General features: G+C 51.1%; 108 protein-coding genes and 1 tRNA gene (2 of these 109 cut by a window edge). 66 read left to right on the forward strand and 43 right to left on the reverse strand.

Annotated features, from left to right (window positions below):
• The 3 genes from lplT to QNN88_RS08875 all read right to left on the reverse strand — a co-directional run.
• On the reverse strand, nucleotides 1-160 hold the beginning of the coding sequence (lplT, locus tag QNN88_RS08865; protein WP_414239896.1) for a lysophospholipid transporter LplT. The gene continues 1,037 nt to the left of window position 1, outside the view; only the first 160 of its 1,197 coding nucleotides appear in the window; it begins with the start codon at nucleotides 158-160; the stop codon falls past the left edge of the window.
• A complete protein-coding gene (gene aas, locus QNN88_RS08870; RefSeq protein ID WP_414239897.1) occupies nucleotides 153-2,312 on the reverse strand; it encodes a bifunctional acyl-ACP--phospholipid O-acyltransferase/long-chain-fatty-acid--ACP ligase in 2,160 nt (719 codons plus the stop codon). The genes lplT and aas overlap by 8 nt, the downstream gene beginning before the upstream one ends.
• 256 nt (nucleotides 2,313-2,568) lie before the next feature.
• Nucleotides 2,569-2,913, reverse strand: coding sequence for a hypothetical protein (locus QNN88_RS08875; protein WP_414239898.1), 345 nt, complete (start codon nucleotides 2,911-2,913; stop codon nucleotides 2,569-2,571).
• On the opposite strand from QNN88_RS08875, the gene galR reads away from it, so the two are divergent.
• Nucleotides 2,903-3,931 carry an HTH-type transcriptional regulator GalR gene (gene galR / locus QNN88_RS08880; RefSeq protein ID WP_414239899.1) on the forward strand — a complete coding sequence of 343 codons (1,029 nt, stop codon included), beginning with the start codon at nucleotides 2,903-2,905 and terminating at the stop codon, nucleotides 3,929-3,931. The genes QNN88_RS08875 and galR overlap by 11 nt on opposite strands.
• Nucleotides 3,932-3,944: 13 nt before the next feature.
• Nucleotides 3,945-4,958: a LacI family DNA-binding transcriptional regulator gene (locus QNN88_RS08885; RefSeq protein WP_414239900.1), complete on the forward strand. Its 1,014-nt coding sequence runs from the start codon at nucleotides 3,945-3,947 to the stop codon at nucleotides 4,956-4,958.
• Nucleotides 4,959-5,047: 89 nt separating this feature from the next.
• Here the strand turns inward: QNN88_RS08885 and lysA are convergent, their stop codons facing one another.
• The gene (gene lysA, locus QNN88_RS08890) at nucleotides 5,048-6,310 is read right to left on the reverse strand and encodes a diaminopimelate decarboxylase (protein ID WP_414239901.1); all 1,263 of its coding nucleotides are present in this window, start codon (nucleotides 6,308-6,310) and stop codon (nucleotides 5,048-5,050) included.
• Nucleotides 6,311-6,427: 117 nt separating this feature from the next.
• Here lysA and QNN88_RS08895 point away from each other — a divergent pair, with 117 nt between their 5' ends.
• Nucleotides 6,428-7,363 (forward strand): LysR family transcriptional regulator, encoded by a 936-nt coding sequence (locus QNN88_RS08895; protein WP_414240225.1) that lies wholly within the window; start codon nucleotides 6,428-6,430, stop codon nucleotides 7,361-7,363.
• Here QNN88_RS08895 and QNN88_RS08900 read toward each other — a convergent pair.
• On the reverse strand, nucleotides 7,350-8,042 hold the full coding sequence (locus QNN88_RS08900; protein WP_414239902.1) for an aspartate/glutamate racemase: 693 nt from the start codon (nucleotides 8,040-8,042) through the stop codon (nucleotides 7,350-7,352). The genes QNN88_RS08895 and QNN88_RS08900 overlap by 14 nt on opposite strands.
• Before the next feature lie 141 nt (nucleotides 8,043-8,183).
• On the opposite strand from QNN88_RS08900, the gene QNN88_RS08905 reads away from it, so the two are divergent.
• Complete coding sequence (locus QNN88_RS08905; protein ID WP_414239903.1) at nucleotides 8,184-8,510, forward strand: cupin domain-containing protein; 327 nt, start codon at nucleotides 8,184-8,186, stop codon at nucleotides 8,508-8,510.
• A 55-nt stretch (nucleotides 8,511-8,565) separates the two neighbouring features.
• Here the strand turns inward: QNN88_RS08905 and kduD are convergent, their stop codons facing one another.
• From kduD to QNN88_RS08925, 4 genes are all read right to left on the reverse strand, one after another.
• Complete coding sequence (gene kduD / locus QNN88_RS08910) at nucleotides 8,566-9,327, reverse strand: 2-dehydro-3-deoxy-D-gluconate 5-dehydrogenase KduD (RefSeq protein ID WP_414239904.1); 762 nt, start codon at nucleotides 9,325-9,327, stop codon at nucleotides 8,566-8,568.
• Between the two features lie 55 nt (nucleotides 9,328-9,382).
• Nucleotides 9,383-10,219, reverse strand: coding sequence for a 5-dehydro-4-deoxy-D-glucuronate isomerase (gene kduI / locus QNN88_RS08915; RefSeq protein WP_042288966.1), 837 nt, complete (start codon nucleotides 10,217-10,219; stop codon nucleotides 9,383-9,385).
• A gap of 404 nt (nucleotides 10,220-10,623) precedes the next feature.
• Entirely contained in the window at nucleotides 10,624-11,802 is a 1,179-nt protein-coding gene (locus tag QNN88_RS08920; RefSeq protein WP_414239905.1) for an acetyl-CoA C-acetyltransferase, read from the reverse strand.
• Nucleotides 11,803-11,904: 102 nt separating this feature from the next.
• Entirely contained in the window at nucleotides 11,905-12,789 is an 885-nt protein-coding gene (locus QNN88_RS08925; protein WP_414239906.1) for a LysR family transcriptional regulator, read from the reverse strand.
• Nucleotides 12,790-12,890: 101 nt separating this feature from the next.
• Here QNN88_RS08925 and QNN88_RS08930 point away from each other — a divergent pair, with 101 nt between their 5' ends.
• Together QNN88_RS08930 and QNN88_RS08935 are read left to right on the forward strand one after the other, a co-directional pair.
• On the forward strand, nucleotides 12,891-13,346 hold the full coding sequence (locus QNN88_RS08930; RefSeq protein ID WP_414239907.1) for a multidrug/biocide efflux PACE transporter: 456 nt from the start codon (nucleotides 12,891-12,893) through the stop codon (nucleotides 13,344-13,346).
• A gap of 141 nt (nucleotides 13,347-13,487) precedes the next feature.
• Nucleotides 13,488-14,717 (forward strand): amino acid permease, encoded by a 1,230-nt coding sequence (locus QNN88_RS08935; protein ID WP_414239908.1) that lies wholly within the window; start codon nucleotides 13,488-13,490, stop codon nucleotides 14,715-14,717.
• Between the two features lie 29 nt (nucleotides 14,718-14,746).
• On the opposite strand, the gene QNN88_RS08940 is transcribed toward QNN88_RS08935, so the two are convergent.
• Both QNN88_RS08940 and QNN88_RS08945 read right to left on the reverse strand, forming a co-directional pair.
• On the reverse strand, nucleotides 14,747-15,217 hold the full coding sequence (locus QNN88_RS08940; RefSeq protein WP_414239909.1) for a hypothetical protein: 471 nt from the start codon (nucleotides 15,215-15,217) through the stop codon (nucleotides 14,747-14,749).
• The gene (locus QNN88_RS08945) at nucleotides 15,204-15,923 is read right to left on the reverse strand and encodes a winged helix-turn-helix domain-containing protein (RefSeq protein WP_414239910.1); all 720 of its coding nucleotides are present in this window, start codon (nucleotides 15,921-15,923) and stop codon (nucleotides 15,204-15,206) included. Before QNN88_RS08945 ends, QNN88_RS08940 begins: the two co-directional genes overlap by 14 nt.
• Before the next feature lie 677 nt (nucleotides 15,924-16,600).
• On the opposite strand from QNN88_RS08945, the gene QNN88_RS08950 reads away from it, so the two are divergent.
• Together QNN88_RS08950 and QNN88_RS08955 are read left to right on the forward strand one after the other, a co-directional pair.
• Nucleotides 16,601-17,302: a helix-turn-helix transcriptional regulator gene (locus tag QNN88_RS08950; protein WP_414240226.1), complete on the forward strand. Its 702-nt coding sequence runs from the start codon at nucleotides 16,601-16,603 to the stop codon at nucleotides 17,300-17,302.
• Nucleotides 17,303-17,322: 20 nt separating this feature from the next.
• The gene (locus QNN88_RS08955; RefSeq protein WP_414239911.1) at nucleotides 17,323-17,634 is read left to right on the forward strand and encodes a hypothetical protein; all 312 of its coding nucleotides are present in this window, start codon (nucleotides 17,323-17,325) and stop codon (nucleotides 17,632-17,634) included.
• A gap of 27 nt (nucleotides 17,635-17,661) precedes the next feature.
• Here the strand turns inward: QNN88_RS08955 and rcnR are convergent, their stop codons facing one another.
• On the reverse strand, nucleotides 17,662-17,934 hold the full coding sequence (gene rcnR, locus QNN88_RS08960) for a Ni(II)/Co(II)-binding transcriptional repressor RcnR (protein WP_414239912.1): 273 nt from the start codon (nucleotides 17,932-17,934) through the stop codon (nucleotides 17,662-17,664).
• 120 nt (nucleotides 17,935-18,054) lie between these two features.
• Between rcnR and QNN88_RS08965 the strand changes: the two genes are divergently transcribed.
• The 6 genes from QNN88_RS08965 (at nucleotide 18,055) to QNN88_RS08990 (ending at nucleotide 25,682) form a co-directional block, all read left to right on the forward strand.
• Entirely contained in the window at nucleotides 18,055-18,936 is an 882-nt protein-coding gene (locus tag QNN88_RS08965) for a nickel/cobalt efflux protein RcnA (RefSeq protein WP_414239913.1), read from the forward strand.
• Between the two features lie 834 nt (nucleotides 18,937-19,770).
• Nucleotides 19,771-20,304 carry a fimbrial protein gene (locus tag QNN88_RS08970; RefSeq protein WP_414239914.1) on the forward strand — a complete coding sequence of 178 codons (534 nt, stop codon included), beginning with the start codon at nucleotides 19,771-19,773 and terminating at the stop codon, nucleotides 20,302-20,304.
• Between the two features lie 51 nt (nucleotides 20,305-20,355).
• Nucleotides 20,356-21,108 (forward strand): fimbria/pilus periplasmic chaperone, encoded by a 753-nt coding sequence (locus tag QNN88_RS08975; RefSeq protein ID WP_414239915.1) that lies wholly within the window; start codon nucleotides 20,356-20,358, stop codon nucleotides 21,106-21,108.
• Nucleotides 21,089-23,644, forward strand: a complete 2,556-nt coding sequence (locus QNN88_RS08980) for a fimbrial outer membrane usher protein (protein ID WP_414239916.1) — start codon at nucleotides 21,089-21,091, stop codon at nucleotides 23,642-23,644. Before QNN88_RS08975 ends, QNN88_RS08980 begins: the two co-directional genes overlap by 20 nt.
• Nucleotides 23,645-23,650: 6 nt before the next feature.
• Entirely contained in the window at nucleotides 23,651-24,991 is a 1,341-nt protein-coding gene (gene stbD / locus QNN88_RS08985; protein ID WP_414239917.1) for a fimbrial usher protein StbD, read from the forward strand.
• Nucleotides 24,957-25,682 carry a fimbria/pilus periplasmic chaperone gene (locus tag QNN88_RS08990; protein ID WP_414239918.1) on the forward strand — a complete coding sequence of 242 codons (726 nt, stop codon included), beginning with the start codon at nucleotides 24,957-24,959 and terminating at the stop codon, nucleotides 25,680-25,682. Before stbD ends, QNN88_RS08990 begins: the two co-directional genes overlap by 35 nt.
• 30 nt (nucleotides 25,683-25,712) lie before the next feature.
• On the opposite strand, the gene QNN88_RS08995 is transcribed toward QNN88_RS08990, so the two are convergent.
• Both QNN88_RS08995 and yjdI read right to left on the reverse strand, forming a co-directional pair.
• Entirely contained in the window at nucleotides 25,713-25,985 is a 273-nt protein-coding gene (locus tag QNN88_RS08995) for a GNAT family N-acetyltransferase (protein WP_414239919.1), read from the reverse strand.
• Nucleotides 25,986-25,996: 11 nt separating this feature from the next.
• Entirely contained in the window at nucleotides 25,997-26,227 is a 231-nt protein-coding gene (gene yjdI / locus QNN88_RS09000; RefSeq protein ID WP_414239920.1) for a 4Fe-4S mono-cluster protein YjdI, read from the reverse strand.
• Nucleotides 26,228-26,850: 623 nt separating this feature from the next.
• Here yjdI and QNN88_RS09005 point away from each other — a divergent pair.
• Both QNN88_RS09005 and QNN88_RS09010 read left to right on the forward strand, forming a co-directional pair.
• Entirely contained in the window at nucleotides 26,851-27,699 is an 849-nt protein-coding gene (locus QNN88_RS09005) for a winged helix-turn-helix domain-containing protein (protein WP_414239921.1), read from the forward strand.
• The gene (locus tag QNN88_RS09010; RefSeq protein ID WP_414239922.1) at nucleotides 27,692-28,174 is read left to right on the forward strand and encodes a hypothetical protein; all 483 of its coding nucleotides are present in this window, start codon (nucleotides 27,692-27,694) and stop codon (nucleotides 28,172-28,174) included. Before QNN88_RS09005 ends, QNN88_RS09010 begins: the two co-directional genes overlap by 8 nt.
• A gap of 45 nt (nucleotides 28,175-28,219) precedes the next feature.
• Here QNN88_RS09010 and QNN88_RS09015 read toward each other — a convergent pair whose 3' ends face one another.
• Entirely contained in the window at nucleotides 28,220-28,771 is a 552-nt protein-coding gene (locus tag QNN88_RS09015) for a hypothetical protein (protein ID WP_414239923.1), read from the reverse strand.
• A 277-nt stretch (nucleotides 28,772-29,048) separates the two neighbouring features.
• Between QNN88_RS09015 and QNN88_RS09020 the strand changes: the two genes are divergently transcribed.
• The gene (locus tag QNN88_RS09020; protein WP_414239924.1) at nucleotides 29,049-29,672 is read left to right on the forward strand and encodes a DNA-binding protein; all 624 of its coding nucleotides are present in this window, start codon (nucleotides 29,049-29,051) and stop codon (nucleotides 29,670-29,672) included.
• On the opposite strand, the gene QNN88_RS09025 is transcribed toward QNN88_RS09020, so the two are convergent.
• Both QNN88_RS09025 and QNN88_RS09030 read right to left on the reverse strand, forming a co-directional pair.
• Nucleotides 29,669-30,193: an HD family hydrolase gene (locus tag QNN88_RS09025; protein WP_414239925.1), complete on the reverse strand. Its 525-nt coding sequence runs from the start codon at nucleotides 30,191-30,193 to the stop codon at nucleotides 29,669-29,671. The two genes, QNN88_RS09020 and QNN88_RS09025, sit on opposite strands and share 4 nt — an antisense overlap.
• A 138-nt stretch (nucleotides 30,194-30,331) precedes the next feature.
• Nucleotides 30,332-30,544, reverse strand: a complete 213-nt coding sequence (locus tag QNN88_RS09030; RefSeq protein WP_414239926.1) for a hypothetical protein — start codon at nucleotides 30,542-30,544, stop codon at nucleotides 30,332-30,334.
• A 654-nt stretch (nucleotides 30,545-31,198) separates the two neighbouring features.
• On the opposite strand from QNN88_RS09030, the gene QNN88_RS09035 reads away from it, so the two are divergent.
• From QNN88_RS09035 to QNN88_RS09085, 11 genes are all read left to right on the forward strand, one after another.
• The gene (locus QNN88_RS09035; protein ID WP_414240227.1) at nucleotides 31,199-31,804 is read left to right on the forward strand and encodes a tyrosine-type DNA invertase; all 606 of its coding nucleotides are present in this window, start codon (nucleotides 31,199-31,201) and stop codon (nucleotides 31,802-31,804) included.
• Nucleotides 31,805-32,258: 454 nt separating this feature from the next.
• On the forward strand, nucleotides 32,259-32,855 hold the full coding sequence (locus QNN88_RS09040) for a tyrosine-type DNA invertase (protein ID WP_414239927.1): 597 nt from the start codon (nucleotides 32,259-32,261) through the stop codon (nucleotides 32,853-32,855).
• Between the two features lie 495 nt (nucleotides 32,856-33,350).
• Nucleotides 33,351-33,899, forward strand: a complete 549-nt coding sequence (gene fimA, locus QNN88_RS09045) for a type 1 fimbrial major subunit FimA (protein ID WP_414239928.1) — start codon at nucleotides 33,351-33,353, stop codon at nucleotides 33,897-33,899.
• Nucleotides 33,900-33,967: 68 nt separating this feature from the next.
• Nucleotides 33,968-34,507, forward strand: coding sequence for a fimbrial protein (locus QNN88_RS09050; RefSeq protein ID WP_414239929.1), 540 nt, complete (start codon nucleotides 33,968-33,970; stop codon nucleotides 34,505-34,507).
• Between the two features lie 53 nt (nucleotides 34,508-34,560).
• A complete protein-coding gene (locus QNN88_RS09055; RefSeq protein ID WP_414239930.1) occupies nucleotides 34,561-35,265 on the forward strand; it encodes a fimbria/pilus periplasmic chaperone in 705 nt (234 codons plus the stop codon).
• Nucleotides 35,266-35,336: 71 nt separating this feature from the next.
• Nucleotides 35,337-37,958, forward strand: coding sequence for a fimbrial biogenesis usher protein (locus tag QNN88_RS09060; RefSeq protein ID WP_414239931.1), 2,622 nt, complete (start codon nucleotides 35,337-35,339; stop codon nucleotides 37,956-37,958).
• A gap of 10 nt (nucleotides 37,959-37,968) precedes the next feature.
• Complete coding sequence (locus QNN88_RS09065; RefSeq protein ID WP_414239932.1) at nucleotides 37,969-38,496, forward strand: fimbrial protein; 528 nt, start codon at nucleotides 37,969-37,971, stop codon at nucleotides 38,494-38,496.
• A gap of 12 nt (nucleotides 38,497-38,508) precedes the next feature.
• Nucleotides 38,509-39,009, forward strand: a complete 501-nt coding sequence (locus QNN88_RS09070) for a fimbrial protein (protein ID WP_414239933.1) — start codon at nucleotides 38,509-38,511, stop codon at nucleotides 39,007-39,009.
• Nucleotides 39,010-39,025: 16 nt separating this feature from the next.
• Complete coding sequence (locus QNN88_RS09075) at nucleotides 39,026-39,931, forward strand: fimbrial protein (protein ID WP_414239934.1); 906 nt, start codon at nucleotides 39,026-39,028, stop codon at nucleotides 39,929-39,931.
• A gap of 16 nt (nucleotides 39,932-39,947) precedes the next feature.
• Entirely contained in the window at nucleotides 39,948-41,369 is a 1,422-nt protein-coding gene (locus QNN88_RS09080) for an EAL domain-containing protein (protein ID WP_414239935.1), read from the forward strand.
• 196 nt (nucleotides 41,370-41,565) lie between these two features.
• A complete protein-coding gene (locus QNN88_RS09085; RefSeq protein WP_414239936.1) occupies nucleotides 41,566-42,249 on the forward strand; it encodes a LuxR family transcriptional regulator in 684 nt (227 codons plus the stop codon).
• A 13-nt stretch (nucleotides 42,250-42,262) separates the two neighbouring features.
• On the opposite strand, the gene QNN88_RS09090 is transcribed toward QNN88_RS09085, so the two are convergent.
• From QNN88_RS09090 to QNN88_RS09100, 3 genes are all read right to left on the reverse strand, one after another.
• Nucleotides 42,263-42,898: an acyl-homoserine-lactone synthase gene (locus QNN88_RS09090; protein ID WP_414239937.1), complete on the reverse strand. Its 636-nt coding sequence runs from the start codon at nucleotides 42,896-42,898 to the stop codon at nucleotides 42,263-42,265.
• Nucleotides 42,899-43,397: 499 nt separating this feature from the next.
• Nucleotides 43,398-43,703, reverse strand: coding sequence for an antibiotic biosynthesis monooxygenase family protein (locus QNN88_RS09095; protein ID WP_414239938.1), 306 nt, complete (start codon nucleotides 43,701-43,703; stop codon nucleotides 43,398-43,400).
• A gap of 88 nt (nucleotides 43,704-43,791) precedes the next feature.
• Nucleotides 43,792-44,727 carry a LysR family transcriptional regulator gene (locus QNN88_RS09100; protein WP_414239939.1) on the reverse strand — a complete coding sequence of 312 codons (936 nt, stop codon included), beginning with the start codon at nucleotides 44,725-44,727 and terminating at the stop codon, nucleotides 43,792-43,794.
• A gap of 138 nt (nucleotides 44,728-44,865) precedes the next feature.
• Between QNN88_RS09100 and QNN88_RS09105 the strand changes: the two genes are divergently transcribed.
• Both QNN88_RS09105 and QNN88_RS09110 read left to right on the forward strand, forming a co-directional pair.
• Nucleotides 44,866-46,296 (forward strand): aspartate ammonia-lyase, encoded by a 1,431-nt coding sequence (locus QNN88_RS09105; RefSeq protein WP_414239940.1) that lies wholly within the window; start codon nucleotides 44,866-44,868, stop codon nucleotides 46,294-46,296.
• A 111-nt stretch (nucleotides 46,297-46,407) separates the two neighbouring features.
• Nucleotides 46,408-47,706 carry an anaerobic C4-dicarboxylate transporter gene (locus QNN88_RS09110; RefSeq protein WP_414239941.1) on the forward strand — a complete coding sequence of 433 codons (1,299 nt, stop codon included), beginning with the start codon at nucleotides 46,408-46,410 and terminating at the stop codon, nucleotides 47,704-47,706.
• A 151-nt stretch (nucleotides 47,707-47,857) separates the two neighbouring features.
• Here QNN88_RS09110 and QNN88_RS09115 read toward each other — a convergent pair whose 3' ends face one another.
• From QNN88_RS09115 to evgA, 7 genes are all read right to left on the reverse strand, one after another.
• Nucleotides 47,858-48,871, reverse strand: a complete 1,014-nt coding sequence (locus QNN88_RS09115; RefSeq protein ID WP_102603618.1) for a fimbrial protein — start codon at nucleotides 48,869-48,871, stop codon at nucleotides 47,858-47,860.
• 12 nt (nucleotides 48,872-48,883) lie between these two features.
• Nucleotides 48,884-51,385, reverse strand: coding sequence for a fimbria/pilus outer membrane usher protein (locus QNN88_RS09120; RefSeq protein ID WP_414240228.1), 2,502 nt, complete (start codon nucleotides 51,383-51,385; stop codon nucleotides 48,884-48,886).
• An 11-nt stretch (nucleotides 51,386-51,396) separates the two neighbouring features.
• On the reverse strand, nucleotides 51,397-52,074 hold the full coding sequence (locus QNN88_RS09125) for a molecular chaperone (protein WP_414239942.1): 678 nt from the start codon (nucleotides 52,072-52,074) through the stop codon (nucleotides 51,397-51,399).
• Nucleotides 52,075-52,118: 44 nt separating this feature from the next.
• Nucleotides 52,119-52,637 carry a fimbrial protein gene (locus tag QNN88_RS09130; RefSeq protein ID WP_285923387.1) on the reverse strand — a complete coding sequence of 173 codons (519 nt, stop codon included), beginning with the start codon at nucleotides 52,635-52,637 and terminating at the stop codon, nucleotides 52,119-52,121.
• A 116-nt stretch (nucleotides 52,638-52,753) separates the two neighbouring features.
• The gene (locus QNN88_RS09135; RefSeq protein WP_061075233.1) at nucleotides 52,754-53,278 is read right to left on the reverse strand and encodes a helix-turn-helix transcriptional regulator; all 525 of its coding nucleotides are present in this window, start codon (nucleotides 53,276-53,278) and stop codon (nucleotides 52,754-52,756) included.
• 460 nt (nucleotides 53,279-53,738) lie between these two features.
• A complete protein-coding gene (locus QNN88_RS09140; RefSeq protein ID WP_414239943.1) occupies nucleotides 53,739-56,927 on the reverse strand; it encodes an ATP-binding protein in 3,189 nt (1,062 codons plus the stop codon).
• The gene (evgA, locus tag QNN88_RS09145) at nucleotides 56,924-57,553 is read right to left on the reverse strand and encodes an acid-sensing system DNA-binding response regulator EvgA (protein WP_192478401.1); all 630 of its coding nucleotides are present in this window, start codon (nucleotides 57,551-57,553) and stop codon (nucleotides 56,924-56,926) included. The genes QNN88_RS09140 and evgA overlap by 4 nt, the downstream gene beginning before the upstream one ends.
• Before the next feature lie 468 nt (nucleotides 57,554-58,021).
• Between evgA and QNN88_RS09150 the strand changes: the two genes are divergently transcribed.
• The 4 genes from QNN88_RS09150 to hypT all read left to right on the forward strand — a co-directional run bounded on the left by QNN88_RS09150 (nucleotide 58,022) and on the right by hypT (nucleotide 61,324).
• Nucleotides 58,022-58,708 (forward strand): nucleoside recognition domain-containing protein, encoded by a 687-nt coding sequence (locus tag QNN88_RS09150; RefSeq protein ID WP_414239944.1) that lies wholly within the window; start codon nucleotides 58,022-58,024, stop codon nucleotides 58,706-58,708.
• The gene (locus QNN88_RS09155; protein ID WP_042999410.1) at nucleotides 58,705-59,166 is read left to right on the forward strand and encodes a YjiG family protein; all 462 of its coding nucleotides are present in this window, start codon (nucleotides 58,705-58,707) and stop codon (nucleotides 59,164-59,166) included. Before QNN88_RS09150 ends, QNN88_RS09155 begins: the two co-directional genes overlap by 4 nt.
• 12 nt (nucleotides 59,167-59,178) lie before the next feature.
• The gene (gene iadA, locus QNN88_RS09160) at nucleotides 59,179-60,345 is read left to right on the forward strand and encodes a beta-aspartyl-peptidase (RefSeq protein ID WP_414239945.1); all 1,167 of its coding nucleotides are present in this window, start codon (nucleotides 59,179-59,181) and stop codon (nucleotides 60,343-60,345) included.
• Between the two features lie 70 nt (nucleotides 60,346-60,415).
• On the forward strand, nucleotides 60,416-61,324 hold the full coding sequence (gene hypT / locus QNN88_RS09165) for a hypochlorite stress DNA-binding transcriptional regulator HypT (protein WP_414239946.1): 909 nt from the start codon (nucleotides 60,416-60,418) through the stop codon (nucleotides 61,322-61,324).
• Between the two features lie 7 nt (nucleotides 61,325-61,331).
• Here hypT and QNN88_RS09170 read toward each other — a convergent pair whose 3' ends face one another.
• The gene (locus QNN88_RS09170; protein ID WP_414239947.1) at nucleotides 61,332-62,066 is read right to left on the reverse strand and encodes an aspartate/glutamate racemase family protein; all 735 of its coding nucleotides are present in this window, start codon (nucleotides 62,064-62,066) and stop codon (nucleotides 61,332-61,334) included.
• 433 nt (nucleotides 62,067-62,499) lie between these two features.
• On the opposite strand from QNN88_RS09170, the gene QNN88_RS09175 reads away from it, so the two are divergent.
• The 4 genes from QNN88_RS09175 to QNN88_RS09190 all read left to right on the forward strand — a co-directional run bounded on the left by QNN88_RS09175 (nucleotide 62,500) and on the right by QNN88_RS09190 (nucleotide 66,839).
• Nucleotides 62,500-63,543 carry a TRAP transporter substrate-binding protein gene (locus QNN88_RS09175; protein ID WP_414239948.1) on the forward strand — a complete coding sequence of 348 codons (1,044 nt, stop codon included), beginning with the start codon at nucleotides 62,500-62,502 and terminating at the stop codon, nucleotides 63,541-63,543.
• 73 nt (nucleotides 63,544-63,616) lie between these two features.
• Complete coding sequence (locus tag QNN88_RS09180; protein WP_414239949.1) at nucleotides 63,617-65,491, forward strand: TRAP transporter large permease subunit; 1,875 nt, start codon at nucleotides 63,617-63,619, stop codon at nucleotides 65,489-65,491.
• A gap of 117 nt (nucleotides 65,492-65,608) precedes the next feature.
• The gene (locus QNN88_RS09185) at nucleotides 65,609-66,373 is read left to right on the forward strand and encodes an SDR family NAD(P)-dependent oxidoreductase (protein ID WP_414239950.1); all 765 of its coding nucleotides are present in this window, start codon (nucleotides 65,609-65,611) and stop codon (nucleotides 66,371-66,373) included.
• A gap of 46 nt (nucleotides 66,374-66,419) precedes the next feature.
• Entirely contained in the window at nucleotides 66,420-66,839 is a 420-nt protein-coding gene (locus QNN88_RS09190; protein WP_414239951.1) for an RbsD/FucU family protein, read from the forward strand.
• Between the two features lie 40 nt (nucleotides 66,840-66,879).
• On the opposite strand, the gene QNN88_RS09195 is transcribed toward QNN88_RS09190, so the two are convergent.
• Entirely contained in the window at nucleotides 66,880-67,914 is a 1,035-nt protein-coding gene (locus QNN88_RS09195; RefSeq protein WP_414239952.1) for a LacI family DNA-binding transcriptional regulator, read from the reverse strand.
• A 972-nt stretch (nucleotides 67,915-68,886) separates the two neighbouring features.
• Here QNN88_RS09195 and QNN88_RS09200 point away from each other — a divergent pair.
• The 3 genes from QNN88_RS09200 (at nucleotide 68,887) to QNN88_RS09210 (ending at nucleotide 70,454) form a co-directional block, all read left to right on the forward strand.
• The gene (locus tag QNN88_RS09200; RefSeq protein ID WP_414239953.1) at nucleotides 68,887-69,336 is read left to right on the forward strand and encodes a hypothetical protein; all 450 of its coding nucleotides are present in this window, start codon (nucleotides 68,887-68,889) and stop codon (nucleotides 69,334-69,336) included.
• Between the two features lie 114 nt (nucleotides 69,337-69,450).
• Entirely contained in the window at nucleotides 69,451-69,993 is a 543-nt protein-coding gene (locus tag QNN88_RS09205) for a hypothetical protein (protein ID WP_414239954.1), read from the forward strand.
• Nucleotides 69,994-70,148: 155 nt separating this feature from the next.
• On the forward strand, nucleotides 70,149-70,454 hold the full coding sequence (locus QNN88_RS09210; protein ID WP_414239955.1) for a CPCC family cysteine-rich protein: 306 nt from the start codon (nucleotides 70,149-70,151) through the stop codon (nucleotides 70,452-70,454).
• Between the two features lie 305 nt (nucleotides 70,455-70,759).
• On the opposite strand, the gene QNN88_RS09215 is transcribed toward QNN88_RS09210, so the two are convergent.
• The 4 genes from QNN88_RS09215 to QNN88_RS09230 all read right to left on the reverse strand — a co-directional run bounded on the left by QNN88_RS09215 (nucleotide 70,760) and on the right by QNN88_RS09230 (nucleotide 75,150).
• Nucleotides 70,760-71,569, reverse strand: a complete 810-nt coding sequence (locus QNN88_RS09215; RefSeq protein WP_414239956.1) for a class I SAM-dependent methyltransferase — start codon at nucleotides 71,567-71,569, stop codon at nucleotides 70,760-70,762.
• A gap of 565 nt (nucleotides 71,570-72,134) precedes the next feature.
• Nucleotides 72,135-73,133 (reverse strand): adenosine deaminase, encoded by a 999-nt coding sequence (gene add / locus QNN88_RS09220; protein ID WP_414239957.1) that lies wholly within the window; start codon nucleotides 73,131-73,133, stop codon nucleotides 72,135-72,137.
• Nucleotides 73,134-73,153: 20 nt separating this feature from the next.
• Nucleotides 73,154-74,080, reverse strand: coding sequence for a nucleoside hydrolase (locus QNN88_RS09225; protein ID WP_414239958.1), 927 nt, complete (start codon nucleotides 74,078-74,080; stop codon nucleotides 73,154-73,156).
• Between the two features lie 419 nt (nucleotides 74,081-74,499).
• The gene (locus tag QNN88_RS09230) at nucleotides 74,500-75,150 is read right to left on the reverse strand and encodes a GntR family transcriptional regulator (RefSeq protein WP_049848370.1); all 651 of its coding nucleotides are present in this window, start codon (nucleotides 75,148-75,150) and stop codon (nucleotides 74,500-74,502) included.
• A gap of 273 nt (nucleotides 75,151-75,423) precedes the next feature.
• On the opposite strand from QNN88_RS09230, the gene QNN88_RS09235 reads away from it, so the two are divergent.
• From QNN88_RS09235 to QNN88_RS09265, 7 genes are all read left to right on the forward strand, one after another.
• A complete protein-coding gene (locus tag QNN88_RS09235) occupies nucleotides 75,424-76,197 on the forward strand; it encodes an SDR family NAD(P)-dependent oxidoreductase (RefSeq protein WP_414239959.1) in 774 nt (257 codons plus the stop codon).
• A gap of 14 nt (nucleotides 76,198-76,211) precedes the next feature.
• The gene (locus QNN88_RS09240; RefSeq protein WP_414239960.1) at nucleotides 76,212-76,922 is read left to right on the forward strand and encodes an SDR family oxidoreductase; all 711 of its coding nucleotides are present in this window, start codon (nucleotides 76,212-76,214) and stop codon (nucleotides 76,920-76,922) included.
• A gap of 87 nt (nucleotides 76,923-77,009) precedes the next feature.
• Nucleotides 77,010-78,293, forward strand: coding sequence for an MFS transporter (locus QNN88_RS09245; RefSeq protein WP_414239961.1), 1,284 nt, complete (start codon nucleotides 77,010-77,012; stop codon nucleotides 78,291-78,293).
• Between the two features lie 17 nt (nucleotides 78,294-78,310).
• The gene (locus QNN88_RS09250) at nucleotides 78,311-79,450 is read left to right on the forward strand and encodes a mandelate racemase/muconate lactonizing enzyme family protein (RefSeq protein WP_414239962.1); all 1,140 of its coding nucleotides are present in this window, start codon (nucleotides 78,311-78,313) and stop codon (nucleotides 79,448-79,450) included.
• Nucleotides 79,451-79,452: 2 nt separating this feature from the next.
• Nucleotides 79,453-80,334, forward strand: coding sequence for a D-hexose-6-phosphate mutarotase (locus tag QNN88_RS09255; protein ID WP_414239963.1), 882 nt, complete (start codon nucleotides 79,453-79,455; stop codon nucleotides 80,332-80,334).
• Nucleotides 80,335-80,343: 9 nt separating this feature from the next.
• Nucleotides 80,344-81,462, forward strand: a complete 1,119-nt coding sequence (locus tag QNN88_RS09260; RefSeq protein WP_414239964.1) for a mandelate racemase/muconate lactonizing enzyme family protein — start codon at nucleotides 80,344-80,346, stop codon at nucleotides 81,460-81,462.
• A 2-nt stretch (nucleotides 81,463-81,464) separates the two neighbouring features.
• Nucleotides 81,465-82,184, forward strand: a complete 720-nt coding sequence (locus tag QNN88_RS09265) for a serine aminopeptidase domain-containing protein (RefSeq protein WP_414239965.1) — start codon at nucleotides 81,465-81,467, stop codon at nucleotides 82,182-82,184.
• Between the two features lie 36 nt (nucleotides 82,185-82,220).
• Here the strand turns inward: QNN88_RS09265 and QNN88_RS09270 are convergent, their stop codons facing one another.
• On the reverse strand, nucleotides 82,221-82,958 hold the full coding sequence (locus QNN88_RS09270; protein ID WP_414239966.1) for a FadR/GntR family transcriptional regulator: 738 nt from the start codon (nucleotides 82,956-82,958) through the stop codon (nucleotides 82,221-82,223).
• Nucleotides 82,959-83,204: 246 nt separating this feature from the next.
• On the opposite strand from QNN88_RS09270, the gene QNN88_RS09275 reads away from it, so the two are divergent.
• Genes QNN88_RS09275 through QNN88_RS09300 form a run of 6 tightly spaced genes read left to right on the forward strand, consistent with a single transcriptional unit; the run spans nucleotide 83,205 to nucleotide 90,941 of the window.
• The gene (locus tag QNN88_RS09275) at nucleotides 83,205-84,920 is read left to right on the forward strand and encodes a dihydroxy-acid dehydratase (protein WP_414239967.1); all 1,716 of its coding nucleotides are present in this window, start codon (nucleotides 83,205-83,207) and stop codon (nucleotides 84,918-84,920) included.
• A 50-nt stretch (nucleotides 84,921-84,970) separates the two neighbouring features.
• Nucleotides 84,971-86,275, forward strand: a complete 1,305-nt coding sequence (locus QNN88_RS09280; protein WP_414239968.1) for an FAD-dependent oxidoreductase — start codon at nucleotides 84,971-84,973, stop codon at nucleotides 86,273-86,275.
• 11 nt (nucleotides 86,276-86,286) lie between these two features.
• On the forward strand, nucleotides 86,287-87,183 hold the full coding sequence (locus QNN88_RS09285) for an NAD(P)-dependent oxidoreductase (RefSeq protein WP_414239969.1): 897 nt from the start codon (nucleotides 86,287-86,289) through the stop codon (nucleotides 87,181-87,183).
• Nucleotides 87,183-87,947 carry an HpcH/HpaI aldolase family protein gene (locus QNN88_RS09290; RefSeq protein ID WP_414239970.1) on the forward strand — a complete coding sequence of 255 codons (765 nt, stop codon included), beginning with the start codon at nucleotides 87,183-87,185 and terminating at the stop codon, nucleotides 87,945-87,947. The genes QNN88_RS09285 and QNN88_RS09290 overlap by 1 nt, the downstream gene beginning before the upstream one ends.
• 60 nt (nucleotides 87,948-88,007) lie before the next feature.
• The gene (locus QNN88_RS09295; protein WP_414239971.1) at nucleotides 88,008-89,357 is read left to right on the forward strand and encodes an MFS transporter; all 1,350 of its coding nucleotides are present in this window, start codon (nucleotides 88,008-88,010) and stop codon (nucleotides 89,355-89,357) included.
• 60 nt (nucleotides 89,358-89,417) lie between these two features.
• Nucleotides 89,418-90,941, forward strand: coding sequence for a UxaA family hydrolase (locus QNN88_RS09300; protein ID WP_072693218.1), 1,524 nt, complete (start codon nucleotides 89,418-89,420; stop codon nucleotides 90,939-90,941).
• 213 nt (nucleotides 90,942-91,154) lie between these two features.
• On the opposite strand, the gene QNN88_RS09305 is transcribed toward QNN88_RS09300, so the two are convergent.
• The 3 genes from QNN88_RS09305 to QNN88_RS09315 form a co-directional block, all read right to left on the reverse strand.
• The gene (locus QNN88_RS09305; RefSeq protein ID WP_072693216.1) at nucleotides 91,155-91,808 is read right to left on the reverse strand and encodes a LysE family translocator; all 654 of its coding nucleotides are present in this window, start codon (nucleotides 91,806-91,808) and stop codon (nucleotides 91,155-91,157) included.
• A 233-nt stretch (nucleotides 91,809-92,041) separates the two neighbouring features.
• Complete coding sequence (locus tag QNN88_RS09310; RefSeq protein WP_001470098.1) at nucleotides 92,042-92,806, reverse strand: DUF4886 domain-containing protein; 765 nt, start codon at nucleotides 92,804-92,806, stop codon at nucleotides 92,042-92,044.
• A gap of 10 nt (nucleotides 92,807-92,816) precedes the next feature.
• Nucleotides 92,817-93,866, reverse strand: coding sequence for a porin (locus QNN88_RS09315; protein WP_001470099.1), 1,050 nt, complete (start codon nucleotides 93,864-93,866; stop codon nucleotides 92,817-92,819).
• A gap of 418 nt (nucleotides 93,867-94,284) precedes the next feature.
• On the opposite strand from QNN88_RS09315, the gene QNN88_RS09320 reads away from it, so the two are divergent.
• Nucleotides 94,285-95,655, forward strand: coding sequence for an adenylosuccinate lyase family protein (locus QNN88_RS09320; RefSeq protein WP_001470100.1), 1,371 nt, complete (start codon nucleotides 94,285-94,287; stop codon nucleotides 95,653-95,655).
• Nucleotides 95,656-95,708: 53 nt separating this feature from the next.
• Here the strand turns inward: QNN88_RS09320 and QNN88_RS09325 are convergent, their stop codons facing one another.
• Complete coding sequence (locus tag QNN88_RS09325) at nucleotides 95,709-96,596, reverse strand: MurR/RpiR family transcriptional regulator (RefSeq protein ID WP_001470102.1); 888 nt, start codon at nucleotides 96,594-96,596, stop codon at nucleotides 95,709-95,711.
• A gap of 283 nt (nucleotides 96,597-96,879) precedes the next feature.
• Between QNN88_RS09325 and dcuC the strand changes: the two genes are divergently transcribed.
• Entirely contained in the window at nucleotides 96,880-98,256 is a 1,377-nt protein-coding gene (gene dcuC / locus QNN88_RS09330) for a C4-dicarboxylate transporter DcuC (RefSeq protein WP_001547043.1), read from the forward strand.
• 87 nt (nucleotides 98,257-98,343) lie between these two features.
• Nucleotides 98,344-100,038 carry an NAD-dependent malic enzyme gene (locus QNN88_RS09335; RefSeq protein ID WP_414239972.1) on the forward strand — a complete coding sequence of 565 codons (1,695 nt, stop codon included), beginning with the start codon at nucleotides 98,344-98,346 and terminating at the stop codon, nucleotides 100,036-100,038.
• A 116-nt stretch (nucleotides 100,039-100,154) separates the two neighbouring features.
• On the opposite strand, the gene QNN88_RS09340 is transcribed toward QNN88_RS09335, so the two are convergent.
• Nucleotides 100,155-101,027, reverse strand: a complete 873-nt coding sequence (locus QNN88_RS09340) for a helix-turn-helix domain-containing protein (RefSeq protein ID WP_414239973.1) — start codon at nucleotides 101,025-101,027, stop codon at nucleotides 100,155-100,157.
• Between the two features lie 171 nt (nucleotides 101,028-101,198).
• On the opposite strand from QNN88_RS09340, the gene QNN88_RS09345 reads away from it, so the two are divergent.
• A complete protein-coding gene (locus QNN88_RS09345; protein WP_414239974.1) occupies nucleotides 101,199-101,645 on the forward strand; it encodes a glyoxalase in 447 nt (148 codons plus the stop codon).
• A 113-nt stretch (nucleotides 101,646-101,758) separates the two neighbouring features.
• On the opposite strand, the gene QNN88_RS09350 is transcribed toward QNN88_RS09345, so the two are convergent.
• A tRNA-Gly gene (locus tag QNN88_RS09350) sits at nucleotides 101,759-101,832 on the reverse strand.
• A gap of 79 nt (nucleotides 101,833-101,911) precedes the next feature.
• Nucleotides 101,912-102,649 (reverse strand): amidase activator ActS, encoded by a 738-nt coding sequence (gene actS / locus QNN88_RS09355; RefSeq protein WP_414239975.1) that lies wholly within the window; start codon nucleotides 102,647-102,649, stop codon nucleotides 101,912-101,914.
• Nucleotides 102,650-102,965: 316 nt separating this feature from the next.
• Here actS and xdhA point away from each other — a divergent pair, with 316 nt between their 5' ends.
• From xdhA to xdhC, 3 genes are read left to right on the forward strand one after another with little or no spacing between them, the layout of a single operon-like run.
• Complete coding sequence (gene xdhA, locus QNN88_RS09360) at nucleotides 102,966-105,263, forward strand: xanthine dehydrogenase molybdenum-binding subunit XdhA (RefSeq protein WP_414239976.1); 2,298 nt, start codon at nucleotides 102,966-102,968, stop codon at nucleotides 105,261-105,263.
• A 10-nt stretch (nucleotides 105,264-105,273) separates the two neighbouring features.
• Nucleotides 105,274-106,152: a xanthine dehydrogenase FAD-binding subunit XdhB gene (gene xdhB, locus QNN88_RS09365; protein WP_414239977.1), complete on the forward strand. Its 879-nt coding sequence runs from the start codon at nucleotides 105,274-105,276 to the stop codon at nucleotides 106,150-106,152.
• On the forward strand, nucleotides 106,149-106,628 hold the full coding sequence (xdhC, locus tag QNN88_RS09370) for a xanthine dehydrogenase iron sulfur-binding subunit XdhC (RefSeq protein ID WP_414239978.1): 480 nt from the start codon (nucleotides 106,149-106,151) through the stop codon (nucleotides 106,626-106,628). The genes xdhB and xdhC overlap by 4 nt, the downstream gene beginning before the upstream one ends.
• An 83-nt stretch (nucleotides 106,629-106,711) precedes the next feature.
• Here xdhC and QNN88_RS09375 read toward each other — a convergent pair whose 3' ends face one another.
• The gene (locus QNN88_RS09375) at nucleotides 106,712-108,490 is read right to left on the reverse strand and encodes a sigma 54-interacting transcriptional regulator (protein WP_414239979.1); all 1,779 of its coding nucleotides are present in this window, start codon (nucleotides 108,488-108,490) and stop codon (nucleotides 106,712-106,714) included.
• A gap of 468 nt (nucleotides 108,491-108,958) precedes the next feature.
• On the opposite strand from QNN88_RS09375, the gene ygeW reads away from it, so the two are divergent.
• From ygeW to arcC, 5 genes are read left to right on the forward strand one after another with little or no spacing between them, the layout of a single operon-like run.
• A complete protein-coding gene (gene ygeW, locus QNN88_RS09380) occupies nucleotides 108,959-110,146 on the forward strand; it encodes a knotted carbamoyltransferase YgeW (protein ID WP_414239980.1) in 1,188 nt (395 codons plus the stop codon).
• A gap of 55 nt (nucleotides 110,147-110,201) precedes the next feature.
• A complete protein-coding gene (gene dpaL, locus QNN88_RS09385; protein WP_414239981.1) occupies nucleotides 110,202-111,398 on the forward strand; it encodes a diaminopropionate ammonia-lyase in 1,197 nt (398 codons plus the stop codon).
• Between the two features lie 58 nt (nucleotides 111,399-111,456).
• Nucleotides 111,457-112,668 carry a YgeY family selenium metabolism-linked hydrolase gene (locus QNN88_RS09390; protein WP_414239982.1) on the forward strand — a complete coding sequence of 404 codons (1,212 nt, stop codon included), beginning with the start codon at nucleotides 111,457-111,459 and terminating at the stop codon, nucleotides 112,666-112,668.
• Nucleotides 112,669-112,716: 48 nt separating this feature from the next.
• Complete coding sequence (gene hydA / locus QNN88_RS09395; protein ID WP_414239983.1) at nucleotides 112,717-114,123, forward strand: dihydropyrimidinase; 1,407 nt, start codon at nucleotides 112,717-112,719, stop codon at nucleotides 114,121-114,123.
• A 13-nt stretch (nucleotides 114,124-114,136) separates the two neighbouring features.
• The gene (gene arcC, locus QNN88_RS09400; protein WP_414239984.1) at nucleotides 114,137-115,069 is read left to right on the forward strand and encodes a carbamate kinase; all 933 of its coding nucleotides are present in this window, start codon (nucleotides 114,137-114,139) and stop codon (nucleotides 115,067-115,069) included.
• A 101-nt stretch (nucleotides 115,070-115,170) separates the two neighbouring features.
• Here arcC and yqeB read toward each other — a convergent pair whose 3' ends face one another.
• Nucleotides 115,171-115,343, reverse strand: the 3' portion of a protein-coding gene (gene yqeB, locus QNN88_RS09405) for a selenium-dependent molybdenum cofactor biosynthesis protein YqeB (RefSeq protein ID WP_414239985.1). 1,453 nt of this gene lie beyond the right edge of the window; 173 of the gene's 1,626 nt are visible here — the last part of the coding sequence; its start codon lies beyond the right edge, outside the window — the gene reads right to left on this strand; its stop codon occupies nucleotides 115,171-115,173.

Raw genomic sequence — 115,343 nt, forward strand, 5'->3', positions numbered from 1 at the left:
GTATCGGCTGGCTCCAGTCGGGATAGAACTGCTCCTTCAGCAGCGCCAGCGTGGCAAACAACAGGGCGTTATCGCCAAACGCAGAGAGAAACTGCGCCGCGATAACCGACATCATTCCTTTCGACCAGACAGAGGTATTGGTATGTACTGACTCAGGCATGTTGTTTTTCCGGATCATCAACCCAGCTTTTCAGCGTCACGAAATCCGGCTTACCGCTGCCGAGTAACGGGAGTTGCTTCAGGTAACGGATATCGCGCGGCACCGCCAGTTCTGGCACGCCGTGCGCACGGGCATACTGCTGTAGAACATCACGCGTCAGTTCGCTGTCGGTGGTAAAGAGCACCAGCGCTTCGCCTTTACTGGCATCGCTCTTGATCGCCGTCGCGTGCATTTTTTCCGGCGATACGCCGAGCGCCAGTTGTTCTACCATCTCCAGTGAGACCATCTCACCGGCAATTTTCGCAAAGCGTTTGGCGCGCCCCTGAATCTGCACGAATCCCTGTTCGTCAAAACGCACGATATCGCCGGTGTCATACCAGCCGCGCTCCAGTTCGCCTTTAGCGTTTTCCGCCGCTGGCACTTCCAGCACGCCCGGTTTTTCTACGCGCAGATAACCATTCATGATATTCGGCCCCTTTAACTGCAAACGCCCACCCTCTTCAATACCGGGGATCGCCAGCAGGCGCGCATCCATGCCGGGCAGGATCCGCCCAACCGTACCGGGTTTTGCCGCCATCGGGACGTTAATCGAGACCACCGGCGCACATTCCGTCACGCCATAACCTTCGAGAATGCGCAGGCCAAACTTATCCTGCCAAAGCTGTTTTGTACTCTCCTGCAGTTTCTCTGCGCCCGCTACCACATAGCGCAGGCGATAGAAATCATAGGGATTGGCAAAGCGTGCATAGTTTCCGAGGAATGTTGAGGTGCCAAACAGCACCGTGCAGTTACGGTCATAAACCAGCTCCGGCACGATGCGGTAATGCAACGGGCTCGGATAGAGGAAAACTTCCGCGCCGGTGAGCAACGGCGTAAATAACCCCACCGTCAGGCCAAACGAGTGGAACAGCGGCAGCGCCGACATAAAGCGGTCACTGGCGGTGAAGTCGGCAATGGTTTTGATCTGCTCGACGTTCGCCAGCAGGCTTTTGTGGCTATGCACGACGCCCTTCGGATGGCCTTCTGAGCCGGACGTGAAGAGGATCACCGCCGCCTCTTCAGGCTGCTGTTTGACCTGCGCCCGATGCGGCATCAGCAGGTGCGCAAAGATCCACAGCTTGTCTGCCGTGGTGACATCCGCTTTGAGATCTTCAAGATAGACCCAACGAACCTGTGTCAGTTGTTCCGGCAAATGCCAGAGTTTGCCTTTCTCCAGGAACTGGCGGGAGGTAAAAATGGTTTTGATTTCCGCAGCGGTGATGGCGCTGGTCAGCCCTTTGACACCCGCCGTATAGTTCATCATTGCCGGGATTCGGCGGCGAGACACCGCGCCAAAAATCACCGCCGCGCTGATGGCGGCATTCGGCAGCATCAGGCCAATTTTTTCGCCTTCCGCGCTGTATTTTTCCAGAATACGACCAACAAACAGCGTCTTAGTGAGCAACTGACGGTAGCTGTCCGGCTTGAAGTTGATGTCTTCGATACAGGGCTTACTGGCGCCATAACGATACTTTGCCGCCAACAGCGATTCATACAGCGTTTCGCGCGGACGCACCGCCATTCGCGCTTCCATCATTTTTTGATGCAGCATTTCACCGGCGATTTTACGGCGATCGCGCGCGCGTGACGCATCGGGCATGGGCAGATGGGTGGGTGGCAATACATGCAGATGAATCCGCGGGAAGAGGCGACGTTTCACCAGCCCTTTCAGACGGCTGAAATGGGTGAGCTCTGCCCCTTCAATTCGCACCGGCACCAGCGTCGCCCCGGATTTCGCGGCGACAAATCCGGCGCCGTCATAGATTTTCATCAGCGAGCCGCTTACCGAAATGCGTCCTTCCGGGAAAATCACCACCGGGCGGCCCTGCTCGATCAGTCGAACCAGATGTTTAATCGCCATCGGCTTCGTCGGGTCAAGCGGCACAAAATCAATCAGCGAGGCTAACCAGCGCATGTACCACCGCTGGCTAATCGAGGTGTAAACCGCAAACACCGGGCGTACGGGTAGAAATAACGCCAGCAGAATGCCGTCGATAAACGAGACATGGTTGGGGGTAATTAAGACGCGCTCTCCCTGTAACGCTGTCATATCGCCCGTTACGCGTACCCGATAGAGCACACGACACAGGTTACGGAAAAACCCAAATAACATTTCAACTCCCTTTGCGCACGGTTCGGTAAAATAATGGTGGCAGATTACACGATCAACGCAAGAGGAGCGACAGCAAAGTCGGGACGAAAAAAAACCTGCGCATCCGCGCAGGTTGGTGCAAGAGACAGGGTACGAAGAGCGTACCGAATAATCTCACCAATCAATACCTCTGGGATCTTGATTGTGGTCTGTGCGTGACCGCTTCGCCAGCGAGAAAACGCAAAGGAATGAAGGGAAATGCAACCAGTTGTGTAAATTATCGCTTACTGTTACAGATTGCCGGAATAGCAAAAAAAAACCTGCGCAACTGGCGCAGGTTGGTGTAATTCGTGTGCTCAACCCGAAAGTTGACTTCACCTATCAATACCTCTGGGATCTCAACTTTATCAAGCCGCCAGGAAGCGTCGCCAGCGAACAATCGCAACAGCCTTTCGCAAAGTGTAACTAATGGTTTGCATCGTTCGATTTTTGTCTTAATTCCGTGGATTTTGCTCACATTTGCCGCGTCGTAACCGGCAATCTGCTTGAACCCACTGACGTTTTCCGTAACACTGACGGAATGTAAGCGTTTACCCACAATAGGTACTGTCATGGCGACCATAAAGGATGTAGCCCGACTGGCTGGTGTTTCAGTCGCCACCGTTTCCCGCGTCATTAACGATTCCCCCAAAGCCAGCGAGGCGTCGCGTCTGGCTGTGACCAGCGCAATGGAGTCGCTCAGCTATCATCCCAACGCCAACGCACGCGCGCTGGCACAGCAATCTACCGAGACGATAGGTCTGGTGGTTGGCGACGTTTCCGACCCTTTTTTCGGCGCTATGGTGAAAGCCGTTGAGCAGGTCTCCTATAACACCGGTAATTTTTTACTGATTGGCAACGGCTACCATAATGAACAAAAAGAGCGTCAGGCGATTGAGCAACTCATTCGTCACCGCTGTGCGGCACTCGTCGTTCACGCCAAGATGATCCCGGATGCCGATCTGGCATCATTAATGAAGCAAATGCCCGGCATGGTGCTGATTAACCGGATCCTGCCCGGTTTCGAACAGCGCTGTGTCGCGCTGGATGACCGCTACGGCGCCTGGCTGGCGACCCGTCATCTGATCCAACAAGGCCACACCCGCATTGGCTACCTCTGTTCGAATCACTCCATTTCAGATGCAGAAGATCGTCTCAAAGGCTATTACGACGCCCTTGAAGAGAGCCATCTCCCGGTCAACGATCGCCTTGTGACGTTTGGCGAGCCGGATGAAAGCGGCGGCGAGCAGGCGATGACCGAACTGTTAGGCCGTGGCAGAAACTTCACCGCGGTGGCCTGTTATAACGATTCCATGGCCGCCGGTGCGATGGGCGTGCTAAATGATAATGGTGTGGACGTTCCGGCGGAAATCTCGCTGATCGGTTTTGATGATGTGCTGGTTTCGCGTTACGTTCGCCCGCGCCTGACTACCGTGCGTTATCCCATCGTCACGATGGCGACGCAGGCCGCAGAGCTGGCGCTGGCACTGGCGGAAAAGCGTCCGCTGCCCGATATTACCCATGTTTTCAGTCCAACGCTGGTACGCCGCCATTCGGTAACGCCGCCGGCGGAAGCAGGCAATACATCATCAAATGAGTAATCAGGAACGCGTCATGATAACAATGCTGGATGTTTCCCGTCGTGCCGGTGTCTCGAAAGCCACCGTTTCTCGTGTGCTGAACGGCACCGGTCAGGTTAAAGAGAGTACCCGTCAGAAAGTGTTTAAGGCGATGCAGGCGCTGGATTATCGTCCGAACTTTCTGGCCCGCTCGCTGGCGAACCGAACCAGCAACAGCATTGGACTGGTCGTATCGACTTTTGATGGCTTCTACTTTGGCCGACTGCTACAGCAGGCCTCGCGGCAGACGGAATCTCACGGCAAGCAGCTGATCGTCACCGATGGTCACGATACGCCGGAGCGTGAACAGGAAGCGGTACAGATGCTGGCAGACCGGCAGTGCGACGCCATCATTCTCTACACCCGTTATATGAGCGAAAAGGCGATCCTGACGCTGGCGGATTCGATCACGATGCCGTTGATTATCATCAACCGCGACGTCAGCCTGGCCCGCGAACGCGCCATATTTTTTGAACAGGAAGATGCGGCATTTCAGGCGGTCGATTACCTGATCTCCCAGGGGCACCGCGAAATCGCCTGTATTACCGTTCCGGGTCATACGCCGACCGGAAAGTCGCGTCTGATGGGCTATCGTAAAGCGCTGGAGAAAAACGGCATCGCCTGGGATCCGGTGAAGGTGAAGTATGGTGATTCCAGCATGACACGCGGTTATGACGCCTGTAATGAACTGCTGCAGGAAGGCGTGACGTTCAGCGCGCTGTTTGCCTGTAACGACGATATGGCGCTGGGGGCGTCCAAAGCGCTGCATCAGGCCGGGCTGAACATTCCTCGGGATGTGTCGCTGTTCGGGTTTGACGATGCGCCGAGCGCAAAATGGCTGGAACCGGGACTGTCGACGGTTTATCTGCCCATCGACACAATGATCACCACGGCCATCGACCAGGCGATCCGCATGGTCAATGGCGAAGAGGTTGAACCGATCCCGCCCTTTACTGGCACGCTGGTGTTACGCGATTCGGTAACCACCGGGCCCTATTTTAAATCATAAGCTGTCATGCTATCTGCGTGACGCAATGCCTGATGGCGCTGCGCTTATCATGCCTATATGCAACGGTAACGGCGCGATGCGACAAGAAATCAAAACAGTTCCAGCGCCAACAGTTCGTCAATGGTCTGGCGACGACGAATCAGTCGCGCCTGGCCGTTGTCAAATAACACTTCCGGCAGCAGCGGACGGCTGTTGTAGTTCGATGACATTGACGCACCGTACGCGCCGGTATCATGCAGCACCAGATAATCTCCCGGCGCCACCGCTGGCAAAGCACGGGTTTCAACTTTGCCGCCCTCCTGCTGGGTAAAAACGTCACCGGATTCGCACAACGGTCCGGCAACCACCGTATCGACCCGCGGCGCGTTCTCCAGTGAACGGCCATCCGCCGCCAGCGCGGTAATATGATGATAACTGCCGTACATCGCCGGGCGCATCAGGTCGTTAAACCCGGCATCCACCAGCACAAAATGACGACTGCCCATCTGCTTCACGCTGCGTACCTGGGTGACCAGTACGCCGGACTGGGCGACGAGAAAACGTCCTGGCTCAATTTCCAGCTTCACATGATGCCCCAGATGACGGGCGATCTGTTCACGCGCAGCGTTCCACAAACCAAAATAATGCTGAGTATCTACCGCCTCTTCGTCGTCGTGATAAGGGATCGACAGACCGCCGCCGGCGGAGATCGCCTCCAGATCCTGGCCGAATTCCACCACCTGACGTACCATCGCGCCACACACCTGCTCCAGATGTCCATAATCAACGCCTGAACCAATATGCATGTGGATACCCACCAGCTTCAGTTGATGACGCTGGATCACCGCCAGCGCCTGCGGTAAATCGGTATGCCAGATGCCGTGTTTGCTGTTTTCGCCGCCGGTATTGGTTTTCTGGCTATGGCCATGGCCAAAGCCTGGATTCACCCGCAGCCAGACGCGGTGGCCCGGCGAGACCTGCCCAAGCTGATCGAGCATATCAACAGAACCGGCGTTGACCGGAATGCGCAATTCGCTGACGCGGGCCAGGGTGGCATTATCAATCACATCAGCGGTAAACACGATGTCATCCGGATGCGTTTGCGGATCGTATCCCGCCGCCAGCGCACGCTCGATTTCGCCTAACGACACGGAATCTACCTTCACGCCCTGTTCGCGCATTAAGCGCAGAATATGAATATTGGAACAGGCCTTCTGCGCGAAGCGCACCACATCAAACTGCTGCAACGCAGCAATCTGACGACGAACGATCTGTGCGTCGTAAACCCAGACCGGGCAACCAAATTCTGCCGGCAGCCTGAGCAGGTTTTCCGCGGTGAGATCGGTATCAGTGCAATACAGTGAGTGAGGCATAACGGGCTCCGGACATGACGTTTTTTATGATTACGCCATAGTGCGAAGAGAATAAAAAATATCGTTTTTTATCGACTCTATGCAAAAATGATATGGTTTAAATCCAGCGAGGTGATGATGGCTACCGTTAACTTACGTCATATTGAAATCTTTCACGCGGTCATGACCGCAGGAAACCTGACCGAAGCCGCGCGGTTGCTGCATACGTCACAGCCCACCGTCAGCCGTGAACTGGCGCGCTTCGAAAAAGTACTGGGGCTGAAACTGTTCGAACGCGCGCGCGGTCGTCTGCATCCCACGGTTCAGGGGTTGCGTCTGTTCGAAGAGGTTCAGCGATCCTGGTACGGGCTGGACAGGATCGTCAGCGCGGCAGAAAGCCTGCGCGAGTTTCGTCAGGGGGAATTATCCATTGTCTGCCTGCCGGTCTTTTCGCAGTCGTTGCTGCCGGCGTTGATTCAGCCGTTTCTCGCCCGCTATCCGGACGTCAGCCTGAATATTGTGCCGCAGGAGTCACCGCTGCTTGAAGAGTGGCTTTCCGCCCAGCGCCACGATCTGGGGCTGACGGAAACCTTGCATACGCCGGCCGGAACCGAAAGAACAGAACTCTTCTCGCTTGATGAAGTCTGCGTGTTGCCGCCAGGCCATCCTCTCGCGGAAAAACCGGTTTTAACGCCGCAGGATTTTCAGGGGGAGAATTATATCAGCCTGTCACGCACGGACAGTTACCGGCAACTGCTGGACGCCCTGTTTACTGAGCACGACGTTAAACGGCGAATGGTGGTGGAAACCCACAGCGCGGCGTCCGTTTGCGCGATGGTGCGCGCCGGTGCGGGGCTGTCTGTCGTCAACCCACTCACCGCGCTGGATTATGCGGCGAGCGGCGTGGTGGTGCGCCGTTTCAGTCTTTCCGTGCCGTTTACCGTTAGCCTGGTGCGGCCCATCCACCGACCCGCCTCCGCACTGGTCGAGGCTTTCAGCCAGCATCTGCAAACCCGCCATCACCTGCTGATGACGGCGCTGGAGCAGATCCTCGGGCCGGTTACGACAGCATAAACGTCACGGCATCTGCGGCATGGATCGCAGCGGTGTCAAACACCGGAATCGGGCTACGCTCTACCGGCACCAGTAGACCAATCTCCGTGCAGCCAAAAATGACGCCCTCTGCCCCCTGTGCCGCCAGGGCTTCAATCACTTCTACATAGTACTGACGTGACGCTTCGGTAAATTGTCCCAGGCAAAGTTCATCAAAGATTATCTGGTTGATCGTCGCCCGCGCATCCGCATCGGGTACGAGGCATTCAATGGCGAACTGCTGTTCCAGACGACCCCGATAAAAATCCTGTTCCATAGTGTAACGCGTTCCCAGCAGCGCAACGCGATGCATTCCCTGCGCGCTGATAACACGACCGGTCGCATCGGCAATATGCAAGAAAGGCAGCGAGCAGCGCGATTCAATGGCATCGGCCACTTTATGCATGGTATTCGTACATAAGACGATCCCCTCCGCTCCGGCCTGCTGCAACCCGATCGCGGCCTGCGCGAGAATATCCCCGGCTTTGTCCCACTCGCCGCGACTCTGGCACGCTTCGATCTCGTGGAAGTCAACGCTGTGCAGCAACAGGCTTGCAGAATGAAGCCCCCCCAGATGCTGTTTAATCCCTTCGTTAATTAACCGGTAGTACGGGATCGTCGATTCCCAACTCATGCCGCCTAACAAGCCGATCGTCTTCATTACCTGCTCCTTCATCAGTGTCTTACTGCAGTGAAGCAAACTTGTGATCAAGTTTCCAGTTCATTCGATCTGCCATTTTCTTTACCGCAGGCCTGAGTTAGCTTTACTGAAACATTGTTTCAAACACTAACAGGATCCCACATGTTTGTTTTCCATAACGAGACGACGCTTGACGATCTGGGCAACGGCGTTACCCGCCGCATCCTCGCCCATAGCGGCAAAATGATGGCTGTTGAGGTTAACTTTGAGCAAGGGGCAATTGGCCCGCTGCATCGCCATCCGCATGAGCAACTGACCTATGTGTTGTCGGGTGAATTTGAATTTACTATCGGTGACGAGAAACAGGTGGTTCGTGCGGGAGACACATTATATAAGCAGCCAAATATTATGCATGGCTGTGTCTGTCTGAAGCCGGGAACCCTGCTGGATACGTTTACGCCGGTTCGCGAAGATTTCCTCAGCGCCTGATGTTATCAATAAAAAACCCTGCGCGAAGGCAGGGTTTTTCAGCAAACGGCGCGAATTAACGTGCCAGCCAACCACCGTCAACCGCCACGGTATAGCCGTTGATGTAATCCGACGCGCTGGAGGCCAGGAAGACCACCGGTCCCATCAAATCGCTCGGTAGACCCCAACGTCCCGCCGGAATACGGTCAAGGATTTCAGCGCTACGCTGCTCATCGGCACGCAGTTGCTGGGTGTTGTTGGTCGCCATATAACCCGGTGCGATCGCGTTGACGTTGATATTGTGCTTCGCCCACTCGTTCGCCATCAGACGGGTCACACCCATTACGCCGCTTTTGGAAGCCGTGTAAGACGGGACGCGGATACCGCCCTGGAAGGAGAGCATGGACGCGATGTTGATGATTTTGCCGCCGTTACCCTGGGCGATAAAGTGTTTTGCCGCCGCCTGAGACATAAAGAACACGCTCTTGATGTTCAGGTTCATCACGTCATCCCAGTCTTTTTCGCTGAAATCGATGGCGTCTTCACGACGGATCAGACCCGCGTTGTTGACCAGAATATCGATATGACCGAACTCAGCGACCGCACGCTCCAGCAGTGCCGGGATGCCATCGATCTTGCGCAGATCGGCGGTCAGACTCAAAAAGCGACGGCCCAGCGCGGTCACACGCTCGATGGTTTCGGTCGGTTCAACGATGTTAATCCCGACGATATCGCAGCCTGCTTCCGCCAGACCGAGCGCCATGCCCTGGCCCAGACCGGTATCACAACCGGTCACGACAGCGACTTTACCTTCGAGAGAGAATGCATTCAAAATCATTGTAAATCCTTAGTTTTTCATACCTGTCACGGACAGGCGTTATGAGCGCCCGCGACTAGCGCAGATCTTTCACCGCAACGTGGTCCATATCATCAAAGACCTGGTTTTCACCGACCATGCCCCAGATGAAGGTATAGGCTTTGGTGCCCACCCCGGAATGGATCGACCAGCTTGGCGAAATAACTGCCTGCTCGTTATGCATAACGATATGACGCGTTTCCTGAGGCTGCCCCATCATATGGAAGACGCAGGTGTCTTCTTCCATATTGAAATAGAAGTACACTTCCATGCGGCGTTCATGCGTGTGGCATGGCATGGTGTTCCACAGGTTGCCCGGCGCCAGTTCGGTAAGGCCCATGCTCAGTTGGCAGGTTTCCAGCACATCCGGCACGAAATATTTATTAATGGTGCGGCGGTTACTGGTGAGGTTGTCACCTAATGTCACAGGTGCAACATCGGCAGGCGTCACTTTTTTGGTCGGGTACGTGGTATGCGCCGGTGCGCAGTTGTAGTAAAACTTGGCAGGCGTTGCGCTATCGACGCTGGCGAAAACCACCTCTTTTGCCCCTTTACCGACATACAGCGCATCACGGTGGCCAATCTCATAGCACTGACCGTCGACGGTGATGGTGCCCGCGCCGCCGATGTTGATCACACCCAGTTCGCGACGTTCCAGGAAATAGGTTACGCCAAGCTGTTTACCGACTTCGCCACCGACGGAGACCGTTTTTGCCACCGGCATAATGCCGCCGACGATGATGCGGTCAATGTGGCTGTAAACCATCGTGTATTCGTCAGCCACGAACACTTTCTCAACCAAAAACTCCTTGCGTAGCCCCTGGGTATCCAGTGTTTTGGCGTGCGCGCTGTGAATACTTTGTCTTACGTCCACATTAACCTCCAGTGATGTACTGAGCGGGAATCCCTCAACGGAGAGCGAAACGCTGTTCCGTTTTACGTTATGCGCCCATGATAGTCTTCCGGGGATCCGTTTTCAATTACAAATAAAACATCGTTTCACTTTTTCTGCATCTTATTATCAAAAGTGTAATTCCGATCACGATCGATTCATTTCGTGATTATACGCAGGAGAAAAATCGTTTAGTAAAACAACGAAATAGGATTCGCCCCTGCGTGTGCGATGTGCTGACTGTTGAAAAACCGGGGTCAGTTCCTTCGCTGGATTCATCTGACGGGTGCTAAACCCGGAGCCACGGCAACGCAAGAATGCCGTCACGATTTCTCGAACGGCATAAGTGGTATGAATGGAATAAAGAGGGAGAGAATAAAGGAGAGTTAATCGCGCTCAATGGCTAACGCCACGCCTTGTCCACCGCCAATACACAGCGTCGCCAGACCTTTTCGGGCATTACGCTTAACCATTTCGTGAACCAGAGAAACCAGAATTCGACAGCCAGAAGCGCCTATCGGGTGTCCAAGAGCAATCGCGCCGCCATTGACGTTCACCCGACGCTCGTCCCATTCCAGCATTTTGCCAACAGAAAGCGCCTGAGCGGCAAACGCCTCATTGGCTTCAATGAGATCCACATCGGCCAGTTGCCAGCCGACCCGTTCCAGACAGCGGCGAGTGGCATATACGGGGGCGATCCCCATCAGCGCAGGATCCACACCCACGCTGGCAAACGCGCGAATGCGTGCCAGCACAGGCAAGTTCAACTCCTGTGCTTTGGATTCGCTCATCATCATCACTGCCGCCGCGCCATCATTTATTGAAGAGGCATTACCGGCGGTTACTGAGCCTGACAGCTCGAAAGCCGGATCCAGCCCCGCCAGGCCTTCTGCGCTGGCATCAGTTCGCGGTTGCTCATCGGTATCAATCATCACGGTTTGCCCATTTCGCTGGGTGGCGATCGGAACAATTTCCGCTTTAAAACGACCGGCATCGATAGCCGCGCGCGCCTTTTGCTGTGAACTGAGGGCATACGCATCCTGCAGTTCTCTACTGATGCCATATTCACGCGCCAGATTCTCGGCGGTCACCCCCATGTGGTAATCATTGAAAGCATCCCACAGGCCGTCGTGCACCAGACTGTCGACGAGTTGGCTGTTTCCCAGTTGCGCGCCGGTTCGGCTGTCGGTAAGAACGTGCGGCGCACGGCTCATGTTCTCTTGTCCGCCCGCTATCACAATATCCGCTTCGCCACACTGGATCGCCTGCGTGGCAAGATGCAGCGCTTTCAACCCCGAACCGCAGACATCATTGATGGTGATAGCAGAAACCGTGTTCGGTAATCCCCCTTTGATCGCTGACTGGCGCGCCGGGTTTTGCCCCGCCCCCGCCGTCAGTACCTGACCGAGGATCACTTCATCAACGGCATGCGCATTCACGCCGCTGCTTTCAATTAACGCTTTGACCACCATACTGCCCAGTTCAACGGCAGAATGACGCGCCAGCGTCCCCTGAAAACAACCAATAGGCGTTCGCAACGCCCCGACTATCACCACCTCTTTCATTACGACCTCTGCGCAAAATCACATCGCAATAGTAGAGGATTGTTAAAAATAGTTATCCTGAATGTTTTAGAAAAGTGAGTTTTATCACAAAGGAAATCGTTATCACGCCTCTCGGCCCGGCGTGCGACCTTGCTGTAAATGGTATCTCAGCCAACTTCCCGCTACGCCGGGCGGAGATTTTTTGTTCCACAGCAGATCGATAGCGATCGCTTTCGGCCATCCCGGCATGCCCAGTTGCACCAGCGGTTTTTCCGCCGCGAACTCCTCCACTAACGCACACGGTAGCGCGCACCAGCCAAACCCTTGTACCGCCATACTCAGCAACAGCAAATAGTTTGGCGCGGACCAGACCGGGCCGCGGGCGAGCGAGGCACCATGATCAATATAGGTATTAAGGCGCAACTCGCGCCAGGTATATAGCTGATCCCACTGCAGTTTTTCCGCTTTCGCCAGCGGATGAGAAGCGGCAACGTAGAGCCCCATCCACGTTTGCATCGGCAAGCGTGTCGCACCGATATCGGTGGGATAGTGGTCTCTGGCTTCAATCAAACCGACCTGCGCCCGCTCTTTTTGCAGCAGATCGATAACGTCTACATCTTCCCCAATCAGGCATTCAAATTCGGTATGCGGAAACTGCTGATCAAACTGCGCCATCAGTTCCTCCAGTACGTCGGGGTGCAGGGTGTCGGAGAGCACAAACGTCAGACGCGCTTCGGTCTCACTGGTCAGCGAAAGCGCCACCTCATCAAGACGCTCGCTGGCAGAAAGAATCGCCTGAACATAGCCGAGCACTTTCTTGCCTTCTTCCGTCAGTACCGGCTGACGCGAAGAACGGTCAAAAAGCTGAACACCAAGATCGGCTTCAAGGTGGGCGATTGCCGTACTGATGGTGGACTGGCTTTTACGCAGTCTGCGTGCCGCCGCCGAGAAGGAACCACAGGAAACGGTCTCGACAAATGCGGTTAAGGCTTCAGGTGAGTAACGCATGAACTATCTACTTTATCGATGGATACTATCTTTTAGATATCACATAAAGCGATAAAATTCCCCCTATTCCGTTTTCCGGGCTTTTTCAAGAAAGGTAAGTTATGCAACACAATGCGGTTCAACGTCGTTCATTACTGGAGCGTGTCTTTCATGCCGTCTGTTTTGAAGGGATAGCCACGGCCTTCCTGGCACCCACCACAGCCTGGTTGATGCAGCGATCGGTGCTGGAAATGGGCGGACTGACGATCCTGCTGGCGACCACGGCGATGATCTGGAACATCATCTACAACGCGCTGTTTGATCGTTTCTGGCCCTCACATCGGGTGAAACGAACGGCGAAAGTGCGTGCGTATCACGCGCTGGGATTTGAAAGCGGCTTTATCGTCATCGGCGTGAGTATCGTGGCGTACGTGCTGAACGTCAGCCTGATACAGGCCTTTACGCTGGAGATTGGCTTCTTCTTATTCTTCCTGCCCTACACCATGTTCTACAACTGGGCATATGACACATTACGTATACGTTTCGTGAAGCGTCGCGAACAGCGTGTGACCGCCTGATAACTCACACATTTGCCGGAATCGACACGGTTCCGGCAAGCACCGTCGCCCCTCTTCTCCCGTTCAGTCCTCACGCCCACCCCTGCATTTATGGTAAATTGCGCTTCTTTTTGTTTATTTTATAGTTGATACGTTCAAGAAATGTCGAAAATTTGGTCAAAAGAAGAGACGCTCTGGAGCTTTGCGTTATATGGCACCGCCGTGGGCGCAGGAACCTTGTTTCTCCCCATCCAGCTTGGCTCCGCGGGCGCAATTGTCTTGTTTGTCACCGCTCTGGTTGCCTGGCCTCTCACATACTGGCCGCATAAAGCGTTATGTCAGTTCATTCTCTCGTCGAAAACCTCTGCGGGAGAAGGGATCACCGGTGCGGTGACGCACTATTACGGTAAGAAGATTGGCAGCCTGATTACCACGCTGTACTTTATTGCCTTTTTCGTGGTGGTGCTAATTTATGCCGTCGCCATAACCAACTCCCTGACAGAGCAGCTGGCCCGCTATCTTGAGATTAACCTGGGCATCCGCATGGGTGTCAGCCTCGGCGTGGTGTTAATCCTGAACCTGATATTTCTGATGGGCCGCCATGCGACTATTCGGGTGATGGGCTTCCTGGTGTTCCCACTGATCGCGTACTTCTTATTTCTCTCGCTGTATCTGACCGGCAGCTGGCAACCCTCTTTGCTGACCGGACAAATGGCGTTCGACAGGCACACTCTGCATCAGGTGTGGATTTCGATTCCGGTGATGGTTTTTGCTTTTAGCCATACGCCTATTATCTCCACGTTCGCCATCGACAGACGTGAGAAATACGGCGAACAGGCCATGGGTAAATGCAAAAAAATCATGAAGGTAGCCTATTTAATTATCTGCCTGAGCGTGCTGTTCTTCGTCTTTAGCTGTCTGCTGTCAATTCCGCCAGCGTACATCGAAACCGCCAAAAATGAAGGCGTCACCATTCTTTCCGCGTTATCTATGATGCCTGCCGCCCCGGCGTGGCTCTCGGTTTCCGGTATCATCGTCGCCGTGGTGGCGATGTCGAAATCCTTTCTCGGTACCTACTTTGGGGTTATCGAAGGGGCAACCGAGGTGGTCAAAACCACTCTGCAACAGGTAGGGGTGAAAAAAAGCCGGGCCTTTAACCGCGCCCTGTCCATCATGCTGGTATCCACCATCACCTTTGTGGTCTGCTGCATCAATCCGAATGCAATTTCGATGATTTACGCCATTAGCGGACCGCTCATTGCTATGATTTTGTTCATTATGCCGACGCTGTCGACATACCTGATCCCGGCATTAAAACCGCACCGCTCTTTCGGCAATCTGATTACCCTGATTGTCGGACTACTCTGCGTGTCTGTGATGTTTCTCGGCTAGCACTGGCGTAAACGGCTCGTCCGGGCCGTTTACTCATGACGTCGACATAACAGCGAGGGAGCGCCTACCGTCGTAAAGGCCCACCCCTCCTGATAACGTTTAATCAATAGAGAGAAAGAGGCACGCTCAGAGAGATAAATCGAGGGCAGCGATCGAAGTCCTTTCTTCGCCTCTAAATTGTCGCTCGGAAAGCGCACGAGGTTATTGTTGCTGATAATATAGTTGTTCCGCACCTTGTGATAGGTGAAATAAGCAATCCGGCTAATTTTATAATTATTATTTTCCGGCGTACGCAAATCGCCGGTAATGGTGACGATACCCTGGTTATTCTGCATCTGATAGGCGACATCTCCCCGGAACTGCTCATTATTAATTTCCCACACCACACGGCCCTGGCAATCAATACTGTTTTTTCCTTTATGTAAATACCAGTAGCCCGCACCTGTTGATATCATCACGACAAGCAGCAAAACGTATACTGAAATTTTAATTTTGATCATTAATCGAGTACCAGGTTGTACATTTGGTCCGGGGGTGTTCTCTTATATCCAACTGACAGGCAACAGCGGCAATATTTTTCGCACTATTCATTCCAGAAAGATACACATAATTATGATTCTGACAGATATCCGGGTGCCTCGTCAGGAATACAGCATAGCGTGTATTTAACGTATTATTGCCTTTGAGTAACAGGGTACAGGATGAAAAGGAGGTGGTATCAATAATGGCATAGGAGGAGAACAACGATTCGGCGGTCGGATATAACAAGCCAAAAGAGATGCCGACACCGATCAGCAATACGGACAGTAGGATGCCCCCCGCTATCAGCGTAGTTCGTGACGACCGTAATTCAGGCGCAGTCGCCCTCAACGCAGGTGGTGTTGGCTCCCTCCCTGACTCCCCACCTCCAGGATTCTCAATCGATTCCGTCTCTGTTCGTTGAATATCCGCAGTCATCATCATTCCACGCCGGGCAACCGTTCTAATTAGATCGCGCGGCAACCCGACTTCGGTTAGCGCATTTCTTAACATGAGTACCGTCTGATATAACGTATTGACGGAAGTGATATTGTTTTTATCTCCCCAACCTATCTTTACAAGCTGGGCTTGTGGAATAACAACCCCGCAATTTGTAATGATATATAAGAGAATAAAACTCGCAGGGTTTTGAAGAACGACTGTTTTTTGCGTGTTTTTATTCGTCAACGTCCTGTCACCCGGGTGAAAATCAACCAGGTTATTAATTGTGTATAGTGTTGTGTGTGTGTACTTCTCAGACACTGGGTGCATTCTCGCATTTACATGATGAATGGCATGCTACAAAAATCTTATACAGAGATCACCAAATATATAATAGATATGTCAGCGCGATCATAACCTAAAAATAAAAATTCTTATAAATCAATGCGCTTTGACCTGATAAGGATCATGTATTCTTAATTAAGACCATTTTAGATGCTTTATGCCTCAGCTCTCATTATTATTGTTTCACGTTTAAAAAACGGACAAACAGATAAATAGCATTACTTAATAAAAGACATAAGCATTGTTACAACTGCTTCAGACAATTTAACATAAGATCAACTTTTTGCCATTAATGCCATTTAGCGATAAAACTTAAACATTTTTGCAATATAGATTTTCCTGGTGGTTGTTACAAAATTCCTGGAGGCTTTTTTTTAAGCGTCTCCCGTTGAGTAATGAGCCCGCCAGAAACCTGAATTGATACAGAGATAATATCCCTAAAAAAACCGGGATTAAGAATAATAGCAATAATAATATTTTCGGATTTCCTCTCTATCAACGTTGCAATTTGTTGAGTATTGACATGTTTTAAAACGGATGAAATTATGAAATCATCTACGGATAGGGAGGCTCTCAATATGGGGCTGGACGTTAAATTAAAGAATTTGACATGCAGCAGTTGTACCTTGCATTGCAAAATAATGCCCGAAAAATCACCCCGCTTACAGTATTGCGCCAATGCCTGTTTTTGCATGTGGCCAGAAGAAAGCATTTATTTTAATAAAGGGGTCATTGAAGGCATTTTAAATAATAATCACAACGCCAGACTTAGTGGTTATATTTTTGTAGATTTCTCTATTAGCTTTTTACGCCTGTTTTTGGATAAAGAGTGGATAGAATATCTCGCAAGTACACGCATGGGCATTATTTTGATCAGCGATCGCAACATGCAGTCGCTCGCCAACTACTGGCGTAAAAAGCATCCTGCGGTTTCTGCCATCATTTACCATGATGACGGACTGGATGTCGCCAATGAGAAGATCAGGCAGGTGTTTATCGGACGACATTTGTCGTTCACCAAGGGAAATACGTTGACGCAGATGGAATTCACCATTCTGGGCCATATGGTTGCAGGCAGTAATCCGCACCAGATCGCTCAGTTGCTGGAGATGGATATCCGCAGCATCTACGCCTACAAGCAGAGAATTGAAAAAAGAATGGGTGGACGAATCAATTCGTTGTTTATTCACTCTCATCCGATCTCAGGGGATAAGTTATCTTACCCGTTGTTGCTAAAAGAGACGGATAGTACAGCAGTGCATTTGCATAGACGCAGATGAGTCCGACAACAGGGAACAAAATGGACAAGGATACTAACGTGGGATACTACGAAGAAGAAACGCGCGCGCTAAGTGCAGTACTGTTATCACTTTTTACGGCCCGTGCTGAGATAGCTTTCGGTGAGCTGGAATGCTCTTTGCAAAAACTCGCTTTCCCGCCTGCTGTGCGCAAGTTGTGTGAAGAGGCGTTGCAAAGTCAAAGTGAAGACGAAGCCGATCGAACGAATGCCAGAGCGGTTTGCTGCCTGCTGCATGCGCTGGAATCCATTAGCGGATATAAGCACGTTGAGCGTTATATTGCCCAGCGGAATCAGACGGTTGTGTATTGCTAAGACACCGGGTCGGGACAGCGCTCCCGACTATTTTATATAGGAATCCAGGACCTTAAGCACCACGCCCAGATCGTCTTCCCGCTTATCTTCATCGCTCTGATGGACGATATGCTCGGTCAAATGTCCTTTAATCACTTCACGCATTAAACCATTCACCGCCCCGCGGATTGCAGCGATTTGCTGCAATACGGCGGCACACTCATGGGGTTCGTCGAGCATTTTCTTCAGTGCAACCACCTGCCCCTGAATTTTGCTGGTTCGGGCTTTAAGCTTCTGTTTATCCCGGATTGTATGTGACATCGCAACACCTCTTTAACATAATTCTTTGTGGATTATAGCATTATGAATTAACTGGGGGGTAGTATTCGGTACTGGGGGGGAGTAGAATCTGGCGAAAACAGGCTACTAAGAATCATTAACATGGGTGATTTTTCAACACTACTTCAACAAGGCAACGCGTGGTTTTTCATTCCCAGCGCGATTCTTCTCGGCGTGCTGCATGGGCTGGAACCCGGCCACTCAAAAACGATGATGGCGGCGTTTATCATCGCGATTAAAGGGACGGTCAAACAGGCAGTGATGTTGGGACTGGCAGCAACGCTCTCCCATACCGCTGTGGTCTGGCTGATCGCCCTCGGCGGTATGTATATCAGCCGGGCATTCACCGCAGAGTCCGTAGAGCCCTGGCTGCAACTGATTTCCGCATTTATTATTCTGGGCACCGCAACCTGGATGTTCTGGCGGACATGGCAGGGCGAGCGAAACTGGCTCACCGCCGGGCAGCATGACCATCATCATGATCACCACCATGACCATCATGATCACCACCACGATCATCATGATCATGCGCATCACGATCACGACCATCATCATGACCACTGCGATCTGGCGGGACTGACAGAGGGATCGAAAGCGTATCAGGATGCCCACGAACGTGCGCACGCCAGCGACATTCAGCGCCGTTTTCACGGCAAAGAGGTGACCAATGGGCAAATCTTACTGTTCGGCCTGACTGGCGGACTGATCCCCTGCCCGGCGGCAATTACCGTGCTGCTGATTTGTATCCAGTTGAAAGCCTTTACTCTTGGCGCAACGATGGTGCTCTGCTTTAGCCTGGGGCTGGCGATTACGCTGGTGACCGTTGGCGTGGGCGCGGCAGTCAGCGTCCATCAGGTCGCTAAGCGCTGGAGTGGATTCAACGCGCTGGCAAGAAAAGCGCCCTATTTTTCCAGCGTGCTGATCGGTCTGGTCGGTCTGTATATGGGCATTCATGGTTACATGGGGATTGTCCACACCTCCTGAATACAGGTCATTTTGACGCACAGCGCCTGCCGCTGTGCCCACTCATCTTTCCAGAAAAACCGCTTCCTTCGTTGCAAATGCAACTATTTGCTCACTAAGCACATCCTGACATCACCATAAGGCATACCACGCTGGGCTGAAAATCCACCACCAGTTGTCATTCTCCGGGCAGGTTCTGCCTGCTTATAGCGATAAAAATGAGGAAAGCATCTCAATATCAATTACAGAGTAAATATTTTTTTCCCGTTTTTTGATGTCAAACAGCCTGCAATTACTGGAACCCACATCACCTGGTTTCCAAAAGAAGATAAGTAATCACATAAAATTCTTATCCCGGCATAGCATCATAAAAATGGTTAGCAGGGTTAACTATTCACTTCTGTTTATGCATTAAATGTGAATTATCTTAATCTGACAATGAATTAAGTAGAAATGCACTTTACGTCCGGCTCAACCCTTCAATATTAATCATCTAATAATCTAAAATTCCTAAAGAAGTTATCGCCGATCTATTTCCAGATTTCAATAGATCCAACCTATCACCGATAATGTATCTGTTCGTTTTAAACGATTTTCCTCTCCAGGAATATTCCGTATAAAATTCGCCAGACAAAATAATAACGCATTCGGGTGAAATGATTCTCGCTGCGAAAATAAAATCATGGCTATAACGATATTCAGGGTGCAATAAAAAGTCATCTTTTAAGAAAATTACCAATAATTTTATTTTACCCTCATTCCCGCACAGTGCCATCGCGATAAATGTCCCTGCGCATGGAAGAACCCTGACTCAAAGGGTAAATCAACACGACTGATAAAAATGGAGTTTATATTATGACCTTAAATCGTGCCTTCCTTTCGGCGCTGATGGCTTCTGCGCTCTTTTCTACGAATGCACTGGCTTCTGACAATACCATTACCTTTATGGGCGAAGTGAGTGATGAGACCTGCTCAATATCGGTAAATGGTTCTGATGCCTCTCCGGTAGTATTGCTGCCGACCGTAACCGCCACGGATCTGAATGCCAATCAGGTGGCTGGCGCGACGACATTTGAGGTGGGTGTGAGCAACTGCACCGGCTCTCCTTCTGGCGTGCAGATCTCGACGGTTTTCGTTGGCAATAATATCAGTTCCGCGACCGGAAACCTTGGCAGCACAGGTTCCGCGACGGATGTTGAGATCCAGATTCTCGACACCAGCAACGATGAAATTGATTTCCGCAGCGCCTTTACCGGCGCTGGCGACCTCTCTCTCGCCGCGAATAAGACCTCAGCGAGCGCGACCTATAAAGCTCAGTATTACAGCGGCGGCGCTGCCACTACGGGTACAGTGCTGGCTTCACTGCAATACGCTGTGTCTTATCAGTAAACGCAAACCTGGCGGGAATGTATTCCCGCCATCCACATTAGGGAAAATGCTATGCGAACCGTTCATCGTCACCGCCCATTTATTGCAGGCTGTGTGTTTCTTTTTTTCGCGGCATGCGCCAGCCACGTAAATGCCAGTATTACGATGACAGGAACTCGTATCATTTATAATGGCGCGGCGAAATCTACCGACGTACATCTGAAAAATAAAGATGCTATTCCCTATGTGGTCCAGAGTTGGTTTGATAACGGCAATATGGCCGATGGTCCGGAAAAGTCTGCGCAGGTTCCGTTTATTGCCACACCTCCGGCATTTCGTATTCAGTCAGGTGAAGGACAAATCATCCGTATTGTTTACACGCAGGGAAAAGAATTACCGCAGGACAGAGAATCACTGGTCTATTTTAATTTTATGCAGATTCCTCCCGCCAATACCGGACAATCGTCGACTCACGCGGAAAAACAAAATAGTCTGCTGATTATGCTGCGCAATCGGGTCAAACTTTTTTATCGCCCGGCAGGTCTCGTTGGCGATCCACAAAAGATGCTGGAAAATCTCCAGGTTAAACGGATTAGCGGAAATAAAGAACTGGCGATCAGTATTAACAACAATCAGCCCTATTTCGTCACGATCGCGGCCCTGCAACCCGGCGGTTCGTCGCAAATCCATCACCCCAAAAATGACCTGATTTCACCTTTTGCCAGTGAGACGTTTCACTTTCCGCGAACGGCTGACGCACAGCGCGTACGCATTACCTTGATCAACGATCAGGGAGCACGCATCAGTGCTGACTATCCGCTCTGACGCCGCCGTCGCGCCCCTGATTGGTCTGGTATTCATCCCGGCAGCGGCGTGCGCGGAGTATTACTTTGACCCGGCGCTTTTACAGGGTTCCGATTTTAGCAAGTCGCTCGATCTGGATCGTTTTAATCAGCGGGATGAGGCGCTTTCAGCAGGAAACTATGTGCTTGACGTCTATCTCAACAACCAGTTGATTCGTCGCCAGGCGTCGATCTCGCTGGTCAAACCGGAAGGTGATACTGCGCGGATTCAACCCTGTCTGTCACCAGAACTAATTACCGCCAGTGCCATTCGAACAACGAAACAGCCTGCACCCGACGCCTGTCTGCCGATCGACAGTCTGGGTGCGAAAATCAACTGGAACGTGGATGTAAGCACGCTGCGCCTGAACATGGTTGCCCCCCAGGCGGCGCTGTTACATTCACCACGAGGATTTATTCCAGTATCCGAATGGGATGCCGGTGAAACCGCGCTATTTCTGCGCCACAACACCAACTTTTACCACACTGAAAACACCGACAGCCATCTGCGCTATGACTATTTGTGGAGCAATATTAACACTGGGATCAACCTCGGCCTCTGGCAGGTTCGTCATCAGGGCAACCTGCGCTATGCCGATGATAATCAGACAGGGGGGCACTATCAGTACAATGCGGTCGCCACCTCGCTGCAGCGGCCTTTGCCGCAGCTGGACAGCATCATTGCCTTCGGTGATAGCTACACCAACAGCAGTCTGTTTGGCAGTCTGTCATTTAATGGCGTCAAACTCAGTACCGATCAGCGCATGTGGCCGCAGGGCAAGCGGGGCTATGCTCCGCAAGTGCGCGGCGTCGCCACCACAACTTCCCATGTCGTTGTGCGCCAGCAGGGAAAAGTCATCTACGAAACCACCGTCGCGCCCGGTGCCTTCGTGATTAACGATCTGTACAACACACGCGGTCAGGGCGACCTGACGGTTGATGTTATTGACGCTGGCGGACAGATATCGCGCTTTACCGTTCCCTACTCCGCCGTACCAGATTCTATTCGTCCCGGTAACTGGAACTACGAACTGGCGATGGGCTACGTACGTCAGTACTACAGCGTGGAAAATAAGTTTGTTGAAGGCGTGCTGCAGCGCGGGATGAGCAACGTGCTGACGGCTAACATGGGGACGCGACTGGCGGATAATTATCAGGCCATTCTGGCAGGCGGTGTACTGGCAACCTCCGTCGGCGCATTTGGTCTGAACACGGTTTATTCCAGCGCCCGCGTGGAAAATGATGAGAAGCAACAAGGCTGGCGCGTGGAGGCAAGCTACAGTAAAACCTTCACCACCGGCACCAACCTGGTGCTGGCGGCATATCGCTATTCCACCAGCGGCTATCGTGATTTGCAGGATGTGCTCGGCGTGCGTCGCCAGGAAAGAAACGGCACCTCCTACTACTCCGACACGCTCAATCAGCGGAACAACTTCTCGGCGACCCTCAGCCAGCCGATGGGCAACTGGGGGATGCTGAGTTTTACCGGCAGCACGTCGGACTATTACAACAATGCCTCACGAATCACCCAACTACAGCTCGGCTACAGCAATAGCTGGCGCGATATCAGCGTCAATGTCAGTGCCGCACGCCAGCGGAGTACTTACTCCAGTCGCTATTTTAACAGCGTTAACGATCGCGACTTCGATAGTGAGAGCCAGCGCAAATACACCGAAAACACCGTATCGCTGGGTATTTCGATTCCGTTCGACTTTGGCTCCAGTCGTTCGCAAATCAATCTGGACATGAACCGCAGTCGCGACAGCCGAACGGCAACGGTCGGGATGAGCGGAACAACGGGCGAGAAAAGTACCACCTCGTGGGCGCTCTACAGTGGTATTGCGCACAACAATGACAGCGGCGACAGCGCAACCTGGGGAGGAAACCTTGAACGCCGCACCTCTGTCGGCGCCTTCCGCGCCTGGGCCTCACGGGGCGACAGTTATCAACAGTACGGACTGGGCATGTCCGGTACACTGGTTGCCCATCGCGGCGGAATAACCGCTGGCCCCTATACCAGCGACACCTTTGCACTGGTGGAGGCCCCCGGCGCGCGCGGTGCGACGATACGTAATGGCCAGGGGGCAACGGTAGACCGTTTCGGTTACGCGATCCTCCCGTCATTAACGCCCTACCGCTATAACACCATCAGTCTCGACAGTCAGAACATGGCCGATGACGTCGAACTTCAGGGGGGGAGTAAGCGCCTTGTTCCTTATGCAGGTGCGATTTCCCGCGTGACGTTCAAGACCACTCGCGGCAAAGCGACGTTGATCAATACTACCCTGCCCGACGGTAGCCAGCCGCCGATGGGGGCGGACGTCACGGACAGTACCGGTGACACCGTGGGCATCATGGGCCAGGGTGGGCAAATCTACTCCCGAATCGCCGCGCAATCCGGCGTGCTGTTCGTTAAGTGGGGTAAGAATGCCGCTCAGCAGTGCCAGGTCTGGTATCAATTACCGACGACGCCCGACACGCCGTTGTATCAACTCACCCTACCTTGTCGCCAGGAGTGACGACGTATGAAAATATCCTCTGTACTTGCGCTGCTGCTGGTCGGTGTCGGACTGACACAACCCGCATGGTCTGCCTGTAAAAGGGTGACCTCCGCCAGTGACCTGTCACAGGCGGCGAAAGATGCCGGCTACGTCGGTGCCAGTTGGGGAGGCGTTGGCGATAGCGAAGTCAAAGGCAAACTGGGGTTGCCCGGCGTTATCACCTTAAGCAGCGGCACCGGTTTCCAGTCGGAAGGTACTCTACTTGCCAGTTCAACGGCCAGTTTTGTGCCTAACGGTCGCACCCAGGGCGTCAATGCCAACCAGATCTATTTCCGCTGCGATGTCGCCGAAATCGGCAAGGTGTATGAGTATTACGCCACCAATGGCGACGATGCCTGGGGCGGAAGAGAAGCGGTTCCGGGTATTGAAGGCGCTTACTACACCTACGTCAAAAACGTGGCGCTCAGACTGACAAACCTGAAAACCGGGCAATACTACTCGCGCTACTGGCAAACACGCCTCATCCCCGAAAGCGAGATGTTCAATGACGGGACCTACATTTACATCCCGGGCAGCGCCTTCAGTGATGTTTTTGTTGAGCTTTTTCGGGTTGATGACGCGTCAAAAGGGCTGAACGGTTCAAATCGCTATGGCTATACCTACGCGGGACCGGCTGGCTATATCGCCTTTCACGGCGGCGGCATGAGCTCCGGACTGTTTGACGGCGCTGACAGCAGAACCAACTACGACGGCTGGGGCGCTATGCAATGGCCCGGCGGCTGGACGCTCACCAGCCAAAGTTACTTTGTGCGCGGCGCCGCCTGTCGGATCGACGACTATCCCGCCATCGTACGCCTGCCGCCGATAAGCGTGGGTGAACTGAGCAGCGGCGGCACGGCGCAGACGCCATTTAACATTACCGTCGAATGCGAAACCGGTGCGATTTCCAGTACCGCAGTCTCGACAACCAGCAAAGCGAACGTGGCGATGGGGTTTCTGGTGAATAATCAGACGGCGGCGAATGCGGCGAACCAGTTAGGGCTCAAAACCGGATCGGGGGCCTGGACCTGGCTGCTTGATAACCACTATGGCGTCAGCGGCGTGGCATCCGGCGTGGGCATTCGTATTTACAGCGAAAAACTGGGCAGTAGCGCAATCAATCTTCTGCCAAACCTGACGGCAACCGCAACGGGCAATGCCGGGGGATGGTATGGCTATGCTGATTTAACCAGTAAAATCTCATCAAGCGGTTCGACTGAATTATACAACGGCGAATTCACCGCCTCGCTGGAAGCGATTCCTGGCGAAGCCATTACAGCAGGATCGGTTTATGCACAACTCCAGGTGGTGGTTAGCTTTCAGTAGCGCGTTGCTGCTGAATGGCCTGTCGCTCTCCGCTCATGCGGTGGTGAACAGCGAAGTGACCCGGGTAATTTTTAATGCTGGTGACAAAAGCGCTTCGCTGGCGCTGATTAATTCCCCGCAGCAGCCGGCCCTGGTGCAGATATGGACCGATACGGGGAATCCGTCCAGCCAGCCCAACGAAGAGGTAACACCCGTCATCGCACTGCCGCCGGTATTTAAAATGCAGCCCGGCGAGCTACGTAGCATTACGCTGCAACTGACCGACACCTCCGCCCTGCCGCGCGATCGTGAAGCGCTGTACTGGCTGAATGTCTATCAGATCCCACCCATGACGCAGGCCGATGCGCAGGTGGCACAAAAAGTGGTTCTGCCGTTACGTATCCGCATGAAGCTGTTTATCCGCCCGCAGGGCACTGGCGCGCTCCAGGAAAGCGACCCAGAGAAACTGCGCGTGGCCTATGCCGGGCCGCAAAATCAGGTGCAGATAACTAACCCCACGCCGTGGCATATCACACTGGCCGGGATACGTTGCGAAGCTGGCAGCGCAAACGGCGTAATGATTGCGCCACTTACCACAGCATCAGTCCCGCTGCAGGGACAGGGGACGCTGTGTTCGTCGGTCCGCTATGACGTAATTAACGACCACGGCACCCTGTGGCACTACAATAAAGCCGTCTCGCGACTCCCGTAGCGACGGCTTACGCGCCTTTCCCGTAAGTTCTCAGGCACGAATATCGTCATACTCACGGGTTTTATCAAACTCGTGTTTAGCAAACGGGCAAAGCGGGATAATTTTTCGATTCTCGCGGCGCATTTTCTCCACCACTTTCGCCACCAGCGCTTTTCCAACCCCTTGTCCCTTCAGACTGGCATCCACATCCGTATGTTCGATAATGCTTAAATGCTCGCCGGTCGGAACGAAAACAATTTCAGCGACCTGATTTCCCTGATCATCATTTACATAGAATTTATTATGGCCTTCATGTATTTCCATCTTTGCCTCGCTTATTTACGACGATATTGCAGCGCCCCGCTTGGGCAGGTATCGATAACCGTGATTACCGTTGATACATCCACTTCATCAGGCATAATCCAGGGTTTGCGTTTTAGATTGAACAGTCTGGCGCTACCGCGGACACAATTTCCGGAATGCTGGCAAATCGCCGTATTGAAGTAGACATCGATTTTCTCGCCGGTATAGACGCGGTAACCCGCATCCTCAAGTTGCTTATCCATGACATTGCCTCATTTTGTGTTTTATCCCTTAAGCATAGCGCGTGGATGTCCTCCAGCACCACGCTAAAGTCAAATGAGTAGATACTCATCTACTCCTTATGTTTAAGAACAAAAACCCAGTGAAGAGAGCATATAAGATTTTATATTACACATTTAATACTATTTAAGGTTATTTACCCTAATTGACTATTTAACATCACGTCGGCATAATAAATCTTTCAAAGAAACAATGAATAAAAACGTGTTTTCTTTCAAAAATATTAATTAAAAAGAGTGGATTACAGGAAAGAGAACTGTTGATGTGGAATCTTAAATCACAGTAGCGAAGCAGATTTTACTCCCCTTTTTCCACGGTGCTGATAACCGGACGGTCATCTCTTCAGGATGAGAGTCGGGACTTTTAAATGATTACGGTAGCTGATTATTCATAGCGACAGAAATGCCCATTCTTGTTAACAAATTGCTTTATTTTATAGATAGTTATGTAAAACCGAAGAACAAAAACATTAGTTTCATAAATCAAATGACTTACTGTATTCATATATACTATACCTAATAGTGTGTTCAGAATTTTCTACACTTAAGTCATTACTCTTTATCACTTTCGTACACCGTGAACTCATATGTACTGGATTATTAACGATAATATTGAATTCAGACCAGACAGTAAAAAGTTAATTTCTGTCACTAATCCAGAAATTAACGTCGTTTTGACAACGCCTGCCAGCCGTTGTCTGCTTTTGTTGCTTGACGCTTCACCGGACGTCGTCACACAGCAGGAGTTCTTTAAAAAGGTGTGGGAAGATGAAGGCATGCTGGTGCCGGCAAACACCCTTTACCAGAATATTTCTATTGTTCGTCGTGGGTTACGCGCCGTCGGGGAGACCGACCGAACCCTCGTCGCCACGGTCCCCCGCAAAGGGTTTCAAATCGATAAAAGTGTGAAAATCGCCCGCGTTGCCGCCGTTCAGGCCGATGAGGCCGTCAGTGACACCTTGCAGGGTGAAGATGAACTGGATGTGGAATACCACACGGATGCCGGGTCAGAGTTCACACCAGAAGAAACGGCACCTACTGCCCCCGCGGTAACGGCAAGTCAGAGAGGCAAGTTACCTCTTTTCGCGGGTATCGTCGCCATGCTAGTGGCATTTTGCGTAGGTGCCATCGGCATGCACTATTTCTGGCACTTTAACGATACGCAGCCTTTCTTTGCCAACTATACCTTCGTTGAGCAGGATAAAGGATGTCGTTTCTATACCACGGATGACAGCCACGATAACAAAAACAGTTTTGCACGCTTTAAGGCGCTGATTCTGGGCTCGGGACTCGATTGCGAAAAGTACCCCTGGGTTTACTTCCCGCTCTCACAAACGTCGCCTGGCTTAGCGGTTCTTGTCTGCCGCCAGAACTACCTGAAATCAGCCGTTCCCGGTTGTATTACACTCTCTTTTCGTGGAGTAGGAAGTGAGTAAAAAAACAATCATGATGATGAGTGCTCTGTTTTTACTCGCAGGTGTGCTCATCGGCGCGTTATACAATGCTTTAATGTCTAAACGTTACGATAAACAGGAATGTTCGATGTCGCTGGTGGTTTTTCATCAAGGCGCCCGCGCGAATATCACGTTGAACTACATGTACTCGCTGAAAAACCAGAACGGCATCGTGGCCGTCAGCGGTACTTATATCGAAGATAACAAACTGAAAGGGCGCATCAGACGAGATGTCGCCTACAACTGGACAGAAAATCAGGATTCATATCACCTGCATTCAACCCGAATTAACAAGTTCGAGATTATCGAAACGCTGCCGGATGATCTGTTAGCGAACATTCTGCCTGATTTTTACGTCTATCCTGATAAAGATGTGAGTTACTCCATTCTCAATCAGGGGGTTCACGGGTTCCTGTTTACCATCGGAAAACGTCCCCTGCTCTACTGCGCCCGCTAAACGGGATACTGTCGTCAGCTCTGTGCTAAACAGGGCTGACGCATATTAAAGAAACACACTCTCTTCCAGTAAATTTTCTTTGATCAACAGCAGATCGTGAACCCGGTGCCCACCCAATTTCTTGCATGCAAGATTTCGGTAGGTGTAGACCCGTTTCGGCGGTAGCGATAACGACTGAGCGATAAAATTAATATCTCTCCCCTGCAGCGACTCGCAGATAATTCTTTTTTCGACACGGTTGAGAACATGATTCCTGATAGCCTGATGCTTTTCCATGCTGGCCAGACGCGTAATAATCATCGTCAGTGCCAACAGAGACTGGCGGGCAGTCACAATCATGTCAGCATCAAAGACCAATGCACTCCGCTCTGAGTTTAGAATAATCAGCAGCTTACATTTTTTGTTGAGTCTGGAAACTTCCCTGGAGCAACATTTGTTGAACAAATTAAGATGCAAAATCACGGTATCGTCGAAAGTCAGTTTTTCAACAGGCAATTGATGCATGGTTTCTTTAACGATTTCCAGGTTGGCCTCTTTGGCCAACAAGACGATTCCGTCCTGTAAATAGCTATTATTGCTTATAATATATATTGCCATCGCTTTATTTCCGTATTAATAATTCAACTTACGGGTGATTTCCGTCCTTTTATATCCAGCTTTAGCGAGACATGTAGAAATTATATTGATAAGCTTACGAATTATACAATTAAATAGTCTTAACTGATCTGACATTTATAACTTATTGATAACGCGAGTTTTAATTAAATTTCTTAAACGTCCTTAAGTCGACGATTATTCGCGTCTCTCTGTATTCTGTCTCTTCCTCTGTGCTATGTTGTGCTTTTAACGAACGGACGGAGGGGATGGAAAAGCAATGACCAGGCGTATCGATTACCTGATTGAGAAATATCATTTCACTGAAATCAACGAGTCGCCGCGCATTGCCTGTCAATGGAAAGAGGTATTGGCAGAGTGCCAACAAGAGAATGCCGGCGTTGAAGAGCGACTGCGCATTGCGTTGCTCAATGTCGATTACGTAACCAGCTTCGAGCTGCCTTTCCGCTTACTGCTCACCCGCACCCCGCAACTGATCGATAAACTGCGCAAAGAATTTGCCCTCACTCAGAAAAATGTCCTGATTAATGATAAACGCCGTGGGCAGGTTTACAGCATCAGCGCCGATCTCAGCCGCGTCCCTGATGCCTTTCGCTATCGTCTGTCGTCGAGGATCCGTCGTATGGATGAAGACACCCTCACCACGGCTCCCTATCAACACGTTGCCAGTCAGACAAAGCATCCCGAAGAACGGCTTCGCCTGGCGCTGGAGAGCGGTTTACAGGTTAACGCCCTGGATGGGCTGTTCTGGTTAGGGATCCAGCGAATTGCCGCCGATATTCAGCGGCTCCGCGCGGCGGGCATGCCGGTTCTGGCGTCAGATGTCGAGGTATTCGATACACTGACCGGAACGCACCGAACCGTGACGGCATACCATCTTTAACCGGTTGTCAGCGCCTGAAAGCGGGATAAAAAGAGCGCGCGCGCCTGCCGCGGCATCAGCGGATTGACGGCCAACTGTGTCGTAGGTGAAATACCGTCCAGCATCGGCCAGTCATTCCCGGGATCGAGGTTAAGATCGCGCCGCTCCGTCGCCAGCATGATCAGATCCACCTGCTTAATCACCTTACTGGGTGTAAGAGGAAGATGGAAACGCTGGCGAATGGCGTTATCCAGCCGTGCTTCAATCTCTTTATACTCGGGGAGCAAATGCTTTAGCGGAGAAGGAAGATCCAGACAATAGGCTTCAGCGGCATCGTGCAGCAACGCTTCAAGCGCGAATTCTGACGGCGTTAACTGGCTGCAAAGCACCGCGTGTTGGGCGACGCTGTAAAACTCAGGCACATGTCCGGCAAAGCGACAAAGATGTGAAAGGGCGACAGCGATATCTTCAATCACAATATGTTCCGGTCGGACATCGCTGTAATCAATGTGTTGCCCGGTAAAGGTGGCGATAAATTTCATCCGTTCTCCTGCTTCCTTGCCATACTTACCCGTCTCAGAGAGCGGACTCTCCATTCAGAAATTACGTTTTTATATTCACCCTGTAAATATTTATCAACGCACACCGCCACTTTTCAGAAGGACCGCAGCTGCCTGGTTTCAGTTATATTCCAGCACAAAGGTGGCGGTGCCATTTGCCTGCCCCGCCGTCTGTCTTTGGCTGGCGGTAGTCACATTACAGGAGCGGTCAACAATCTCACCGGAAAACTCCACCACACCACCGGTTTCCTGTCCCCCTGTAACCGCAGACAGCGCAGCGCCAGACGCCATTGCGCTGACCAGAATCGCGGCGATTCGAAATTGATTCTTCATTATTTTGCTTATTTTAACGCATTATTAATGTTTACTTTCGCCAAAACCAAACAGTTTCAGGCGTTATTATTACTCGCTCGATTTTATTGTCGCAAAACTTTCAACCCTTGAGATATTCTAAATTCCAACACACGTTCTCATCCACCAAATATACGCCTCCTATGGCAACTTTCACCGGTTAAACAAGAATCATTGTTCGTCCTCGCCAAATAGCAGATGAGTCCTCTGAAGCGGTGAAACGGCTTATTCTGACTATTATCCCGGTGAATTTTGCAGTATTGTTTAACCGTTGTTGTAGTTCTACAGTGAATGCTAGCGAGGTTGCTCTCTTGTTGTTCGCCTTCAGCGAAATTCCTTGCGCCTCATTCAGGATGTTCGGGAGCGGGTACGTTCTTAGATCAGCAATAAATTTTTGTGGTTTAGCAAGAGCACAAGACAAGAGGAGGTGTCCAGTCGATAATGCCACGACGTTATGACGAAGCAACATACAGCCATTTTCATTATCCGCTCAAATTCTTCTGTGGCGAAGCCGCGTTGCAGACGATTAACGCCTCCCATACCGTGCAAATAAATAATGAGTCAAACCCGGATAAGATCATTGGATTAACAGGAATCAGCAGAACGCTTGCACACCTGCAATCAAAAGGGAACCTAATGAAAAATAATACAGATAATAAGAAGAGGAATTTCCTGACTCAAAATGAAATAGAGTCACTTCTCAAAGCAGCAAACACCGGAGCACACGCTGCCCGCAATTACTGTCTGACATTATTGTGTTTTATTCATGGATTTCGCGCCAGTGAAATCTGTCGCCTGCAAATTTCAGATATCGATATTAAATCACGATGCATTTACATTCACCGCCTGAAAAAGGGGTTTTCAACAACACATCCATTGTTGAGGGAAGAAATTCAGGCATTAAAAAACTGGCTGGCTATTCGTGCCGCCTATCCTCATGCCGACAGTGAGTGGTTGTTTTTATCCAGAAAAGGGAATCCCCTTTCGCGCCAACAGTTTTATCAAATCATTTCCGTCTCGGGCGATCACGCCGGACTTCCGCTTGAAATACATCCGCATATGCTTCGTCATTCATGCGGTTTTGCGTTGGCCAATATGGGGATCGACACCCGTCTCATCCAGGATTACCTGGGACACCGCAACATTCGCCATACTGTCTGGTATACCGCCAGTAATGCCGGTCGATTTTACGGTATCTGGGATGACGCTAAACTCAAACAGCATAATGCTATTTCACGGTGACCGTGACAACGCCATGGATGGTGTTAAAAATCAGACTTAAAAACATTAATAATTTTTAACCATATATTTATTATGCTTACTGTTCACACCTGTCCTTATTCGCATCATAATTAAACAGCTTTATTTTATCCCTGTAATCAATCAGGATATTGCTTATCAGCATTCACTTTTCGTCAAATCAACCTTCACGCCCTCGTTATCACTAACTATTTTCCTTTAAATTTTATAGACCTGACTTTGTCTACCACAGGCGCTATTGTCGCATTTGATAAAATGAATAAAAATAAGATTTATCAGGTAGCAATAATAGCTACGTGTGTAAAAGTGATGTTATCACAGACTGTGATTAATCCCTCAAATATAATATGCCTTTAACATCGCGAATTATTTTTTAATCGCGTGATGTCTTCTACAGGTGTTCATTAACAGAAACCTATTTCAGGAGTAATGTATTGTGAATCGACGTCGTTATCTTACTGGCAAAGAAGTACAAGCCATGATGCTGGCCGCCCGACATGGCGCGACCGGAGAGCGGGATTACTGTCTTATTCTGCTGGCTTTTCGTCACGGCATGCGCATCAGTGAACTCCTCGATTTGCATTATCGCGACCTCGATCTCAGCGAGGGTCGAATCAATGTCCGTCGATTAAAAAACGGTTTTTCCACCATTCATCCACTGCGTTTTGATGAACGCGAGGCTGTTGAACGGTGGAGTCAGGAGCGCGCAGGCTGGAGAGGCGCAGGTCGCACTGACGCCGTGTTCATCTCCCGCCGGGGGACACCGCTTTCTCGCCAACAGGCGTATCGCATTATCCGGGCTGCGGGCGTTGATGCCGGAACCGTTACCCATACTCATCCCCATATGTTACGTCACGCCTGCGGTTATGAGCTCGCCGAAAGGGGGGCCGACACGCGGCTCATTCAGGATTATCTTGGTCATCGAAATATTCGCCATACCGTCCGTTATACCGCCAGCAACGCCGCACGTTTCGCCGGATTATGGGAGAGAAGCAGTCTGTTAGAAGTCATTTCTCCGGAGAAAAAGAAATGATTTAACTTATTGATATGTAATAGAAAGCATTGACCTGAACAGGTCAATTGGGGCCAAACTGTTTATATCATAAAAAGAATTAATAAAGCTTTGCAACTAATAAACCAGGAATTATCGAAAAACGTTATTTATCCTCTTGATTACTATGGTTTTATTTTCAGTTCTTTTTTCACAACCTCCTCCGCTGTTTAAGAACTTTCTGCGTTTTTCCTCCTCGCCGCCGCACGACAACAGTCAATGAGACAACCTGATGATCTGGTTTTTTATATCATAAAAGCTAATCAATTAAAGATAAAAATCCACACAATTGAATATATATTGCAAATTTTAGCTTTTTATCCCAACGAGTCAAAATGGCCCCAATTGTCTCATTAATTGGGTGAAAACCGTACAGAACCGGCAGTCGCCCCATTCGGCTGAAACATGGAATGCCTGGAAGGCACAACGACTGGCCATTACGGTTCGTGATATCGACATTGTTTAAAGGAAAAAAGCATGAAAATTAAAACACTGGCTATCGTTGTTATGTCAGCCCTGTCCCTGAGCTCCGCGGCAGCCCTGGCCGATACCACCACGGTAAACGGCGGCACAGTGCATTTTAAAGGAGAAGTCGTTAACGCAGCCTGCGCCGTCGACGCCGGTTCAGTCGAACAAACCGTTCAGCTTGGCCAGGTTCGCTCGGCAAAACTGGCGACGGCAGGCAGCACCAGTTCTGCGGTCGGTTTCAACATCCAGCTGGATGACTGTGATACCAGCGTATCCACCAAAGCCTCTGTCGCGTTCTCCGGGACTGCCGTTGATACCACCAATAACACCGTACTGGCGTTGCAAGGCTCCGCTGCCGGTAGCGCCACCAATGTGGGTGTTCAGATTCTTGATAACAAAGGCACCCCTCTGGCGCTGGACGGCGCAACCTTTAGCGCAGCAACAACCCTGAATGATGGTACCAACATCATCCCGTTCCAGGCACGTTACTACGCTACGGGTGCAGCAACTGCCGGTATCGCTAACGCAGACGCCACCTTCAAAGTTCAATACGAGTAATTCATCACGCAAGGACGATCCTGGGGCCAGGAGGGCCCGTTATCCGCAATGGGACTGAGGTGATAACGATGCAAAGGATGAAATCAGGACTGCTGATACTGTTACTTCCCGCCTGCGCGCTGGCTGGCAACAAGTGGAACGTCACGTTGCCCGGCGGAAGCATGCGTTTTCAGGGCGTCATTATTGCCGAATCTTGCCGCGTAGAAGCGGGCGATCGCCAGATGACCGTGCAAATGGGGCAGATCAGCAGTAATCGATTTCATGCGCCCGGTGAGGATATCAACCCGGTCTCTTTCGATATTCACCTTCAGGAGTGCAGTACCGCCGTAAGTCAACGCGTCGGCGTGGCATTTCATGGCGTCGCAGAGGGTAAAAACCCTGACGTGCTCTCCGTAGGAGAAGGTCCGGGGATCGCCAGCGGTATCGGGATCGCGTTATTTGATAAAGAGGGCAGCCAGCTTCCGCTTAACGGCCCGCCGGTGAGCTGGACACGGCTTTACTCCGGACCAACCACACTACATTTCGTTGCGAAATACCGTTCAACCGGACGTCAGGTCACCGGCGGGATCGCGAATGCACAAGCCTGGTTCTCTTTGACCTACCAGTAATAAACCCGCAGAGATTGCAAATACAGGAAACGACGGTGAGTAAAAGGATAAACATGAAAAAAACACGCACCATGATGCGCAACCTGCTGGGCGGGATGCTGATGATAGCCGCCCTGGGATCATTCACGCATGCAGAAGCCGGCGTGGCGTTGGGAGCAACGCGGGTGATTTATCCGGCGGGACAAAAACAGGTGCAACTGGCGGTCACCAATAATGATGACAACAGCACGTATCTGATCCAGTCATGGGTGGAAAACGCCGGGGGCGTCAAAGACGGGCGTTTTGTGGTCACACCGCCGCTGTTTGCCATGCAGGGAAAAAAGGAGAACACCTTACGCATTCTTGATGCAACCAATAACCAGTTACCGCAGGACCGCGAAAGTCTGTTCTGGATGAATGTTAAAGCCATTCCGTCGATGGACAAATCGAAGCTCAGTGAAAACACCCTGCAACTGGCCATTATCAGCCGAATCAAGCTGTACTACCGTCCAGCCGGACTCGCGCTGCCGCCAGATCAGGCCGCAGAGAAACTCACTTTCCGCCGCAGCGCTGGCTCGCTCACATTGATCAACCCAACACCGTACTACCTGACAGTGACCGAACTCAATGCTGGCACCAGGGTACTGGAAAATGCCCTCGTGCCTCCGCTGGGCGAAGCCCGCGTGAAGTTGCCAGCCGATGCGGGCAGCGAGATTACCTATAAAACCATTAATGACTATGGCGCGCTAACGCCGCGTATGAAAGGCGAAATGCGATAACGAACAGGGACCCCCGCGTGCTCCCTGAATAAAAAGAACTGACAGCCGGGCGATTTCGAACCGGAGGGACTATGTCATATCTGAAACCTGGACTCGTCCACAGGCGGCATCATGCCCCCTTTTTGGCTGGCGCAATGGCGCAACTCCCCTTTGCTTTTTTGCTGGCCACATACACCTTTTCCGCGCAGGCAGAGCTCTATTTTAATCCGCGCTTTCTGGCGGACGATCCGGCTGCCGTCGCGGATCTTTCCGGTTTTGAAAAGGGGCACGAGCTACCGCCCGGCACCTATCGTGTCGATATTTACCTGAACGAGGGGTACATGACCACTCGCGACGTTGCTTTTCATGCCAGTCAAGGCAGCCGCGAACTGACGCCGTGCCTGACGCGTGGACAGCTCGCCACGATGGGGCTGAATACTGCTGCCGTCAGTGGAATGAACGAGTTGGCAGCAGATGCATGTGTCCCGTTAACGGAAATGATCCCTGACGCCACCACCCGTTTAGATGTGGGTCAGCAGCGGTTGCATCTGACGATTCCTCAGGCCTTTATGGGGAATCAGGCTCGCGGCTATATCCCGCCGGAACGCTGGGATCACGGGATTACCGCCGGGCTACTGAATTACAACTTCACCGGCAATAACGTCCAGAATGATGTTGGCGGTAGCAGCAGCTACGCCTACTTAAACCTGCAAAGTGGCCTTAACCTGGGCGCGTGGCGTCTACGCGACAATACCACCTGGAGCTACAGTAGCGGCGGGAGTTCATCGGGCAATGAAAACAAATGGCAGCACGTTAATACCTGGCTGGAAAGGGACATCACGCCGTTACGCTCACGTCTGACGCTCGGCGACAGCTATACCAACGGCGATGTCTTTGACGGCATTAACTTCCGCGGCGCGCAGCTCGCTTCTGATGACAATATGCTGCCGGACAGCCAGAAAGGCTTTGCCCCGGTGATCCATGGGATTGCGCGCGGGACGGCGCAGGTCTCCATCAAACAGAATGGTTATGAGATCTACCACAGTACGGTACCGCCAGGCCCCTTCAGCATTAGCGACCTTTATGCCGCCGGTAACGGCGGCGATCTGCAGGTTACCGTCAAGGAAGCTGACGGGAGCAGCCAGAACTTCACCGTTCCTTACTCCTCGGTCCCGGTGCTGCAACGTGAAGGCCATACCCGCTATGCCATCACCGCCGGAGAGTACCGAAGCGGTAACGATCAGCAGGAAGAACCGACCTTTTTTCAGAGCACCTTACTCCACGGCCTCCCGGCTGGCTGGACCCTGTACGGCGGTACGCAACTGGCAGACCGCTATCGCGCTTTTAATGTGGGCGTAGGGAAAAATATGGGGCTTTTGGGGGCGCTGTCGGTGGACATCACTCAGGCCAATGCCACTTTACCCGATGACAGCAAACATCAGGGACAGTCGGTGCGTTTCCTCTATAACAAATCGCTCAGCGACGTTGGCACGAATATCCAGTTGGTGGGCTATCGCTACTCCACACGTGGATATTTTAGCTTTTCCGATACCACTTACCGCCGGATGAGCGGTTATGACGTCGAAACGCAGGATGGGGTGATTCAGGTTCAGCCGAAATTCACGGATTACTACAACCTCGCCTGGAACAAGCGCGGCAAAGTGCAGGTGAGCCTGACCCAGCAGTTAGGCCGTACCGCTACGCTCTATCTGAGCGGAAGCCACCAGACTTACTGGGGCAGCGACAGCGCCGATGAACAATTGCAGGCCGGTCTGAATATGGCTATCGACGATATCAACTGGACGCTGAGCTACAGCCTGACCAAAAACGCCTGGCAGGATGGTCGCGACCAGATGCTGGCTATTAACGTCAATATTCCCTTCAGCCACTGGCTGCGATCGGACAGCCAGTCCGTCTGGCGACACGCCAGCGCCAGCTACAGCATGTCAAACGACCTTAACGGTCGAATGACAAACCTGGCGGGGCTGTATGGCACCGTGCTGGAAGACAATAACCTCAGCTACAGCGTACAAACCGGCTATGCGGGCGGCGGTGAAGGTAACAGCAGCAGCACTGGCTATGCCACGCTGAACTATCGCGGCGGTTCTGGCAATGCCAACGTCGGTTACAGCCGTAGCGACGGACTCAAACAATTCTATTACGGAATGAGCGGCGGCGTGCTGGCGCATGCCAACGGCATCACGCTGAGCCAACCGCTTAATGACACAGTTGTGCTGATTAAGGCGCCCGGCGCTGAGGGCGCGAAAGTCGAAAACCAGACCGGAGTACGCACTGACTGGCGTGGTTATGCGGTGCTGCCTTACGCCACCGAGTACCGGGAAAACCGGGTGGCGCTGGATACCAATACGCTCGCTGACAACGTTGATCTTGATGACGCCGTAATCAACGTCGTCCCCACGCACGGCGCGATCGTCCTGGCGGAATTTAACACTCATGTCGGGATGAAACTGTTGATGACGTTAACTCACCGCGGCAAACCGGTTCCCTTTGGTGCGATGGTCACCGCTGACAGCAGCCCAAGCAGCAGTATCGTCGCCGATAACGGTCTGGTCTATCTGAGCGGCATGCCGCTGGCGGGAAAGGTACAGGTGAAATGGGGTGATACCGCAAACGCCAGTTGCGTGGCGGATTACCGTCTGACCGCCGAGAGCCAGCAACAACGGCTCATTCAGCTCACGGCGGAATGCCGCTAAGGACATGATAATGAAAAAACGTCTTTATCTGCCGGGAGCCGTTTTCGCGCTGGTCACCGCCAGTGCATTCGCCGCCGACAGTACCATTACCATCAGCGGCTATGTCAGGGATAACGCCTGCGCCGTGGCGGGCGAATCGAAAGATTTTACCGTCGATTTGCTGGATAACGCCGCGAAACAGTTCAGCCGTATCGGCGCCACCACGCCTGTCGTCCCGTTTCGTATTGTGCTGTCGCCCTGCGGCACGTCGGTCACGGCAGTAAAAGTCGGTTTTATCGGCATCGCTGACCACGAAAACACCCAGTTATTGCAACTCGATAGCGGAAGCTCGGCAGCGGCAGGAATGGGGATCCAGATCCTCAACGGACAGCAGGCTCCGCTGCCGCTGAATGCCGGTTCATCCACCCTATCCTGGACCACCCTGACGCCCGGTCAGACTAATACGCTGAACTTTTATGCCCGCCTGATGGCAACGCAGGTTCCTGTCACGCCGGGGCACGTTAATGCAACAGCGACATTCACTCTTGAGTTTCAGTAAGCGGAGGTTCTGATGAGATGGTTTCAACCCCGGTGGCTACTGGCGGCCATCCTGGCCGCGTCTGCTGTTGTGCAGGCGGCCGACGTGACCATTACCGTGAACGGGAAAGTCGTGGCGAAACCGTGCACGGTATCAACGACCAATGCCACCGTCGAACTGGGCGATCTCTACACCTTTAGTCTGGTCTCCGCCGGTTCCTTCTCTGCGTGGCATACCGTGGCGCTCGAGCTAAGCAATTGTCCGGTGGGCACCTCGCGCGTCACCGCCAGCTTTAGCGGTACAGCCGACAGCACGGGCTACTACAAAAATCAGGGGACTGCCGGGAATATCCAGCTTGAGCTCCAGGATGACAGCGGCAACCGACTGAACACCGGCGCGACAAAATCCGTGGTGGTGGATGACGCCTCGCAATCCGCCCGTTTTCCTTTACAGGTCAGAGCGTTGTCGGTAAACGGCGGCGCAACCCAGGGAACGATCCAGGCGGTAATTAACGTGACCTATACCTATGCATGACCAGGAGAGTATGTTGATGAAAAGAGTCGTAACCCTGTTGACGACACTGTTGCTGATGGGCTGGTCGATCAATGCCTGGTCCTTTGCCTGCCAAACCGCAGGCGGAGCGACCATTCCTATTGGCGGCGGTAGCGCGAACGTTTATGTCGACCTCGCTCCCGCAGTGAACGTCGGAGAAAACCTGGTGGTCGATCTCTCAACGCAGATTTTTTGTCATAACGACTATCCCGAAAGCATGACCGACTATGTCACCCTCCAGCAGGGGTCCGCTTACGGCGGCGTGTTATCGAGTTTTTCCGGCTCCGTAAAATATAACGGCTCCAGCTATCCGTTTCCGACCACCAGCGAAACCGCACGGATGATCTATGATTCGAAAGTCGATAAACCGTGGCCGACCCTACTGTATTTGACGCCAATCAGCTCTGCTGGCGGCGTGGCGATAAGCGCGGGAACGCTTATCGCCAGACTCATTCTTCGTCAGACCAATAACAAAAACAGCGATGACTTTCAGTTCGTCTGGAGCATTTATGCGAATAATAATGTGGTCATTCCAACTGGCGGCTGCGACGTCTCCGCTCGCGACGTGACGGTGACCTTGCCTGACTACCCAGGCTCTATGTCCATCCCGCTGACGGTCTACTGCGCGCAAAGCCAGCAACTGGCGTATTACCTTTCGGGGACCACCACAGATTCCGCCAATTCGATCTTCACCAATACCGCGTCGTCCTCACCCGCTCAGGGCATCGGTGTTCAGCTCACGCGCAACGGCAGCATCGTCCCCGCCAACAGCAACGTGTCATTAGGCACGGTCGGTACCTCTGCCGTAAACCTTGGCTTAACAGCCAATTATGCACGAACCAGCGGACAGGTCACGGCAGGCAATGTTCAGTCAATCATCGGGGTGACGTTTGTTTATCAGTAATACAGGAAGCCCTTCGATGGACTACATTTTGTCCCCCTGCCGCTTTGCCGCCGAAGGTCTCGCGAGGATGATGACGCCAGGTAGCCCGCATCTGGTGCAACTTAACTCGCGGTCGCTGACTCTCTCATCACTTCCCGTGCTGACGTCAGTACGTCGAATCGTGGTGTTTCTTCCTGACGATCCCACTGAATTACTCACTACGTTGCAGACGGCGGCGTTTCTGCAGGAACAGGCCGCCACTCCGTTGCCGATGCTAATCCTCAGCCGCTGCCCTGACCGTTGGTTGTGGCACACGCTGGGACACCTTGTGAGACGTCGCAGTTTGCTGACAGAAATTCGCGCCGTCGCCTCGGATTTACCAACGCGCTGCATTGCCGCGCTATTGCGTGGGCATGGGTTACAGAATGTCCTTTCTCTGGGCCATCGGGCAGACAAAGAAGCATGGATTTACGGCACGCCGTCAATCGGCCTGAGCAAACCGGAGCTAAACGCCATTCTGGATTTGCTGCACGGATATAACCCCCAGGAACGGGCGCAACAGCGCGGCATCAGCCCGAAAACCCTATATAACCAGAAGATCTCAGGACTCAAAAAGATGTCGGAACATTACCCGCAACTGGCGACACACTTTCCCGGCAATTCGGAGGCACGACGGAACAGAAGCGGCAGCGATGCACTGTCCGCCTTCGAGCGTGAATTCGTCCACGCCATCCATTGCCAACAGATTTTTCCGGTATTTCAACCGATTGTGGATAGTCATCACCGTTTACAGGGGATGGAAATTCTCTCACGCTGGCGTCGCGATGGAACGCTCCTGCCACCCGGTGCATTTTTGCCGCAGATACATGCGGAATACGCCTGGCAGGTACTGACCGCGTTTGTTTTGCAGGAAGCCGTACAGAAAATCAATCAGTATCCTGGCGAGTTTTACTTCTCACTTAACATCCCCGCCGCCCTTGCCAGCCATGAATGCCTTCCACGCATGCTGAACGCCGCGAAACAACAACTCGACCCGCCACAGCGAACGGACAGGCTGGTGCTGGAATTTGCTGAAACTCTCGCGTTTAGTCAACAGGGGAAAACCGCTGACAATATCAACACATTAAAACAGCTCGGCTTTCGTATTATGCTGGATGATTGCTTCTCACAAGGCAGCGTGATATTTCCGGTCAGGCAGATCCAGTTTAACGAATATAAACTGGACATGGGCATTATCAATGAGATGCAACACGATCCACACGCGCTGGCGCTGATAAAAAGCCTGAACTATTACTGCACGCTGACGGGCAGTCGCTGCATTGCCGAAGGAGTAGACAGTAAAGAGAAATTTAGGGCCTTGAAAGCGTTAGGTATCGATCGCTTTCAGGGGTATCTCATCTCCCCGCCGGTGGGCGGCAACAGGCTTGAACGGTTTATCGACAACGCCATATCATTCTGATCAAACTTACTTTTCGCCAGCGCAATGACGTTAAATACCGAATAGCCGTCACCCCTGACTTTTCCTGCAGTAAACAGACCTCATCAGAAGGACAGAAAATATCGACTGTTGTGGGATAAGTCGATTTTGTCAGGTAACGAGGCAGGCTATACTCTTCCAAACACTCATCACAGAGGTAGTAGCTGGCGTGAAGGATATGTATTACAACGACGAAGGAATCAACACGTTAATCCAGAATGAACTGGATGCTTTCATTAAGGGCTACAAAAATACGATCTACGCATATGCGATTATGAACAAGAAAGATCCTTCGCAAATGCAGATCATTAATAATAACCCTGAGTGGTTTAACATCTATCTTGAACGAAAATACCAGTTTATTGACCCTGTTATTATCAGGGCATTAAGCAGTGTCGAGGACTTTTTCTGGGAGAACAAATTGCTGCTGGCGAGCGGTTATAATCTGACGCGCATCTTCAGTGAAAGCTCTGAACACAATATTTTCCAGGGGCAAACATTCCCCCTGCATGACTATATGAATAATCTTGTCGTGTTGTCCATCATCAGCCAGAAGGATTCAGGGATTGAGATGGAAGCCTGCCGTGCGCATTTCATGCAGTTTCTCATTCAGCTACATCAGAAGACACTCAATCTCTACAGTAAAGTTCATCAGAAAAAGAACGTTTTCCTGTCGCCGCGAGAAAGACAAATTTTGAAGTGGGTCAGTGCAGGTAAAACGTATGCCGAAGTCTCGGTTATATTGTCCATTGCTGAGAGAACCGTGAAATTTCATATGAGCAATGCAATGAAGAAACTGGGTGTTAACAATGCCAGACATGCGGTAAAACTCGGAATGGAGCTCAGATTACTGGATAACTGAACTCCGTGCCGGATCACAGGCGGCGAAGTTGTTGAAGTATCTCACGGAGCCAGTGGCTGGACGGGTCTTTGCTGATGATACTTTCAATTGCGCTTTCACTAGCCGGCATAAAAATATAGTAGATAGTTTCCCCTTTCTCAGAAAGACCTTTCTGAATCACGTCTATTTTCCAGTTAGCATGGCGAAATATGGCATACATGCCACGACTGGCTACGGCGTACATACCCCGATACTGTTTTTTCATGCAATAAATGATCATCGCCAGGAACAATGCTTTACTGGCGGGCATTCCTCGAAGGTTTCCGGAATCACGTCTGGCTTTATCCAAAAACAGGCGGCTCACTTCGCAACAGGGAATATCCGTAGGGAGAGTGATATTATCGAAGTACTCATGGAATATTTCGCTGATCATCGTCGGTTGCGTCGCATCGATAAATCGGGCGCCGCACAAGATTTCTCCCTCGTGCATGCCTAACAGGTAAGTCGTATTTTCGTTATCAAATTGATCCTTTTCCAGACCGTCAGTACATTCTACTTTCCAGTTGAGCCGCTCACGAAATGTTCGATTTCTTAGTCGGTAGAGTTCAGTGGCAAAACCTGAAGGCAACTCATCGCGATCAAGCAAAAAAAACTCAACAAAAGAGTGCATTTGTTCATTCCTGATAATAACATTCCGAAATTATTATCCCCTGTCTTTTAGGACAGCTTTTTTTTAGGTCGGGTCTTCCTTATACTTAAAAAATACCTGACTAATAGCGCTCGCGGCACATACTAGTCAGGCGGTCAAAGACCAACGTAACACCAGGGATAAATCCACCCGGGATTATCTAACATTTAGACTCTCGGGTACAGAATGCAATAAGCACTTAACCCATAAAAAACTATTAAAATACGACCGATATCAAAAATTAGCCTTTATTATATTGCCCCTTGTAATTTCAAGGGGTAATATTTAAGGTTGCGTTAACTATTAAGTTTCATACAGTCTCTCACCTGTCCGCATTCTTTCTCATGACGGCGTTCAACGTAACTATTTTGCCAACTTCCAGTGATGAATTTGCTCAACGGTCTTTCTTTCACCGCCAGCGTAGCTTTACAAAAGTGACATCAGGCAGAAAATATATCCTTAGCTTTCTTATGCCAGAATTTTATCCTGCAGATGAATAGTCACGCAGCACTTTTGCAACACGTATTCGATAAAAAGAAAATATCGCTTCCTTTCCTTCCCTTTGCGCTGCCCGATGTTTCATGTTGTTTTTCCACACCACAAGGGCCTCTTCATTCTCCCACCACGAAAGCGATAAGATCTTCCCTTCCGTGCTCAAGCTTTTGAAACGCTCAATCGCGATGAATCCCTCACTCTTAGCGAGTTCCGTCCTGAGTTCAGCGGCGAGTTGTAAATATCGTTCCTGCAAAGCGGGTATCGCGTCCGCTTCAAAAATCACAGCAATCATAGCAACCTCCTGGGTTAGCATTTCCGCCACTTTAACGGTAAGTACCGGGCAATACTTCGCTGAAGGCCGAATTATGCATGGTCAGGGATCATGATGGCACATCCGCATTGAGCTTACTGTAGAACCCCTGTTCCAGTTTCGTTTCCAGTATTGACTGGACTTCAATCGCCAGGTTTTTATAGAACTCAGACAGTTCATCATCCTTACAGAGCAGGACGATTTTGCGGCATTCTTTGCGATTGTTGATCCGGATGATCTTCAGCGAGTCCGTAAAGGCGGGAAGTGTGGTAATAAACAGCGGCGTGGTCAGCGTCCATCCGTAACCGCAGGAAATTAATTTCAGAATGTCATCAGCATTATCCATTTCAAACTGGATGGACGGAGACAGGTTATTCCATTTCAGCCAGTTGAGCGTCTGGATGCCGGTCGGCGTATTGCGGGTATAGGCGATGTAGACCCTGTTTTTACACAACTCTTCCAGTCGCGTTTCCGGCCAGGCTTTGGGGCAAACGCACAGAAACTCCTCTTCAATCAGCGGGTACATTCTGACATTAGGCGGCATCTCGGTATGCAGCATCGTGATGGCCAGGTTAATGCTGCCCGTATTCAGCGCGGAAAGCAGCCCCGATGCTGTACCGGTCACCTGGAAAATATGTTTCACCTGCGGTTGCAGGAAGGTCAGGATATCCAGGCCGATAGATTTACCGATCGAATCAACAAAGCCGATTTTCAAATGTGAAATATGCCCGTGACTGATCGCGTTGATATGTTCCTGCAGATAGACACCGCTATCGATAATCTTTTTTCCCAGCGGGTACAGCGCCTGTCCGGCTATCGTCATCTGAATGGGTCGCTGTGAGCGGTTAATCACTTCAGTCTTTAAGCCATTTTCCAGATTCGCGATCTGCTGAGAAATCGAGGATTGAGTCAGGTTGAGTTTCTTTGCCGCAGCGGTAAATGACCCCGTCTCAATTACCGCTAAAAACGCCTGTAACTGCTTAAAATCGAAGTTAATATCCTTCATTACCGCCTCTACTATTACATTTTTTAATAATGAGTATTTATCTTTTCAATGCTTTTTTTTCTTTGAGCCACTTCAAATTATCCATACTGCCAGCAAATTAAGGTAGCGATACACCTTAATACAAGAAGAGACATAACGATGCGTGAAGAAAAGGATCTATTAGGAACGTTAATGGTGCCGGAGGAAGCCTACTACGGTATTCAAACGCAACGGGCAGTAATGAATTTTTCAGTTTCGGGGAAAACGGCCGGGGATATTCCGCATTTCCTGTGGTCGATCGCCGCGATAAAACAAGCGGCCGCTCAGGCCAACGCGCAAATTGGCGCGTTGGATCAGCGGAAAGCCGCCGTCATCGTGATGGCATCGCAGGAGGTGATGAACGGCGATTTTGACGCCCATTTCCCGATTGATATTCTTCAGGGCGGCGGCGGCACCTCAACCAATATGAACATGAATGAAGTGGTGGCTAACCGCGCAAATGAACTGCTCACCGGCGTACGGGGATATGATGCGATTCACCCAAATACGCACGTCAATATGGGACAGTCGACCAACGACGTCATTCCTGCGGCGATGAAAATGACCAGTCGCATGAATATCAGGCATTTGCTGGTGCAACTGGAAAAACTGGAAGCCGTACTAGCGGATAAAAGCCGTCAGTTTGCCGACAAAGTAAAATTAGGCCGCACCTGCTTACAGGATGCGGTGCCAATGACGTTTGGCCAACAATTTGGTGCCTATCGCACACAGGTCAACCGACTCAGAGTAAAACTGGCCGAGGTTAACGAGGAGGCGCTGTATTTACCCCTGGGAGCGACGGCGATTGGTACGGGGTTGTCCACCCATGAGGGATATCTTCCGGCGGTATATCAATGGCTGGAAACCCTCACTGGCGAGCCATATCGCCCGGAAGCGGATTTTTTCGACGGTCTGCAACACGGTGACTTCTATATTGAATTCTCCGCACAGCTCAAGAAAATCGCCGCCTTTCTCTCTAAAATGGCGACCGATTTTCGTATTCAGGGTTCAGGACCGCGCGCCGGTTTTAATGAAATTATTGTCCCTGCCGTGCAACCGGGTTCGTCCATCATGCCGGGCAAAATTAACCCGGTCATGCCCGAACTGATGAATCAAATTGCGTATCAGGTTATCGGTAATGACGTCACGGTAACCATGGCGGTTGAGGGCGGTGAGCTTGATCTGAACGTATGGGAACCGGTGTTGCTAAAGGCGCTCTTCGAATCCTGCTCGTTACTGAGCCGGGGGATACCGCTGTTTATCGATAAATGTCTGAAAGATATCGCGATAAATGAAGAAGTGAGTGCTCGCTACGCAGAGGAAAGTACAGCGCTGGCCACCGTCGTGGCAACCCTGTTTGGCTATCAGGTGGGATCGCGAATTGCAAAAACCGCGTATAAACAGCAATGCAGCGTAAAGCAGGTCGTGCTGGCAGAAAAACTGCTGACGCCGGAACAGGCGGATTATCTGCTTGATCCGATGAATATGACCGATCCGCAAAAGAGTACGGCAGCGATTAAACGCTATCAAACAGAAATGAATATGTCGTAATCATCTGTTATCGAAAAATAAGCGTTAACTGCAGGTAATGAATATTCCTTATTCATTACCTCGCCCTCTCGTTGCCGATAAATAAAATATAACAAAGAGCAGGTTAATTATATGGTGATATTACATGTCGTTTTATTGCTGGGAACCATTATGCTTGCCGCCCGCTGGGGCGGAATTGGCGTCGGATTCGCTGGCGGAATCGGATTAGCGATTTCGGTATTTATTTTTGGCGTTCCGGCAGGCTCTCCGCCTGTCGACGTGATGCTGATTATTCTGTCTACCATTGTGGCGCTCTCAGCCATGCAACAGGCCGGCGGAATGGATTATCTCGTCACCCTGACCGAAAAGTTACTGCGCCATAATCCCGGCTATCTTAATATTCTTGCCCCTACCGTAACGTTTATTCTGACGGTACTTTCCGGTACTGGTTATACCGCCATGTCGGTGATGAACGTGATTCAGGAAGTAGCGAAAGACAACGGTATCCGGCCCAGCCAGCCGTTAAGCTCTGCGGTTGTAGCTTCGCAACTCGGGATTACTGCCTCCCCGATCTCTGCCGCTACGGCGATTATGTACGGCACCGTTGAGGTGATGGGCGTGAGCTTCGGCGATGCAATGCTGATTATCCTGCCCACCGCGTTATTTGCCATGCTGATCGCGGCGTTCATTGCCAGCAAACAAGGCGCCAAACTGGCCGACGATCCTGTGTGTCAAAAAATCATGCAGGAAAATAAAATTGTGCTGAATAAACATGCCAGCCGCCCTATTCCCGCCGGAGCAAAATCCTCAGTCGCCATATTCCTGGTAGGAGTGCTCTTCGTGGTCTGTATGCTGCTGTTTAAATCCCTGATTGGGCATACCATCAATTCCCGCGACTTAATCATTATTACGATGTTTGTCGTGTCCACGATCATTATTTTCACCTGCAAGCTGGACATGAAAGAGCTGAAAAACTCACCGATATTTAAATCCGGCGCGGAATCACTGGTGGTTGTATTAGGGATTGTCTGGCTGAGCAGCACACTGATCGGTGCCCATATCGATGAGATCAAAATGGAAGCCAGCGACATATTACGCGCCTGGCCGTTCTTACTGGCGGCGGTATTTTTCTGTACCAGCGCCATGCTGTTTAGCCAGGGGGCAACCAGCGCATTGCTGATGCCTATCGCCGCCTCCATCGGAATTAGCCCGGAGGCAATATTAGCCAGTTTTGTTGCGGTCAGCGCACTTTATATCACGAATATTTACCCGACAACCGCGTTCGCGATAGCCACTGATGACACGGGTTCATTTCTCAGTTCGCGCTGGAATGGCTCAAAGATCGTTAATCACCCCTTCTTCCTGCCGGGATGTTTATCGATTATTTTCTCGGTACCATTTGGCTTTTTACTGGCACAGATGATTTTGTAATGGCGAAGACAGAACAGACCTGCCGTTGGCGGCTTTCTCTTTCACCCCACGGCATCACAAACGTAGCCGCAGTAAATATGTCGTGATAAACAGCAGAACAGGTTGACGTTAACCTGTTCTGCTGTTCGCCCGCTAGTGAGTTATTCAGCAACTACTGGTATGTCATCGTAAAAGACAGTACGCCGTTCGCCGCCCCTGTGGTGATGTGATCGCCCGTCTGGTAGTAACGCGCCTTAAGCGGTACCGTGAACCCGCCCCCTGTGCTCGATGTCCCAACCGCCACATCGGAGCCCAACCGCATCGGCTGGTTGTTATAAAGCAGTTGGATCCCGACCCCTGTAGCGGCGTTACTCCCGCTGGTCGTATTGATGACGCCTTTCGTTGCGTCATTAATATCGCCTTCCATCCTGACGCTGACGGCGGTTCCGGCATTGCAGGTCATCGGCAAATTGAATGACTGGGTATATGCCTCTCCCGGCGTCGTTCCTTTGCCATTAAAGGCATTTTTATCAACCTCTTTCATATCGACAGGGATGGATGCCGTGGTCAGTTTGCAGGCTGGCGTGGTCACCGTGAACGCATTGATATTGACTGCGGCTTCTGGGGATTGCCAGAGCAGCGAGTTATTCAGCAATATCAATGACCCCACCGTTCTTGCCGATATCGTACCAGAACCGGTCTCCGTCGCCGTTTTATAGAACGTCACCGTGACGGAACCATTCAATCCGGGGCTTATCATTCCCGTGGTATTTTGACAAAGCCTGGCGGTGTTACTATCGCCCCGAATCGTATTCGCCCCTGTCACGGCGGCATTCCCTCCGGCGCACTTTGCCGTCGAGCCGGAAATCGCATAGCCAATACCGTCAACGTTGGTTTTATAGACCCGAACCCCATTGACCATTGAATCGAAGGTACCTATCGCCTTTACGCCAAACGTTTGATTGGAAATGACCCCTTCCGCTGAATCAAAACAACTGAACGCATTCACTGTCGGCGTCATTATCTGCGTACCAATAACGGCCCCCACCGGCAGATCCCTGGAGATAGTGATATTCTGCGGCGATAAGGTTGTTGATGGCGTGACCGTCGAACAATCCCACGCCAGCGCAGTACGTGAAAACAGTCCCAGAGCCACCCACAATAAACTCACTATAATTCGATTCATCTTACTCTCCACTTACCTGCACTCCGCGGTGACGTTATGCGTTTTGTCAGAAGCCTGCGCAATCTGATAATTTGCCAGACAACTTTCCCCAGCCCAGTTCACCACCACGGAGCCTTTTTCCGGTGCGCCGCTAAACCAGACTCGCTGACGATCGTCAACAATCCCTTCTGGCGTATTGTCGCGATGGTTAATTGTTGCCGTCGCCCCAAACGGAATCGTTTTGCCCGTCAATTGCAGCAGGATTCGGTAGCCGGTAACTGTCGGGAAATCGGCCAGCGTCAGCGCGCCTTTTGTTGGTACGACGGTCTGCGTGTCATTCAACACATCCGTATTGTTGTTCAACCTGTCGGTATTTAGCGTCAGACTGTTCTGTCGATATGGCGCAACGTACGGCACAACGGCAAAACCTTTACTGTCTGTGTAAATGCCGCTGTTATTCGCCACTTTCACATCTGCGGCATTCTCAGCCTTCACCAACGCCATTGTCTCGCCAAGAGGTTGAGTCGCGGAGACGCCATACGGATGAACCACCAGTCCCCCCATTGCGCCAACCGAGACCTGACGGTTATCGCGAGAGTAGTTATAACCAAGCTGATATTCACCATGACGGCCCTTATAATTCGCCGACGCACTGCCCGTCACATCTGACCCCTTACTGTTGTATCCCTGCTGTACATTCCAGCTCAGATTTCTGTCTTCCAGCGCGGAACCGGACAGCCCAACCTGTGAAGTGGCGTCGCCTTTTTTATTCGCGTTTGCCGATAGCGTCATCCAGCTATTTGGCAAGAAACGTGAGAATGGAATCTGCATCGTAAAAGAGACGATATGATCGTTGTCGTTGTGCCAGGGACCACGGGAATAGCTATAGTTCAGGCCATAATTAATATTGTTAATACTGGTGTTGTAACCCAGGCTGACGTTACGCTCGGTATCACCGCCCCAATAGTCCTGGTGCCAGGCCGAAAGGTTGATATTCCCGAAATCGCCAAGCTGCTGGTTCAATGTCACCTGTGCCTTACTGCGTTTGTTACGCTGATAACGCCAGTCATTGCCTTCCAGAACGTTATCGCTCGCCATCCGGTATTTATTGACATCACCATTCGCTTCCTGAAAATCATGAAAGCCGGAAGAGGAATACCGATACCCCATCAGACTCAGCGAAGTGCCTGTGGATGAAAAATCTTTGGCATACTGCGCGCGAAGCGAGATACCGCCTTCCGTTTTACCTGGCATCTGCGTATGAGCAAAGGTGGTGTCAAAAGAGAACGAACCGAAATCACCCAATCCTTTGCCGATCCCAATAGCCCCGGCCTGGTAATCCCCCGACGCCAGCGTGCCGCCATAAATCGTGGTGTCCCACGGCAACCCGTAGCTCATTGTGGCCTGAAGAAAATCCGGTTCCTTATCCGTACTGTTTGATGCACGATATTTCCCCACTGCCAGCGCATATTTAAACTGGCCCTCACGCTGCATGATCGGTACAGCCGAAAATGGCTGAATAAACTGATGCACCGAACCATCGGCTTCACGCACCACCACGGTAAGATCACCGCTGGCGGCCGTAGGATAAAGATCATCAATCACAAACGGGCCTGGCGGTACATAAGACTGCCAGATAATATTCCCGCCCTGACGAATGGTGACTTGTGCGTTACTTTGCGCAATACCACGGACCACTGGCGCAAACCCCCGAACGCTTTCCGGCAACATGGTGTCATCCGAATAAATTTGCGCGCCACGGAAGTGAACGCTGTCGAATACACCAGCCTGCGTATAACCATCCCCCATACTGAACTGGCTTTTCAGCACTTTAATATCACGCTCCAGTGAAGTGCTGAGGGTGTTCCAGTGCCCGTCTCCTTCGTTATTGTTATATGTCGAGTAATTCCGCAACCGCCAGGGACCGACGTTAATCCCACTACGCAGGTTCAGATAGCTGTCATTACGCGAATCGCCCTTACCATGGCTGTTGGCAGCAGAGAAGTTATAATTCAGGAACAGCATATTCAGTCCGTCGTCCCACTGTTCCGGTGCAACGGAGCCGTGTGGATCGCGCTGCATATATTCTTGCGGCACCGAAATATCCAGACGCATGCCATCAAATTGAAAATTGAGCTGGCTCCCGGGGAGTAACGCCCCCATATTATCGATGGTTGCGGAATCCTCCATACTCATCCAGTCAGGCTGTGCGTTACGCTTCACACCCCATTTCACGAAATCGGCGTAGGTTAACGATGGGGCCAATTCACTCTCTTTACCCAGAAAGCTGATATCACGAGATTCGATATAATTTCCGTTCAGATAGACATCAACGTGATAAACACCGGGAACCTGTCCGTCAGTTTTGCTGAAACGAGAGATATCAATATCACGCGGAATATTCCCTCGGGTTTCAATAAAATCGGGTGAAAAATAATCCTCAGCCAACACGGTTGACGCATGTGTAAACAGAGAAACCAGGACTGATAATTTCGTTAACGTTGCAAAACCTGAAACCGTATTGAGCTGGAGCATAAGCATTTAACCTACATTTTAACTTTTTGTTCAGTCGTGACGCCTCCAAAATCATTAATCGCACGCCACGATACGTCTCCGCCGGTTATCCCCGATAGCGGTAGCGTGACGGTTTGAAATGGTAATACCATTGGAGGCTTAGTGATCGTCTTGCCGTTCACCTTTATTTCATTGAGCGACACGCTATAAGGCGTTGGATTATTTACAGTTAATTTCCCACCCTCACGTGAAAAAATTAACTGCTGGTATGCCAATGACGGATCGCCTTTTAACCCGGCGGGACGATAAAACAGCTTCATTTTGCTTTTTACCGCGATCAACAATTCATTTTTCGCATCCGGTGACGATGACGGAATAGCTTTAATATTTAACCAGTAAACACTTTCTCTGTCCGAGGGTAAGTTGTTTTCTGCCAGCATGACGCGAACGGAGTTCTGTGAATTTGGATTTAATTTGAACAAAGGTGGCGTCGTGGTAAATTCACTGCCACTGTCATCACTATTTTCACTTTTACTCACCCATGACTGGATCAGATACGGTTTATCGTCCGGGTTTTTGACGCTGATGGTGGCCTGACTAGCATTACCATTATAAATAAGACGAGTACCGCCTATTTCAACCCCACTGATTGCCGCTGTTGAGATAAATACTATCCCCACAGCAACCGTTTTATATAATTGCTGAAACATGAGAGTTCCTGATTGATTACTCAGGGCCACGAGTGGCCCTGCTTTTACTGATAGGTCACGGTGAAGGAGGTTGACGAGTTTGCCGTCCCCGCTCCGACAGTACCTGTGGCCATATATTTTGCAAAATAGGTCAACGTATTATCGACGTCTTCCAACAACGCCACGCTAGCCGAAGAAGAGCCAACCGGGATCAATGTGGCACTATCCTGCTCATAAAGAGCGACGCCGACATTCGTCGCCGTTTGACCTGTGGTCAACGCCAGAATCGAAGGATTAGACGTATTGGTGGTACCGTCAAACCGAACGCTGGCGCTGGTCACACTCGCCGGACAGGATTTCAGCACAATATTAAAGCGCTTAGCTGCCGCTGTTGCGCCATTCCCGCCAGAAAATGCCGCCGTTGAAACGGTTCCCAGATCGACAGGCTGCGCAATCGCAGAAGGATCAACGACACACGCCGTTCCTGTAATCGTTCCGGTAAAGTTAATGACGCCATCGGCTGCATTAGCGGCTTGCAGAGCAGAAAGCGATAACATTGCAGAAATCAGTGCAATTTTTTTCATATAATTAAATCCAGATAGTTAAGTTAATATTTAATTAAAAGCGTTGATGTTAAAAACAATTATTTCTGCACTCACCTCCTCTGCATATTCTCGTTTCCCGACATTAACGCAACAATTTATGTAAGATCAGACTCATGAATATATGGTTTGCACATTCTTACTCGCGCGATGTTTCGATACAGAGATACACGATTACCGAGTTGAAGTTTAAATATCAGGCTGCGACGGTGTGCATAGAATGTCTTCATCGACATGCCCAATAACTCACCAATCTCATTCGCCTCCATTCCTTTTTGCATACAATCAAGAACTTCACTTTCCCGGAATGAAAGCGAGTATTTCACCCGATAAGCATACCGGGAGTCATTGACAAACAGGCATGAGAGAATTTCATTTATCCGGCGTCTCTTATCAATGAAAGTTATATCTCTCAAATGGCATAATGCGTAGTAGTCGAGATCATTGGTGATAAATGCAATGATCTTCCTGCCAGGAGACAAATACTCTGTACTCCGTTGCAGGATGGACTCATCGACATCGACTATAGTGTAATTTTCATCAATCAACTCCGGCGTTAACAACGCACTTATGCCGACAATAAAAAAATAATCATCAGAAAAAACGGAGTCTGACAATTTCATAGAACTTCCCTTTTCGACACTTCCTGCTTGCTGTTTTAACGTCAGTAAATCACCTCATGTTTCGCTGTAAAATTTACAGAAAATAATTCAGCATGACATCACAAAAGTCGTGGATTTCGTAAGAAAACATAAAAACGATCGTTTCTACTATCTTTTTACTTTCAAAAGAACAACGATCCACACTTAGCTATTTTTATCAAAACAAAAACCCAGAATGCGCAATAAAAAACAGAATTAAACACTAGCTATGTGGATAGGTTTAGTTTAATGATCCAGGCGTGTTTGATAGTTGAAACTTGTAATAAACCAAAACATGGATTTTTCTTAGGAAATATACCAGGTTTAATTAACTAATTTTATTCTGTTGGAACAGGGCTTATTTTACCTGGTTAACACAGGAGCAACATCAGCGGCGCCTTATTATTCTGTCAGGCGCCGCCTACACGTGTAGGAAGGGAAATTAAGGCGTGAATTTCCCGATTGCCCGCTCCAGTTCGTCCAGCAGTGTCTGGATATATTCAAGCTCAGCAGGCAGTTCGGTGACAGTCATTGCGTCCGGGAGTTTATCCTCCAAAGACTGTGCAGCCTTCATTAAGGTCTCAACGCCCAATAGCTGGGCCGTCCCGTTAATGCGATGAATATGATGTTTAACCTGACGATAATTACCAGACTCACTGGCTTTATAAGCTGCCGTTAAATCACAGCGATTTTCTACCTGCGCATCTTTTAATGCGCGAAGCATCAATGCCCGATTCCCTTGCGCCAGCATCGCCAGTCTTTCGAGATCAAATATGGTGTCGTGGGTATCACTCACCCCGGAGAGTAAATGAGAGAGTTGCGACAACGTGATGGGTTTGAAAAGACAAGCATTCATGCCCGCCGACAGACAACGTTCGCGCTCGTGCTCCTGCGCCGTTGCCGTGAGCCCCCAGATGACAAGCGTCGTATTACTTTTTCTGACCTGGCGGGCAAGCTCAATACCATCCATAACCGGCATATTGAGATCGGTAATCAACAAGTCATAATTTCCTTGCTGAAGATAATGCAATGCCATCTCGCCATTGTCGGCTTCATCAGCCATGATACCCAACGTCATAAGCTGACGTTTCAGGAGTAATCGGCTGAAAGGAAGGTCATCCGCAATTAATACCCGGAGTGTTGTTCCTTGCAATACTGGCAGAGGCGCGTCAACGTCCGCAACGGCAGGTGTGATATCAAACGACGTCTGGACTGGCAGGCTCAACGTAACGGTCGTCCCCCGATTCACCTCACTTTGCAGTTCGATTGTCCCTCCCATTTGTCTCATTAATCCCCGACTGATGGCTAATCCGAGCCCCGAACCGCGGTGATGTTCTCCCGCTTTTCCCTGACTAAAGGCGGTGAATAAACGGCGTTGTTCTTCTTCGCTCATTCCTGGCCCAGAATCACGCACCGAGATCACCAGCGTTTGCTCATGCTTCACCGCAGAAATTCGCACATCACCATGTTCGGTAAATTTCACCGCGTTACCGATAATATTGGTGAGAACCTGCCCCAGTAATTGGGGATCCAGTCGCATCGCCTCGCGTGCATCTAAACGAGAATCGTAACGTAGCGCGATCCCTTTTTGCGCCGCCAGCGCACTGAATAATGCAATGTTGTCTTGTATCAGGCTGTCCGGATATTTCCACTGGGGAACGGTCTCTAATAAGCCCGATTCGATCTTCTCCAGATCGAGGATCTCGCCAATAAGTTTTAATAACGAACGTGAGGCCTGAGCCGCCTGGTCCACTGATGCTTTATCTTCCGGGCTAAACTTCGCAGGAGAAAATTGCAGTAGTTCAAGAAATCCCATAATGGCACTTACCGGGGTTCGTATCTCATGGCTCATGTGAGATAGAAATTCCCGCTTCTCCTCATTGGCCCTGAGAGCCCGATTCCGCTCCTCTTTCAGTAGGCGTTGAGAGCGTTTTCTGATTCGAACTTCCCGCACCAGATAGACTGCCCATAACAAGGTGCTGAGTACCAGTAACGACGCTAAGGTAGCCACCAGATAAAAAGGCCTGTTATATAATTCCCAGGTATCTATTCTGACATCCGGCAGACGAATCCATTTACTGACGATCTGCAGGACCTCTTTTTGCGGAATATCATCTAACGCTTTATCCAGAATTTGCCGTAACTCCGGCTCATAGCGGGGCACCGCGAAACTAATTGCCGCGGGCTCTTCTCCGGTAAGCGGTATCCAGGAAAGCTGATCGGGATAGTAATGCTCGCTCAGATAACGCGCGGTCAGCTGATTCGAAATGGCCGCATCCACTTTTCCTGTTGCGACCAGATTCAATGCCACGCTGGAATTTTCCACCTCTTCCCACACAATGCCTGAATATTTCGCCTTCAGTGTGGCCAGTAAAGTGTGATCGGCGCTGATTGCAACATGGTTACCGGGCCGCAGCGCATGCTCTTTACTTTCCTCTTTTCTGATCACGGCCACGAACTGTGTGGTGATAAATGGGTGCGTAAAAGAGAGATAATCTTCTCGGCTGAGATCATAGGTAGCTGCCTGCACAATATGCCAGTTACCTTTCTTCATCTCTGCGACCATCTCTTTATTCGATTTGACGACCACCGTCTCAAACTGAATACCCGTTTGTAAGCCAATCAAATTAAGGACATCGCCAACAATACCCCGCGTTTGCTGGCTTCCATCAACCATCGTGTAAGGGGCAAACCAGGGATTGATAATCACACGGAGCGTTTTGTGATTATTTAACCATTGCTTTTCGCGTGGCGTCAGGTCCAGAGGTTCAATCAGGAAGGAGAGATTGCCTTTATCAATCATCGACTGGGCAATTTGCCCATGGATGTTTTCATCAATTGCGCTAAGGGTATTGTTCACAATTTCCCGCAGCCGTTGCTGTGCGGGCAAAAATAAAAAGTAGCTCTTTCTCTGAGGTGCTGGCCAATACTTCACCGTTGTCAGCGCAAGACTGAACTCCTGGGAAAGCCAGGTGCTGGTCGTGAGTGAATCGCCGAAAAACCAGGCATTGCGCCCATTATTAACAGAATTCAGCGCCTCCTGGTAACTACCATAGTTATCGATCTCGGCATCGGGAAAGGACTGGCGGATAAAATCGACATCCGGATAGTGATTAACAATCGCCACCCCCGTACGTTGCGCGCTCTGCAATGGTGCCATAACGTTGCCAAGAGAGGTGACTAAATTGGGCCAGGAATGAATCAGTGGCAGAGAAACCTGAACACTTGCTTCACGCCAGGATTGACTCTCCAGCCCGGTCAATACCATATCGACCTCGCCCTTTTTTAACGCTTCAACAGCGTCAGCCTGATCCGGATACGCCATCACACTTATTCGTGTATTAAGGGAGTGTTGAATCAATGCCAGATAATCAGCATTCATTCCCCGATAACGTCCCGTCAGCGTGGTCAGAACAAGCGGCGGCTGAACGGGTTCGTAAACGGCGACGCTGAGTTTTTTTTTCTGTTGCAGCCAGCGTTTGTCATCCTCACTCAGATAAACCGGCACAGGCGATATGTAATTGAACCCTGATAGTTCAAGCTCAACGGGGGACTTTTGCTGTGCGGAAACGGCACGCCCACCTATTGATAAAACAATGAACACCACTATCAACCAGTTATTCATCATCATGTCAGCTTATTCTGATGAGCAAAAGAGAGCAGTTCGATTAATGATTTACAGCCGAGTTTTTCCATTAGCCGCGTTTTATACGTACTGACGGTTTTACCGCTAATATGCATCGCCTCACCGATTTGCGAATTGTCCAGACCGTTAAGCACATGTCCCATGACCTTCATCTCTTGTGCTGAAAGGGACTCCAGACGCTGCGCGTCGGTGAGGATTTCGGAGGCTTCTTCGGAGAAAAATGGAAAATAGGTATACCCATTCTGTGCGGCATTAATGGCTGCCAGGATATTATCCATGTTCTGCTTTTTACTGATAAACGCGTTCGCTCCCGCCTGTGCGCAGCGCTTGCTGAAGTAACGATCGTTTTTCGCTGAGACAACAACTAGCACACCGCGATAGTGATTCGCTCTGAGTTTCTCCACCAGCTCGACCCCATTGACGCCGGGGATCTCAACGTCAATAACCACAATATCCGCAGTCGTTTTTAGCAAACTCTTCAGCGCAATCGCACCGTCCTCATACTCTCCGAGAACCGTAACGCGATCTTTCTCCAGTACACCACGAATAGCCATACGCGCCAGCGGATGATCGTCCACGATAATTGCCGTGCGGGAACGCATTTCACTCATAATTCCCCCAAAGACCGTGATGCTTGAAACACGCTATGTCATTAAGAATAGCGTAAACGATACGGTAGATTACCCTCTACATTAATCGTTGTCGTGTGGAGCCGTTCACTGTCTCATCCGTTCCCCGCCCTGGCTGTATATATTTCACCGGATGCTCACTCATACGCGATCGTGATGACTGAGGCTATTGCACATCATTAAGCAATGTTCTGTATGTTTAAAACAATGCCGTTGTATCCACTCTCCTTACAAGAATGGAAAAGAATTTATCTGGCAATGTTAAAACGGGACAGAAATTGGCGGGTCGTTATATTCCCGATATTTCTGTCACACTATGCAAGAAACGCATAGCGCGAAACATTCTGGCATTTTCCCCATATCCCTATGACTGGTAAGGTCATTGCGTTCGGGTCACTTCTGACCTGTCGCAACAAACACACACCATCATAAAAAATAACGGGGTTCGCTATGGCGCAACAAGGGGAACAGGCGGCGCTGCCGCTTGCGACAGAAAAGGTCGGACTTAAGGGATATCTGGCTTTTTTTCTGACCATCATTTTCTTTTCCGGCGTATTTTCCGGAACGGAAGGTTGGTGGCGAGTTTTTGATTTTACCGTGCTGAACGGTTCATTTGGTCAAATCGCAAATGGTGCTACACAGACATCCGTGACCTTCCGGGGCGCGGGCGGTACGGGCGCAAAAGATGGCTTTCTTTTCGCGCTGGAACTCGCTCCATCTGTCATTTTGTCACTGGGTATTATTTCTATCACCGACGGTCTTGGCGGATTGCGTGCCGCGCAACAGCTGATGACACCCATCCTGAAACCCCTGCTGGGTATTCCGGGCATCTGCTCGCTGGCGCTTATCGCTAACTTACAAAATACCGATGCCGCTGCGGGGATGACGAAAGAACTGGCGCAGGATGGCGAAATTACTGAGCGCGATAAAGTCATTTTTGCTGCGTACCAGACCAGCGGCAGCGCAATTATTACCAACTATTTTTCCTCTGGCGTCGCCGTCTTCGCGTTTCTGGGAACGTCTGTTATCGTCCCGCTGGCCGTCATCCTGGTATTTAAATTTGTCGGAGCCAATCTGCTACGTATCTGGATCAATTTTGAAGAACGCCGTAACCCAACGCAAGGAGCACAAGCATGACCACTCAGGTACGCAAAAATGTCATGGATATGTTCATCGACGGTGCCCGTCGCGGCTTTACGATTGCCACCACTAACCTGCTGCCGAACGTGGTCATGGCGTTCGTCATTATTCAGGCGCTGAAAATTACCGGTTTACTTGACTGGGTTGGGCACATTTGCCAGCCCGTTATGGCACTGTGGGGACTTCCCGGTGAAGCCGCCACGGTGCTGTTAGCGTCGCTGATGAGCATGGGCGGCGCGGTAGGCGTTTCTGCCAGTCTGCTTACGGCGGGAGCATTAAACGGTCACGACGTCACGGTTCTGCTCCCGGCGATATACCTGATGGGTAACCCTGTGCAGAACGTGGGTCGCTGCCTCGGTACCGCCGAAGTAAACGCCAAATATTATCCCCACATCATTGCCGTGTGTGCCATCAACGCACTGCTGTCGATCTGGGTTATGCAGCTCATTGTTTAAAAGGGAATTATCATGCCTGATTTATCCTTCGCAGATTTTACGTTGCTGCAAGGTGCACACCTTTACACCCCGGAAGACCAGGGAATTTGCGACGTATTTCTCGCCAACGGCAAGATAATTGCCGTGGCACGCGATATCTCTCCTCACCTTGTGCCGGACTGTAAGGTAATCAATCTCAAAGGACGGATTCTGTGTCCAGGCTTTATCGATCAGCATGTTCATCTGATTGGCGGCGGTGGTGAAGCGGGCCCCACGACCCGAACGCCAGAAGTCAGACTGAGCAGACTGACCGAAGCCGGGGTCACGACCGTCATTGGTTTGCTCGGCACCGACTCCGTGACCCGTCACCCGGAATCGCTACTGGCGAAAACACGGGCGCTGAATGAAGAAGGGATCACCGCCTGGATGTTAACCGGCGCTTACCATGTCCCATCACCAACGATCACCGGTTCGGTAGAAAAAGATGTGGCGCTGATCGATCGCGTTATCGGCGTTAAATGTGCAGTTTCAGACCACCGCTCTGCCGCGCCTGGCGATTATCAACTGGCCAACATGGCTGCGGAATCCCGCGTGGGTGGCCTGTTGGGCGGCAAACCAGGCGTCAGCGTGTTCCATATGGGCGACAGCAAAAAGGGGCTCAAACCGCTGTACGACATTCTGGAAAATAGCGATGTACCGATGAGCAAGCTGCTTCCTACCCACGTTAACCGCAATGAGGCGTTGTTCGAAGAAGCGCTGGCTTTTGCGCTCAAAGGCGGCACCATTGATATCACCAGCGGTATTCCCGATCCGGTCGCGCCGGCTGAGGGTGTCGCTCGTGCAGTGAAAGCCGGTATCCCGCTTGCCCGGGTAACGGTCAGTTCGGATGGCAATGGTAGCCAGCCGTTGTTTGATGATGCCGGAAAACTTACCGGGATTGGCGTGGCGGGCTTCGAGAGCTTACTTGAAACCGTACAATCATTAGTCAACGATTACGGGTTTACCCTGACCGATGCATTGCGTCCTCTGACGACCAGTGTGGCTGCCTTTCTTAACCTTACCACTAAAGGTGAAATCGCCCCCGGTAAGGATGCCGACCTGCTGGTGATGACACCAGAATTATGTATTGAGCAGGTTTATGCTCACGGCAAACAGATGGTGGTTGACGGTAAAGCCTGCGTGAAGGGGACCTTCGAGTAAGAGCAATCGGTTGTCAGCCGTGTGAATGCCCGTAAAATGGCGCAGACAGACGGCTGACAGGTGAGATTAAATGGATGTGAGTGGAGCAGGTTTGTATAACATTGAAACGAAATGGCTGTACGATTTTCTGACACTGGAAAAGTGTCGAAATTTCTCCCAGGCCGCGATGATTCGTAATGTCTCGCAACCCGCTTTCAGCCGCCGTATTCGCACACTGGAAAATGCGGTAGGCGTTGAATTATTCAATCGTCAGGTCTCCCCGCTACAGCTCTCCGAGCAGGGAAAAATCTTTCACTCTCAGGTACGCCATCTGCTACAACAACTGGAAAGCAACCTGGCTGAACTTCGTGGCGGCAGCGATTTCACGCTGCGTAAAATCAAGATTGCCGCTGCGCATTCCCTCTCACTAGGGTTATTACCCGGCATTGTCAGCCAAATGCCCACTCAGTATACCTGGTCGGTTGAAGCGATCGATGTCGATCAGGCAGTCGATATGTTGAGGGAAGGCCAAAGCGATTTCATCTTCTCTTATTACGATGAAAACCTGCTCCAGCCTCCGTTTGCCAATATTCACCTGTTCGAGTCGCAACTGTTTCCCGTCTGCGCGAGCGATGAAAACGGCAAGCCGCGATACACGCTCGACCAACCCTCTTTCCCGCTGCTTAACTATAGCCAGAACTCCTATATGGGGCGGCTTATCAACCGAACGTTGACCCGTCATACCGCGCTGAGTTTCAGCACATTTTTTGTTTCGTCAATGAGTGAATTGCTCAAACAGGTTGCGCTGGACGGTTGCGGAATCGCCTGGCTCCCGGCGTATGCAATTCGTCAGGAGATTCGTAATAAACAGCTCGTCGTGCTGGATCAGGATGAGCTAATTATTCCTATCCAGGCGTATGCTTACCGGATGGATACGCGGATGACTCCACTGGCGGAGCGGTTCTGGAAGGAGTTGCGCCACCTGCATACTGCCCCCTGATCGCCATTCAAACGCAGGCAACCTGTTGCGCAGGTTCGTCTGTTTGCGTATCCGGCCATGACTCATACCAGCGAATCGCGGCATGTACCAGTGACGCGGTTGAGTCAATAAATCGAGACCCAAACTGGTTCTCATGTCCCGCCACGATTAACGGGATCTCAGTGCAGCCCATAATAATGACCTGCGCGCCGTGAGAAATGAGCCGCTCAATCTGGGGAAACAGCAAGCTTTGCGCAGTGGCTTTATCTCCGCTTTTCAATGCGTAAATCGCCTGCATCACCTGCCCCTGCCCCGTCTCTTCCGGCTGGACCAGAGAGAGTCCCTGCGCCATCATTTTTTTCTGGTATAACCCTGTCGCAAGCGTGGCGTTCGTTGCCAACAGGCCGACGCGGGTGATGCCGGGAGGAATCTCACTCAACGTGGCATCCAGAATGCTGATCATTTCCGCCTTTGCCACCGCACGTAAATCATCAAACCAGTAGTGCGCAGTATTACAAGGCATAACGATACATTCCGCCCCCGCATCTTCCAGCATGTGCAGATAACGCTCAAGATAGCGCAAGGGCGAGGGTCCGCCAGAGAGCAGGCAGGCAGTACGATCCGGGATGTCAGGAATGGAGCTAACGATGAGCGGAATATGCTGTTGATCGCAGTTGGCACTGCGCAGTTCAACAAATTTTTCCAGCATGTCCGCCGTTGCAGCCGGCCCCATGCCGCCCAGAATGCCAATGGTATGTTTCATCACCTGTACCGCGCTTTCTTTTTCATTTCAAATGACACTATCACCTTGATGCATAGGTAAAAAATGCCATTTTCTTAGCAGCTATGCGTAAAAGTTATCGCGTGGCAAAGATGAATCGGCTTACACAGTCGTCGGCCTGCCATGCACCGGTTTCTAATCCACATGCCGCTAAACAGTGACTAAACAGAGAACGCTCCGTTTCTGTTTTGTAACACCTACCAGCAAATTAGCGATATCCGCCACAAAATTCACATATCACTCGCGTTGATGAAAGGAAGCATATTGCATTTGCACAGGGAGTCGGATAGCGTCTGTAACGTTACACTAAAACGTTACAGAAAACAGAATCAGCGACTTTTTCGTTAAACCATCTGGGCCTGAAGCCCTGCCAGATGGCGTTATCACGACCTCTACACTGTGAGAAAGGATAATCATGATGAAAACAACACCATTTCGTTCAGCCAGACGTTTTCTGGCACTCGCTTGCCTCAGTAGCGCCCTGATTGCAGGCAGCGTGCTGAGCGCTTCAGCCCAGGCAGCAATTAATTTCCGTGTTTACTCGTCTCTGCCAGGAGATGATTCCTCTGCGCACTACATTTGGTTCAACCGTTTCCAGGAAAACCTTAATAAAAACGAGAAGTTAAAAGGACAGATTAAGCTCAATTATTTCGCCAACGCCATGCTGGGAAAAGAAGCCGATGCGACACAGCAGGTTCGTATCGGTGCCATTAACATGATGATTTCGGGTACCTCAATCTGGGCCACGCTGGTTCCTGAAGTGGGTGTTCTGGATCTGGGGTATCTGTTTAAAGACTATGATCAGGTCGGAAAAGCGCTGGACGGCAAAGCCGGCGAGCAGCTTTCTAAGCTGATGATGGATAAAGCCAACGTGATGGTGCTGGGTTATGGCTATAACCTCGGCGCACGCAACGTGTACACCAAAAAGGCAATTGAAAAACCAGAGGATTTAAAGAACCTGAAAATCCGCGTACTGCCGGTGCCTAACTTTATCGCCACGCTGAATCACATGGGAGCAGTGGCTATTCCCATGCCAGGCGGGGAAGTCTATTCCAGCCTGCAAATGGGCGTGATCGATGGCGTCGAACATGATGCACCCACCATCTACGCCAGCAAATACTATGAAATCATCAAGAACGGCACACTGACCCGCCATAGCTATAACCCTTTGATGATTGCCATGAATAAGAAGAGCTTCGAGCAGATCCCGGAAGCATTACGTGCCGACGTGCTGGCCGCCGCGAAAGAAGCCACAGAATACGAACGCCAGCAGGCCAGCCAGAAAGAGCTGGAAGCGATTAAAAACCTGGAGGCAAAAGGCGTCACTTTCCGGGAAACCGATCGTGCGTTCTTCGCGCAGGCCGTACAGCCTGTCTGGAAATCCTTCCTGGATAAATACCCGGATCTGAAACCAATGGTGGACGAGATCAGCGCCGCAGCGCCGAGCGATAAGCCATAAGCCATGCGTCGTCGACCTGCTGAGCGTAGCGGGTCGGCGATGTTGCCCAAACAAACCATGAAAGGAGTTCACCATGGCTGATATCCCGATGAAAACAAAGGATGAAAATGCTTTGTTGACGCTGTTGGGGCGGTTGAGTCGATTCTTGACCACGCTAACGTCCTGGGCTGGGGCGCTGGTGCTGTTTATCAACGTGCTGGTGGTATTCGCTTCGGTGATCTGGCGTTATGCCCTGCACTCACCGATCCACTGGGCAGAAGAAGTGGCGCGGGCGTTAATGATTGCGCTGGTCTTTTTTGGCGTCGCCACCTCGACAGGCAGAGGCGGACACATTGGTGTCGATCTGTTCTTACGATTTTTGCCTGAAAGCGTTCGCCCTTACGTTGTTCATGCCAGCCGCTGGATCCTGTTTCTGGTCTCCGTTGGACTGGTCGTTTCCAGTTACGATCTGGTGCAGGCCGCGCGCTTGCAAACCACCGAGACGGGCCTGCCACAAACCATTTACGTCATTCCGGTATTAATCGGCTCCGTGGTGATGATGGTGGCCGCGCTGGAACATGCCCTGCATGAGCGCGCCAAAGTAGTGTTACTCAGCGGTGTTGGGATCATCGTACTGGCCGCGCTGGGCTATCTGAAACTGTCGCTGATGGCCGATCCTGCCAGCGCGGCGGCGGGTCTGATGCTGATTTGCTTCGTGCTCGGCATTCTGGCCGGTGTGCCGATCGCTTTCACGCTCGGCATGTCCGCCATGGTCTTTTTTATCTGCGACCCCTCCCTGCCGTTTGTCTTTTTCTCTCAGCAGGTGGCGGCGGGCGTTGACCACTTCGTTCTGTTGGCAATTCCATTCTTCCTGCTCGCCGGTGCGGCGATGGAAATCAACGGCATGTCCACGCGTCTGGTCGAACTGATTGTGCGCGGTATGGGACGCTTTCGCGGTGGCCTGAACATGACCACTGTGCTGTCGATGGCCTTTTTCTCCGGCATCTCAGGTTCCAAACTGGCGGATGTGGCCGCCGTCGGCGGGGTGCTGATGCCTGCAGTACGCCGCGCGAAACAAGACAGCGAAGAAGCCGCCGGGGTATTTGCCGCCTCCGCGGTGATGGCCGAGACCATTCCTCCCTGCGTGAACCTGATTGTGATGGGCTTTGTCGCCAATATATCCATCGGGGCATTGTTTATCGCTGGCCTGATCCCGGCAGCCTGCCTGCTGGTGCTGTTAATGATCGCTGCCAACCGTTTCGGCGGGAAAATTAACGTCAGCGAAGCCTACCCGGTGTTACGCCCACGCACTCAGCTTTACCTGGGTGCCGCTGTCGGTCTGGTCATGATTTTCATGATTGGCCGCGGGGTCATGATGGGGATCGCCACCTCCACGGAAATTTCCGCCTTCGCGGTGATCTACGCTATTGTGGTGGGCCGCCTGGCGTTTGGTGAACTGACGCTGAAAGCCACCGTGAAAATGTTCGTTGATATTGCAGCAATGTCCGGCGTGTTGCTGTTCATCGTGGCCTGCGCGACCAGCCTCTCTTATGCCCTGACCATTCAGATGATCCCTCAACAGATCGCTGAACTGCTGGTCGGGATTGGCATGGAGCAAGGCGCCTGGCTGTTCCTGATATTAACCATCGTCATTCTGATCATCTTTGGCGCGGTTCTCGAAGGTGCGCCTGCGCTGATCATTTTCGCCCCGATTCTGGTACCAATTGCTATTCAGCTTGGCTTTAATCCGCTGCACTTTGGCATTGTGATGATCATGGCAATGGGCTTTGGTCTGTTTTCACCGCCGATCGGCCTGGGTCTGTACACCACCTGCGCCATTTGCGGCGTGGAAATGAAGCATGTCATCAAACCGATGGCGAAATATCTGGCGGTGGTTTTTGTCGGCATCATTATTGTCGCCATGGCACCACCGTTAACCACCTGGCTGCCAGGACTGGCCGGCTACTGATAATTAGGTTCTGAATTTGCCACACGCGGGTGGCAGGGATATCCACGCACAAAAAACGGTAAAACGATGTCACGTCATTACCTGACGCCGCTTAAATATGAATAACAGGAGTATGAAATGGGATTATTAACGGGTAAGAAAGCGTTTATTACCGGCGCAGAACAAGGCATTGGTAAAGAGAGCGCGAAAAAGCTGATTGAGGCGGGATGCGATATCTATATTCATTATTTCAGTGGCGAAGAAGGGCCACGGGAATTAATGGCCCTTGCTGAACAACGGGGGTGTCGGGCAGCCTGTGGTTTCGCCGATTTAACCGATGAAGAAGATGCCGCACGCTGTGTGGCGCAGGCGGCGGAATTTCTCGGTGGTATCGATATTCTGGTGAATAACGTCGGCGGTATTATTGCCCGCAAATGGCTGGGTGAGATTGAACCTCATTTCTGGCGGACGGTTATCGACGTCAATATGACGACGATGCTGAATGTCACTCAGCAGGCATTACCCTGGCTGAAAGCCGCGCCGGACGGCGCCAGTATCGTCAACCTGGCTTCCCTGGCCGGGCGTTCTGGCGGCCACGCGGGTTCTCTGGTCTATTCCACCACCAAAGGCGCAGTGCTGACCTGGACTCGCTCGCTTGCCGCAGAACTCGGTGAACACGGTATTCGCGTCAATGCCGTTGCGCCGGGGCTGATTCTTGGCACACGTTTTCATAATCAGCACACCACGCAGGCCTCTGCCGACCAGACAATTCAGGCAATTCCTCTGGGAAGAGCGGGCACGCCTGAAGATGTGGCAAGGGTCATCTGTTTCCTCGCCTCGGAATATGATGGTTTCGTTTCCGGTGCGACCATCGACATTAACGGCGGAATTTACCGGGCATAAAAATGGGGCGGGCAAAGATGCCCGCCCGTTTTAAAAGGTAAGGTATATGATCAAGTCAGATATTATTCATCCTGATTTATTACAGGCGCTGGCACAGTGCGGACACAAAGCGAATATTTTAATCACTGATGCCAATTACTCTTTTTTAACCAATACTTCTACGCAGGCACGGATTATCTGGCTTAATTTCACGCCGGGAACGATCGGTAGCGTTGTTATTCTGGAGAAAATCCTCGGCTATATTAATGTGGAAAAAGCCACATTAATGGCAAGCCCCGCGGATTTTGATAATACGGTTGAGCGCGAATACCGCGGCATACTTTCTGAGGCGATCGCGTTTGAACATGTTGAACGTAACGCGTTTTACTCACTGGCCAAATCATCTGACACGATTCTGGTTATCGCCTCCGGCGAAACCCGCCGCTTCGCCAATATCCTGTTGACCGTGGCCCCAACGCTGGTATGACAAAACGAGAAGAACGCACTGTTCTTCTCCTGCTACGCCGTTACCGCACCGATTGTCGGGACACCAACGATGGAGGGAACAGAAATTCTGCTGGCGGAATGTGCGGGTTTTCCGTCCGTTCGATCAACCGATCAACCATCACCTCAGCCATCTCCCGCAGGGGCGGCATGATGGACGTCAGGCCGGGGAAAACCAGCCCGGAGAGCGGAATGTTATCGATGCCCACAATCGAAATTTGTTGCGGTACATGGATCCCGGCCTGATGCAGACCGGCCATCAGCCCAATACCCAGTGCATCATTAATTGCCACAATGCCATCCGGAAACACCGACTGTTGGCTGATTTTAAGCGCCAGCGCCCGCCCGAGTTCTGTCATTTCCGTGTCGCCATAGGCCGCCATGGCCTGCCCTTCAATGATCATCCCTTCCCGATAAAGCCCGTGCTCTTGTACCGCACGGAGAAAGCCTTCAATTTTGTGGGCCCGGCTGGGTGTCAACCCTTCCACCGTGGCAAACGCGAGGCGACGGCATCCCTGGGCGATCAGATGTTCTGCCGCCTTTCGCCCGGCATCAATGTTGTCCATGGAGACGCTGTCCAGTGCGAAATGGTCAGACAGCGCGCGTGCAGGCATCCGCCCATCATAGTTCACCATCACCATGCCCTGCTCTGCTGCCCTGGCAAAATGCGCTTTTTCAATATCGCAGGCAGCAACGATAATCCCGCGCACACCATGGGAAAACATATCGTCCAGAAACGCTTCTTCTTCCTCAATCTGCCGGTAGGTATTCCCAATAAGCACCCGAAACTGGCGCTTCTTGGCAGCCAGATCGACTTCACGGGCCAGGGCGGCAAAGCTGGGATTCACAATAGACGGCACCAACAGACCAATCATTTTGGCCTGTCCGGTCTTGAGCTGTTGCGCTACCCGGTTTGGAAAGTAATTCAGCGTCTGCATACTTTGCTGAATACGCTCCAGCGTTTCAGCCCGCATTTGATCGGTACGACCGTTGAGCACATTGGATACCGTACTGACGGAAACGCCAGCATGCTTTGCGACATCACGAATATTCGCCATACATCTCCTTTGCGGCAATCGATGAATGGCGGAAGACATTAACACCCGGCATCGCCATCTTGATTAGGAATAATGAACTACAACGGTTTAGTGTAACGTTACAGGCAACGCTGTCAATACAATGTATCAGGCAAAAAAAGCAAGTGCAGCGCTAACTTAACGAGTGCGCTTCCGGCGGTGGCGTTCAGCGTCCGAAGAGGCGTAATTTATATCACGTTTTTTGTTGAGGTTATTCCCACGAAGCCCACTCTCGTGCTCTCTATACGAACGCCATTAAGATGAGTTGAGATGAGATAAGATGAGCCAACATTTTTAAATGTGAGTATCTGTTATCTAACCATATCATTACATTTTACTATAATGATAACAAATACTTAAATGGCTACATCCAGACTCCTGACTAATATTTAGCTGAGCTTTATGTTTCAAATTTGTAGAATGCAAGCCACATTGTTAGATGGTTATTATGATATATCCTACATATTGTTATCATTACTTATCCCTTTTAAATTCAACATCTATAGGACAGCACTATGCAAATACCTCTTAAATATCATTCGCTTGAGTAATTAAATTTTCATCTTAAATTTTAAGATCTTTTATTTAAGAAAACATAAGCCTATTTAACGTGACAATAAATACCAATCGACAAAATAATATCATCACCCAATGAAAGAGTTAGTGTTTTTTTGTATCGCAGTTCAGAACTTACAAGCACCTGTCACACTGTATTTTATTCCAGGTTTAATATATCCCAACGCAATAATATGCATAAGGAAATTAATATGTACATAACAACTGTGATAAAAAAACATTGCTGACAACGACAATATTTACTGCCTTGCTCAGTGCGGCTGCCGGTACAGCTTGGGCATCTGGGCGACAGACATGGTAAACCCTACGGGCAGTCCGGCAACCAGTGCAGTTATACAAAATTTTTTAACCCACAGGAAATTATTAAGAGAGTAAAGGATGAATAAATATATCGCAGTGTTTATTATTCCGTTTGGTATGTTAATGAATACCGCAGTTGCCAGTGACAAAATGACGGAGATGGTAGCGAAGCGTTGCGCGCCTGAGCCAGTTGTATTTTACGGCCAGTTCTCGGACAACCACAAAGAAATACTGGTCTGTAAACAGGATACGGGCGTGTCTTATTATGCAGGAAAACTCAATGACTCTGCTTCAATGAATGAAGCAATAGGCCCGCGGAGATTGAAAGTGATGTTTGACTCCGGAGAGATGAAAGAAGGCTTGCTGATCAACGCGGGTCCGGAAGTTTACGCAATTTCAAACCAGGGGGATGAAAATTATATATTCATGCGAATGAAGAACAAATCATCGAAACCAGAAGTACTGGAAACCGACTTTATGGACAAGACTACCGTTATTAATAATTTGCGTCAGCACTTTATGAAGTAACCGTGAAGAAACACCGGCTGGTTTATATTAGCTTATATGAAGTGAAATCAGGCATACAAACGTATGCCTGAATGTTGATTTTAAATATTTAATCTGTGAAATGGAGTTTTAACAATGAATATCAAAACGCTGCTCGCCCCGCTTTTATTCTGCTCAGTGCTGGCGCTGTCTGCATGTGACAGTAGCAATGCTTCAGAAGAAACAGCGCAGAAAGGAACCAGCATACTGGACGGTAAGGCGACAATGGTTCTCCCGGAAGGCTTTGTCAAAATGCCGCAGGAATTGCTGGAGATAAAATATCCTGCCGCACAACGACCGAAAGAAGCCTGGTATGTGGAAAGTGAAAATGGCAAAGTATCCATTGCCTTTAGTGTGACGGAAAATGCCATGAGTGAAGCGCAGATCCCGCAATTTGCCGGCATGATGAAAAATCAGATGAAGGCATTTTCACCGTCATTATCTGATGTGACCGTGAATGGCAAAAAAATGAGCCGTCTGGAGATCACCACCCCTGCTGCGGATGGAAAAATTTTTAATGTGATGCAGCTCTCTTCTCTGGATGGCAAACTCTTGATCTCCACCTTTAATGCCACAGAAGATTTGAAAGATAAATATTCACAAGTCGGCAAAGACGCACTGTCGACGCTGGCTTACTGAGTCAGAGCAGAAGTCACTGGCTGGCTTCTGCAGTCCATTTATCTCAGGCAGCAAGAAGTATACGGATATTTTCATATGGCAACGGGTTCATCAATGATTGCTGATGGTGGTGGTAAAGATAGTATAATCGTTTTTCTTATGAGCAGAAAAAACCTATGACTAAAATAATGAAACTCATTCCTGAAAATCCAAACACGAATGATAAAATGAATAAAGGTGATAATTTATCACCATCCGATATGGTAGTGAAAAATAATGATATCATGAGCAACAGGATTTATTCGTGTCCATGCTGCGGATTAATGATGTCTGTTGAATACTGTCGACATGTAGTTTGTCCAAAATGTGAATGGATAGAAGATCCTGAGCAATTAGACGATCATGATTTATCGGAAGGAAGAAATGCCATGAGTCTCAATGAGGCAAAGGCTGCATTCAGAAAATCACAGGTTTATGTTTAACGCCATGGAGTAATTTAGCTATCAGCCACATAAAGCCGCAACCGCACAAATGACAGCCAGACGCCTCCACCAGTGAAACTCGATCAGATGTTCAGGCCGATTGACTGATGAAGGCGACGTAATGAAAATGCAGGAAGAACAGAAGGCGCTTTGCTCACAGGACTTTATTCTGTCGAACAATCAGAATGCCAGCAAGGGTTTAACAAGCAGGGCAGTAACATTAATAGAGATATCTTAACCTCCATTAGCCCTTCTGTGTCAGTATTATTTGCATCAAGGAATTCAACCCGCCAATGACAATTATCTTAGGCCTTTTTTGCGACGGCCAGCAGATGCGATGAAATACCCAGTAGCTCAGGAAACTCCTCAGTTAAGCGTAAATACTTAAGTAATAGGGCCTTTTTATCTTCTGCCAGCATTATCTCATTCGTATCAATAATGCTTGCAAACCCCTCAACAGCGAACAGCCTGATACCCTGAAAACCACTTTGCTGAAGTTCCTGCATTATTAATGACGGAGAATGAAAAAAAGCAGTAGTGAAATAGTCAGGGTTACCTTCTGGGTTTTCATGGTTTCCTGTTTGCAGGTCGCTCTCCACGATGCGTTGAAAGATCGGGTCATTTATAAACTGGTATTTATAGCCATCCACCAGCGAAGCTGACCTGGATATATAAGAAAAAATGGCTATGCCGCCGGGTTTCAGAACGCGGAGGCATTCCTTAATACATTGCATCCGGTCACTGCCTTCCTGCAGGTGATACAATGCCCCCATCAGCAACACCATATCAAATGTGTTACCGTCCCACGGCAGTTGCCGCGCATCGCCACAGTTGTATGACTGCAACGTGACAGCACTTTGTTGTCCGCGCTGTCTGGCCTGCTCGATATGTTTGTCGGACAGGTCTAACAGATGTACCTGGTGCCCTTGCTCTGCCAGCCAGAATGAATAAAAACCATTTGCGCCGGCAATATCAGCGATAAGCATGGGAGAAGTCGTTAAAAATCGCTGAATAATCTCCTGAGAGCGGATGAATTCCAGTGGATTCCCTGAGCAACGGTTCGCTTCGTCAAAGTGATTCTCATAGAAGTTGTAGACGCTGTTATTGTTTTCCAAACCCCACTCTCCTCTGGCCAGGTTCTGTATTGATCCGCTGATCGGGACCTATAATTAAGCTATATTTCTTTATAAACATCCTTAACACATTTTTTGCGCATGCGTGAATTCCTTTGTATCATTCTTTCACATAATAAACAATAATAATGGACATAGTTGAGCCAAAATATATATTCTAGAAAGGCGAGTTATTTATCATGGCGTGTCGATTGACAAAAAAAACAAATTAACGACTGTATTGAATCATACTACACGGTATATTACCGCAATGGAAGTAATTATGGTGTTTTAAATCTAGCCTGTTACAAAATGTGATTATGGTCTGAATTAAAAGAAGCATCTTACTTATGGTGAATTAAGGCCATTTAAATTGAAGAATTAACATAATGATCAACAAAATTATATTAATAATAACTATTGAGAAGGCGCGATATTAGAGCAAGAAAATTTTACCTCACCCAGTCTTTTGGCTGTCCACCTCAATAAGCGAGTTCTGTTCTTTAAAAGTGAATACACCAGAGACATCCTGCCGGTGGTATGCGAAAAAATACCTCTGGTGGCAGATTCACTGGCACTCACTGGAACAGGTTAGTTTTTTGAGTAATCGCTGCTTACTCATATCATCAATAAAACTGGCTGCTATAGCATGTTCATTGCAGCGGATAAAATCGGCAGTGCTCCAGTTAAAAGTGTCGTGCAAGCGCTGGTATTCATCGTTGAGCGTGGTATTGACGACAGTCCGTGCATCCGTATTGACATTTAATCTGATCCCCCTCTCCTTCAATAGATTAACAGGGTGATCTTCTATCGTATTAAAGACATTACAGACCAGATTACAGGACGGACAAATCTCCAGCAGAATTTCCTCTCTTATCAGACGATCAATGACCCGTTGGTCTTCAATACATCTCACGCCATGACCGATGCGTGACACCTTTAATTTATCAAGGGTTTCTTCAATACTGGCGGCACCACAGGCTTCTCCAGCATGGGCGATAACGTTACCACCAGCATGACTTACTAACTCGAAGGCTTCAATATGATTTTCGAGAGAAGACCCCGCTTCATCAGCCGCTAAGTCGAGCCCAACGACGCCTTGCCCCTGGTATTTAAGTACCAGGTTTGCCGTATACATACTTTCCTGCCTTGTAAAATGGCGCAATGTACAAAGCAGTAGCCCTGCTTCAATAGAGTACAATTGCGAGCAATGCTGCATGGCGGAAATAACCGTTTCGACAATCTCTTCACCTGTTAACCCCAGTGCGGTATGAAGTAAAGGGGCAAAGCGAATTTCTGCGTAGATAACATTGTCGACGGCAAGCTGTTGAAAAAGATCGTCAACCGCCAGTGTAATAGCCTTCCGGGTTTGTAATATCTCAATTTGTGGTGCAATTTTGCTTATAAAGTCACCAAGATCCCTGCATTTATCAGGCGCAATAAATGTGCTGCGGAATTCATCCAGACCGATACCTGGGTTGATATTCTGCATATATTGAAAGCTCAGGCAGGTATCTAAATGCACATGCAATTCGACTTTCTTTATCTTTTCTGGTGAAAATTTCATAGTAATAACTCACGCTGTAATTACGATAATAATGAAAAGAGCTTTTGTTTAAACATCCCGGATTTAATGCTTGTGACTACGCGAGCGTTAGTTGCCTGAAAAGTCAGTTGCGTTGAATCAATGACAAAATGACCGTACGATTTCTCACTGTGATATTCGATCCACGTATGGGCCTCAATACAGTTCTCGATAATTGCTGGAAAGAGTGCAACCGCCATCGTCGTAGGGTCAGGTAAATCAAAACCAACACGGTCCGTGCGTCCGGCGTTAAATGCCATCAGCGTTCTGTTGCAGCGAACGGCGAATCTCCCCAGGTCGCTAAGAGTATTGAGACAATCGATATCATCCTGATTAATAAAGGCTTCACCCATACCAATTTCCCAACCCACAACGGTAACGGATAGTCCTGACTGAAGAACAAGATGTACGGCTTCTGCATCTGCATAGAAATTAAATTCCGCCAGTGGTGTGATATTACCAGGCGTGAGTCCGGAACCTCCCATGATGTAAACATGTTTTACCTTCTGGGCCAGGTCTGGATCTTTTAATACCGCCATCGCAAGATTGGTTAATGGTCCCAATGTGACAATTTCCAGCTTGCCCTGAAACCGGGAGGCATGTTCGATGATGGCGTCAACCGCATGCATACTTTCGACAGCCAGAGAGGGAGGTGGTAATGCCATATCCCCCATCCCGTCTTCACCATGAATATGGTGTGAATGATATCGAGCCCGGAACAGGGGCTTCGTCATTCCGGCATACACCGGCGGGTGATAAGTACTGCTTTTCTCGACGCAGAGAAGCGCGTTTTTTACGCATTGCTCCAACGGACAGTTTCCGGCTACCGTTGTGATAGCTTCGACGGTGATATGCGGCGCTCTTAACGCCATTAACAAGGCGACAGCGTCATCTGAGGCTGTATCGGTATCTATCAAAAAATGTCTCATTGCATAAACTCCTGAATTGCATAAGTCATGAATATGCGCAATTCAGGCTCTGTCAAAAAAGGGTGGATGTCCTTTTTGTGAATGTTCTTGATGACTTATAGTGTTAATCAATGAAATCCGCAGTACGTCAATTTTTAGCAATGGCAGTTCTTTAGGGAAAACAGTCTGTAAGTCTGATAGTGGGAGGGATAAATGAAAATCGTCAGTGATAGTCCGTTAATCGAAGTAGATCCGGCATATTGTGAAGCTCGCCGCTGCTCATAAGCCATAAAGAATACAGTTTCTGATTCAGACGCGCCTGAGCATATAGCCAGTCTATAGGCTCAGTTAAATTTCTGGTGAATCTTTTCTGTTATCTGGCATCAGCCAATCAGCGATCAGAAATGTTTACGGAGAGTGCCAATGACACCGGTAGCACATCAACGGGCCAGCACTTTATAAGTAAACTCGGTGAAGTAATCGTTGACGTTTTTCGAGGCGCTGGCGGCCAGTTCTTCATCGCCATGACAGATATTGCGCAGCATTACCGCGTTCAGTTGCGAGGCTTTCACCAACTCATGCTGATTACTGGCGCTAAGCTGGGCAAACCAGAAGCGGCTGGAAAGTCCCTGTAGAGGCGAAAGACACGGCTGCAAGTACTCATTCTCTGCCGCCAGGCCAATCAATGCATAAGATTGCTTGAGCAATGCGCCAAACTGACGCATCTGAGAAATATTGTTAATCGCCTCAAAGGCCTCCGCCAGTTGCAGCATTTCTTTCTTCTGCTGATGCGTACCGCGCCGGGTAGCCAGACGCACGGCGAACTCTCCCACGCAGCGGCGCAGTTCCAACACTTTGAGCTGTACTTCAACAGAAATGGCAGGGATAAATACGCCTTTATACGGATAGATCTCTACCAACCGGTCATTTGCCAGACGCTGTAACGCTTCCCTCACCGGGCTACGTCCAAAACCCGTTAGCTCCATGAGCTGTGCTTCGGACACCATCGAACCTGGCGCAAGATCCTGAAAAATAATCATGCTTTCAATGGCTTCATAGGCCTGGTTCATTTTATTGACGGGCGGATTCATGGTCATTCTCCCTGCTGAGTTGTGGGCATTATCCCCCTAACACAACAAAAATGAAAATTAGAAATTCTCTGTTAATTAGACAGTTACGACAAAATTTGTGATCTCCATCGTAATTAACCCAACAGATGATGGATGTTTTTTTTGCAAAGTGCAAATCTAATAACCAACTAATATATTAGTTGTTGATTAAGCGATTAAGATATCGTCAACACAAGATGCTATTGCGGCTCTATACATTGCCATCGCGTGTAGCACACTAAAAAGGAGAAGGTTGTGAGTCTACAAAACCAGGTTGCACTGGTGACCGGTGCGGGAAACATGAAAGGGATAGGTAAAGGTATCGCCTGCGCCCTTGCTGAGGCGGGTGCAGATATTGTCATCAACTACGTTATCAACCCACAGGAAGCCGAACAGGTTGCCAACATTATTCGCGGACTTGGCAGGCGCGCGCTACTGGTTGAAGCCGATATTTCTCATCCAGAGCAGGTTCGCCAGATGTTTAAGGACATCGACGCTCACTTCGGACGTCTGGATATTTTGGTGAACAACGCTGGTGTTTGCGTCTGGGAACCCTTCCTTAATATCACTAAACCCGCCTTTGACCATGCGGTAAACATCAACGTCAAAGGTACCTATGATTGTGCACGCCACGCTGCACGCATGATGGTAAAAAAAGGTATTCGTGGTCGCATCATCAATGTCGCTTCTGGACATGCTCGCCGCCCAATGGCCTTGATGGGCGTTTATGCTGCAACCAAAGCTGCAATTGATCAGATGAGTCAGTCAATGGCCTTCGAACTGGCACGCTATGGCATTACCGTAAACCAACTTTGGCCCGGGTTTGTCGATACAAATATCAACGATCCGAAGCCCGAACTGGCAACCGATGAAGGACGGAAGAAGTTGCTGGCAACCATTCCTGTTGGCCAGCCCGCAACCATTGAAGAACTAGGCGCCGCCGCGGTCTATCTGGCAGGAAACCACGGTGCCGTCGTAACGGGTGATTTTATTAAAATTGATGGCGGCCAGCATATCCGCTGCATTTAATCAGGAGAATTGCAATGGAAAACAAAAATACCATTCTGATTACCGGCGGTCAGGCTGAACCCAACCTGTTATCCACGCTGGAAAAATATTATTCCCAACAGGGATGGAGCGTTTATTTTAGTCAGGAAACTGAATATCACAATATGGCCATGGCTATTGACGAGATGACTACCGGCGAGAAAAAACTGAATGCCTTTATCTACATTTCCCCTCCACCACGCCAGGGTTCAATGTTGGATGATGACGAACATATCATTGCCGAAACGATGAATAACGATCTGGAAAGAGGATTATGGTGGATACAAAATGCCTGTAAAAAAATGGTGCAACAAGGCGTGCAAGGGCGCGTTGTCACGCTCGCACATATTGCGGCGCTAGTACCCACTGAATACTACTCTTATGGTGCCGCCAGCCAGTTGGCCCTGATGAATATTTGCCGTTCCGGTATTCAAGAACTGGTACCTTATGGCATTAAAATCAATACAATTTTCCGTGGTTTTAGTGAAGAAGATCCACAACAAAAAGCATTTTTCGAGCAATTAAAGCAACTGCATAAAGACGATGGCATTCCACTACTGGAATATGTTAATGCTGAAGAGATTGCCAAAACCAGTATGCTGTTAACCGATCCGGATATTCACAGTTTTAACGGGGCGATGTTAACGCTCGATGGTGGTTTTTATGTCACCCGAAAAATACGCTATCTGGATCCTGTCAGGGAGTAACAGGATAAAATAACGAAAATAAATAATCATTACGATAAATCGTGCATTATTTTTACCGCTAACCTCATATTAGTGAAGGGTCCCCCTATGAATACGCAATTCCGTCGTGTCATTCTGGTCATGCTGACGCTGGCGATGATCATTAATTATCTCGACCGTTCGGCATTAGCCTACGCCATGCCTTTTATTACTCAAGACTTTCATCTGACACCTGAAGAAAAAGGAATTATTTTCGGCAGCTTCTCGATTGGTTATGCCTTATTTAATTTTATCGGCGGCGTACTGGCTGATAAATTTGGACCCAAGCGGGTGTTTACCTGGTCAATGTCCATCTGGTCGATTATTTGCGGCCTGACGGCAGGCTGTTTTAACTTCTGGACCATGTTTATTGCTCGCGCCTTTTTCGGTGCAGGGGAAGGTCCCATTTCTACCACGGCCAACAAAGTCGTGAATAACTGGTTTCCGCTGAATGAGCGCGCCCGTGCGGTAGGCATTAACCAGGCTGGCGGGCCGCTGGGTGGGGCGATATCCGGCCCGATCGTCGGTTTTCTGTGCATCACGTTCAACTGGCGTATTTCCTTTGTCATTATTGCCTTTATCGGCATTACCTGGGCCATTATCTGGGCGCTGATTGCCACCGACAGGCCCCGGGATAACAAACGGGTATCTGCTGATGAAGCCAAACTGATTGAAGGCGATGAGGAGGTGCTCATTCCAGACGCGGAGCTCGGTGGTGCGCCAGCCCCTTCAATGTGGAGTGCGATCCTCCAGCCGTCTATTCTCGCCACAGCGCTGTCGCTGTTCTGCTTCAACTACGTGCTGTTTTTTTTCATGAACTGGTTCCCGACATTCCTCGTCGATACCACTGGGATCAGCCTGAAAGATATGAGCCTGGTCGGCGTGCTGCCGTGGGTTGCCGGGACGCTCGGCTACGTTTCCGGTGGCTTCATCATCGACTTCATCTACCGTAAAACCGGCAAACAGCTCTTCTCCCGCAAAGTGGTACTGGTGACCTGTTTCGGCATCTGCTCCGTCTGCGTGGGGCTGATCAGTCAGACGCAAACCGCGATGGGAGCGGTTGCGTTGATGACTATCGCCTTTGGTTTCATGCAAATTGCCGCCCCGGCCTACTGGACATTGATTCAGGACGCCGCGCCGAAGGAGTACGTCGGGAGTGCCGGCGGGCTGATGCACGGTCTGGCCAATATTTCTGGCATCGTCGCACCTACCGTGACCGGCTTTATTGTCGGCTCAGGCTCTTATGCCGCTGCCTTTATTCTCGCCGGTTGCCTCGGCGTATTGGGTGCGACTGTGGTTGCGCTGTTTGTGAAAAAAGCGGCCCAGCGTGACGGACATAAATCCCTCGCATAACGCAAAAGGAGGACCGCGTGAAAATTATCGATTTTGAATCCGGATTGTACCGCGTCCCGCTCACTGAGAACTGGGGTTCGTCAAACTACGCGTTCTCCAGCCTGGAGTTTGTGGTGGTGTGGTTAAAAACCGATACCGGACATACCGGCACCGGCTGGACGTTCAGTACCGGTAACGGTGGCAGCGCGTTTAAAAACCTGATTGACCATTATCTTGCCGCTAAAGTGATGGGAGAAGATCCGCTGAACGTCGAGCGCCTGTGGAGCCGCATGTGGCTTGAAAGCCACGATATCGGTTCGGCGGGCGTAACAACCCACGCAATCGCTGCCGTAGATATCGCACTGTGGGATCTCATTGGTCAGCAGTTGAATCAGCCGCTATACCGACTGCTCGGCGGCTATCGGGATACCTTACCGGGTTACGGCAGCGGCGTGAACCTGCATCTCTCACTTGATGCCCTGCTTGCACAAATGGAAGGTTTCCTCAGCGCAGGCTATCGCACGGTCAAAATGAAAATCGGCAGCGAGGATGTTGAGGACGATCTGGATCGCCTGTTGGCGGTACGTCACTTTGTGGGACCATCGATTAACATCGCCGTAGATGCCAACAAGAAGTGGCCCTCGGGTGATGCCGCTCGTCGAATGGCGACACTGAATCAGGTCGGACTGTACTGGCTGGAAGAGCCGCTGCTCAGCGACGACATCAACGGTCACCGCCTGTTGCGCCAGAAATGCCCGGTTCCGGTTGCCGTTGGTGAAAGCCTGTACACCAAATATCAGTTCGCTCATTGGATTAAACAGGAGGCATGTGACTACATTCAGCCGGATGTTTATCGGGTGGGGGGAATTACCGAGTTTATAAAAATCGCGAAATTAGCTGAAAGCCACAACATTCCCGTGATCCCGCATTTCGGTATGGAACTGATGGCGCATCTGGGCTGTGGCTTGCCCAATATCCAGCTCTTCGAGGGGTTAAAAGGGGCGAGTCTCAGCGAGATGGGAATAATTTCTCAATCCTGTCAGGTCGTAAACGGCACTATTCGTCCGGGCGAAGAGCCAGGACATGGCATCACGTTCGATCGTCCCGCGATGGCGCGCTATGCGATGAACGACGATCTGTTACGCCAGCAAAATATCACTACACGGACGGATGTCTGACGATGAACGTAATTCAACAGCTATTCGCTCTACCGGTGCTTGAGACGCTCAGCACCGGTATTACCCGGCGGAAAATGGATGAACTGGATATTCTGGTGATACAGACGCCCTACTGCGACGCCGCCGTAGCCTTACAGGGTGCACATCTGCTCGCCTGGAGACCGTTGCGACAAACAAATTCCGTACTGTGGTTAAGCGATAACACACCGTTTAAAGCCGGCATCCCCCTTCGTGGAGGCGTGCCCATTTGCTGGCCATGGTTCACCGACCTTGGCGGTGAGCCGTTTCACGGTTTTGCCCGCATTATACCGTGGCAGTTAGCGGCGCTCGACAGCACCAGAACCGCCCTTTCTCTGACATTGCGCCTTTGTGAAACACCGCAAACTCGCCAGTGGTGGAACCACACTTTTCAACTGGAGTTGACGCTGAATTTCACGGCAGAGATCTGCGAATTGCTGCTAACCGCTCACGGTAATTACAGCACCACTGCCGCCCTGCATAGCTATCTCGCAACGTCAGATATTCGTACTACGCGTATTCACGGAGTGGGAACGCAAGGCTACGACACTGTTGCCGGGAAACCGCGACAAAATTTGCCATCGCCACTCACCCTGAAGGGCGAATTTGGCGCGATCTGTTCGGATGCGAAACCGCAGACGGTACTCGTCACGCCGGACAGAACCCTGACGCTTACCCATGTCAATAACAGTAACGTAGTGGTGTGGAACCCCTGGCAGCAACGGGCTGCACAAACAAGCGACATACCGGATAACGGCTGGCAACACTTTGTCTGTCTGGAAACGGCGGCGATCGATTGCCCTCTTGTCAGCACGCCTCAGCATCCTGCGTCACTGGGTGTGCAATTCGCGCTCTCTCATCATTAAGGACACTTTATGCGTATTACGAACATAGATAGCTTTCTGGTCCGTCTGCCTTATACGCCAACAATGACGCGCACCACCGATAAACAAGGTCTCTTTAATGCCGCGCGGTCACTAAACCCCACCCTGGATGCGTTGCTGGTGAGGGTCGAAACCGATAACGGACTTACCGGTTGGGGGGAAGCATTTGGTCACGCCTGTAATCCCGCCAGTATGGCGCTGTTAAGCGGATTACTCGCTCCATTCTTTACAGGCGAAAAGTGCGACGACATAGAGGCATTGATGCAGAAAGCACACTATGCCTTTCACAGCTATGGTCGTGGCGGCGCCATGATGTATGCCCTTTCTGCACTGGATATCGCTCTGTGGGATCTGCGTGGAAAAGCGGAGAATCTGCCGCTGTGGAATTTACTCGGCGGCACGCGCTCCCAGGTTGAGTTGTATCCCAGTCTCGCCAGTTTCGACGGAAATATCGCTAAACTCATGGAGTGTATTAATCCCTTAATTAAAAAAGGTTATCGGCATATTAAACTGCACGAACGAGATCCGCAGGCTATTGTGAAGGTTGCCCAGGCATTGCCGGATGAGGTCACTCTGATGGTAGACACCAACTGCGCATGGAACGCACCGCAAGCGCAAGAGATTCTCCCCCAACTCCATGCTGCAGGTGTCGACTTTGTAGAAGAACCGACATTTCCACCAGAAAACATAAGCCAACTCCGTTATCTGCGTCAGATGACGGGCGCACGCATTGCCGCAGGAGAAAACTTTAACAACAGCGAAGAGTTTGCGTTAAGTATGGCGCTTGATGCAGTCGATGTACTACAGCCCAGTGTCGCCAAAATTGGCGGTATCTCCGCCGTACTGGACATTATCAAACACGCACGCGCGCATGAGAACGTTAGCCTACTGCCACACTGTTTTTATTATGGTCCCGGACTCCTTGCCAGCGCCCATCTGCTCAGCGTGTTGCCAAAACCCGTTCCACTGGAAGTGCCATGGTTGATGTTTGAACAAACCCTACATCCGTTTATGAATTTCCAACCTGTGATGGATCTACCACAAGCGCCAGGTCTGGGTTTTACCCCTGACATCGACGTACTGGAACACCATCTGATTGCGAAGGGATAAAAGTGGACATCGTTATTTCTGACCGCCGGATTGCCAACACGCCTGCGCTCTGGTTTCGTCCAGCAGCCGGTAGCGCCAGTCGCAGACCGCTCATCGTGTTGTTTCATCGCTTTATGGCCTCCCGCGAATTAGATGCCAATCTGGGTTATATGCTCGCGAAGGCAGGTTACAGCGTAGTTTGTCCACAGGCGGCGCTGCATGGAGCGAAAGATGATGCAACGCGTCGCGCCGCCTCTTTCTGGCAAATCCTGCAACACACCCTGGATGGGCTTCCCGTATTAATCGCAGCATGTCAGCAGGATAATCTGGGCGATATTTCTCGACTCGGCTTGCTGGGTACCTCAATGGGCGGCTTTGCGGTGCTGGGGGCGATGGCACGTTATCCGGGTATTCAGGCCGGAGCTGCCTACATGGCAAGCGGTTATTTTACCGACGCCATCCCTGTTATTCATCCTCCTTCAGGCAATATGACTGCAGATTGCCTGTGCGGATTGGCCCCTTACGACGTCGCAGGAAAAGAAGCTGTTCTGGCTCAACAACCTCTTTTTCTCTGGCACGGTGAGCAAGATACGATTGTCGACGTGCAGTACACTGAACGTCTCCGGCAGGCTATCAACAGTGATTCCCTCACCTGCATTATCGATCCGCAGGCAGGGCATAAAATCACGCAATCCTCCGTTGAGGAAGGGCTCCTGTTTTTTCGTCAGTCCTTACCGGTTTAACTCGAGTAGCCCGGTATTACCGGGCTTTGCGCGCAATCAGTCAATCTCTTTATCCACATGCTGGACGATCAGATCGGCAACGCGCGCTGAGTTCTTCGCCGCCAGCGCGTCCATAATCGCTAAGTGCTCTTCATGCAGCACCCCGGTCTGCTCCGGCGTGAAACCATACTGCCGCCATGCCAGCACCCATAAATGATGTAACTGCTCCTGCATATTGATAAGGATCGGATTGCCGCCCAACTGGGCCACTTTTTTCTCAAAACTCAGATCCAGCGCGCTGTCATCATCATCGCAATCCTGACTCGAGAATTTTTCCCGGTTAAGCTCGATCAACTCCCGTAGTTGGTTAATGCCCGACTTATTGGCGCGCCAGGCGTAGTCTTCAAAGATGGCTCGCTCGATCGACGTCCGTGCCACAATCAGATTACGCAAAAACTCTTTTGTCACCCCACCTTCGATCAACCTTTCAAGACTATGGGTATCGCTAAGCGACACCGTCGGAGGTTCCGCCAGGAAGGTTCCACTGCCCACGCGCGTCTCAATACGTCCGGACGATTCGAGTACCTTCAGCGCCTGACGCACCGAGGTACGGCTGACATTAAGCATACTGGCAAGTTCGCGCTCGGATGGCAGGCGCTCACCCGGTTTGATCTGTTTGCTGTCGAGGAAATTCGTGATGTGTTGAATGATCGTCTGAAAAACGTCTGTGCGCTTAATGGGGATCATCGTGAATTTATTCTTGTCCGGCATACCGTTACCTCTTCCCAACGACATATCGCACTTGTGGGCAGTTGCTTTCTCTGCACTACGTCGTACTCAATCACTGTGGCGAAAAAATTGGATGGACCACTATATCATTATTGACCATTCAGCGCCCTAACTTTCCCTGTTCAAGGATCAAAAAGACTCAAAAACCTCCATTTTGTGACTTTCATTGCATTTTCCTTAAAAATTGGTTGGACAACCAACCCAATGAGAGGATATTTCGGATCATATAACCACAACCCGATAAAGGAATTCATGATGTACAGAAGCAATTTTAAGCCGGGCTCGACCCGCTGGGCAGTACGTCGTGCGCAATGGCGCAGTATGGGGATCCGCGAAGAAGATATGCATAAACCAAAGATCGCGATCATCAATACCTCCAACAAGCTCTCCTGCTGTTATGTCCATCTGGATGAACTTTGCCGAATCGTTGAGCAGGCAATTCGTGACGCAGGGGGATTACCCTTTGAAGTGCGCACTGTCGCGCCCAGCGACTTCGTGACCAGCGCGGGAAAAAAAGCCCGGTATCTGATGCCAACCCGTGATCTGATGGTTAACGAAGTGGAGTGCATGATGGAAGGCGCAGTGTTGGACGGCATGATTTGTCTCTCCTCCTGCGATAAAACGACACCGGCACACCTGATGTCAGCTGCACGATTGAATGTGCCGTCCCTGCTGCTGACCTGCGGCTATCAGGTGGGTGGCAAGTGCTCGAACGAAAAGTTCGACGACCAGTTCTTCGATATCGATGACGTTTATGAGCAGGTGGGAGCCCTGGCAACCGGTGCGATCAGCGAAAAAGATCTGACCGATATGACCGATGTCGCGATCCAGTCGCCGGGCGTTTGCGCTGGTCTGGGGACGGCCAACTCCATGCACATCGTGGCTGAAGCATTAGGTATGACGCTACCTGGCAACTCGCCGATCTGGGCCAACGGCCGCAAAGTGAAAGAGTACGCGCAGGCCGCCGGGAAACGCATCGTTGAACTGACCCAACAGCAGGTTCTGCCGCGCGAGATCCTCACAGAAAAAGCTATCCAGAACGCAGTCATGACAGTGCTGGCCGTCGGTGGTTCGGTGAACACCGTTCGTCATCTCTCCGCAATCGCCACCGAAGCCGAACTGCCGATCGATGTCGTCAGCCTGTATGAAAAATACGGTAAAAACATCAAGTTACTGACCTCTGTTCGCCCTAACGGTCCGTTCCGTACAGAGGATCTTGAAGCGGCAGGTGGTACCACCGCGGTGATGAATCAACTGCGCGATTTCCTCAATCTGGATGCGCTGACCGTCACGCAAAAAACCGTTGGTGAGAATATTAAAGACGCAGTGGTGAAAAACCATGAAGTGATCCGCAGCCTGGATAACCCGGTCAGCCAGCGCCCTGGCGTGGCGATCCTGCGCGGCAATCTCGCCCCGGACGGCGCCATCGTCAAACTTTCTGCCGTACCGGGGGAACTGGAGCAGTTTACCGGCCCCGCCAATATCTACGAAGGCGAAGACGAAGCCATTGAGGCACTGGGCGAAGGCAAGATCCAGAAAGGCGATGTGATAGTCCTGCGCAACATGGGCCCGGCAGGCGGCCCCGGCACAGTATTCGCCTGTAGTTTCGTGGCGGCGCTGAACGGCGCAGGGATCGCAGAATATGTCGCGGTAATCACCGATGGCGAACTTTCCGGTCTGAACCGCGGCATTATCGTCGGTCAACTGATGCCAGAAGCGGCTGCTGGCGGGCCACTGGCGGTGATCGAACAGGGTGAAACCATACACATCAACTTCGTCGATCTCAGTATCAATATGGACGTGCCGCAGGAGGTGATCGACACCCGGCTGGCGCAGTGGCAACCCAAACCTCTGCCTCTCGGCGGCGGCAGTGGCACTTACCTGTCGCAATATGCGCAACTGGTACAGCCGATTGCGCAGGGCGCGGTGCTGGGTAAACGCCGCATCCACGCGAAAAACATCGATTAACCATTTCAGGATGTGGGTGGGCGTTCACCCACATCGCGAGGAGGCACAACATGCAAATCTGGCACGAAGCCGCCAATGAACTCCCTGTCGCATATGACGTTGAAGTTCTTATTGTGGGTGGTGGTCCAACCGGTGTTGCAGCAGCCACCGCCGCCGCGCGCGCCGGGGAAAAGACATTGCTGATCGAGCGCTATGGTTTTTGCGGGGGTATGGCGACCGCCGGCATGTCAGGGGCAATCTGTGGGCTATTTACCTCAGGTAAAGGTCCTCATGAGCAGTTAGTGCACGGCTTTGCCGGTGAGTTTTACCAGCATTTGAAGCATCGTGGCGCCGTCAGCGACCCTTTCCCGTTCGGCGAAACCTGTCTGGTGGTTCATGAACCACACACCTGGAAAGAGATTGCCGACGATCTGCTGGCTGACAGCAGCGCTAAAGTGTTGTTTCACACCCTCGCCACCGACGTGGTGATGGAAGGCAATCAACTGCGCGGTGTGATTATTGAGAACAAAAACGGCCGGCAGTTGATTACCGCGCGCCGTTTTATTGATGCCACCGGTGACGGCGATCTGTGCGTAAAAGCCGGAGTGCCTTATACCTGCGGACGTAACGGGATGGTGCAGTACCCTACAATGGTGTTCCGCATGGGCAATGTCGATATCGCACGCGGCGTCGGCCATCCTGTGGCTCAACTAGAAGCATGGGTGGAAGCCGCGCAGGCCCAGGGCTTCTACCTGCCACGCAAACATATTTATCTGCTGCCCTCCCCACGTCCCGGCGAAGTCATGTGCAACGTCACCAGCATATTACGTGACGACGGTAGACCCATTGACGCGACCTGCGCGGAAGATCTGACCTTTGCCGAGCAGCAAGGACGTAAACAGGTGCGTGAATATGAACGTTTTCTGCGTGCATGGGTGCCAGGGTTTGAAAACGCCCAGCTCAACGATGTCGCGGCGCAAATTGGCATCCGCCAGAGCCGGACGATCGAAGGTCAACGTTGCCTGTCTAATGATGATGTCTTTAAGGCCAAAAAAAGTCAGAGAGCCGTTGCCAGTAGCGCCTGGTGTATTGAAGCGCACGGGCAGGACGGCATCTTCATGTTCTATCTGGACAACGATTGGTATGACATTCCCTATGACACATTACTGCCAGAGGACGTTCCTAACCTCATCACTGCGGGCAGGACGCTCTGTGCAGAACATGAGGCTCTGGCTTCGGCAAGAGTGACCGCGCAGTGCTTTTTAACCGGATATGCCGCAGGCACTGCAGCCTATCTGAGCCATCGAGATTGTTGCGCCTTCGATGAAATAGATGTTGCGGAATTACGCAGCATTATTGAATACCAAACTTATTAAGGGTGATACGCATGAAACCAGTTTTAGGCTTTATTGGTCTGGGCATTATGGGCAAACCGATGGTGCGCAACCTGTTGAAAGCGGGCTACACCGTCCATGCCTACAGCATTGTGGCACAGGATGTAGAAGAGATTTCCCGCGATGGTGCCGTCGGCCAGACCTCGGCGCGTGCCGTGGCGGAAGCGGCAGATATCACTATCACCATGGTACCCAATACGCCACATGTTGAAGACGTGCTGTTTGGTGAAAACGGCCTCGCCTCTGCGCTGCGGGAAGGCAAAGTGGTTATCGATATGAGCACCATATCGTCCCTCGCCACCCGACACTTTGCGGAAAAGATCAAAGCACTGGGCGCAAATATGTTGGATGCCCCGGTGAGCGGCGGCGACAAAGGGGCAAAGGGCGGGACACTGTCGATAATGGTTGGTGGCGAAGCGGAGATTTTTGCCCGCTGCAAACCCATTCTTGAGGTGTTAGGTGGGCGGGTAACGCATGTTGGTAGTAATGGTGCAGGTCAGGTAGTGAAATCCTGCAATCAGGTGCTGGCCGCGGCCACCATGGCAGCACTAGGTGAAGCGCTCGTCATGGGAGCCAAAGCGGGAGTGAATCCGGCAAAAATTGTGGAAGTACTCTCTGCGGGCTACGCACGCTGCGGCGCACTGGATATCCGTGGGAACCTGATTCTGGAGCGCAACTTTGAACCGGGTTTCATGACCCGCTTACAGTACAAAGATCTCAATCTCGCAATGGAACTCAGCCAGGGTATCGACTCCCCGATGCCGATCGCAAGCCTGGTGCGCGAGTTGTACAAAACGTGCATGGCGCAGGGTACAGGAAACGAAGACCATTCAAATATTATCAAAGTCTTTGAGCAGCTTTCCGGTATCGAAGTACAGGCAAGGAGCTAATGATGCGTTTTCCGGATTTTAAACAACGGCTCCGCGAGGGGCCACTACATGGTTGTTTTGTCACCTTCCCCTCTGCGGCGCTCACTGAATTTACCGCCGCGATGGGATTTGATTTTGTGCTTATCGATAACGAGCACGGCAATATGAACCCCGAGACAGTAGAAGATATGGTACGTGCCTCGCACAGCCAGCAGGTGCCTTGTCTTGTACGGGTTCCCTACAACCGTGCCGAGTACACGCGTAAAGCACTGGATTTCGGTGCTGACGGGGTACAGGTACCGCTGATCAATACCGTAGAAGACGCCCGCTTCGCCAGTCGGCCAACGCTGTTTCCGCCGCAGGGCGATCGCGGAGTCGCCTTCCTGCCACGAGCGGCAAATTATGGTATGTGCGCAGATAAAGCACGTTATCTGACAGAAGCCAATGCGTCGCGGGTACTGTCTGTACATATTGAAACCGTGGAGGCGGTAGATAACCTGGATGACATTCTGGCTGCGGGACTGGCTGACGTTTATTTCGTCGGTCCTGGAGATTTAGCCGTATCAATGGGTTACGGACACGATTTGAACCATCGTGATGTACTGGACACCATTGAACGCTGTATCCGCAAAATCGCCGCCAGTGGCAACATCGCCGGGACCTATGTTGGTACACCGGAACGCGCGGCAGAAGCGATAAACTGCGGCGCACACTACCTGGTGACGGCTATCACCCCACATATGGTGAACGGCGCGAAACACTACTTACAAATAAAAAATAACTAATTTGCCTTCACTACCCTACAACATCATCTGGCTCAGAAAGTCAGAACTGGAGAGTGCACTATGAGCACTAAAAATAATAAAACGCATGCCCGCTATTACATTCTGTTTATGATTACCCTGGTGTTAACGCTGGCTACCGGCGATCGCGCCACGTTATCCGTCGCGGGTCCAGAAATGCAAAAAGAACTGGGCATTAGCGCCGTTGAAATAGGCTATCTCTTTTCCGCGTTCAGTTGGGCATACGTCATCAGTATGACGCCCGCGGGTTGGGTCGCGGATAAAATCGGCTCTAAACGCGCCATGTTTCTGGGCATCTTACTGTGGTCAGTCATGACCGTTCTGATGGGACTGGTCAGCTATATCACATTTGTTGTCCCTGCTCTGCTAATCCTGCGTTTCCTGCTGGGTGTGTGCGAGTCCCCGGTTGGTCCTTCAGCTGGACGTATCATCGCCGCCTGGTTTCCTTCTCAGGAACGCGGCGTGGCCGGTGCCATCTTTAACAGCGCGCAATACGCATCCCTCGCCATTTTCACGCCGCTGATGGCCTGGTTATGCCATGCCTTCGGTTGGGATCACGTGTTTATCGTGATGGGAGTCATTGGCATCGTGATTGCCTTCTGCTGGTCAAAATTCTTCCACGTCCCCACTAAGCATCCCGGGATCAATAACGAAGAAATGGAATACCTGAAAGAAGGTGGTGCGCTGGTAGAACTTGATACCGTCCCCAGCATAAAGGATGAGCGTAAACGTGCCGGGCTGCAGGAAATCGCTCAACTGTTTAAAAGCAGGATGCTGATTGGCATTTTTATTGGCCAATACTGTATCTCGGCAATCACCTGGTTCTTTATGACCTGGTTTCCGATTTATCTGGTGAAAGAACGTGGTATGTCGATTTTACAGGCCGGATTTATGGCCTCGGTCCCAGCAATCTGCGGGCTGGCAGGCGGCATACTGAGTGGTTTTTTCTCCGACTGGTTGCTGCGTAAAACCAATAACCTGAGCCTGGCGCGTAAGGTGCCGATTACCATCGGTCTGACCATGAGCGCCAGCATGATCCTCTGTAACTACGTGGGGTCAGAAGCGCTGGTTATGTTCCTGATGAGCGCTGCTTTCTTTGGCAAAGGCTTCGGTTCGCTGGGCTGGGCGGTTGTTGCGGATACCGCGCCAAAAGAGATTATCGGCACCACTGGCGGTCTGTTCAATTCCCTGGGCAACATTGCAGGCATCATCACTCCGGTGGTGATTGGCTACATCCTGCAAGAAACTAACTCATTTGCCAATGCGCTGGTCTTTGTTGGTACACACGGCATCATCGCTGTCTGCAGCTATTGGTTCATCGTAGGCAAAATTGAGCGTCTGAAAATCGCCCCGCGTGAAGGCGCGACAGCCCTGCAAAAACGTGAAGTCTGAACCCTGAGTTCTGCTCGTCAATGCACGAGCAGACGCTGAATAAAATAAGGAAGCAATATAATGACAAAATCTCCGGTTATTCGCCTTGATGAAAAAGATAACGTTGTTGTCGCCCGGGTTGCCATCGCTGCTGGCACACCTATCGTCGGTGAAAATATTGTTACTCTGCAGGATGTGCCATTAGGTCATAAGGTCGCGACAAAACTAATTAAAAAGGACGAACCTATTCTCAAATACAATACCGTCATTGGTTTTGCGTCAGACGATCTACCAGCGGGTACCTGGCTGCATAGTCACAATATTGTATTTGAAGATTTTCAACGAGATTACGCCTTTAGCCGCGATTATCGCCCTGTACAAACCGTACCACCAGAGCAGCGGCGTACCTTCAACGGCTATGTTCGTGAAGATGGTCGTGTGGGAACGCGTAATATCCTCGGTGTGTTTGTGGTAGGAAACTGTGGCGCAACAGTGGCACGCAAAATTGCCGCACACTTTACGCAAGAACGTCTTCAGGCCTGGCCAAACGTTGATAATGTTGTTCCCTATGTTCATGAACTCGGCTGCGGTATGGAAATGAGCGGCGAACCGATGGATCTGCTGCGCCGTACGCTGGCAGGGTACATCAACAACCCGAATACTGCGGGTGCGTTGGTCGTCGCGTTAGGATGTGAGCGCAATAATATTCACGGGTTCTTTGAACAAATGGGACTCGTAGAGAATCCGATGCTGCGCAAACTGGTGATTCAGGATACCGGCGGCACGCGAAAAACCATTGACGAAGGTATCGCCATTGTCGAATCCATGTTACCTCATGCTAATGCGGTCAAACGCCAGCCTGTCTCCGTGGAGCATCTGACCGTCGGGCTTCAGTGCGGGGGTTCCGACGGATTCTCTGGTCTTTCGGCTAACCCGGCGTTGGGTGTCGCGATGGACCTACTGGTGGAACAAGGTGGAACCGCAATCCTCTCAGAAACCACCGAAATATTCGGTGTTGAGCATACGCTTACTGCTCGAGCAGTCACACCGGAAGTGGGGCAGAAACTCGTCGATTGCATCAACTGGTGGCTGGAATACAACAAAGGCCGTGATTGCCAGATTAATGGTCGGGTCAGCCCTGGCAATAATGCGGGCGGGCTGGCAAACGTGCTGGAAAAATCGCTGGGTGGGGCGAAGAAAGGCGGGAACTCTCCGCTGATGGAAGTATACCGTTACGCTTACCCCGTTACGCAAAAAGGCCTGGTATTTATGGATACCCCGGGCTACGACCCGGTCTCGGCAACGGGACAGGTCGCAGGTGGTGCCAATATGATTGCTTTTACCACCGGACGCGGTTCCTGTTTTGGCTCCATGCCTGCGCCGACCGTCAAACTCGCCAGTAACACCCCTATGTATCAGCGCATGGAAGAAGATATGGATCTCAACTGCGGTGTCGTCATTGATGGAGACGCTACATTGCGCCAGATGGGGGAAGCCATTTTTGAGAAAATTATCGCAGTCGCTTCCGGGGAACAGAGTAAAAGTGAAGCACTTGGATTAGGCGAAAACGAGTTCGTTCCCTGGCCGATTGGCGTATTGGCCTGACACAACAGGCGACATGTCCTGACATGTCGCCTGCTTCAGTACGAATCGTAAACGACAGGCCCTGTTACCTCCATAATGAGAAAATGTATCCCCCCGACCACTCAGCGATATAAAGATGTAAGCCAACCCTATACCAAACAGATCGAGCGGCATCTTAGGCATAATGTCTGTTCTGCGCGAAAAACGGACATGGGTTTATCGTTTCAGGAAAACTTATCTGGCAGGTTTCGATACTACACCAGACCCGCTAAACAACATGCGGATACCCAGGCCAATCATGACAACGCCTGTAAATCGTTCCTGCCATTTGATAACGCCTGGGTGTTTACCTAACCAGTTACCAAATGTTCCTGATGCCATTGCGACTGAACCTAAGGAAACAATTCCAGCCAGCTTTTGGATACTCCCCAGAACAAGCAATTGCAGCCAAACAGGACCTGCAGCGGGATCGACAAACTGAGGAAGAAAAGCGAACATGAACAGCAGGGATTTTGGGTTAGTCAGACTGTTCAGGGCACCTTCCTTAACCGCATTCCAGTCAGTAATTTTTGCCGTTTTTCGCAGCCGCGTATCTGTACCTGAAGTCGCAATCATTTTTATGCCCAGCCACATCAGATAAGCCGCACCAGCCCACCTTAGCAGATCTAGCGCAACCGGCCAGGCATGCACAACGGTTACCAGCCCCAGAACAAGAAAAGAAACTTGCACAAAACCTGCGACAAATACATTGCCCAGAACCGTAAGCAGTGCAATACGTCTTCCCTGACCGACGCCTCTGGCGATAGTCAGCATCATGTCTGGCCCCGGAGAAATCTCCAGAAGCGTCAGCGCGAGAAGAAAAGTTATAAACGTTTCGATGGAGGGCATCTTGGTTGAGTCCGGAAAAATATTTATGCTACGTTACCTCAGTCCGATTCGAGCCGAAAGCGGAAGATACTGCAACGTCCGCTCTTGGCACGAAGCGGACCGCCTGAAGCGCAGCAAGGTCTGCTTTGAACTCACAGCGAAGAGCAGAATATACCGGGAGATATCCTCTTTCATGAGTTGGCAGCCTCTCTCGCATAATATCGAAAACACGGGAGAGGCCGTTACAGCCGCCGTTAGTTAGCACGGAATTCCTGGACGGTATCCCATGCCACCTGCTGCAGCGCTTTGGCGGTTTGCTCGGTCATATCGCTGTCGGCAGGCAGTGCGCCGCCTATCGGTGACTGGTCATACAGCGTGGCGAACAGCACGCTGGCAGCCAGATAGGTTCCCGCCAGCGAGGGGTGATTTCCATCGCTATGATACAGATTGATTTCAGGATGCGTCTTAATTGCGTTACTGAAGGCCAGCCCGACCGGCGCGACGTATCCCCCGGTTTTACTGGCTATATTCAGATAGGCTTTCTCCAGTTTTTCAGTTTGCTCGGGTTTATCCTTGCTGGCCCAGGTCATAAAATAAACCACACGCGAGCCCTCTTTGTGAGCCATATCTGCCATCTTGACGGCGGACTCCGTGAAATAGTGACGCGAATCTTTTTTAGCGGAAAAAGGCTCTGTTGAATTCCCCTGAAATATCACCACGTCCCATTTTTGCAGCGTATTCTGGAATTCAAGATTCGGAAGGTGCCAGCCTAAACGTCCAGAAGAAATGGTGATTCCCCGGAACATATAGTCTTTAGCGCCATTCGGTAACAGCGAACGGCTGAGATCGCGCAGTCGGGTATTTATATTATTGTTATAATGTGTATATGAATTTCCGTAGAGCGCAATGGATTTATTGACTCCGCTCAGTTTATCCTGCGGTTTGGCTGCAATAATCGTATCGGCCTGCGCGTCGACCATCAGCGCCAGTCCTGCCAGCAACAACATGATTTTTTTCATTATTCTTTCCTCAGAAGTCGTAGCGCAACCCGACGATAATGGCGTCATCGTTGACCTTCTCGTTTTTACTGGCCAGCGTATTAAGGTAAGTTGCTGATAAATACACATTCTTAGCTAAGGTTAGCTGCGATTCAATTCGCCAGCCCTCGTGTTCGTACACATCCTCGTCGGCTTCATCCAGGATGCTGTACCCGCCAAGCACTTTGAATTCTTTGGTGAATTGATAGGAGGCAACGGAATCGAAACTCGTATAGTCATTGTCAGATTTATTGTCTCTTTCTATGGAGACCTTACCCGCCGTTACGGCTAATGACAAATCGCTATAATCGAACTGCAGCCCGCCCATTACCTGGCTGTGCTTCTTGCGGCCGTCGGTGGTTTTTACGCCGTCCTGACGGTTATATTGACTGACGGCAATCGCCGGTGTGATTTTTACGTCGCCGAATTTAATCATCTTGCGATAACTGGCCATCATGCCGTTATCAAGTGCATCATTGTCGCTATTGCCATTTCCAAAAACGTAAGCCAGTTGCACCTGATGCCCGCTAAAATCACCGTTCCATTGCAGAGTGCCATCCTGACGGTTAAATTGGTAAGAATCGTCAATAGTGGTAATACCGTAGTTATATACGTTTGGCGTAAAGTTTTTATATTTGTCCGTCATGCGCATGACCTGATATAAAGGGTTTTTAGTACGACCGGCAATCAGCTCGCCATATTTAGCATGAGAAAGCCCCAGATAGGCGTAACGGGCGTCGAGATCTTTATCTTTGGTTTTATTATCATCTTTTTCGGTACGAACCTGCCACTCCAGGCGACCGACAAGTTTAGTATCTTCCAGTAAAGGGAGGTCGCGGGTTAAATAAATCCCTAAGCGCCCCCCTATTTGGCTACGGGAGTCATCATTTGCGAATGATGCTTCTCCATTCGCTAACTGCCACTCAATACGCCCGTAAATATCCAGCGTGGTGGCTTTATCCTCATAAACGCTAATCGCCAGTGCTGACGTGCTAGCCCCAGATAAGGCAATGAATAATAATGTTTTGGCTTTAATGCTCATGCTGTTCTTCCCCTTTAAAAAATAAATATGTTCGCCCTTGATGCAGGATTAAATAGTTGTTATCAGGCGCCATTAATTTTTAGTTACATTAATGCGGAGCGAATACGGGAATTGCGTTTTCTCATGATAAAATGTGATTTTACGCACATAAAATAGGGCTTAATGGCTGGCGTTGTTATTTGTGAAGATTTCATTGAAAATAAATAATAGCGATTTAATTGATTCTCTCCGAACTGAGATATAAATGGCGAATTTATGTTAATCTCATCACGTTTTTCATATTGTGATCCCCGGAACATATGGGAAATGCATATTCCCCTGTTTACGCAGTGAGAATTGCTCCAGAATACTCGTTACGCAGTTAAAATTGATTTGAATGATATGCTGTTATCAGCGACGTACGTCACAGGAGTTTATAATGCCAGGCAGTCAAAGTTCGGTATTTGATTCAGAATTGTATTCCTCTCTCTTCACGCAGCCGGAGATGAAATCAATCTGGTCCGATGATAATCTTCTTCGCTGTTGGCTGACCTTTGAAGCAACCATCGCGCATGTGCAGACTGAGTTAGGTATTATTCCCCCTGAAGCCGCCGCGGAAATTTCCGCCGCCTGCCAGACGCTGAAAATAGACTGGCCGCGCCTCGCCAGGGAAACGCGTTCCGTCGGTATGGCGATTAAGCCTCTGGTTGATCAAATTGCCGATGCGGGTTCCCCTTTGGTCAAAAAATACCTTCACTGGGGTTGCACGACTCAGGATCTGCTGGATACCGCCCTGGCCATGCGCATGAAGCAAACCCTGCAATTACTGCGCAGACAGTTGGTGCAGTTGGGCGAAACGTTGAAAGCTATGGCGCTTGAGCACCGACATACGGTGATGGTCGCCAGAACGAATTCCGTCGATGCTTCCGCCACGACGTGGGGGCTACACGTCAGCAGCTATCTGTCCGAGCTAACCCGCCACCTTCAGCGCCTGGATCGCCTCTACCCGGCAGCGACTACCGGCCTGTTTGGTGGCGCGGTCGGCAACCTGGCCTCCGTCGGCAGCCAGGGAATGGCGATACGTAAGCAATTAATGGGCGCGTTAGGGTTGTCATGCCCTGTCGGTATGAGCAATGCCAGTCAGGATCATGTAGTCGAAGTGGTGCAGTTTTTTGCCCTGGTGCATGGCACGCTGTGTCGCATGGCCAACGACGTTGAAACGCAGGGCCGCACGTCCGTGGGCGAGTTGCGTGAAGGCGAAGGCGGTGGAGGATCCAGTACGATGCCACACAAGACGAATCCCCGCGCGAGCAATATGATCCAGACGCTTTCCCGCATGGGCTGGAACTATGCCTCTGGTGCAACCAGCCTTCTCGATCAGTGTGACGTACGTGCTGCCTCCGCCCGCGTACTCAACTGGACGCTGGTACCGGAGTCGGCGCTGGCCTTGTCGGCCAGCCTTGAACGTGCTGTCCGGTTAATTACGCATCTGGTGGTGGACAAAGAGAAGATGCGCAGCAACTTCGCCGCTTCAAAGAACTTCATTATGTCGGAATCCGTCACCATGGTATTGGCTGAGAAAATCGGGCGTGGTGCCGCTTACGATCTGATGAAAGCGTTATTAAAAGACGCAGACGGCTCTAAAGATCTGTTGCAGTGCATGCTGGAAAATCAGACCGTTATTGACGCGCTAACTGAGTCGGAGATTGTTGCTGCTTGCGATCCATTGTCTTATCTGGGCTGCAATGACGCGCTGATCGAAGAAACCGTCATAGCCTTCGACGATTACATTCATGTCCGGACGGCGTAGTCCAGAGCCATTCGCTTCCTGCCGAAAGCAGGTGTGCCGACAGGAAGCGGTCATTATCCAGGAAGAGGTGAAAAGGTTTCAAAAAAGACAAACAGTTCCTCCAGTTGCTCGAAATTGCCCTCGCCTTCGCCTTTTTCATAGGCCAGATGCAACACCAGCTCAATAAAAAAGAAACCTACGATGCGGCTTTTGAATACGGATTGCGTATCGCTCGGCAACACAAACTGCAGATTACAAAATTTGCCGTACGGGTTGGACTCCGAGTTAGTAATCAGCACTACCGTCGCGCCTTTTTTACAACACCATTCGGTAACGCGGATCACTACCCGGTTAAAACGGTAGTAGGAGAAAACGATCAGCACGTCCTGATCCGTAACGGTCAGCAATGACTTCGGCAACTCCCCAACGTCCATAGAAAGCAATGTAACCCGATCGCGGAAATATTTAATCAGCGTAGTAAAATGTTTCGCCATCGCATAGGAAGACGCGGGACCGATTACGTATATATGTCGGTTGGTATTCAAAATAATGTCGATAAATTTATCCAGACTGTCAATATTGATATTATCTTTAAAATTCTCGAACAAGGTCGTAACATTCTTATTAAATTCGGAAACAATTTGTTCCGTGGTAATCTTTTCTTTTACCTGAATGCGTGATGCCAGCTCAAACGGCGGCACCATTTTTTGCAGTGTCAGCGTATTTTCCAATGCCCGACGGAAGTCAGCGTAGCCGATAAATCCCAGCTTATTTAAAAAACGCCCAACCGTTGCTTTACTCACCATTGCATTGCGGGCAATGTCGATGATGCCGTGAAAAGGGAGTTCATTAAAATGTTCACGCATATACGCGTCAAGACGGTGTTCTGACTCGGTTAGTGAACATAACAGCACGGTTTTTGAAATATAGTCCTCTAATGTTAAAGGGGTATTTTTTTTCATAATTGTCGTCCTTACACACTACGGATAAAAAGATACTATATTCAGTATAGAGAATAACCTTATCACATAATAATGCTATGCTATAGCCTTCCGTAAAGTGATTGACATATTTCCTGTTATGAGATCATGCGCACAAACCCCAGCGGGAAAAGCAATTTCTCATAGCTCACATTACCCTGATTCGATCATGATTTCATTACGGCATCAGTCTCTGAATTTATAGAGAATTAGGCGATCTAAATATAACTAGCCGTCATATATAGGAAAACAAAAGGACGATCTCATGACCGCATTTGTAATCGCAATCGTGATCACTATCATTGCAGCATGGTTAATCATCAAGAACTTCCAACCTCAGACGGTATTGCTGCTGGCTGGTTTGTCTTTACTGACCATTACTGCTGTCTTCTATCCTGATAATAGCATTCTCTACGGTAAGGCTAAATCAACCGGTTCCACCTGGCTGGATATCTTTACGTTTGCCAAAAATTCACTCTCCACACAGATCGCCGGTATCGGTTTGATCATCATGGCCGCGGGCGGCTTTGCCAGTTATATGGATCATATCAAAGCTTCCAATGCAATGGTGAACGTCTGCATTCGTCCCCTGCAAATCATCAAGGCGCCCTACGTGATCCTGGCTGTGGGGTATATTTGCGCACAGTTGCTGCACGTCGCGATTTCCAGCGCCGCCGGGCTGGCGATGATGTTATTAGTGACGTTCTTCCCGGTGTTGGTACGACTGGGTGTCAGTAAAGCGGCGGCGGCGGCGATGATCGGTCTGTGCGCCTTTATGGACTTAGGCCCGGCGGTCGGCACGGCCAACCTGGCGGCTAAACATGCCGGTATGGAAGCCGCCGTTTACTTTGCGCACTATCAGATGCCGGTGGCTGTTGCCGTTATGTTGGTAGTGTCGGTGCTGATTTTCTTTACCGCCAAATATTATGACAAGAAAGATGGTCACGTGATGACCAGCCAGGTGGCGGACGACACGACGCCTCAGAGTGAGGATAGCGAAAAAGTGCCGGGGCTGTATGCTTTCCTGCCTGTATTCCCTGTGATTCTGGTGCTGGTCTTTAGCCCGTTGGTCATCTCCACCATTAAAATCGACGTAGTTACCGCCATGATTGTCGGCACAATACTGGCGTTCGTCTGCGAACTGTTCGTTAAACGCGACTTCCGTGCCTGCTGTAAAGGTGTACAGGTATTTTTTAAAGGAATGGGCGGGATGTTTACCAGCGTGGTTTCATTGTTAGTGTGTGCGGATATCTACGCGCAGGGAATGCAAAAAATCGGCGCGGTGGATTACCTGTTGGAGATGGTGCAGAACGCGGGCTTTGGCTTTGCCAGCATGACCGTGGTGATGACGCTGCTGGTAGGTATAACCGCTGTACTGACGGGCTCCGGGGTTGCGGCATTTTTCTCTTTCTCCGGCATGGCGCCTGCTATCGCCACTAAATTTGGCGAAAGCGCTGTACATATGATTCTGCCGATGCAACTGATGGCTGGAATGGGACGTTCCATTTCTCCCGTCGCAGGGATCATCATTGCGGTCAGCAAAGCCGGTGAATGTTCACCGTTCATGATAGTGCGCAGGACCTTAATTCCGGCGCTCGGCGGCATGCTTACCATGTTGCTGGCTAACTACCTGTTGTTCTGAAGGACGTGTCGTCAGTGCGATGCCATTAAATCCAGAGAGCCAGGCGAGAGTACTTTGTTGTCAACATCAGTTAGCCGGACGTAAGTTATGACCCACGAAATCACAGACAATTTACTTTATATCCCTTATGCAGGCCCGGTATTACTGGAATCCCCGCTGCTGAACAAAGGCAGCGGGTTTACTGAAACAGAACGCGCAATGTTTAACCTGAGCGGGCTGTTGCCCGCAGCGGTTGAGACGATTGAAGAGCAGTCGCTGCGGGCCTATCAGCAATTTCTGGATATCAAGTCGGATATTGCCCGTCATATCTTTCTGCGCAATATTCAGGATACCAACGAGACGCTGTTTTATCACCTCGTGAGCAAGCACCTGGTGGAAATGATGCCGATTATTTATACCCCGGTAGTCGGACATGCGTGTGAACACTTTTCCGACATCTATCGCCGCGCCAGGGGATTATTCATCGCCTGGCCGGACCGGCATATGATCGACGAAATATTGCATAACGCCACAAAGCAGAATATTTCGGTGATTGTCGTCACTGACGGGGAGCGGATCCTCGGCCTGGGCGATCAGGGAATTGGCGGCATGGGGATTCCTATCGGCAAACTTTCGTTGTACACCGCCTGCGGTGGTATTAAGCCGTCGCATACGCTGCCAATCTTATTGGATGCGGGAACGAACAATTCCCAATTGCTCAATGACCCTTTGTATATGGGTTGGCGTCATCCGCGCATCACCGGCGACGCATATTTTGAGTTCGTCGAGATGTTTATCCACGCGGTTAAGCGCCGTTGGCCGGACGTGCTATTACAGTTCGAAGATTTTGCCCAACAGACGGCGATGCCGCTGCTGACCCGCTATCGTGATGAGATCTGCTGTTTTAATGATGATATCCAGGGTACCGCAGCGGTGACTTTGGGATGCCTGATGGCGGCAAGCCAGGCCTCCCAACGTCGGTTATGTGACCAAACGGTAGTCTTCCTGGGCGCGGGATCGGCCGGATGTGGCATTGCCGAACATATCGTCACGCAGATGGTGGCTGAAGGGTTGACCGATGAGCAGGCCCGTTCACGCATTTTCATGGTGGATCGCTTTGGCCTGCTTACGGACGATCAAACTAATCAGGCTCCTTTCCAGTCACCGCTGGCGCAGCCGCGGTCGCGTTTGGCGAGCTGGGGCGGTCAGCAGGAGGCGTACTCGCTGATGGACGTGGTAAGCCAGGCTAAACCGTCCGTTCTGATTGGCGTCAGCGGGCAGCCAGGACTATTCAGCGAAGCGGTGATCGGGGAAATGTATCGTCACTGTTCGCAACCGATAGTTATGCCACTTTCCAACCCAACCTCGCGCGCAGAGGCACGGCCGGAAGATATTCTGCGCTGGACCGATGGTAACGCGTTAATCGCCACCGGCAGCCCGTTCGAGCCGGTAAGCCACGGGGGAAAATTGTATCCTGTTGCACAATGCAATAATGTTTATGTCTTCCCTGGTGTGGGTCTCGGCGTGATGGTTAGCCGTGCCACACGCGTCACGGATAACATGATGATGGCGGCCAGCCGCACGCTGGCAAGTTGTTCGCCGCTGGTGCGCGACGGGCATGGTCCGCTGTTGCCCAGTATTAATGACATCCGGCAGGTGACGCAGGCCATCGCCCTTGATGTTGCTCTGGCTGCTCAACGTGATGGCGTCGCCGTAAATATCCCGCAGGAAACCTTGCAACATAACATTTCGAGCGGATTCTGGGAGCCGCAGTATCTTCAGTACAAGCGCACCTCATTCTGATAAGCAGTCTGTAGCGGGAAGGTCTTGATACCGTTGGTAACGGCGGTATCAATTCCGTAAAAGCCGCATGGCCCGTATCTGTTCCGAGTGTATCCGGTGTTATGGTAGCGCAATCGTCACCGGGCATAGCGACCCGGCAGATTCATACACAGTTTCGTCTCCTCGGCATAGAAATGCGGCAGGTTCCGCTGATAGTCAGACGGCGTTACACCACAAAGCATTTTGAAATCTTTGCTGAAATGGGCCTGATCATGGAAATCGAGGTCACAAGCAAGGGTGCGCAAATCGACCACGCCGTGATGGATGCGCCGGCACGCTTCATTTACTCTGAGAATACGGACAAACGATTTCCAGGAAACGCCAATCCTCTCCTGGCAGAAGCGGTTAATGTGCCGGGCGCTGTATGACGTCATCTCGGACAAGCTATTAAGACGAATGCCCCCGTTCAGCGGGGAAGCATGCGTCAGTACCTGACGCAGCAGCGGTTTTTCCTCGATCGCACCGAAGCGCCGCACCAGCGCATCGTCGACGGCCTGAAGAAGAACCGGCCAGGCCTGGTAATGCCGTTCAACGACAGAACGAAAGAGCTTGTCCAGCGCAGGGTCGATGACCTCCAGCAGACACTGACTGTTTTGCAGTTCATGCAAGGGAAGAGTGCCGAAAAGCCCAAATGCCCCGCCCGGCAGAAACTCCACCAGCAGACGCAGCGTGATGGTGTTGAAATCCCGTGCCACCTGATGTGTTTCACTGTTAGGGCCCCAGAACACCGGTTTCACGCCCCCGTGACTCACGGTGAACACCAGGCAGCCGCTGGCATCCGGGATGATCGTCAGCGGGCGTGCTGACGGTAGCTCGCAGACGTTACGCAATTGCACCGTGTAATGTGAGATATGGTCACGCAATGGCAACGACGGTGCGAAAAAAAGCTGCGTCGCACCGCTGTGGTGGTTACCTGCGATGGGCTCCAGCCCACCAGAGTAAGAATTCATCGTCCATGTCTCCCCGATACGTCCCTTTTTTACAACGCGAAATCTGGATTGTGTCGTACGCTTCCTGTTATCCAGAAGGATATTTTATGGCTGTTAGCGCAGCCGGGCAATCGACGCTGATTTTAATGGAACGAAACCAGCGCATGATCATGTGCGCACCAGGAGGTAAAGATGACTCGTCTACCTGAAGGGATTGAAGTCTTGTTCATGGCCGGGCTAGGCCCTGTCACCACGAATGCGAAAGAAAGTGAGCTTTTGTACAAAGATCTATTACGACTGCCGCTTGAAACCATTGATGGCTATGAGGGATATCTGCATTCACAACGTATTCCGGGGATTAAATATTTTGCGGTCTGGCCGCTGAATAAAGTGGCGCTCTCGTGTTTTGGCACCGAAGAATGGCCTGATACGTTACCCGTTCCTCAGGCCTGGCTTGAAATTGAAGTCGCCGATATGCACAGTGCAACCGACATTCTGGAACGCGAAGGCTATACCTTGCTCACCCGTTTACAGGAAGAACCCTGGGGACAGACCGTCACCCGTTTTCTCAGCCCTGAAGGGCTCATTATGGCGGTGACGAATACTCCCGACCTTCGCTATTCGCCGGAAAAGGAATGATAATTTCGCCTTCAAGATGAATAAAATAGCACTAAATAGATCCCGTTATTTAGTGCTATCGACTAAAAATTCATACGAGGGCTATTTATATAAATAGTGAGATGAAGAAGGTTTGGAGCGGGCGAAGGGAATCGAACCCTCGTATAGAGCTTGGGAAGCTCTCGTTCTACCATTGAACTACGCCCGCTTTGGAGTGCGTAAGGCATTATAAACCTTACGCTCTTGTTGGCAAGGGACAGTCCTGCTGACTGGCGATTAATTCACCTTCAGCATTTCGGTTTGCTGCCCTGCGGCGGCAGATAACGCTGCGGATCGATGGCTGTCGCACGGTAGCGAATCTGGAAGTGCAACCGCACAGAAGCCGCATCAGTGCTGCCCATCGTGGCGATTTTCTGTCCCGCCTTCACGCTTTGCCCGTTGTTTACCAGCATGGTGTCATTGTGGGCATAGGCGGTAATGTAATCTTCGCTGTGTTTAATCATGATGAGGTTACCGTAGCCACGTAGCTGGTTACCCACGTAGACCACCTTCCCGGCTCCCGCGGCATAAACTGGCGTACCACGGGCCGCGGAAATGTCGATCCCTTTGTTGCCGCCATCAGCCGTGGAGTAAGGCAAAATCACCTTACCGCTGGCAGGCCATAGCCAACAACGCTGCCCTACTGGCGGCCATGACGATTGCGGCACAGAAGAAGATGGTCTGACCGCGGCCGTTTTAGTGGACGATTTTTTAGCGGGTTTCGCTGAGGCCGTTTTCGTTCCACCGAGCTTCAGTTTTTGCCCAACCTCAATGGTATACGGCGGCGAAATACCGTTCAGACGCGCAAGGTCTTTGACGCTGGTACCGGTTGTGCGTGAAATACGGTAAAGGGTATCTCCCCGTTTAACGGTATAAACGGCGCCAGAATCAGATGATTTACTCCCCGAGCAGCCCGCGATGAGCAATCCAGCGCAAAGCAGCATGGCAATACCCAGGCTATTTTTCTTCAGGCGTCCTGCGCTCAAAACCGTTCCTCGCAATATTCACAGACGCCATATGATAGCAGCCATAATCCGGATGCCAAATTTATTGAATCGGTAAGCACCATCACGAACCGCCTGATAAACGCTATCACTGCCGCTTAGCGTGTATCACAATGAGTTGATTAAACTCATAATGATACGCAGAGTGCTCATCGTCAAAGGTCGGATCCCTCTCCCGACAGGCCATATTATTATCTCCATCACACTTCCCTTTTCTCACGGCACAACTTTGCGCTTCTGGCGTAATTCTTGCCTGATTTAACGGTTGTTCAGGAACCGTTAAATCAAGGGGACGTTTATGGATGCACGGGAAGCTACCGCTACCGGTGAGTCATGTATGCGCGTGGATGCCATCGCTAAAGTGACCGGGCGGGCTCGATATACTGATGATTACATGATGGCGGGCATGTGTTATGCCAAATATGTCCGCAGCCCGATTGCCCACGGTTACGCCACCAGCATCAACTGTGACGAGGCAAAAAGCTTGCCCGGGGTATTGGCTGTGTTTACCTGGGAAGATGTACCGGATATTCCTTTCGCCACGGCAGGACACGCCTGGACGCTGGATGAGAACAAACGCGATACCGCTGATCGTTTTCTGTTGACCCGTCACGTACGCCATCATGGCGATGCAGTCGCGATTGTCGTGGCAAGAGACGAGTTAACCGCCGAGAAAGCCGCCCTGCTGGTGAATGTGGAATGGCAAAAACTCCCGGTGATTACCACGCCAGAAGCGGCTCTGGCGGATGACGCTGTCCCTATTCATCCTGGCGGTAATTTGCTTAATTGCAGTGAAATGACCACCGGGGATGTCAAACAAACCATTGAGACCGCCGATTATCAATTCCAGGGACATTACCAGACGCCGGTGATTCAACATTGCCATATGGAAAGCGTCACCTCATTTGCCTGGATGGAAGATGATTCGCGTATTTCCATCGTCTCAAGTACTCAAATCCCGCACATCGTCCGCCGGGTCGTGGGCCAGGCGTTGGGCATTCCGTGGTCATGCGTGCGGGTTATCAAACCTTACGTCGGGGGCGGATTTGGTAACAAACAGGATGTGCTGGAAGAGCCCATGGCCGCCTTCCTGACCCGTAAGCTGGGAGGGATACCGGTGAAAGTCTCACTGAGTCGCGAAGAGTGTTTTCTCGCATCCCGTACCCGTCATGCGTTCACGATGGATGGGCAGATGGGGATCAATCGCGATGGCACGTTGAAAGGCTATCGTCTGGATGTATTGTCAAATACTGGCGCTTACGCCTCACACGGGCATTCCATCGCCTCGGCGGGCGGCAACAAAGTGGCCTATCTCTATCCGCGTAGCGCATACGCTTACCGTTCTACCACCTGCTACACCAATCTCCCTTCCGCTGGCGCAATGCGCGGCTACGGCGCGCCGCAGGTGATTTTTGCCGTGGAATCGATGCTGGATGACGCCGCGACGGCGCTGGGCCTCGACCCGGTTGAGGTTCGGTTGCGTAATGCGGCCTGCGAAGGCGATACGAACCCGATCACCGGTAAACGCATCTACAGCGCGGGACTCCCGGAGTGTCTGCAAAAAGGCCGCGCGCTGTTTGAGTGGGACGCCCGTCGTGCGCAATATCAGCACCAGCAGGGCAATATCCGCCGGGGCGTCGGCGTCGCCTGCTTCAGCTACACCTCCAACACCTGGCCGGTCGGCGTGGAGATCGCCGGTGCTCGCCTGCTTATGAATCAAGACGGAACGATCAACGTACAGAGCGGAGCGACGGAAATCGGTCAGGGGGCGGATACCGTTTTCTCACAGATGGTAGCGGAAACCCTCGGCATACCGGTCAGCGATGTACGCGTCATTTCGACCCAGGATACCGACATTACCCCCTTCGACCCTGGCGCATTCGCCTCTCGCCAAAGCTATGTCGCAGCACCTGCACTGCGCAAGGCGGCACTTCAACTGCGCGATAAGATCCTCCATCACGCTGCCGATATGCTTCATCAGTCCGTCATGAGCCTGACGCTGTCAGCAGGCAACATCGTCCTTATCGATCGCCCGGACTCACCGTTGCTGTCCTTAAAAGAGCTGGCGATGGATGCGTTTTATCATCCGGAGCGCGGCGGCCAGTTGTCTGCGGAATGCTCGGTGAAAACCACCACCAACCCGCCAGCGTTTGGCTGCACGTTTGTCGATCTGAGCGTTGATATCGCCCTGTGCAAGGTCACCATTAACCACATCCTCAATGTCCACGATTCCGGTCATATTTTGAACCCTCAACTGGCAGAAGGACAGGTGCATGGCGGGATGGGAATGGGCATTGGCTGGGCGCTATTTGAAGAGATGATCATCGACGCGGAAAGTGGTCTGGTGCGTAACCCGAATCTCCTCGATTACAAAATGCCGACCATGCCAGACCTGCCGCAACTGGAGAGCGCATTCGTTGAAACGCAGGAGCCGCAATCGGCGTATGGGCACAAATCCCTCGGCGAACCCCCCATTATCCCGGTTGCTGCAGCCATTCGTAACGCAGTGAAAATGGCCACAGGCGTGGCGATTGATACGCTGCCCCTGACGCCAAAACGGTTGTATGCCGAGTTCCACCAGGCTGGTTTGATTTGAGGATATGATCATGTTTGACTTTGCTTCTTATCATCGCGCTTCAGACATTGCCGAGGCTGTCAGCCTGCTGGCGCGCTATCCGCAGGCGAAACTGCTCGCCGGCGGAACCGACGTTCTGATTCAGCTTCATCATCATAATGCGCGTTATCGTCATATCGTCGACATCCATAACCTGGCCGAACTGCGGGGAATAACACTGACAAAAGAGGAAGGGCTGCGTATCGGTTCTGCCACCACCTTTAGCGAGATGATTGAGCACTCCATCACGCAACACCATTTGCCTGCCCTGTGTGCGGCAGCGGCCTCCATCGCCGGACCGCAGATTCGCAATGTCGCCACCTATGGCGGGAATATCTGTAATGGCGCAACCAGCGCAGACTCGGCGACACCCACGCTTATCTATGACGCCACGCTTGAGATCCACTCACCGAAGGGGATACGTTTTGCCAGCATCAATGGCTTTCACACCGGCCCCGGAAAAGTCTCTCTTGAGCACGATGAAATCCTTGTCGCCTTTCATTTCCCACCACAACCCAGGGCTCGCACAGGCAGCGCGCATTATAAATATGCCATGCGCGATGCGATGGATATTTCGACCATTGGTTGTGCGGCACGATGCCAACTGGATGACGCCGGTTTCAAAGAACTTCGTCTGGCGTTCGGCGTTGCGGCTCCCACGCCAGTCCGCTGTCAACACGCGGAGCGCGCAGCGCAACATGCCCCATTGACCCGGCAAACACTGGATGCGATCGCTGAATCCGTTCTGCAGGACGTCGCCCCGCGCTCTTCCTGGCGGGCAAGTAAGGAATTTCGTCTACATCTCATCCAGACGATGACCCGGAAAGTGGTTACTGAAGCCGTTGTCGCGGCGGGAGGAAAGCTGCAATGAATGACACTAACCGAATTACGCTGGAATGCGTTATTAATGATCACCCTTTTCAGCTCAGTATCATGCCGGGGATGCCGCTCTCTGAACTCCTGCGTGAACAAGGGTTGCTGAGCGTCAAACAGGGATGCTGTGTCGGTGAATGCGGTGCCTGTACGGTGCTGGTTGACGGCATGGCCATCGACAGTTGCCTGTACCTTGCCGCGTGGGCAGCAGGAAAACAGATCCGCACCCTGGAAGGCGAATCGGCTGGCAGTCAGCTCTCGCGTGTTCAGATGGCTTATGCGACATCCGGCGCCGTGCAGTGTGGCTTTTGCACGCCGGGTCTGATTATGGCGACTACCGCATTGCTGGCAACGCCGCGGAAAAAGCCATTAACCATTCTGGAGATCCGTCGTGGTCTGGCGGGAAATCTGTGCCGTTGCACCGGTTACCAGATGATTGTCGATACCGTTCAGCGCTGCACTGAGCCGGAATAATTGGCACCTTATCCTTCAGGTTCCGAAGTGGCATGTTCACGCCTTTGCCTTCTGATGCAACCTGAAGGCGTTTACATGCTGCGTTAAGCGTTCAACAACTCGTACTTTTTGATCTTGCGATAAAGCGTGGCAATCCCAATGCCTAACTCATCCGCCACCTGTTTTTTGTTGGAGTGGCGGGATAGCGCTTCACGAATCATCTGCTTTTCCATCTCCTCCAGCGCAGTTCCACCAGTATCATCAGACAGCAACTGCGCCACGTGAGCGGCCGCCCCCGTTGGCTCTGGCGCTTTACCGTTGTTGATTAGGTTTGGCGGTAAGAGCGTACTGTCGATGACCTCGCCAGACGGAACCACGTTCACCAGATACTCCATCAGGTTGCTTAATTCACGCAAATTTCCCGGCCATTGATGGTGTCTGAGCAGGGTCACCACATCCGGCGCAATCCCCGGATAGACCAGCCCTAAACGGCGAGTATGCAGATGCAGGAAATAGTGTACCAGTAGCTCAATATCGTCCTGTCGTTCACGTAGCGGTGGCAGGGTCAGTGGGATGACGTTCAGTCGATAGAACAGATCTTCACGGAATTTGCCTTCGGCGATAAACTGCCCAAGATTCTGATTAGTGGCTGAAATAATGCGGATGTCGACCTGAACCGGACTGCTCGCGCCAAGCGGCAACACCTCTCTCGCCTCAATCGCCCTGAGCAGTTTAGCCTGTAACATCAATGGCATATCGCCAATTTCATCGAGAAATAGCGTTCCACTGTTTGCCGCCTGAATCAGGCCCGTTTTCCCATTGGCGGAAGCGCCGGTAAATGCGCCTTTAACATAGCCAAACAGTTCACTTTCCAGCAACTGTTCCGGTATCGCCGCGCAGTTGATGGCGATAAACGGTTTATTGCGTCGATCGCTGAGTTTGTGAATGGCGCGCGCGACCACCTCTTTTCCGGTGCCGCTTTCCCCCACAATCATAATGCTGGACGGACTGGGGGCAATACGGCCGATCAACCGCTTAAGCTGGCGCATAACCCGACATTCGCCCACCAGTTGTTCAATATGCGGTTCATCGGTAGCAATTGATACAGAGGAACTGGAGTGAGACTGATGGAAGGCCATCAGGAATAACTGCCGTCCCTGCACCTGGTGTAACTGACCAATGATCAGTTCACTTTTATCATCCCAGGAGACGATATGCTGCATATGTCCGTGAGTGAAATTACTTTCAAACGTTAATGGCCGAAACCTGACCGACTTTCCCACCATATTATTCTGAGCCGCGCCAAGAATTTTTAACGCGGTTTGATTCGCGAACTGTACGCGGTTATCTTCATCAATGACCAACACACCTTGATCCATATTCTCGATCATTGTCGAAAATATTTTACTAATGTTGTCACTTCCACTCTGGTCTTCGAGAAGTTTTGAAACAAAAATAGTGGATATATGGCGAACATAGTCTGAAAACTCGCGCAGGTTGTCATTGATATGTTCTTGCTGTTCATGCGTTACGGCAATCAAACTGATCACGCCTACACAGCGGTCTTGCAGAATGACCGGTGTCCCCAGAAACGCCTTCTCACGACAATTCTCTTTGCTATCGCAACCTTCACACAGCGGGTCAAAGCGGGAATGCGTCACAACCTTTTCTGTTTTACTTTCCAGTACATAGCGCAACAGTCTGGAGTTACCGCTCAACGGACGTCCAAGGTATTTCCCGTAGGCGCCGGTTCCCGCGACGCGGCAGAGGTTATCATCGACGATCTCAACTTCGAGTTGCAAAACGCTGGCAAGCATTCTGGCGAAGCGCTGAATTGTAGGTTGAATCTGCATCAAAACGGACTGCGTTGTTGCAAGCACCATAGTCTTACCTTCCGGAATCACTTAAATGATTGATCATTGAAGACATTGATGGTTCGTAGAATATTAGGATACTAACTCAGACAAAATTTGCTTTGATAAAAACACAGGCTCTTTATCATTTTATAATGAAAATATGCAAGAGAAATCACATTTCCATATCAATATGAGAATCAGCGGGGTGAGTTTATCAAACTGGCGGTATTTATACCTTTGGAATTTATTATTCTGCCAGCACGTGCAGTGGCAATCTGCGATATTTATTAAGCCAAACGTTTTCGTATATTCATAACGTATTACAGATAACTTTAATCTGTGATCAGGACCACATATTACCTGATGAATTTCCATTTATCCGTCGGTGGACTGATTTTGGCACGCTTATTGTTAGTCCCTCATATATCGGTGATGCCGCTTGTCATTACCGCCAATAAGCCACCCTTGCCGTCATTCCACTACCAGGATCTTATAATGAAAACTGTTAATGAGCTGATAAAGGATATCAATTCGCTGACCTCACACCTTCACGAGAAGGATTTTTTACTGACGTGGGAACAGACGCCGGATGAACTGAAACAAGTCCTGGACGTCGCTGCCGCGCTGAAGATGCTGCGTAGTGAAAACATCGCGACCAACGTCTTCAATAGTGGATTAGGCATTTCCGTTTTCCGCGATAATTCCACCCGCACCCGCTTTTCTTATGCCTCCGCCCTTAACCTGCTTGGCCTGGCTCAGCAGGATCTGGACGAAGGAAAATCACAAATTGCGCATGGCGAAACCGTCCGCGAAACCGCCAATATGATCTCTTTCTGCGCAGATGCCATTGGTATTCGCGACGACATGTATCTTGGTGCAGGTAATGCTTATATGCGTGAAGTCGGCGCCGCGCTGGATGACGGCTACAAACAGGGCGTGCTGCCACAGCGCCCGGCGTTAGTTAACCTGCAATGCGATATCGATCACCCAACGCAGTCAATGGCGGATCTGGCCTGGTTACGTGAACATTTCGGTTCTCTGGAAAACCTCAAAGGCAAAAAAATCGCCATGACCTGGGCCTATTCGCCCAGCTACGGCAAACCCCTCTCCGTACCGCAGGGCATTATCGGTCTGATGACCCGCTTCGGTATGGACGTCACCCTGGCACATCCGGAAGGATATGACCTGATCCCGGACGTGATTGAAGTCGCGAAAAACAACGCGAACGCGTCCGGCGGCAGCTTCCGCCAGGTCACCAGCATGGAAGAAGCCTTCAAAGATGCCGACATTGTCTATCCGAAGTCATGGGCGCCTTACAAAGTGATGGAAGAACGTACCGAACTTCTGCGTGCCAACGATCACGCGGCCCTGAAAGAGCTGGAAAGACAGTGTCTTGAGCAGAACGCGAAACATAAAAACTGGCACTGCACTGAAGAAATGATGCAACTCACCCGCGACGGCGAAGCGCTGTATATGCACTGTCTGCCTGCGGATATCAGCGGCGTCTCCTGCAAAGAAGGGGAAGTCACCGACGCCGTATTCGAAAAATACCGCATCGCGACGTACAAAGAAGCCAGCTGGAAGCCCTACATCATCGCCGCGATGATCCTCTCCCGCAAATATCCGAAGCCTGGCGTACTGCTGGAGCAGTTGTTGAAAGAAGCGCAACCGCGCGTGAAATAACCCCTGAGCCGACCTGCCGGTCGGCTCTCCTTTCCGGAGGCCAAAAGGATAGGATATGTCCGTTTTCTCACTGAAGATCGATATTGCCGATAACCGCTTTTACAACGGTGAAACGTCGCCCCTTTTTTCGCAAAAACAGGCCAAAGTGGCTCGCCAGTTCCATCAAAAGATCGCGGGCTACCGCCCAACGCCGCTCTGTGCGCTGGATGACCTTGCCCGGCTGTTTGGCGTGAAGAAAATCCTCGTTAAGGATGAGTCAAAACGCTTCGGACTGAACGCGTTCAAGATGCTCGGCGGGGCTTATGCCATCGCCTGCCTGCTGTGTGAAAAATATCATCTTGATATTGAGACGCTCTCTTTCGAACAGCTCAAAAACGCCATTGGCGAAAAAATGACGTTTGCCACCACCACCGACGGTAACCACGGTCGCGGTATTGCCTGGGCGGCACAACAGCTCGGACAACATGCGGTGATTTACATGCCGAAAGGCTCAGCGCAAGAACGCGTGGACGCCATTCTCAACCTCGGCGCGGAGTGCATCGTCACCGACATGAACTATGACGACACCGTTCGTCTGACTATGCAGCACGCCCAACAAAACGGCTGGGAAGTGGTGCAGGACACCGCCTGGGAAGGTTACACCAAAATCCCCACCTGGATTATGCAGGGCTACGCCACCCTGGCCGATGAGGCCGTTGAGCAAATGCGCGCCCTGGACGTGACGCCGACCCACGTGCTGTTACAGGCTGGCGTTGGCGCCATGGCGGGCGGCGTGCTGGGCTACCTGGTCGACGTCTATGGTCCGCAAAACCTGCACAGCATTATCGTCGAACCCGACAAAGCGGACTGCATTTATCGTTCCGGCGTGAAAGGCGGCATCGTCAACGTCGGTGGGGATATGGCGACCATCATGGCCGGTCTGGCCTGTGGTGAACCTAACCCGCTCGGCTGGGAAATTCTGCGCAACTGCGCCACCCAATTTATCTCCTGCCAGGACAGCGTCGCCGCGCTGGGCATGCGCGTGCTGGGCAATCCGTTTGGCAGCGATCCGCGGGTGATCTCCGGCGAGTCCGGCGCCGTAGGGTTGGGCGTTCTGGCTGCCGTCCATCATCACCCACAGCGCCAGGCCCTAATGGACAAACTGGCGTTAGATAACGATGCCGTTGTGCTGGTCATCAGTACCGAAGGCGATACCGATGTGAAGCACTACCGGGAAGTGGTCTGGGAAGGCAAACATCCGGTCGCACTGTAATCACCCCTATTGGAAAACGCTCCCCAGGAGATTCGGGAGCGAACACTGGAGAAAAGTCATGGCTAAGCACATTCCTTTTAAACTGATTCTTGAAAAAGCAAACGACTACAAAGAAGACATGACGCGTTTCCTGCGCGACATGGTCGCCATTCCCAGCGAAAGCTGCGATGAAAAACGTGTTATCCATCGCATCAAACAAGAAATGGAGAAAGTCGGTTTCGATAAAGTCGAGATCGACCCGATGGGCAACATTCTGGGATACATCGGCCATGGTCCGCGCCTGGTCGCGATGGACGCGCATATCGATACGGTCGGTATCGGCAATATCAACAACTGGAATTTTGATCCGTACGAAGGGATGGAGACCGACGAACTGATCGGCGGGCGCGGCACGTCTGACCAGGAAGGCGGCATGGCGTCCATGGTTTACGCCGGGAAGATCATTAAAGATCTTGGTCTGGAAGATGAGTACACGCTGCTGGTCACCGGTACGGTACAGGAAGAGGACTGTGATGGTCTGTGCTGGCAGTACATCATCGAGCAATCCGGTATCCGTCCGGAGTTTGTCGTCAGTACCGAGCCGACCGATTGCCAGGTTTATCGTGGACAGCGCGGGCGCATGGAGATACGCATTGATGTGCAGGGGGTCAGCTGTCACGGTTCCGCCCCGGAACGCGGCGATAACGCCATTTTTAAAATGGGCCCCATTCTCAACGAATTACAGGAATTGTCACAACATCTGGCTTATGACGAATTCCTCGGTAAAGGCACCTTAACCGTTTCCGAAATCTTCTTCACCTCGCCAAGCCGCTGCGCCGTTGCAGACAGTTGCGCCGTCTCCATCGACCGTCGTCTGACCTGGGGTGAAACCTGGGAAGGCGCGCTGGAAGAGATCCGCGCCCTGCCGGCTGTAAAAAAAGCCAATGCGGTGGTCTCAATGTACAACTATGACCGCCCTTCCTGGACCGGGCTGGTTTACCCGACCGAATGCTACTTCCCCACCTGGAAAGTGGAAGAAGATCACTTCACCGTCAAAGCGCTGGTCAATGCCTATGAAGGTCTGTTCGGCAAAGCGCCGGTGGTCGATAAGTGGACCTTCTCCACCAACGGCGTCTCGATTATGGGACGTCACGGTATTCCGGTGATCGGTTTTGGTCCGGGTAAAGAACCCGAAGCCCACGCGCCAAACGAAAAAACCTGGAAATCACATCTGGTGACCTGCGCCGCAATGTACGCTGCCATTCCACTGTCCTGGCTGGCAATGAAATAACCATCCATCTGTCTCCCCCGGTTTACCGGGGGATTTCTGGAGTGTGCTATGCGCGTATTGATTAAAAATGGCATTGTCGTTAACGCCGACGGACAGGCTAAACAGGATCTGCTGATTGAGAGCGGCATTGTTCGTCAACTGGACGCAGAGATTACACCGCCCCCCTCGTGTGAAGTGATTGACGCTGCGGGATACTACGTTTTCCCTGGCGGCGTGGATGTGCATACGCATTTCAATATCGACACCGGACTCGCCCGTAGCTGTGATGATTTTTTTACCGGTACCCGCGCAGCGGCGTGTGGCGGTACAACAACCATTATTGACCATATGGGCTTTGGCCCGTCAGGCTGTCGCTTACACCATCAACTGGAAGTCTATCAGGGGTACGCCGCACATAAAGCGGCAATCGACTACAGCTTTCACGGGGTCATTCAACACGTCAATCATGCCATCCTTGACGAGATCCCGGCGATGGTGGAAGAAGGCATTAGCAGCTTCAAGCTCTATCTGACCTACCAGTACAAACTCAACGATGATGAAACCTTGCAGGTGCTGCGCCGTCTGCACAAGTCCGGCGCGCTGACCACCGTCCACCCGGAAAACGATGCCGCCATCGCCAGTAAACGGGCCGAATTTATTGCCGCTGGCTTAACGTCGCCACGCTATCACGCCCTGAGCAGACCGCTGGAATGTGAAGCAGAAGCCATCGCCAGGATGATTAACCTCGCGCAGTTAGCGGGAAACGCGCCATTGTATATCGTCCACTTATCCAATGGTCTGGGGCTGGACTATTTACGCCTGGCGAAAGCAAATCATCAGCCCGTGTGGATAGAGACTTGCCCGCAATATCTGCTGCTGGATGAACGCCGTTATGACGCGGAAGATGGCCTGAACTTCATTCTCAGTCCGCCGTTACGCAATGTACGTGAGCAGGACAAGCTCTGGTGCGGCATCAGTGACGGCGCCATTGACGTCGTGGCGACTGACCACTGCACCTTCTCAATGGCGCAGCGCCAGCAGATCTCCGGCGGCGATTTTAGCCGCTGCCCGAATGGTTTACCCGGCGTGGAAAACCGCCTGCAACTGCTCTTTTCTGAAGGTGTAATGAGCGGGCGAATAACCCCTGAACGTTTTGTCGCGCTAACCAGTACGATGCCCGCCAGGTTATTCGGCCTGTGGCCGCAGAAGGGACAACTGGCCCCAGGTGCCGATGGCGATGTCGTGATTATCGATCCCCGCCAAAGCCAGGTTATCCATCACGCACAGTTGCACGATAACGCCGATTATTCGCCCTGGGAGGGGGTTCGCTGTCAGGGTGCGATTGTCAGAACACTGTCGCGTGGCGAAACGATCTTCTGTGATGGCGTTTTTACAGGAAAAGCAGGCCGGGGCCGCTTCTTACGACGTAAGCCTTTTACCCCGCCCGGCGTGGGTGAAACAGACAACTGTGTATGATAAGTGAGGAAAAATGAGCAAGAAAATTGTTCTCGCGCTGGGTGGTAACGCGCTGGGAGAAGATCTGGCCGGACAGATGCAGGCCGTAAAAATCACGGCACAGGCCATTGTGGATCTCATTGCGCAGGGCCATGAGGTTATCGTGACCCACGGGAATGGGCCGCAGGTGGGGATGATCAACCAGGCATTTGAAGCGGCGGCCAAAACAGAAGCGCACTCTCCCATGCTGCCGATGTCCGTCTGCGTGGCATTAAGCCAGGGCTATATCGGCTACGATCTGCAAAACGCACTGCGCGAAGAGTTACTCTCACGCGGAATGCACAAACCTGTCGCCACGCTGGTGACGCAGGTAGAGGTCGACGCTAACGATCCTGCGTTCCTGAACCCCACCAAACCCATCGGTTCATTCTTCACACAGCAGGAAGCGGAACAGTTAGAAAAACAAGGCTATACGCTCAAAGAAGACGCCGGTCGCGGTTATCGTCGTGTCGTGGCTTCGCCTAAGCCAGTGGACATCATTGAGAAAGAGACCGTCAACGCGCTGGTAGATGCCGGTCAGGTGGTCATTACCGTGGGCGGAGGCGGTATTCCGGTGATTCGCGAAGGCAACCATCTGCGGGGTGCCAGCGCGGTGATCGACAAAGACTGGGCCAGTGCCCGCCTGGCAGAGATGATCGACGCGGATATGCTCATCATCCTGACGGCGGTCGAAAAAGTGGCCATTAACTTCGGTAAAGAAAATGAGCAATGGCTGGATCGCCTGTCCCTAAGAGACGCGGAACGCTTTATCCGCGAGGGGCATTTCGCCAAAGGTTCCATGTTGCCAAAAGTAGAGGCCGCAGCGTCGTTCGCCCGCTCTCGTCCCGGTCGGGAAGCCCTGATTACGGTGCTCAGTAAAGCGAAAGAAGGGATTGAGGGAAAAACCGGAACGGTTATCTGCCAGTAGTCTGATGTGTTTTATTCACCGCATTCGCCGGGGGAGCTTCGCTCGCCCGGCCTGACTGGTTCGGGTAGGCCGGATAAGGCGGCGCTATCCGGCCATTCGCATTACGCCACTTCAAGCACCTCATTCGTTGACTTTACTCCCTGATGCATCAGCATCATCAGCGCTTCCAGTACCCCGCCGCCTATCGCTCTCGCCTTATCGGAGACGCTGGTAAAATCGGCCGTCTCGCCGCGTGGGTCGATATCGCCGATCTTAAAGCCGCCCACCACCGCCA

The sequence above is a fragment of the Citrobacter sp. ANG330 genome, assembly GCF_047467925.1.
Taxonomy (GTDB): Bacteria; Pseudomonadota; Gammaproteobacteria; order Enterobacterales; family Enterobacteriaceae; genus Citrobacter_A; species Citrobacter_A amalonaticus_G.

Coding starts and splice junctions, on each gene's coding strand:
- aas (WP_414239897.1), bottom strand. CDS start 2,312: ATGTTATTTGGGTTTTTCCGTAACCTGTGTCGTGTGCTCTATCGGGTA.
- galR (WP_414239899.1), top strand. CDS start 2,903: ATGGCGACCATAAAGGATGTAGCCCGACTGGCTGGTGTTTCAGTCGCC.
- QNN88_RS08875 (WP_414239898.1), bottom strand. CDS start 2,913: ATGGTCGCCATGACAGTACCTATTGTGGGTAAACGCTTACATTCCGTC.
- QNN88_RS08885 (WP_414239900.1), top strand. CDS start 3,945: ATGATAACAATGCTGGATGTTTCCCGTCGTGCCGGTGTCTCGAAAGCC.
- lysA (WP_414239901.1), bottom strand. CDS start 6,310: ATGCCTCACTCACTGTATTGCACTGATACCGATCTCACCGCGGAAAAC.
- QNN88_RS08895 (WP_414240225.1), top strand. CDS start 6,428: ATGGCTACCGTTAACTTACGTCATATTGAAATCTTTCACGCGGTCATG.
- QNN88_RS08900 (WP_414239902.1), bottom strand. CDS start 8,042: ATGAAGACGATCGGCTTGTTAGGCGGCATGAGTTGGGAATCGACGATC.
- QNN88_RS08905 (WP_414239903.1), top strand. CDS start 8,184: ATGTTTGTTTTCCATAACGAGACGACGCTTGACGATCTGGGCAACGGC.
- kduD (WP_414239904.1), bottom strand. CDS start 9,327: ATGATTTTGAATGCATTCTCTCTCGAAGGTAAAGTCGCTGTCGTGACC.
- QNN88_RS08920 (WP_414239905.1), bottom strand. CDS start 11,802: ATGAAAGAGGTGGTGATAGTCGGGGCGTTGCGAACGCCTATTGGTTGT.
- QNN88_RS08925 (WP_414239906.1), bottom strand. CDS start 12,789: ATGCGTTACTCACCTGAAGCCTTAACCGCATTTGTCGAGACCGTTTCC.
- QNN88_RS08930 (WP_414239907.1), top strand. CDS start 12,891: ATGCAACACAATGCGGTTCAACGTCGTTCATTACTGGAGCGTGTCTTT.
- QNN88_RS08935 (WP_414239908.1), top strand. CDS start 13,488: ATGTCGAAAATTTGGTCAAAAGAAGAGACGCTCTGGAGCTTTGCGTTA.
- QNN88_RS08940 (WP_414239909.1), bottom strand. CDS start 15,217: ATGATCAAAATTAAAATTTCAGTATACGTTTTGCTGCTTGTCGTGATG.
- QNN88_RS08950 (WP_414240226.1), top strand. CDS start 16,601: ATGGGGCTGGACGTTAAATTAAAGAATTTGACATGCAGCAGTTGTACC.
- QNN88_RS08955 (WP_414239911.1), top strand. CDS start 17,323: ATGGACAAGGATACTAACGTGGGATACTACGAAGAAGAAACGCGCGCG.
- rcnR (WP_414239912.1), bottom strand. CDS start 17,934: ATGTCACATACAATCCGGGATAAACAGAAGCTTAAAGCCCGAACCAGC.
- QNN88_RS08965 (WP_414239913.1), top strand. CDS start 18,055: ATGGGTGATTTTTCAACACTACTTCAACAAGGCAACGCGTGGTTTTTC.
- QNN88_RS08970 (WP_414239914.1), top strand. CDS start 19,771: ATGACCTTAAATCGTGCCTTCCTTTCGGCGCTGATGGCTTCTGCGCTC.
- QNN88_RS08975 (WP_414239915.1), top strand. CDS start 20,356: ATGCGAACCGTTCATCGTCACCGCCCATTTATTGCAGGCTGTGTGTTT.
- stbD (WP_414239917.1), top strand. CDS start 23,651: ATGAAAATATCCTCTGTACTTGCGCTGCTGCTGGTCGGTGTCGGACTG.
- QNN88_RS08990 (WP_414239918.1), top strand. CDS start 24,957: ATGCACAACTCCAGGTGGTGGTTAGCTTTCAGTAGCGCGTTGCTGCTG.
- QNN88_RS08995 (WP_414239919.1), bottom strand. CDS start 25,985: ATGGAAATACATGAAGGCCATAATAAATTCTATGTAAATGATGATCAG.
- yjdI (WP_414239920.1), bottom strand. CDS start 26,227: ATGGATAAGCAACTTGAGGATGCGGGTTACCGCGTCTATACCGGCGAG.
- QNN88_RS09005 (WP_414239921.1), top strand. CDS start 26,851: ATGTACTGGATTATTAACGATAATATTGAATTCAGACCAGACAGTAAA.
- QNN88_RS09015 (WP_414239923.1), bottom strand. CDS start 28,771: ATGGCAATATATATTATAAGCAATAATAGCTATTTACAGGACGGAATC.
- QNN88_RS09020 (WP_414239924.1), top strand. CDS start 29,049: ATGACCAGGCGTATCGATTACCTGATTGAGAAATATCATTTCACTGAA.
- QNN88_RS09025 (WP_414239925.1), bottom strand. CDS start 30,193: ATGAAATTTATCGCCACCTTTACCGGGCAACACATTGATTACAGCGAT.
- QNN88_RS09030 (WP_414239926.1), bottom strand. CDS start 30,544: ATGAAGAATCAATTTCGAATCGCCGCGATTCTGGTCAGCGCAATGGCG.
- QNN88_RS09035 (WP_414240227.1), top strand. CDS start 31,199: ATGAAAAATAATACAGATAATAAGAAGAGGAATTTCCTGACTCAAAAT.
- fimA (WP_414239928.1), top strand. CDS start 33,351: ATGAAAATTAAAACACTGGCTATCGTTGTTATGTCAGCCCTGTCCCTG.
- QNN88_RS09050 (WP_414239929.1), top strand. CDS start 33,968: ATGCAAAGGATGAAATCAGGACTGCTGATACTGTTACTTCCCGCCTGC.
- QNN88_RS09055 (WP_414239930.1), top strand. CDS start 34,561: ATGAAAAAAACACGCACCATGATGCGCAACCTGCTGGGCGGGATGCTG.
- QNN88_RS09060 (WP_414239931.1), top strand. CDS start 35,337: ATGTCATATCTGAAACCTGGACTCGTCCACAGGCGGCATCATGCCCCC.
- QNN88_RS09065 (WP_414239932.1), top strand. CDS start 37,969: ATGAAAAAACGTCTTTATCTGCCGGGAGCCGTTTTCGCGCTGGTCACC.
- QNN88_RS09070 (WP_414239933.1), top strand. CDS start 38,509: ATGAGATGGTTTCAACCCCGGTGGCTACTGGCGGCCATCCTGGCCGCG.
- QNN88_RS09075 (WP_414239934.1), top strand. CDS start 39,026: ATGAAAAGAGTCGTAACCCTGTTGACGACACTGTTGCTGATGGGCTGG.
- QNN88_RS09080 (WP_414239935.1), top strand. CDS start 39,948: ATGGACTACATTTTGTCCCCCTGCCGCTTTGCCGCCGAAGGTCTCGCG.
- QNN88_RS09085 (WP_414239936.1), top strand. CDS start 41,566: ATGTATTACAACGACGAAGGAATCAACACGTTAATCCAGAATGAACTG.
- QNN88_RS09090 (WP_414239937.1), bottom strand. CDS start 42,898: ATGCACTCTTTTGTTGAGTTTTTTTTGCTTGATCGCGATGAGTTGCCT.
- QNN88_RS09095 (WP_414239938.1), bottom strand. CDS start 43,703: ATGATTGCTGTGATTTTTGAAGCGGACGCGATACCCGCTTTGCAGGAA.
- QNN88_RS09100 (WP_414239939.1), bottom strand. CDS start 44,727: ATGAAGGATATTAACTTCGATTTTAAGCAGTTACAGGCGTTTTTAGCG.
- QNN88_RS09105 (WP_414239940.1), top strand. CDS start 44,866: ATGCGTGAAGAAAAGGATCTATTAGGAACGTTAATGGTGCCGGAGGAA.
- QNN88_RS09110 (WP_414239941.1), top strand. CDS start 46,408: ATGGTGATATTACATGTCGTTTTATTGCTGGGAACCATTATGCTTGCC.
- QNN88_RS09115 (WP_102603618.1), bottom strand. CDS start 48,871: ATGAATCGAATTATAGTGAGTTTATTGTGGGTGGCTCTGGGACTGTTT.
- QNN88_RS09120 (WP_414240228.1), bottom strand. CDS start 51,385: ATGCTCCAGCTCAATACGGTTTCAGGTTTTGCAACGTTAACGAAATTA.
- QNN88_RS09125 (WP_414239942.1), bottom strand. CDS start 52,074: ATGTTTCAGCAATTATATAAAACGGTTGCTGTGGGGATAGTATTTATC.
- QNN88_RS09130 (WP_285923387.1), bottom strand. CDS start 52,637: ATGAAAAAAATTGCACTGATTTCTGCAATGTTATCGCTTTCTGCTCTG.
- QNN88_RS09135 (WP_061075233.1), bottom strand. CDS start 53,278: ATGAAATTGTCAGACTCCGTTTTTTCTGATGATTATTTTTTTATTGTC.
- QNN88_RS09140 (WP_414239943.1), bottom strand. CDS start 56,927: ATGATGATGAATAACTGGTTGATAGTGGTGTTCATTGTTTTATCAATA.
- evgA (WP_192478401.1), bottom strand. CDS start 57,553: ATGAGTGAAATGCGTTCCCGCACGGCAATTATCGTGGACGATCATCCG.
- QNN88_RS09150 (WP_414239944.1), top strand. CDS start 58,022: ATGGCGCAACAAGGGGAACAGGCGGCGCTGCCGCTTGCGACAGAAAAG.
- QNN88_RS09155 (WP_042999410.1), top strand. CDS start 58,705: ATGACCACTCAGGTACGCAAAAATGTCATGGATATGTTCATCGACGGT.
- iadA (WP_414239945.1), top strand. CDS start 59,179: ATGCCTGATTTATCCTTCGCAGATTTTACGTTGCTGCAAGGTGCACAC.
- hypT (WP_414239946.1), top strand. CDS start 60,416: ATGGATGTGAGTGGAGCAGGTTTGTATAACATTGAAACGAAATGGCTG.
- QNN88_RS09170 (WP_414239947.1), bottom strand. CDS start 62,066: ATGAAACATACCATTGGCATTCTGGGCGGCATGGGGCCGGCTGCAACG.
- QNN88_RS09175 (WP_414239948.1), top strand. CDS start 62,500: ATGATGAAAACAACACCATTTCGTTCAGCCAGACGTTTTCTGGCACTC.
- QNN88_RS09180 (WP_414239949.1), top strand. CDS start 63,617: ATGGCTGATATCCCGATGAAAACAAAGGATGAAAATGCTTTGTTGACG.
- QNN88_RS09185 (WP_414239950.1), top strand. CDS start 65,609: ATGGGATTATTAACGGGTAAGAAAGCGTTTATTACCGGCGCAGAACAA.
- QNN88_RS09190 (WP_414239951.1), top strand. CDS start 66,420: ATGATCAAGTCAGATATTATTCATCCTGATTTATTACAGGCGCTGGCA.
- QNN88_RS09195 (WP_414239952.1), bottom strand. CDS start 67,914: ATGGCGAATATTCGTGATGTCGCAAAGCATGCTGGCGTTTCCGTCAGT.
- QNN88_RS09200 (WP_414239953.1), top strand. CDS start 68,887: ATGAATAAATATATCGCAGTGTTTATTATTCCGTTTGGTATGTTAATG.
- QNN88_RS09205 (WP_414239954.1), top strand. CDS start 69,451: ATGAATATCAAAACGCTGCTCGCCCCGCTTTTATTCTGCTCAGTGCTG.
- QNN88_RS09210 (WP_414239955.1), top strand. CDS start 70,149: ATGACTAAAATAATGAAACTCATTCCTGAAAATCCAAACACGAATGAT.
- add (WP_414239957.1), bottom strand. CDS start 73,133: ATGAAATTTTCACCAGAAAAGATAAAGAAAGTCGAATTGCATGTGCAT.
- QNN88_RS09225 (WP_414239958.1), bottom strand. CDS start 74,080: ATGAGACATTTTTTGATAGATACCGATACAGCCTCAGATGACGCTGTC.
- QNN88_RS09230 (WP_049848370.1), bottom strand. CDS start 75,150: ATGAATCCGCCCGTCAATAAAATGAACCAGGCCTATGAAGCCATTGAA.
- QNN88_RS09240 (WP_414239960.1), top strand. CDS start 76,212: ATGGAAAACAAAAATACCATTCTGATTACCGGCGGTCAGGCTGAACCC.
- QNN88_RS09245 (WP_414239961.1), top strand. CDS start 77,010: ATGAATACGCAATTCCGTCGTGTCATTCTGGTCATGCTGACGCTGGCG.
- QNN88_RS09255 (WP_414239963.1), top strand. CDS start 79,453: ATGAACGTAATTCAACAGCTATTCGCTCTACCGGTGCTTGAGACGCTC.
- QNN88_RS09260 (WP_414239964.1), top strand. CDS start 80,344: ATGCGTATTACGAACATAGATAGCTTTCTGGTCCGTCTGCCTTATACG.
- QNN88_RS09270 (WP_414239966.1), bottom strand. CDS start 82,958: ATGTCGTTGGGAAGAGGTAACGGTATGCCGGACAAGAATAAATTCACG.
- QNN88_RS09275 (WP_414239967.1), top strand. CDS start 83,205: ATGATGTACAGAAGCAATTTTAAGCCGGGCTCGACCCGCTGGGCAGTA.
- QNN88_RS09280 (WP_414239968.1), top strand. CDS start 84,971: ATGCAAATCTGGCACGAAGCCGCCAATGAACTCCCTGTCGCATATGAC.
- QNN88_RS09285 (WP_414239969.1), top strand. CDS start 86,287: ATGAAACCAGTTTTAGGCTTTATTGGTCTGGGCATTATGGGCAAACCG.
- QNN88_RS09290 (WP_414239970.1), top strand. CDS start 87,183: ATGATGCGTTTTCCGGATTTTAAACAACGGCTCCGCGAGGGGCCACTA.
- QNN88_RS09295 (WP_414239971.1), top strand. CDS start 88,008: ATGAGCACTAAAAATAATAAAACGCATGCCCGCTATTACATTCTGTTT.
- QNN88_RS09300 (WP_072693218.1), top strand. CDS start 89,418: ATGACAAAATCTCCGGTTATTCGCCTTGATGAAAAAGATAACGTTGTT.
- QNN88_RS09305 (WP_072693216.1), bottom strand. CDS start 91,808: ATGCCCTCCATCGAAACGTTTATAACTTTTCTTCTCGCGCTGACGCTT.
- QNN88_RS09310 (WP_001470098.1), bottom strand. CDS start 92,806: ATGAAAAAAATCATGTTGTTGCTGGCAGGACTGGCGCTGATGGTCGAC.
- QNN88_RS09315 (WP_001470099.1), bottom strand. CDS start 93,866: ATGAGCATTAAAGCCAAAACATTATTATTCATTGCCTTATCTGGGGCT.
- QNN88_RS09320 (WP_001470100.1), top strand. CDS start 94,285: ATGCCAGGCAGTCAAAGTTCGGTATTTGATTCAGAATTGTATTCCTCT.
- QNN88_RS09325 (WP_001470102.1), bottom strand. CDS start 96,596: ATGAAAAAAAATACCCCTTTAACATTAGAGGACTATATTTCAAAAACC.
- dcuC (WP_001547043.1), top strand. CDS start 96,880: ATGACCGCATTTGTAATCGCAATCGTGATCACTATCATTGCAGCATGG.
- QNN88_RS09335 (WP_414239972.1), top strand. CDS start 98,344: ATGACCCACGAAATCACAGACAATTTACTTTATATCCCTTATGCAGGC.
- QNN88_RS09340 (WP_414239973.1), bottom strand. CDS start 101,027: ATGAATTCTTACTCTGGTGGGCTGGAGCCCATCGCAGGTAACCACCAC.
- QNN88_RS09345 (WP_414239974.1), top strand. CDS start 101,199: ATGACTCGTCTACCTGAAGGGATTGAAGTCTTGTTCATGGCCGGGCTA.
- xdhA (WP_414239976.1), top strand. CDS start 102,966: ATGGATGCACGGGAAGCTACCGCTACCGGTGAGTCATGTATGCGCGTG.
- xdhB (WP_414239977.1), top strand. CDS start 105,274: ATGTTTGACTTTGCTTCTTATCATCGCGCTTCAGACATTGCCGAGGCT.
- xdhC (WP_414239978.1), top strand. CDS start 106,149: ATGAATGACACTAACCGAATTACGCTGGAATGCGTTATTAATGATCAC.
- QNN88_RS09375 (WP_414239979.1), bottom strand. CDS start 108,490: ATGGTGCTTGCAACAACGCAGTCCGTTTTGATGCAGATTCAACCTACA.
- ygeW (WP_414239980.1), top strand. CDS start 108,959: ATGAAAACTGTTAATGAGCTGATAAAGGATATCAATTCGCTGACCTCA.
- dpaL (WP_414239981.1), top strand. CDS start 110,202: ATGTCCGTTTTCTCACTGAAGATCGATATTGCCGATAACCGCTTTTAC.
- QNN88_RS09390 (WP_414239982.1), top strand. CDS start 111,457: ATGGCTAAGCACATTCCTTTTAAACTGATTCTTGAAAAAGCAAACGAC.
- hydA (WP_414239983.1), top strand. CDS start 112,717: ATGCGCGTATTGATTAAAAATGGCATTGTCGTTAACGCCGACGGACAG.
- arcC (WP_414239984.1), top strand. CDS start 114,137: ATGAGCAAGAAAATTGTTCTCGCGCTGGGTGGTAACGCGCTGGGAGAA.